Annotated in this window: 108 protein-coding genes and 1 pseudogene (2 of these 109 only partly in view); 53 read left to right on the top strand and 56 right to left on the bottom strand. The window is 60.3% G+C overall.

What is annotated here, in order from left to right:
* Window positions 1-1,523, bottom strand: partial view of a bifunctional proline dehydrogenase/L-glutamate gamma-semialdehyde dehydrogenase PutA gene (gene putA / locus C8N42_RS11275; RefSeq protein ID WP_107816669.1) — the beginning only. It extends 1,885 nt beyond the left edge of the window; the window shows 1,523 of its 3,408 coding nt (coding positions 1-1,523); it begins with the start codon at window positions 1,521-1,523; the stop codon falls past the left edge of the window.
* Between the two features lie 111 nt (window positions 1,524-1,634).
* Between putA and C8N42_RS11270 the strand changes: the two genes are divergently transcribed.
* The 6 genes and pseudogenes from C8N42_RS11270 (at window position 1,635) to C8N42_RS11245 (ending at window position 7,780) form a co-directional block, all read left to right on the top strand.
* On the top strand, window positions 1,635-2,099 hold the full coding sequence (locus tag C8N42_RS11270; protein WP_107816668.1) for an Lrp/AsnC family transcriptional regulator: 465 nt from the start codon (window positions 1,635-1,637) through the stop codon (window positions 2,097-2,099).
* A 261-nt stretch (window positions 2,100-2,360) separates the two neighbouring features.
* A pseudogene (locus C8N42_RS11265) lies at window positions 2,361-3,416 on the top strand (UDP-glucuronic acid decarboxylase family protein).
* Window positions 3,413-4,423: a UDP-glucose 4-epimerase GalE gene (galE, locus tag C8N42_RS11260; RefSeq protein ID WP_107816667.1), complete on the top strand. Its 1,011-nt coding sequence runs from the start codon at window positions 3,413-3,415 to the stop codon at window positions 4,421-4,423. The pseudogene C8N42_RS11265 and the gene galE overlap by 4 nt, the downstream one beginning before the upstream one ends.
* Complete coding sequence (locus tag C8N42_RS11255; protein ID WP_107816666.1) at window positions 4,420-6,276, top strand: glycosyltransferase; 1,857 nt, start codon at window positions 4,420-4,422, stop codon at window positions 6,274-6,276. The genes galE and C8N42_RS11255 overlap by 4 nt, the downstream gene beginning before the upstream one ends.
* A 15-nt stretch (window positions 6,277-6,291) precedes the next feature.
* Complete coding sequence (locus tag C8N42_RS11250; RefSeq protein ID WP_170109281.1) at window positions 6,292-7,197, top strand: glycoside hydrolase family 26 protein; 906 nt, start codon at window positions 6,292-6,294, stop codon at window positions 7,195-7,197.
* 274 nt (window positions 7,198-7,471) lie between these two features.
* Entirely contained in the window at window positions 7,472-7,780 is a 309-nt protein-coding gene (locus C8N42_RS11245) for a hypothetical protein (protein ID WP_107816664.1), read from the top strand.
* A 238-nt stretch (window positions 7,781-8,018) separates the two neighbouring features.
* Here C8N42_RS11245 and C8N42_RS11240 read toward each other — a convergent pair whose 3' ends face one another.
* From C8N42_RS11240 to C8N42_RS11195, 10 genes are all read right to left on the bottom strand, one after another.
* Window positions 8,019-8,420: a hypothetical protein gene (locus C8N42_RS11240; RefSeq protein ID WP_146168265.1), complete on the bottom strand. Its 402-nt coding sequence runs from the start codon at window positions 8,418-8,420 to the stop codon at window positions 8,019-8,021.
* Window positions 8,420-8,806, bottom strand: coding sequence for a response regulator (locus C8N42_RS11235; RefSeq protein WP_107816662.1), 387 nt, complete (start codon window positions 8,804-8,806; stop codon window positions 8,420-8,422). Before C8N42_RS11235 ends, C8N42_RS11240 begins: the two co-directional genes overlap by 1 nt.
* Window positions 8,806-9,723 carry a CheR family methyltransferase gene (locus C8N42_RS11230; RefSeq protein WP_146168264.1) on the bottom strand — a complete coding sequence of 306 codons (918 nt, stop codon included), beginning with the start codon at window positions 9,721-9,723 and terminating at the stop codon, window positions 8,806-8,808. The genes C8N42_RS11235 and C8N42_RS11230 overlap by 1 nt, the downstream gene beginning before the upstream one ends.
* On the bottom strand, window positions 9,720-10,187 hold the full coding sequence (locus tag C8N42_RS11225) for a chemotaxis protein CheW (RefSeq protein ID WP_107816660.1): 468 nt from the start codon (window positions 10,185-10,187) through the stop codon (window positions 9,720-9,722). Before C8N42_RS11225 ends, C8N42_RS11230 begins: the two co-directional genes overlap by 4 nt.
* A 4-nt stretch (window positions 10,188-10,191) precedes the next feature.
* Entirely contained in the window at window positions 10,192-12,420 is a 2,229-nt protein-coding gene (locus tag C8N42_RS11220; RefSeq protein WP_107816659.1) for a chemotaxis protein CheA, read from the bottom strand.
* Between the two features lie 10 nt (window positions 12,421-12,430).
* Entirely contained in the window at window positions 12,431-12,796 is a 366-nt protein-coding gene (locus tag C8N42_RS11215) for a response regulator (protein WP_107816658.1), read from the bottom strand.
* On the bottom strand, window positions 12,793-13,074 hold the full coding sequence (locus C8N42_RS11210; RefSeq protein WP_107816657.1) for an STAS domain-containing protein: 282 nt from the start codon (window positions 13,072-13,074) through the stop codon (window positions 12,793-12,795). Before C8N42_RS11210 ends, C8N42_RS11215 begins: the two co-directional genes overlap by 4 nt.
* 182 nt (window positions 13,075-13,256) lie before the next feature.
* Window positions 13,257-14,231: a glucokinase gene (locus C8N42_RS11205; RefSeq protein ID WP_107816656.1), complete on the bottom strand. Its 975-nt coding sequence runs from the start codon at window positions 14,229-14,231 to the stop codon at window positions 13,257-13,259.
* A gap of 4 nt (window positions 14,232-14,235) precedes the next feature.
* Window positions 14,236-15,582, bottom strand: coding sequence for a GH1 family beta-glucosidase (locus C8N42_RS11200; protein WP_107816655.1), 1,347 nt, complete (start codon window positions 15,580-15,582; stop codon window positions 14,236-14,238).
* A gap of 123 nt (window positions 15,583-15,705) precedes the next feature.
* The gene (locus C8N42_RS11195) at window positions 15,706-16,734 is read right to left on the bottom strand and encodes a substrate-binding domain-containing protein (protein ID WP_107816654.1); all 1,029 of its coding nucleotides are present in this window, start codon (window positions 16,732-16,734) and stop codon (window positions 15,706-15,708) included.
* A 344-nt stretch (window positions 16,735-17,078) separates the two neighbouring features.
* Between C8N42_RS11195 and C8N42_RS11190 the strand changes: the two genes are divergently transcribed.
* The 13 genes from C8N42_RS11190 to C8N42_RS11125 all read left to right on the top strand — a co-directional run bounded on the left by C8N42_RS11190 (window position 17,079) and on the right by C8N42_RS11125 (window position 36,421).
* Entirely contained in the window at window positions 17,079-18,347 is a 1,269-nt protein-coding gene (locus C8N42_RS11190; protein WP_107816653.1) for an ABC transporter substrate-binding protein, read from the top strand.
* Between the two features lie 90 nt (window positions 18,348-18,437).
* Window positions 18,438-19,643 (top strand): carbohydrate ABC transporter permease, encoded by a 1,206-nt coding sequence (locus C8N42_RS11180; protein WP_170109275.1) that lies wholly within the window; start codon window positions 18,438-18,440, stop codon window positions 19,641-19,643.
* Window positions 19,644-19,653: 10 nt separating this feature from the next.
* On the top strand, window positions 19,654-20,916 hold the full coding sequence (locus C8N42_RS11175; protein ID WP_107816652.1) for a carbohydrate ABC transporter permease: 1,263 nt from the start codon (window positions 19,654-19,656) through the stop codon (window positions 20,914-20,916).
* Window positions 20,917-20,932: 16 nt separating this feature from the next.
* Window positions 20,933-22,597 (top strand): alpha-glucosidase, encoded by a 1,665-nt coding sequence (locus C8N42_RS11170; RefSeq protein ID WP_107816651.1) that lies wholly within the window; start codon window positions 20,933-20,935, stop codon window positions 22,595-22,597.
* A gap of 20 nt (window positions 22,598-22,617) precedes the next feature.
* Window positions 22,618-23,709, top strand: coding sequence for an ABC transporter ATP-binding protein (locus tag C8N42_RS11165; RefSeq protein ID WP_107816650.1), 1,092 nt, complete (start codon window positions 22,618-22,620; stop codon window positions 23,707-23,709).
* Between the two features lie 128 nt (window positions 23,710-23,837).
* Complete coding sequence (locus tag C8N42_RS11160; protein WP_107816649.1) at window positions 23,838-24,836, top strand: TDT family transporter; 999 nt, start codon at window positions 23,838-23,840, stop codon at window positions 24,834-24,836.
* 162 nt (window positions 24,837-24,998) lie between these two features.
* The gene (gene guaB / locus C8N42_RS11155; protein ID WP_107816648.1) at window positions 24,999-26,450 is read left to right on the top strand and encodes an IMP dehydrogenase; all 1,452 of its coding nucleotides are present in this window, start codon (window positions 24,999-25,001) and stop codon (window positions 26,448-26,450) included.
* 262 nt (window positions 26,451-26,712) lie between these two features.
* A complete protein-coding gene (locus tag C8N42_RS11150) occupies window positions 26,713-28,062 on the top strand; it encodes a tetratricopeptide repeat protein (protein WP_170109274.1) in 1,350 nt (449 codons plus the stop codon).
* A gap of 79 nt (window positions 28,063-28,141) precedes the next feature.
* Complete coding sequence (locus tag C8N42_RS11145; protein ID WP_107816646.1) at window positions 28,142-29,323, top strand: RsmB/NOP family class I SAM-dependent RNA methyltransferase; 1,182 nt, start codon at window positions 28,142-28,144, stop codon at window positions 29,321-29,323.
* 259 nt (window positions 29,324-29,582) lie between these two features.
* Window positions 29,583-31,877: an ATP-binding protein gene (locus C8N42_RS11140; RefSeq protein WP_107816645.1), complete on the top strand. Its 2,295-nt coding sequence runs from the start codon at window positions 29,583-29,585 to the stop codon at window positions 31,875-31,877.
* A gap of 378 nt (window positions 31,878-32,255) precedes the next feature.
* Window positions 32,256-33,338, top strand: a complete 1,083-nt coding sequence (gene recA / locus C8N42_RS11135; RefSeq protein WP_107816644.1) for a recombinase RecA — start codon at window positions 32,256-32,258, stop codon at window positions 33,336-33,338.
* Window positions 33,339-33,478: 140 nt separating this feature from the next.
* Entirely contained in the window at window positions 33,479-36,130 is a 2,652-nt protein-coding gene (gene alaS / locus C8N42_RS11130; RefSeq protein WP_107816643.1) for an alanine--tRNA ligase, read from the top strand.
* A gap of 3 nt (window positions 36,131-36,133) precedes the next feature.
* Entirely contained in the window at window positions 36,134-36,421 is a 288-nt protein-coding gene (locus C8N42_RS11125; RefSeq protein WP_107816642.1) for a DUF1330 domain-containing protein, read from the top strand.
* Window positions 36,422-36,469: 48 nt separating this feature from the next.
* On the opposite strand, the gene C8N42_RS11120 is transcribed toward C8N42_RS11125, so the two are convergent.
* From C8N42_RS11120 to C8N42_RS11090, 7 genes are all read right to left on the bottom strand, one after another.
* A complete protein-coding gene (locus C8N42_RS11120; protein ID WP_107816708.1) occupies window positions 36,470-37,057 on the bottom strand; it encodes a VOC family protein in 588 nt (195 codons plus the stop codon).
* 154 nt (window positions 37,058-37,211) lie between these two features.
* Window positions 37,212-39,029 (bottom strand): translational GTPase TypA, encoded by a 1,818-nt coding sequence (typA, locus tag C8N42_RS11115; RefSeq protein ID WP_107816641.1) that lies wholly within the window; start codon window positions 39,027-39,029, stop codon window positions 37,212-37,214.
* Between the two features lie 100 nt (window positions 39,030-39,129).
* Entirely contained in the window at window positions 39,130-39,465 is a 336-nt protein-coding gene (locus C8N42_RS11110; protein ID WP_107816640.1) for a DMT family transporter, read from the bottom strand.
* 18 nt (window positions 39,466-39,483) lie between these two features.
* A complete protein-coding gene (locus tag C8N42_RS11105; protein WP_107816639.1) occupies window positions 39,484-40,110 on the bottom strand; it encodes a YitT family protein in 627 nt (208 codons plus the stop codon).
* Window positions 40,111-40,138: 28 nt separating this feature from the next.
* Complete coding sequence (locus C8N42_RS11100; protein ID WP_107816638.1) at window positions 40,139-40,762, bottom strand: YitT family protein; 624 nt, start codon at window positions 40,760-40,762, stop codon at window positions 40,139-40,141.
* 177 nt (window positions 40,763-40,939) lie between these two features.
* The gene (locus C8N42_RS11095) at window positions 40,940-41,539 is read right to left on the bottom strand and encodes a hypothetical protein (protein ID WP_107816637.1); all 600 of its coding nucleotides are present in this window, start codon (window positions 41,537-41,539) and stop codon (window positions 40,940-40,942) included.
* A 123-nt stretch (window positions 41,540-41,662) separates the two neighbouring features.
* Complete coding sequence (locus C8N42_RS11090) at window positions 41,663-42,229, bottom strand: HupE/UreJ family protein (RefSeq protein WP_107816636.1); 567 nt, start codon at window positions 42,227-42,229, stop codon at window positions 41,663-41,665.
* Between the two features lie 492 nt (window positions 42,230-42,721).
* Between C8N42_RS11090 and C8N42_RS11085 the strand changes: the two genes are divergently transcribed.
* Window positions 42,722-42,955, top strand: a complete 234-nt coding sequence (locus tag C8N42_RS11085) for a hypothetical protein (protein ID WP_107816635.1) — start codon at window positions 42,722-42,724, stop codon at window positions 42,953-42,955.
* Between the two features lie 80 nt (window positions 42,956-43,035).
* Here C8N42_RS11085 and C8N42_RS11080 read toward each other — a convergent pair whose 3' ends face one another.
* Window positions 43,036-44,250, bottom strand: coding sequence for an NADP-dependent isocitrate dehydrogenase (locus C8N42_RS11080; protein ID WP_107816634.1), 1,215 nt, complete (start codon window positions 44,248-44,250; stop codon window positions 43,036-43,038).
* Between the two features lie 391 nt (window positions 44,251-44,641).
* On the opposite strand from C8N42_RS11080, the gene C8N42_RS11075 reads away from it, so the two are divergent.
* Entirely contained in the window at window positions 44,642-46,744 is a 2,103-nt protein-coding gene (locus tag C8N42_RS11075; protein ID WP_170109273.1) for a TonB-dependent receptor domain-containing protein, read from the top strand.
* 58 nt (window positions 46,745-46,802) lie between these two features.
* Here the strand turns inward: C8N42_RS11075 and C8N42_RS11070 are convergent, their stop codons facing one another.
* Window positions 46,803-47,489 carry a VIT1/CCC1 transporter family protein gene (locus C8N42_RS11070; RefSeq protein ID WP_107816632.1) on the bottom strand — a complete coding sequence of 229 codons (687 nt, stop codon included), beginning with the start codon at window positions 47,487-47,489 and terminating at the stop codon, window positions 46,803-46,805.
* 248 nt (window positions 47,490-47,737) lie between these two features.
* On the opposite strand from C8N42_RS11070, the gene rplM reads away from it, so the two are divergent.
* The 8 genes from rplM (at window position 47,738) to C8N42_RS11025 (ending at window position 54,653) form a co-directional block, all read left to right on the top strand.
* Window positions 47,738-48,199 (top strand): 50S ribosomal protein L13, encoded by a 462-nt coding sequence (gene rplM / locus C8N42_RS11065; protein WP_107816631.1) that lies wholly within the window; start codon window positions 47,738-47,740, stop codon window positions 48,197-48,199.
* Between the two features lie 5 nt (window positions 48,200-48,204).
* Complete coding sequence (gene rpsI, locus C8N42_RS11060; RefSeq protein ID WP_107816630.1) at window positions 48,205-48,690, top strand: 30S ribosomal protein S9; 486 nt, start codon at window positions 48,205-48,207, stop codon at window positions 48,688-48,690.
* A 177-nt stretch (window positions 48,691-48,867) separates the two neighbouring features.
* Entirely contained in the window at window positions 48,868-49,920 is a 1,053-nt protein-coding gene (locus C8N42_RS11055) for a GSCFA domain-containing protein (RefSeq protein WP_107816629.1), read from the top strand.
* Window positions 49,921-49,933: 13 nt separating this feature from the next.
* Entirely contained in the window at window positions 49,934-50,743 is an 810-nt protein-coding gene (locus C8N42_RS11050) for a hypothetical protein (RefSeq protein ID WP_146168263.1), read from the top strand.
* A 101-nt stretch (window positions 50,744-50,844) separates the two neighbouring features.
* Entirely contained in the window at window positions 50,845-51,750 is a 906-nt protein-coding gene (locus tag C8N42_RS11045; protein ID WP_107816627.1) for an ABC transporter permease, read from the top strand.
* The gene (locus C8N42_RS11040; protein WP_107816626.1) at window positions 51,747-52,547 is read left to right on the top strand and encodes an ABC transporter permease; all 801 of its coding nucleotides are present in this window, start codon (window positions 51,747-51,749) and stop codon (window positions 52,545-52,547) included. The genes C8N42_RS11045 and C8N42_RS11040 overlap by 4 nt, the downstream gene beginning before the upstream one ends.
* On the top strand, window positions 52,547-53,662 hold the full coding sequence (locus tag C8N42_RS11035) for an ABC transporter ATP-binding protein (RefSeq protein ID WP_107816625.1): 1,116 nt from the start codon (window positions 52,547-52,549) through the stop codon (window positions 53,660-53,662). Before C8N42_RS11040 ends, C8N42_RS11035 begins: the two co-directional genes overlap by 1 nt.
* Before the next feature lie 205 nt (window positions 53,663-53,867).
* The gene (locus tag C8N42_RS11025; protein WP_107816623.1) at window positions 53,868-54,653 is read left to right on the top strand and encodes a hypothetical protein; all 786 of its coding nucleotides are present in this window, start codon (window positions 53,868-53,870) and stop codon (window positions 54,651-54,653) included.
* 78 nt (window positions 54,654-54,731) lie between these two features.
* Here the strand turns inward: C8N42_RS11025 and C8N42_RS11020 are convergent, their stop codons facing one another.
* From C8N42_RS11020 to C8N42_RS10970, 11 genes are all read right to left on the bottom strand, one after another.
* Window positions 54,732-55,349, bottom strand: a complete 618-nt coding sequence (locus tag C8N42_RS11020; RefSeq protein WP_107816622.1) for a TetR/AcrR family transcriptional regulator — start codon at window positions 55,347-55,349, stop codon at window positions 54,732-54,734.
* A gap of 23 nt (window positions 55,350-55,372) precedes the next feature.
* Complete coding sequence (gene ppk2, locus C8N42_RS11015; RefSeq protein ID WP_107816621.1) at window positions 55,373-56,272, bottom strand: polyphosphate kinase 2; 900 nt, start codon at window positions 56,270-56,272, stop codon at window positions 55,373-55,375.
* 45 nt (window positions 56,273-56,317) lie between these two features.
* A complete protein-coding gene (locus tag C8N42_RS11010) occupies window positions 56,318-57,241 on the bottom strand; it encodes an alpha/beta fold hydrolase (RefSeq protein WP_146168262.1) in 924 nt (307 codons plus the stop codon).
* 5 nt (window positions 57,242-57,246) lie between these two features.
* The gene (locus tag C8N42_RS11005) at window positions 57,247-58,170 is read right to left on the bottom strand and encodes a homoserine O-succinyltransferase (protein ID WP_107816619.1); all 924 of its coding nucleotides are present in this window, start codon (window positions 58,168-58,170) and stop codon (window positions 57,247-57,249) included.
* 32 nt (window positions 58,171-58,202) lie between these two features.
* On the bottom strand, window positions 58,203-59,075 hold the full coding sequence (locus C8N42_RS11000) for an ATPase (RefSeq protein ID WP_107816618.1): 873 nt from the start codon (window positions 59,073-59,075) through the stop codon (window positions 58,203-58,205).
* Window positions 59,076-59,133: 58 nt separating this feature from the next.
* Window positions 59,134-60,051, bottom strand: a complete 918-nt coding sequence (locus tag C8N42_RS10995; protein WP_107816617.1) for a DMT family transporter — start codon at window positions 60,049-60,051, stop codon at window positions 59,134-59,136.
* Between the two features lie 267 nt (window positions 60,052-60,318).
* Window positions 60,319-61,443 (bottom strand): OmpP1/FadL family transporter, encoded by a 1,125-nt coding sequence (locus C8N42_RS10990; RefSeq protein ID WP_107816616.1) that lies wholly within the window; start codon window positions 61,441-61,443, stop codon window positions 60,319-60,321.
* Window positions 61,444-61,611: 168 nt separating this feature from the next.
* Complete coding sequence (locus tag C8N42_RS10985) at window positions 61,612-62,508, bottom strand: DMT family transporter (protein WP_107816615.1); 897 nt, start codon at window positions 62,506-62,508, stop codon at window positions 61,612-61,614.
* On the bottom strand, window positions 62,505-62,783 hold the full coding sequence (locus C8N42_RS10980; protein ID WP_211309179.1) for a putative quinol monooxygenase: 279 nt from the start codon (window positions 62,781-62,783) through the stop codon (window positions 62,505-62,507). Before C8N42_RS10980 ends, C8N42_RS10985 begins: the two co-directional genes overlap by 4 nt.
* A gap of 115 nt (window positions 62,784-62,898) precedes the next feature.
* Entirely contained in the window at window positions 62,899-64,470 is a 1,572-nt protein-coding gene (gene guaA, locus C8N42_RS10975) for a glutamine-hydrolyzing GMP synthase (RefSeq protein ID WP_107816613.1), read from the bottom strand.
* A gap of 169 nt (window positions 64,471-64,639) precedes the next feature.
* Entirely contained in the window at window positions 64,640-64,933 is a 294-nt protein-coding gene (locus C8N42_RS10970; protein ID WP_107816612.1) for a DUF6477 family protein, read from the bottom strand.
* A 352-nt stretch (window positions 64,934-65,285) separates the two neighbouring features.
* Between C8N42_RS10970 and C8N42_RS10965 the strand changes: the two genes are divergently transcribed.
* Window positions 65,286-66,446, top strand: a complete 1,161-nt coding sequence (locus tag C8N42_RS10965) for a DUF6456 domain-containing protein (protein WP_107816707.1) — start codon at window positions 65,286-65,288, stop codon at window positions 66,444-66,446.
* Window positions 66,447-66,853: 407 nt separating this feature from the next.
* Window positions 66,854-67,777 (top strand): hydrogen peroxide-inducible genes activator, encoded by a 924-nt coding sequence (locus tag C8N42_RS10960; RefSeq protein ID WP_107816611.1) that lies wholly within the window; start codon window positions 66,854-66,856, stop codon window positions 67,775-67,777.
* A gap of 138 nt (window positions 67,778-67,915) precedes the next feature.
* On the opposite strand, the gene C8N42_RS10955 is transcribed toward C8N42_RS10960, so the two are convergent.
* Window positions 67,916-68,464: a peroxiredoxin gene (locus C8N42_RS10955; protein ID WP_107816610.1), complete on the bottom strand. Its 549-nt coding sequence runs from the start codon at window positions 68,462-68,464 to the stop codon at window positions 67,916-67,918.
* Between the two features lie 204 nt (window positions 68,465-68,668).
* On the opposite strand from C8N42_RS10955, the gene lipA reads away from it, so the two are divergent.
* The 3 genes from lipA to C8N42_RS10940 all read left to right on the top strand — a co-directional run bounded on the left by lipA (window position 68,669) and on the right by C8N42_RS10940 (window position 71,734).
* On the top strand, window positions 68,669-69,619 hold the full coding sequence (gene lipA, locus C8N42_RS10950) for a lipoyl synthase (protein ID WP_107816609.1): 951 nt from the start codon (window positions 68,669-68,671) through the stop codon (window positions 69,617-69,619).
* Window positions 69,620-70,735 carry a THUMP domain-containing class I SAM-dependent RNA methyltransferase gene (locus tag C8N42_RS10945; protein WP_107816608.1) on the top strand — a complete coding sequence of 372 codons (1,116 nt, stop codon included), beginning with the start codon at window positions 69,620-69,622 and terminating at the stop codon, window positions 70,733-70,735. It abuts the gene before it with no gap.
* 105 nt (window positions 70,736-70,840) lie between these two features.
* Window positions 70,841-71,734, top strand: coding sequence for a LysR family transcriptional regulator (locus tag C8N42_RS10940; protein ID WP_107816607.1), 894 nt, complete (start codon window positions 70,841-70,843; stop codon window positions 71,732-71,734).
* A gap of 29 nt (window positions 71,735-71,763) precedes the next feature.
* Here the strand turns inward: C8N42_RS10940 and C8N42_RS10935 are convergent, their stop codons facing one another.
* On the bottom strand, window positions 71,764-71,961 hold the full coding sequence (locus tag C8N42_RS10935) for a hypothetical protein (RefSeq protein ID WP_107816606.1): 198 nt from the start codon (window positions 71,959-71,961) through the stop codon (window positions 71,764-71,766).
* Window positions 71,958-72,524 (bottom strand): hypoxanthine phosphoribosyltransferase, encoded by a 567-nt coding sequence (gene hpt, locus C8N42_RS10930; protein ID WP_107816605.1) that lies wholly within the window; start codon window positions 72,522-72,524, stop codon window positions 71,958-71,960. Before hpt ends, C8N42_RS10935 begins: the two co-directional genes overlap by 4 nt.
* A gap of 78 nt (window positions 72,525-72,602) precedes the next feature.
* Between hpt and C8N42_RS10925 the strand changes: the two genes are divergently transcribed.
* A complete protein-coding gene (locus C8N42_RS10925) occupies window positions 72,603-73,049 on the top strand; it encodes a type II toxin-antitoxin system RatA family toxin (protein ID WP_107816604.1) in 447 nt (148 codons plus the stop codon).
* Window positions 73,050-73,053: 4 nt separating this feature from the next.
* Here C8N42_RS10925 and C8N42_RS10920 read toward each other — a convergent pair whose 3' ends face one another.
* The 4 genes from C8N42_RS10920 to C8N42_RS10905 are packed head-to-tail and all read right to left on the bottom strand — an operon-like array spanning window position 73,054 to window position 76,026.
* A complete protein-coding gene (locus tag C8N42_RS10920; RefSeq protein WP_107816603.1) occupies window positions 73,054-73,803 on the bottom strand; it encodes a sulfite exporter TauE/SafE family protein in 750 nt (249 codons plus the stop codon).
* Between the two features lie 21 nt (window positions 73,804-73,824).
* The gene (locus C8N42_RS10915; RefSeq protein ID WP_107816602.1) at window positions 73,825-74,325 is read right to left on the bottom strand and encodes a CinA family protein; all 501 of its coding nucleotides are present in this window, start codon (window positions 74,323-74,325) and stop codon (window positions 73,825-73,827) included.
* On the bottom strand, window positions 74,322-74,819 hold the full coding sequence (locus tag C8N42_RS10910) for a phosphatidylglycerophosphatase A family protein (protein ID WP_107816601.1): 498 nt from the start codon (window positions 74,817-74,819) through the stop codon (window positions 74,322-74,324). The genes C8N42_RS10915 and C8N42_RS10910 overlap by 4 nt, the downstream gene beginning before the upstream one ends.
* A 25-nt stretch (window positions 74,820-74,844) precedes the next feature.
* On the bottom strand, window positions 74,845-76,026 hold the full coding sequence (locus tag C8N42_RS10905) for a bifunctional 2-C-methyl-D-erythritol 4-phosphate cytidylyltransferase/2-C-methyl-D-erythritol 2,4-cyclodiphosphate synthase (protein ID WP_107816706.1): 1,182 nt from the start codon (window positions 76,024-76,026) through the stop codon (window positions 74,845-74,847).
* 168 nt (window positions 76,027-76,194) lie between these two features.
* Between C8N42_RS10905 and dusB the strand changes: the two genes are divergently transcribed.
* The 10 genes from dusB (at window position 76,195) to C8N42_RS10855 (ending at window position 88,928) form a co-directional block, all read left to right on the top strand.
* Window positions 76,195-77,175, top strand: a complete 981-nt coding sequence (gene dusB / locus C8N42_RS10900) for a tRNA dihydrouridine synthase DusB (protein ID WP_107816600.1) — start codon at window positions 76,195-76,197, stop codon at window positions 77,173-77,175.
* Entirely contained in the window at window positions 77,172-78,248 is a 1,077-nt protein-coding gene (locus tag C8N42_RS10895; RefSeq protein WP_107816599.1) for a two-component system sensor histidine kinase NtrB, read from the top strand. Before dusB ends, C8N42_RS10895 begins: the two co-directional genes overlap by 4 nt.
* Window positions 78,249-78,348: 100 nt before the next feature.
* Window positions 78,349-79,731 (top strand): response regulator, encoded by a 1,383-nt coding sequence (locus tag C8N42_RS10890; protein WP_107816598.1) that lies wholly within the window; start codon window positions 78,349-78,351, stop codon window positions 79,729-79,731.
* A 155-nt stretch (window positions 79,732-79,886) separates the two neighbouring features.
* The gene (locus C8N42_RS10885) at window positions 79,887-82,148 is read left to right on the top strand and encodes a sensor histidine kinase NtrY-like (RefSeq protein ID WP_425430525.1); all 2,262 of its coding nucleotides are present in this window, start codon (window positions 79,887-79,889) and stop codon (window positions 82,146-82,148) included.
* A gap of 21 nt (window positions 82,149-82,169) precedes the next feature.
* Window positions 82,170-83,573, top strand: coding sequence for a nitrogen assimilation response regulator NtrX (gene ntrX, locus C8N42_RS10880; protein ID WP_107816597.1), 1,404 nt, complete (start codon window positions 82,170-82,172; stop codon window positions 83,571-83,573).
* A 192-nt stretch (window positions 83,574-83,765) separates the two neighbouring features.
* On the top strand, window positions 83,766-85,142 hold the full coding sequence (gene trkA, locus C8N42_RS10875; RefSeq protein WP_107816596.1) for a Trk system potassium transporter TrkA: 1,377 nt from the start codon (window positions 83,766-83,768) through the stop codon (window positions 85,140-85,142).
* Window positions 85,142-86,683 carry a TrkH family potassium uptake protein gene (locus C8N42_RS10870; protein WP_107816595.1) on the top strand — a complete coding sequence of 514 codons (1,542 nt, stop codon included), beginning with the start codon at window positions 85,142-85,144 and terminating at the stop codon, window positions 86,681-86,683. Before trkA ends, C8N42_RS10870 begins: the two co-directional genes overlap by 1 nt.
* Window positions 86,684-86,871: 188 nt before the next feature.
* Window positions 86,872-87,108, top strand: coding sequence for an RNA chaperone Hfq (gene hfq / locus C8N42_RS10865; protein WP_066603845.1), 237 nt, complete (start codon window positions 86,872-86,874; stop codon window positions 87,106-87,108).
* Between the two features lie 106 nt (window positions 87,109-87,214).
* Window positions 87,215-88,510: a GTPase HflX gene (gene hflX, locus C8N42_RS10860; RefSeq protein ID WP_245890058.1), complete on the top strand. Its 1,296-nt coding sequence runs from the start codon at window positions 87,215-87,217 to the stop codon at window positions 88,508-88,510.
* Window position 88,511: 1 nt separating this feature from the next.
* Window positions 88,512-88,928: a hypothetical protein gene (locus C8N42_RS10855; protein WP_107816593.1), complete on the top strand. Its 417-nt coding sequence runs from the start codon at window positions 88,512-88,514 to the stop codon at window positions 88,926-88,928.
* A gap of 3 nt (window positions 88,929-88,931) precedes the next feature.
* Here C8N42_RS10855 and C8N42_RS10850 read toward each other — a convergent pair whose 3' ends face one another.
* The gene (locus tag C8N42_RS10850) at window positions 88,932-89,489 is read right to left on the bottom strand and encodes a sugar O-acetyltransferase (protein WP_107816592.1); all 558 of its coding nucleotides are present in this window, start codon (window positions 89,487-89,489) and stop codon (window positions 88,932-88,934) included.
* Window positions 89,486-91,945 (bottom strand): penicillin acylase family protein, encoded by a 2,460-nt coding sequence (locus C8N42_RS10845; RefSeq protein ID WP_107816591.1) that lies wholly within the window; start codon window positions 91,943-91,945, stop codon window positions 89,486-89,488. The genes C8N42_RS10850 and C8N42_RS10845 overlap by 4 nt, the downstream gene beginning before the upstream one ends.
* Before the next feature lie 104 nt (window positions 91,946-92,049).
* On the opposite strand from C8N42_RS10845, the gene C8N42_RS10840 reads away from it, so the two are divergent.
* From C8N42_RS10840 to C8N42_RS10825, 4 genes are all read left to right on the top strand, one after another.
* On the top strand, window positions 92,050-92,934 hold the full coding sequence (locus tag C8N42_RS10840) for an NAD(P)-dependent oxidoreductase (protein WP_107816590.1): 885 nt from the start codon (window positions 92,050-92,052) through the stop codon (window positions 92,932-92,934).
* 123 nt (window positions 92,935-93,057) lie between these two features.
* The gene (locus C8N42_RS10835) at window positions 93,058-93,774 is read left to right on the top strand and encodes an RlmE family RNA methyltransferase (RefSeq protein WP_107816589.1); all 717 of its coding nucleotides are present in this window, start codon (window positions 93,058-93,060) and stop codon (window positions 93,772-93,774) included.
* Window positions 93,774-94,850 carry a hypothetical protein gene (locus tag C8N42_RS10830; RefSeq protein ID WP_107816588.1) on the top strand — a complete coding sequence of 359 codons (1,077 nt, stop codon included), beginning with the start codon at window positions 93,774-93,776 and terminating at the stop codon, window positions 94,848-94,850. The genes C8N42_RS10835 and C8N42_RS10830 overlap by 1 nt, the downstream gene beginning before the upstream one ends.
* Before the next feature lie 96 nt (window positions 94,851-94,946).
* Window positions 94,947-95,435: an RrF2 family transcriptional regulator gene (locus C8N42_RS10825; protein WP_107816587.1), complete on the top strand. Its 489-nt coding sequence runs from the start codon at window positions 94,947-94,949 to the stop codon at window positions 95,433-95,435.
* Between the two features lie 6 nt (window positions 95,436-95,441).
* Here C8N42_RS10825 and C8N42_RS10820 read toward each other — a convergent pair whose 3' ends face one another.
* A complete protein-coding gene (locus tag C8N42_RS10820; RefSeq protein WP_107816586.1) occupies window positions 95,442-96,659 on the bottom strand; it encodes an MFS transporter in 1,218 nt (405 codons plus the stop codon).
* Between the two features lie 147 nt (window positions 96,660-96,806).
* Here C8N42_RS10820 and C8N42_RS10815 point away from each other — a divergent pair, with 147 nt between their 5' ends.
* Window positions 96,807-97,646 carry a fumarylacetoacetate hydrolase family protein gene (locus C8N42_RS10815; RefSeq protein ID WP_107816585.1) on the top strand — a complete coding sequence of 280 codons (840 nt, stop codon included), beginning with the start codon at window positions 96,807-96,809 and terminating at the stop codon, window positions 97,644-97,646.
* A 14-nt stretch (window positions 97,647-97,660) separates the two neighbouring features.
* On the opposite strand, the gene C8N42_RS10810 is transcribed toward C8N42_RS10815, so the two are convergent.
* The 7 genes from C8N42_RS10810 to C8N42_RS10780 all read right to left on the bottom strand — a co-directional run bounded on the left by C8N42_RS10810 (window position 97,661) and on the right by C8N42_RS10780 (window position 104,582).
* Window positions 97,661-98,875, bottom strand: a complete 1,215-nt coding sequence (locus tag C8N42_RS10810) for a hypothetical protein (protein ID WP_146168261.1) — start codon at window positions 98,873-98,875, stop codon at window positions 97,661-97,663.
* Window positions 98,872-99,696, bottom strand: a complete 825-nt coding sequence (locus C8N42_RS10805) for a hypothetical protein (protein ID WP_107816583.1) — start codon at window positions 99,694-99,696, stop codon at window positions 98,872-98,874. Before C8N42_RS10805 ends, C8N42_RS10810 begins: the two co-directional genes overlap by 4 nt.
* A gap of 445 nt (window positions 99,697-100,141) precedes the next feature.
* Complete coding sequence (locus C8N42_RS10800) at window positions 100,142-100,399, bottom strand: FeoB-associated Cys-rich membrane protein (protein ID WP_107816582.1); 258 nt, start codon at window positions 100,397-100,399, stop codon at window positions 100,142-100,144.
* The gene (feoB, locus tag C8N42_RS10795; protein WP_107816581.1) at window positions 100,396-102,909 is read right to left on the bottom strand and encodes a ferrous iron transport protein B; all 2,514 of its coding nucleotides are present in this window, start codon (window positions 102,907-102,909) and stop codon (window positions 100,396-100,398) included. Before feoB ends, C8N42_RS10800 begins: the two co-directional genes overlap by 4 nt.
* Window positions 102,902-103,366: a FeoA family protein gene (locus C8N42_RS10790; protein WP_211309178.1), complete on the bottom strand. Its 465-nt coding sequence runs from the start codon at window positions 103,364-103,366 to the stop codon at window positions 102,902-102,904. Before C8N42_RS10790 ends, feoB begins: the two co-directional genes overlap by 8 nt.
* Before the next feature lie 74 nt (window positions 103,367-103,440).
* On the bottom strand, window positions 103,441-104,229 hold the full coding sequence (locus C8N42_RS10785) for a DUF4198 domain-containing protein (protein ID WP_107816580.1): 789 nt from the start codon (window positions 104,227-104,229) through the stop codon (window positions 103,441-103,443).
* A 29-nt stretch (window positions 104,230-104,258) separates the two neighbouring features.
* Window positions 104,259-104,582 (bottom strand): Ig-like domain-containing protein, encoded by a 324-nt coding sequence (locus C8N42_RS10780; protein ID WP_211309177.1) that lies wholly within the window; start codon window positions 104,580-104,582, stop codon window positions 104,259-104,261.
* 232 nt (window positions 104,583-104,814) lie between these two features.
* Between C8N42_RS10780 and C8N42_RS10775 the strand changes: the two genes are divergently transcribed.
* Entirely contained in the window at window positions 104,815-105,396 is a 582-nt protein-coding gene (locus C8N42_RS10775) for a ferritin-like domain-containing protein (protein WP_211309176.1), read from the top strand.
* 111 nt (window positions 105,397-105,507) lie between these two features.
* Here the strand turns inward: C8N42_RS10775 and C8N42_RS10770 are convergent, their stop codons facing one another.
* From C8N42_RS10770 to C8N42_RS10745, 6 genes are all read right to left on the bottom strand, one after another.
* Window positions 105,508-105,900, bottom strand: coding sequence for an HMA2 domain-containing protein (locus tag C8N42_RS10770; protein ID WP_107816579.1), 393 nt, complete (start codon window positions 105,898-105,900; stop codon window positions 105,508-105,510).
* Window positions 105,901-105,987: 87 nt separating this feature from the next.
* Entirely contained in the window at window positions 105,988-108,159 is a 2,172-nt protein-coding gene (locus C8N42_RS10765) for a heavy metal translocating P-type ATPase (RefSeq protein WP_107816578.1), read from the bottom strand.
* Between the two features lie 29 nt (window positions 108,160-108,188).
* Window positions 108,189-108,431 (bottom strand): hypothetical protein, encoded by a 243-nt coding sequence (locus tag C8N42_RS10760; protein WP_107816577.1) that lies wholly within the window; start codon window positions 108,429-108,431, stop codon window positions 108,189-108,191.
* A gap of 44 nt (window positions 108,432-108,475) precedes the next feature.
* On the bottom strand, window positions 108,476-108,850 hold the full coding sequence (locus C8N42_RS10755; RefSeq protein ID WP_107816576.1) for a magnetosome protein MamC family protein: 375 nt from the start codon (window positions 108,848-108,850) through the stop codon (window positions 108,476-108,478).
* The gene (locus tag C8N42_RS10750; protein WP_146168260.1) at window positions 108,847-109,353 is read right to left on the bottom strand and encodes a hypothetical protein; all 507 of its coding nucleotides are present in this window, start codon (window positions 109,351-109,353) and stop codon (window positions 108,847-108,849) included. Before C8N42_RS10750 ends, C8N42_RS10755 begins: the two co-directional genes overlap by 4 nt.
* Before the next feature lie 548 nt (window positions 109,354-109,901).
* Entirely contained in the window at window positions 109,902-110,486 is a 585-nt protein-coding gene (locus C8N42_RS10745; RefSeq protein WP_107816574.1) for a helix-turn-helix transcriptional regulator, read from the bottom strand.
* Between the two features lie 381 nt (window positions 110,487-110,867).
* Here C8N42_RS10745 and C8N42_RS10740 point away from each other — a divergent pair, with 381 nt between their 5' ends.
* Window positions 110,868-112,370, top strand: a complete 1,503-nt coding sequence (locus C8N42_RS10740; protein ID WP_170109272.1) for a bifunctional helix-turn-helix transcriptional regulator/alpha/beta hydrolase — start codon at window positions 110,868-110,870, stop codon at window positions 112,368-112,370.
* Window positions 112,371-112,395: 25 nt separating this feature from the next.
* On the opposite strand, the gene C8N42_RS10735 is transcribed toward C8N42_RS10740, so the two are convergent.
* Window positions 112,396-113,646, bottom strand: coding sequence for a porin family protein (locus tag C8N42_RS10735; protein WP_107816572.1), 1,251 nt, complete (start codon window positions 113,644-113,646; stop codon window positions 112,396-112,398).
* 81 nt (window positions 113,647-113,727) lie between these two features.
* Entirely contained in the window at window positions 113,728-114,297 is a 570-nt protein-coding gene (locus C8N42_RS10730; protein WP_146168259.1) for a hypothetical protein, read from the bottom strand.
* 341 nt (window positions 114,298-114,638) lie between these two features.
* Between C8N42_RS10730 and C8N42_RS10725 the strand changes: the two genes are divergently transcribed.
* A protein-coding gene (locus C8N42_RS10725; protein ID WP_107816570.1) for a TRAP transporter small permease crosses the window boundary here: on the top strand, window positions 114,639-114,943 show its 5' portion. The gene runs 181 nt beyond the window's last position; the window shows 305 of its 486 coding nt (coding positions 1-305); its start codon is at window positions 114,639-114,641; its stop codon lies off the right edge, out of view.

The raw sequence follows: 114,943 nt of genomic DNA, 5'->3' as shown, positions 1-114,943 counted from the left end.
TCCCCGCCGAAGATTTGCGACGGATGCACGAGACCTGAAGGTGCTTTGGCGGTGGTCAGTGCTTCGAACGGGTCCTTGGCGATGTCTTCCGGGCGGACGCTTTCGTCCACGATCTGATGCACGAAGGACGAGTTCGCGCCGTTTTCCAGCAGGCGACGGACGAGATAGGCCAGAAGGTCGCGGTGTGCCCCGCAAGGCGCATAGATGCGGCAATGCCCACCGGTTTCCTTCAGCACGATGTCATGCAGACGTTCGCCCATGCCGTGCAGGCGCTGAAACTCGAAGGGGCGGCCTTCCGCAAGTTCCATGATGGTCGCGACCGTGTGGGCGTTATGCGTGGCGAATTGCGGGAAGATGTGATCGCCCATGCCGAAGAGTTTCTTGGCAAGGCAGGCATAGGAGACGTCGGTTGCGGGTTTGGAGGTGAAAAGCGGAAAGCCCGGCTGGCCGGTGACCTGCGCCAGTTTCATCTCCGTGTCCCAATAGGCGCCCTTGACGAGGCGGATGTTGATCTTGCGATCATAGCGCTTCGCCATGTCGTAAAGCGCATCAATTGCGGGTGCGGCACGTTTGCCGTAAGCCTGCACCACCACACCGAAACCGTCCCATCCGGCGAGATAGTCATCCGACAGCACGGCCTCGATCACCTTGAAGGACAGCACCAGACGATCCTGTTCCTCGGCATCGACGTGGAAGCCGATGCCCACGTCCTTCGCCTGACGGGCAAGGCGGGTCAGCACGGGGACAAGCTCCGCCATGACACGCGCTTCCTGAGCCACCTCATAGCGCGGGTGCAGGGCGGAGAATTTCACTGAAATACCGGGGTTATCGACAATGGTGTCATGGGCGGCGTGCTTGCCGATGGCGGTGATCGCATCGGCGTAATCCTTGGCGTAGCGATCTGCGTCCGCCTTGGTGCGCGCGGCTTCGCCCAACATGTCGAAGGAATAGGTAAAGCCCTGTTTCTCACGCGATTCGCCGCGCTTCAGAGCGCTTTCGATGGTTTCACCCAAGACGAACTGACGACCCATTTCCTTCATCGCGCGCCCGACGGCGGCGCGGATCACCGGCTCTCCCAGACGTTTGACCGCGCCCCGCAGCGTGCCTGCGACGCCCGGTTGTTTGTCATCGAGCACCTTGCCGGTGAGCATCAGGGCCCAGGTCGAGGCGTTCACAAGCGAGGAGGCGGCGGTGCCGATGTGTTTGTTCCACTCTGACGGGGCGATCTTGTCCTCGATCAGGGCGTCGATGGTGAAACTGTCGGGCACGCGCAGCATCGCTTCGGCAAGACACATGAGTGCCACGCCTTCGCGGGTCGAAAGACCGTATTCGGCGAGAAAATGTTCCATGAGGGTAGGCTTCGCTTCGGTGCGGATGCGCTTCACGAGGGTGACGGCACGGGCCGAAATGGCGGCGCGGGTTCGGGGCGAAATTTCGGCCTCGGCGATCAGACGATCGAGCAACTGATTCTCGGGGGCGTATTTTGCGGCAAAGCCAAGGGCGGGAAAGGGAGGAAGAGCCATATTGACCTCTGAGAGTGGAATTTCACCAATAATACCGGGTAAATTATAGACGAAGGCTCTATTTTTTGCCTATTAGTAGTCGATATGACCTAAATTCAGAAAGGATTTAGTATGAATTTCGAACTGGACGCCACCAACCAAAAGATACTCGAAGCCCTGGTTGCCAATGCCAGAATCCCGATCACGGAACTGTCTAAAAAGGTAGGTCTGTCGAAGACTCCGGTCACCTATCGCATCAAGCAGATGGAGGATGTCGGGCTGATCACCGGCTATCGTGCGATCCTTTCGCCGCTCAAACTCGGGCTGACCAATGTGACCTATATCGAGGTGCGCGTTTCGGACACGCGCCAAAAGGCTTTGGAAGAGTTCAACGCGGCGGTGCGCAAGATCCCGGAGGTCGAGGAATGCTATATGATTGCCGGCGGCTTCGACTACCAGATCAAGTTGCGGTCCCGTGATATGGCACATTACCGGCACATCATGGCGGAAAAAATCTCGACCCTGCCGCATATTAGTTCGACTACGAGCTATGTCGCCATGGAAGCCGTCGTAGAGCAAAGTTGGCTCAGTCTTTGACCAGCGCTTTGGAGGATCGGAACAGGGCAGATTTCCAGCGTCTTTCAAGACTGAAACAGGCCGGAAACCTGATGCAGTGCAGCATGATTTTTGCAGCATGTCGGTGTATTGACTAAAAAGATATATTTCAAATTATGGTTATATTGCGACATATCAACGTCCATTTTAGGGCTATAATGTAAAATATTAATGTTAAACATACACGGCTCTGATCTCTCTGTTGCGGGGGCTTTATGGGGATCAGGGTGACAGGAGGGGGAGATGGGCTCCAACGTGAAGCGGCTTGATCCGCAATTCAGTCTTGCAACCAGTGAAAATCGGTCCTCGCAAAGAGTTGTCATCGTCGCAGGCGGTGCCGGGTTTATCGGTTCCAACCTGTGTCGGCGACTGTTGGCGCAGGGGGATCGGGTGATCTGTGTCGACAATCTCGAAACCGGGCGGTTGAGCAATATCGGCGCGCTGATGCAGGAGCCGGATTTCCGGTTCTTCCTGCATGACATCGTCGAACCGTTCAGCATCTAGGGACCGGTAGACCGGATTTACAATCTGGCCTGCCCGGCCTCGCCGCCGAAATATCAGAAAGATCCGGTTCACACTTTCCAGACCTCCGTCATGGGGGCGCTGAACCTGCTGGAACTGGCAGCGAGAAAAGGTGCGCGGGTGCTGCAATCCTCGACCTCCGAGGTCTATGGCGACCCGGATGTTTCGCCACAGAACGAAGATTATCGCGGGCTGGTGAACACCATGGGACCGCGGTCCTGCTATGACGAAGGCAAGCGTGCCGCCGAGACCCTGTTCCACGATATGCATGAAACTCGCGGGGTGGATGTGCGTGTGGCGCGGATCTTCAACACCTACGGGCCGCGGATGGACCCGGAGGACGGGCGCGTGATCTCCAATTTCATCGTACAGGCGCTGAAAGGCGAACCGATGACCATTTATGGCACCGGCGAGCAGACGCGATCGTTTTGCTATGTCGACGATATGCTCGACGGGCTGATGGCGCTGATGGAATGCGAGACCTGCGGCGCGATGCCGGTCAACCTTGGCAATCCGGGCGAGTTCACCATGAACGAGCTGGCCGATCTGGTGCAGAAGATGATCCCGACCCATGGCGGTTCGGTCTATTGCGATCTTCCGAAAGACGACCCGCGGCAACGTCGCCCTGACATTACCCGTGCGAAAGGCCTGCTGAACTGGGCGCCGAAAGTGACATTGCGCGTCGGGCTGGTGCCGACGGTGGCCTATTTCAGCAAGGAACTTGAGCTGTCGCAGGTACGGCCCGCCACCGGCATGGTCGAAGGAGGTGCGGCATGACACATCTTCCGGCCAAAGCCGCGCGCGTGCTCGTCACCGGTGGCGCGGGTTATATCGGATCGCATTGTTGCAAGGCGCTGAGCCGGGCGGGGATGGTGCCGGTGGTCTACGACAATCTCTCGCGCGGGCATGCCGATGCGGTGCGTTGGGGCCCTTTGGTAAAGGGTGACATGCGCGACGGGGATCGTCTGGCGCAGGTGTTGAAAGAGGAGCGCATCGACGCGGTGATCCATTTCGCGGCCTTCGCCTATGTCGGCGAAAGCGTGCAGGAACCGCAGATGTATTACGACAACAATGTCGGCGGGATGATCGCGCTTCTGGGGGCGATGCAGCGGGAGGGCGTGAAGACGCTGGTTTTCTCGTCGTCCTGTGCCACCTATGGCGTGCCGGATCGGGTGCCGATCGACGAGACCATGGCACAGGCGCCGATCAACCCTTATGGGCGCTCGAAACTGATCTGCGAATGGATGATGGAGGATGCCGCCAGTGCCTGGGGGCTGAATTATGCCGCCTTGCGCTATTTCAACGCGGCGGGCTCCGATCCGGAGTTCGAGCTTTCCGAACGCCACGATCCGGAAACCCATTTGATCCCGCTCGCGCTGATGGCCGCGCAAGGCACAGGGGCGCCGCTTCAGGTCTTTGGCACGGATTACCCGACGCCGGACGGAACTTGCGTGCGGGATTACATCCATGTCAGCGATCTGGCCCGCGCTCATGTGCTGGCGCTCGATGCGCTGCGGGGTGGGGCAGGGCCGCTAAAGCTCAACCTCGGAACCGGTACAGGCACTTCCGTGCAGGAAATCCTGGATGCCGTGGAGCGGGTGACCGGCCATGCGGTGCCACATCAAAATAGCCCGCGCCGGGCAGGCGATCCGCCGGAACTGGTGGCCAATCCGGGCCATGCGCGCGAGGTGCTGGGGTTCGAAGCCCGGTGGACCAATATAGACGAGATCGTGGGCCATGCCGCGCCATGGTTCATGGAGGCGCCGAAGGTCGCCCAGGGATGAGCAGACCCGCCGCCCCCATGGCGGAGCATCGCAGGTCCCGACACCCGGCTCTCGCGCCGCGCCCGATGCTGACCCCGCTGTTTTCACGCAGACGCAGGCTGTGGTACGGCTTTCTTGCGGGGCTGTGGTTTCTCGCCTCGCTCTGGTTCTGGAGCTGGTGGTTCGAGCCGTCTCATGTCGGTGGGGCGGTGCGCTATGGGCTGATCACCCTCGGGCTGATCTGGGTCTGGAGCATGCAGGCCTATTTCATGGTGATCTTCCTTGCGGCTCATCGCTCCGCCGCGCCCGATCCCGAGCTGGGACAGTACAGGGTTGCGATGATCGTGACCAAGACCCCTTCAGAGCCTTTCGAGGTGATCCGCCCGACGCTTGAGGCGATGCTGGCACAGGATTATCCCCATGATACATGGTTGGCCGATGAGGACCCGACGCCGGAGGTGACCGAGTGGTGTGCGGCCCATGGGGTGCATATTTCCTCACGCAAGGAGCTTGAGGCCTATCACCAAAAGGAATGGCCGCGCCGGACTCGCTGCAAAGAGGGCAATCTGGCCTATTTTTACGATACATGGGGCTATCGCCTCTATGACATCGTCTCGCAGCTCGACTCCGATCATGTACCGGGGCCGGGATACTTGCGCGAGATGGTGCGTCCCTTCGCCGATCCGGAGGTGGGCTATGTCTCCGCGCCCTCGATTTGTGGCGCCAATGCCAGGGGCCACTGGGCTGCGCGCACCCGGCTTTATGTCGAGGCGGCGTTCCATGGTATCTTTCAGGCGGGCTACACCCGGCTCCTGACGCCCATGTGCATCGGTTCGCATTACGCGGTGCGCACCAAGGCGCTCAAACAGGCGGGAGGTCTCGGGCCGGAGTTGGCGGAGGATCATTCCACCACCATGCTGATCTCGGCGGCGGGTTGGCGCGGTGTGCATGCCATTGATGCCTTCGCGCTGGGCGACGGTCCGGCGACGCTGCCCGATCTGGTGACGCAGGAATTTCAGTGGTCGCGTTCGCTCGTTTCGCTGCTGCTGCGCCACACGCCCGATTACCTTCCGAAACTGCCGATGCGGCTCAAGGCGCTCTTTCTTCTCTGTCAGCTTTGGTACGTGTTCTTCGCATTGGCCATGGCGATGGCCTATGTCGCGCCGGTTCTGGCGGTGTTGTTCGATTTCACCTATGCCAATGTCACATATCCGTCCTTTATAGCACATAGTTTCCCATTAGGTCTCATTCCGCTGTTGATCGTGCGCGGGTTGAAACGTGACGGGCTTTTGCGACCGGTGGATGCGAAGATTCTCTCCTGGGAGAAAATCCTTTTCGTCGCGCTGCAATGGCCCTGGGTGCTCTGGGGGGTGGCCATGGCCGTGCGTGACCGGCTTTCGGGACATTTCGTCGACTTCCGCATCACGCCCAAGGGACACGTGGCGCATGCGACTTTGCCGAACCGGATCGTTCTGGTCTATGCGGTCCTCGCCTTGGGGGCGATCCTGCCGGTGATGCTGCGCGACCATCTTGTCGTGGCGCCGGGGTTCTATCTTCTGACGCTGATGAACGCTGTGGTCTATGTTGTTCTGCTGGCCGTGGCGATCATTCACCACATTCGGGAAAACCGCATCAAATTGCGGAATTTCACGCCAAAACTCGTGCTTCAAAGTGCTGTTTTGATAATGATCATGGCATTTTTCGCCAATTCTGTTATCCTGAGGGGACAGATGGGTCTCCTTGCTCTGTCTTATGGACTCGTGCCTCTGCAAGTGATGAGAGTCGAGTACGTGGTCGCCGGTGCGGGGCAGGGCCAGCCGGGGGATGTGCATCTGGAATTCGCACCGGAATGGTTTGGGGCCGAAGCGCCCTGAAGGGAGGGAGCGATGTTGAATATGTCGACAAAACGGATGATGAGGGCGCTGGGCGCCGGTCTGGGGATAGGGGTTCTGTCGGGACTCTTGAGCATGGGATTTGCACAATCGCCGCCGGGTCAGGTGCCGTTCGGGGTTTATGACCCGGATGGGGATTTTTCCGCTGACGGGGCTGTGACGGTCGAGCATTTGTTCCTGCCGTGGGAGGACGTGTATCTTCCATCGTTGAACGATGCCGATGCCTATGCGCTCGAACGTCAGCGTGCGCTTCTGGTGACGCTGGAACCTTGGACGTGGTCGCGCAGCGAACGCAACACCGCGCGCTACCTGCGCGAGGGGATTTTCAATGGCACCTATGACGGCAACATGCACGCGGTTTGCGAGGTACTGGGCACGCTGAAAAGCCCGGTGACCCTGCGGTTCATGCATGAGATGGATGATGAGAGCGGTCAGTTTATCTGGGCGGGCTGGGACCCGGACGATTACATTGCCGCCTATCGCCGGATGACCGATCTGTGCAAGGAAGATGCGCCGAACATCAACCTGATGTGGTCGCCTCTGGGCGATGAGAAAATGGCGCAATACTATCCGGGCGACGACTATGCCGATCTGGTCGGCCTGTCGGTCTTCGGTCTGCAAGCCTGGGATCAGGCGAAATACGGTCATGACCGGACCTATGACGAAATCTTCGCACCCCGTTACAAACGGGCGCAGGCCTTTGGCAAACCGGTCGTTGTGGCCGAGCTCGGCTATGTCGGCAAGGCGGGTTACGTCGAGGGGTGGAAGACTTCCGTGCGAGCGGAAAACGCCGATTACCCGGCGCTGGTCGGTGTCGTCTACTTCAACTACCCGGAAGTTTACCCGTGGCCGGAAGGCTTCGGTCAGCCGGACTGGCGGGTCAAGAATCAGGTCCTCAAATGATCTGATGTCGGGCATTTCGCTGTAAAATAGGGCGAAATTGAATGGGCGGCGAAAATCCGCCCATTTCTTTTATTTCATGTAATATTTTGAATATATAAGGTTTTTTATCGGGTGTAGCGCATTTTTCGCGTCGGACACATTGCTGCCACGCTTGAGCCGGACTCATGGCATTCTTGACCTCTAACCTCCTTTTCACCGATCACGGGATAACGAGATAAAGACGGACCTGTCTCCGCCCCCGTGCTGGACGAGGCCGAGCAAAGGAGGCAGAGCTATGTTCGTATTTACGAAATTCAATCCGGATATGTGCCCGACAGGCGTTTTGTCGAAGGCGGCTCTTATAGCCGCATTCGCTTTGGGCGTCATGGTTGCGGGCGCTCCCGTTTCTGCGTCGCAGACCGAGACCGGCGCGCAGAAGACCACGGTCGGGGGCCGCGGCGACACTCGTTTCGACTGGCTCGCCAGAGGCAAGGATGTCGCGGATGCGTCCTCGACGGTCTCCGCAACGGCACCGCAGGGGTCCGGTTCCTGGATTTGCTCTCCGGCCGGTTTTGGCAATCATTCCCGCTGTTATCGCCGCTGAGGGATGCGGCGGTTGTTTGCGTTTTTTCCATGTGAAAACGCAAGCGGTTTCCAAGCCGGTTTTCTAAACCGGTGAAGAGTATGCCAAAAGAGTGCCATAACAGAGTGTCTGTGAGAAACGGGCGCTCTTTTCCATTTGGCTGCAACACCTGTCGTCATGAGTGTCGGCTCTGTTCCCGGGATTCACCGGAAACTACGGTTTCGTAGGTTTGTCGGAGATGAGCGCTTATAGGCCCGCCTCAGAACCATGCGATTTCCCCGGAATCGTCTTCGGACAGGGCAAAAGGCGCATCAATATTGTCGAACAGCTTATGGGCGAGATGGCGCAGACGAATGACCTCGCTCAGGGAATTGATTTCCACCAGTTCCTGATCGGTTTGCCCGGCCAGATGACCCATGACCCTTTGCAAATCGTCGAGTGTCTGGTGCAAACGGTCGATGGCCTGGAGGCTGCGTTGAACCGCCGGGGACAGGCTCCTGGCTTCCGCCAGTGTCGGTCCCAGCGCAATCTGAACTTCCGCGGTCAGGATGACCAGTGTGACCATCTCATCCTGAATACGTTTGTTCAGTGTTTTCAGGGGAATACAAGCGGGCTCGACTACACCATTCCGTAGCATGGATTTGACGGGGCTCGGCGACATCAGAGTTTTCCCACGATCGCTTCGATGGCGGCGCGAAGACCGGCGGGGTCAAAGGGTTTTTTGAGGAAGTTGTTCATCCCGAGCCGTTTGCCCATGTCGATGATTTCCCGATCGGCGCGCCCGGTGATGAGCAGAAAGCCGATGCCGCGGGTGGGCCCATTCGTACGCAGGGCGTGTAAAAGCTGGAGGCCATCCATCCCGGGCATGTTGTAATCGGAGATGACAAGGTGCACCGGAGAGGTTGCGAGTTTCTGCAAGGCAGAAGGGCCGTCCGCCGCACTCGCAACATTGCGAATGCCGAAAGAATCCAGGGCGTTGGCGATAAGTCCCCGACTGGTGGACATATCGTCGACGACCATAACGCGAAGTTGATCCCGAAGAGCCATCAGACCGTTCCTTCTTTGACTTGTGTCTCACCCGGAGAGAGAAATTGGGTATTCTGTATCGTTTGGTAGGTTGTGACCCCCGTGTTCACAAAGAGCGGTGTGGTGCTTTCGCTCAGGCGCTCTGAATGTCCAAGCATCAGCCAGCCGCCGGGTTCGAGAATGGCGGCAAAACGCCGGAACAACTGGCTTTGCGCTTCCTCATCGAAATAGATCACGACGTTACGACAGAAAATCGCGTCGAATTTACCTTTCATCGGCCATTCGGCGTGAAGGTTGAGTTGCCGGAATGCGACCATGTTTCTGACCTCGGGTTTGAGGATCAGAGCGGTTTCCGCCTGCTGCTCGGATGCCGTGCAGAAGGCCTTGATCGTGGCGTCTGTCAGCCCTGTGGTCAGCGATCCGAAATATTGTGCGCTTTTGGCCCGGACGAGGACTTCCGGGTCGATATCCGTCGCCAGGATTTTGAAATCCATTTTGGCGAGATCGGGCGCCTCTTTCAGGATTGTCATCGCGATGGAATAGGGTTCCTGCCCGTTCGAGCATCCCGCAGACCAGATCCGTGCTTTTCCTCCCGCCGCGAGCTTTTTCCTCAGATGTGGAAGGATATGGGTTCTCAGGTAATCGAAATGATGATGTTCCCGGAAGAAATGCGACACGTTCGTGGTCAGGGCAGAGATGAAGTTCTCCATCTCCTGTTTGTCGTTGGTGGCTTCCAGAAAATCCAGATAGGCGTCGAAACTGGGTATGTCCAGCGTCCGCAGACGGCGGCTCAGGCGGGACTTCACCATCGAAACCTTGGATTCGGCGAGCACGATACCCGCCTCTCTGGCCGCGATGGAGACGATCCGCGTAAAGGCGCGATCTGAAATGGCGCTGGCCATTTGGGAATGTCCGGTCATGGGAGATAATTCGCTCAAGCGACCTCCTCGCTCTGTGGCGGCATGACGGCTTCCAGATCGAGAATGCGGATCATCCGTCCGTCCACGATGGTCAGGGCGGATACGAAGGTTCTGGCGTTATCGGTCGCGAGATCCGGCGGCGGTTGTATCTCACCAGAAGGGATGGCAAGAATGTCGGAGACCGCATCGACCATGAGACCCGCAGTGCGTGCGCCCAGATCGACCACGATGATGACGTTGCGTTCGGGCTTATCACCGGTTTGCAACCCGAGGCGCGCCGCAAGGTCGATGATCGGAAGCACGGTGCCCCGCAGGTTGATGACTCCTTTGACGAATGAGGGCGCATGCGGCAGGGAGGTCGCCTTGGCGGAACCGCGGATCTCACGCACGGACATGATGTCGACGGAGTAGTCCTGCCCGCCGACGCGGAAGGACAAGAGTTCGATAGACGATGAGGAAGTCGGTTTGTCGGTGTCGGTCATTGTCTTATCCTGCAAGAGCATGCTGAGGGGGGCGGGAACGGGTCCGACCGGAGGCCTGGCTGACCAGATCTGTCGGATCGAGGATGAGCGCGATCTGCCCGTCGCCGAGAATGGTGGCGGCGGCAATGCCGGGGACGGGTCCGTAACTGCCTTCGAGCCCTTTGATGACGACCTGACGCTGGTCTTCGATCCCGTCCACGGCCAAGGCCGCACGGTTGCCGTCTTCCTGTCCGATCAGCAGGACGATACCGCCGACATAGCTCTCCTGTGGCGGGCGATAACCGAGTTCTGCACCGAGATCGAACAGCGGGACGAAGCCGCCGCGAATCTGGACGACATGGGCTTGCGGGCCGAGTGCTTTGACGTCATCCTGCGTCAGGGTCAGCGTTTCGAGAATGGCGTTGAGCGGTACGACCAGCGTCTCATTGGCGACGCGGACGATCATGCCATCGAGCACGGCGAGGGTGAGCGGAAGAGAGATCGAGAAGGTCGTGCCCTTGCCTTCCTGCGAGGTGATGGCGATGCGACCGCCAAGCGCCTGAATGGAACTTTTGACGACATCCATGCCGACCCCGCGACCGGAGAGATTGGAAATCTCCTGGGCCGTCGAGAAACCGGGCAGGAACAGGAGGTTGTCTATGTCGCCGTCGGTCAGTTGCGCGTCGGTGGGAATGAGACCTTTTTCAATGGCTTTCGCCCTGACGCGTTCGCGGTTGATCCCGGCGCCGTCGTCACTCACTTCGATCACGATGCGGCCGGAGCGATGTTGCGCGGTGAGGGTGACATGACCCTCGCGCGGTTTTCCGGCTGCGAGCCGTTTGTCAGGGCTTTCGAGTCCGTGGTCGACTGCATTGCGGATCATATGCGTGAGCGGGTCGGCGAGACGTTCAATAACGGTCTTGTCGACTTCGGTATTTTCGCCGTCCGTATGAAGGCGCACCTCCTTGCCGACGGAGGCTGAGGATTCCCGAACGATCCGGCCCATGCGCTGAAACAGGGATTTGATCGGTTGCGCGCGGATCATCATCACGGATTCCTGAATGTCGCGGGTCAATTGCAGAAATTCCTCGAGACCGGTCGAGATCGGTGAGTTCGGCGGAAGACCGGCTTCGGTGACGGATTGGCTGAGCATGGCCTGGTTGATCACCAGCTCGCCGACGAGGTTGACGAGACGGTCGATGCGTTCGAGGTCCACGCGCACAGTGGCGTGCGGCTGGGTCGGTGTGCCGGAGGGTTTTGCCGGGGCCGAACTTTCGGACGGGGGCGTTTCGACAGGCTTCACGCGCACTGCGGTGTCTTTTGCCACGAGTGTTTCGGGCACTGTCGTGGGGTCGGGGAGCATTGCTGTGGATGCGGGCTGTTCTGGCGGAGACAGCGGCGGAAGGAACGGTGTGGCCGTGAGTGGAAAGGGGAGCGTAGCAGAGGGCACGGTCGCGAACGGAGTGATGTCGAGTTGGCATAGCCCGTCGACAAATTCGAACACCTCGCGCACGGCCTGTTCGCTCTCTTCGGTGTGAACGGTCAGGGTCCAGGACAGGTGTCCTGTGGCAGCGTCGATCTGATCGAGCGTCGGCAGGGCGGTCGTGTGACAGGTCACGGTGAGATCGCCGAGATCGCGCAGGGTGCGAAACAGATACAGAGGCTCGTTGCCCGAGAGATAAAGCGCGGGGTCGGGTTTGAAGAAGATGGTGAATCCTTTGCCCCCGGGCAGCGGTGCGTCTGCTGGGTCAGGCTCGGGTGTGGGCAGGGCGGAGAGATCGGGAAGAGTTGGCAAGGCCATATCATCCCCGAAATCCAGTGACAGGGTGGTGGGGGTGAAGTCGAGGTCTTCTTCGGCCTCTTCTTCTACGCCCACGAGTTTTTCGAGCTTTTCCAGTACCGGATCGGTCACGTCGGAGGAGACCGTATCATCGTCACGCGCGGCGCGCACCAGATCGCCCAGAACATCGGCGCAGGTGAAGAACAGCCGGATCGCCTCGCCATCCGGGTGAAAGCGACCGGTGCGCACCTCATCCATGGCGCTCTCGAGCCGATGGGCGAAATGCACAAGATTGTCGAGGCCGAAAGCCCCCGCACCGCCCTTGATCGAATGCACGGCACGGAACACGATGTTGATCGTCTCCGGGTCGGTGTCGCCGTCATCCATCGTCTGGAGACCGTCCTGGAGGCTTTCCAGAAGCTCCTCGCATTCGATGAAGAAAGAGGCGCGGATTTCTGCCATCGGGTCGGACATCGGAAACCTCTTAACCAGCCACCATTTGCAGGGCTTTGACGAGTTTGGCGGGGTCGAAGGGTTTGACGATCCAGCCGGTGGCACCGGCGGCGCGGGCCTTGGCCTTAAGCTCATCGGCGCTCTCAGTCGTGAGCACGAGGATCGGGATGCGGCTCCACTTGTCGTTGGAGCGCACGGCGTCGATGAAGCGGAATCCGTCCATGCGCGGCATGTTGATGTCGGTGATGATCACGTCGGGTTCGGTGACTTCAAGCATTTCGAGGGCGTGAACACCGTCTTCGGCGAGATGAGCGGTAAAGCCCGCGGACGAAAGGGCGAGATTGAGCATATCGCGCATGGTGCGGCTGTCGTCGACAGCGAGAACTTGCAGACTCATGTCCAGGCCTCCGGTTGGGTCAGTGTTTCGGGGGTGAAGCCAAAGAGGCCCAGCATGTCGACGCAGTTGTCGGAGGCATTGGCCAGACGCGTGCTCTTGCCTTGGGCCGCGCGCGTTTTGACTGCGGAAAGGATCACCTGAAGCGGCAGGGTGCCAAGATGACGGATATTTCCGGCATCAATGACCAGTGTGTCGTCGCTGATGGCCGCAAGTTCCGCCATCAGAGGCATCACGGATTGATAATCGAGCCGGTCGTGGAGTTGCACATGTGTGGTCATGTGCGCACGCTTTCATTATGTCCGGGGTGAGACATCTCCAAATTCCCTTACAACTGCGGTCACGGGACCTTGTGTAAGGGCAAGGGAGTTAAAACGAGGTTACGTTTCCCGATTTAATGAATCACGGAAATATCCGCGCCTCGTTTTGAAGCGTCTTTGAAAAACTTTTTTAATATAATTGGTTATGGATAGATGTTGTGCATATGCGAGGCGCATCCCGTGAGGGCCGCATAGTCGTCTTCGATCACGGAGACGGAAAAATTCTTCATGAACCCGGCGAAACGCCCCTTGTCGCGGAACGCCTCGTCAAAACCGAAACGGTCTAGGTAAGGTGCGATGTGACGCGCCACGCCGCCGACCAGATAGATACCGCCGAAGGGCAGTTGAATGAGCGCGAGATTTCCCACCACCGTGCCGAGCATGCGCACGAAGAGTCGGGCGGCCTCGGTGGCAACGGTATCCTCGCCAGTCTCAACCGCTGTCATGATCTCTGCCGCCGATTTTTCCCGCGGGGCATCGGCTTCGGTGCCGAGAAACAGATAGACGCGTTCAAGCCCGCGACCGGAGAGTACGTCCTCGATTGCCGGGAAGCCATGCGCGGTTTCGACGAATGCGCAGAGTTTGAGTTCGTGCGCGGTGCGGATCGGCAGGTTGGCGTGACCGCTCTCAGAAGGGGCCACAAAACGCCCCGTGGCGGTCTCGAACACCGGCGCGGCGTTGAAGCCTGTGCCGATGCCGACGACCAGACGCACCGCCTGCGGCGAGGCGGCGGGGGCGTCGATGACGGGGCGGATATTCGGGGCGGCGACAAGTCCGAGGGCATGACCCTGGGCCTGCAAGTCGTTGAGAATGGAGACATGTTCGGCCTGTGTGGCCCGATGTAACGTGTCGCGGTCGATGGTCCAGTCGAGATTGGTCATCGTGCCGACGCCATCGCGCACCGGCCCGGCCAGCGCGACACAGGCACCCTTGCAATCCACACCACCCTCGTCTTCGACATATTGCCGCAGGACGCTTTCCAGCCCCGGAAACTTGCGGTTGGAATAGCGCCGGATCGTCTCCGGCAGAAGTTTGACCCCATCCGCCAGCGCCACACGAGTGTTGGTGCCGCCGATATCGGCCACGAGGGTGAGGGTGTCGGCGGGGTGCTGCGGCATGGGGTCAGGTCCGTTTTAAGAGCTCTTTCAACATGTGATACGAGGCTTTGGGGGTGCGTTTCAATGTCTCAAAATCCACATGCACCATGCCGAAGCGCCGTTCATAGCCGAAGGCCCATTCGTAATTGTCCAGAAGCGACCAGTAAAAGAAGCCCTTGAGATTGACACCCTGTTGGATCGCCCGGTGCATCGCCGCCATGTGATCGCGGATAAAGGCGCAGCGCTCCGGATCGTCCACCACGCCGTTTCTCACATGATCGTCCCAGGCCATGCCATTTTCCGTCACCATCAGCGGCAGATCGCCGACATAGTTCTCCTTGAGCCGAAGAAGCAGCGCCTCAAGCCCCTCGGGGCAAATCTCCCAGCCCATCTGGGTGGTGGCGAGATGGCCTTGTGCCGGGGCGGTCGAAGGCCAGGGGCTCTCAGTGTCATGGGCGACGAGATTGCGTGTGTAATAGTTGACGCCGAGCCAGTCGATCGGACGCGAGATTGCCTTGAGATCCTCCTGCCAGTCATGCGGCAGATGCGGCTCAAGGCCCTCAAGCGCCTCTTTCGGATAGCGCCCCTTGGCGATGGCTTCGATGAACCAGCGGTTGTGGGTTGCGTCCTGACGGGCGGCGGCGGCGACATCCGCCGGGCTGTCGCTGGCGGGCTGGGTGTGTTCGAAATTGAGCACGATGCCGAGGTTCTCGCGACCGTGTGCGCGCAGCCGGGCGATGGCTTCGGCGTGGGCCTTAAGCACGTAATGCATTGAACGCGCGGCGGCGCGGATGTTGCGCAGCCCCGGCGCGTGATGGCCCAGCATGTGCGAAAGGTAGGAAACGCACCACGGCTCGTTGATCGTGGCATAGGTCGCGACCCGGTCGCCGATCCGGTCGTCGATCACCTCGACGAAATCGCCGAACCATCGGGCGATCGACGGGTTGGTCCAGCCGCCCAGATCGGAGAGCGCCGAGGGCAGTTCCCAGTGATAGAGCGTGACATGCGGTTCCAGCCCGCGCTCAAGGATCGCATCGACAAGGCGGTCGTAATAATCGAGCCCTGCGCGGTTCACCGCTCCGCGGCCTTCGGGGATCACCCGTGCCCAGCTTGTCGAGAACCGGTAGGCATCGAAATTGCCCGCGCGCAGAAGGTCCATGTCCTCGCCGTAGCGGTGGTACTGATCGCAGGCCACGGCACCGTCTTCGGCTCGAAGCACATTGCCGGGTGTGGCGGCGAAGCTGTCCCAGTGGCAAGGCCCGGCACCGCCGAATTTATGACCTTCGACCTGATAGGCAGCGGTGGCGGCCCCGAACAGGAAGCCGTCCGGGAAATCCTTGCGGGCGAGGGTGGGGAGTGTGGCTTGGGTCATGTGGCGCTCCATATCTGAAGGGGCTGGCTGCGCTTATAGCGGGAAATATCGGTCGCGGGCAAGTTCAAAGCGCTTTGATTTTAGCGCAAACAAACAGGGCTGCCGCTGGCTCCGGTCACGGGGTTATTTCGGTGCCGGGCCGGTGGTGTGGCCGATGATCAGATCGGCATCGAGCAGTTCATGGCGAGGGGGGCGTTCGGGGTGGGCGATCTGGTCGAGAAGTATCTCCGCGCAGATCCGACCGGCAAGCCGGACCGAGGAGCGGGTCGCGGTATAGATCGGTTCGGAACTGCCGTTGCGCATATAGGACAACTCGTCGTCATGCACGATCAGCGAGACATCCTTGCCGATCCTCAGACCCAGCGTATCCAGCGCCCGGCGCACGCCGTAACCGACGATGATCGAAGAGGTCAGAAGCGCGGTCGGAGGGTCGGGCAGGGTAAGCACTTTCATCGCCGCGACATAGCCGAATTCCTCGGTCATCTCGGCGCTGTGGCACAAGTCCGGGTCCTCTGTGATCCCGGCGGACTCAAGCGCGGTGCGATAGCCGGCACGACGCTTGGCGGCGAAGTCCATGCTCTCCAGCCCGTTCAGCAGGCCAATCCTCCGGTGCCCGAGGTCGATCAGGAATTTTGTCGCCCGCTCAAAGGCGCGGGCGTTGTTCATGTCGACCCAGGAATACTCATTCTCGTCGGCGCTTCCAGATCGACCATGCACGACGAAGGGCATGCCGATGTCGCGTAATAACTTGATTCTCGGATCATCGGCCTTAGGGCCGTGCACGATCACCCCGTCGACCGAGCCTTTTGCGGCGATCTTTCGATAGGCGTCCGCCTCATCGCTGTCGGGCACCACGGTCAGCAGCATGTCGATGTTTTCGCGTGAATAGATTTCGGAGGCGCCCGCAATGAAATCGGCAAAGACCGGGTTGACCATCTCGTGCCCCTTGGACAGCGGGATGATATGGCCCACGGCATGGTTGCGCCCAGTGGCAAGTCCGCGGGCGCGCGGATTCGGGGCGTAATTGTACTTGCGGGCGGCTTTCAACACCTTTTGACGCGTCACCTCCGAGACCTCCGGGTATCCGTTGAGGGCGCGGGAGACGGTCGTCTGGGACAGGCCGAGCAGGGTGGAAAGCTCTTTGAGGTTCATGTGATCCCCGTGGTTCCGTGGTGTTCCGAGATATGATCTGCGGTGTGATCTGCGATATCCTGCCACGCTAGACCGAGGTCGGGGCAGAGGTAAAGATGGGAGTTTGCACCTCCGCCGGGTTGGTGGTGCAGGGTTGCGGCCTGTGTCGAAATGACGTTACGGAAGTGTTACAAGTTATGTCTGACGTCGTGAAGTCCTTTTGATCCGTGTCATTGACACCGGAGCGGGCTTCCGACAGGGTGCGGGTATCAAAGCGCTTTGACGGTTTGGGAAGTGATTGATTTTCGGGCCGATAGCGCTAAGATTTCCTCGCCCGTGTCCGGGTATGAAACTGGGAGGTTTACATGAAAAAGACACTTATGACCGGTGCCGCGACGCTCGCCCTCATGGCGGCAGGCGCGCAGGCGCAGGATTTGACCATCGCTGGTCCCTGGATCGGCGCCGACCAGGAAATGGTCGAGAAGGTCCTTGAACTCTTTGAAGAACAGAGCGGCCTCGATGTCGCCTATGTCGGGTCCGACAGTTTCGAACAGCAGATCGTGATCGACGCGGAAGCGGGTTCTGCTCCGAACGTTGCGGTGTTTCCGCAGCCGGGGCTGGCCGCCGATATGGCGAAGCGCGGCTTCCTGACGCCGCTGGGGGACGATGTCGAAAACTGGGTGCGTGACAATTACGCCGCCGGTCAGTCCTGGGTGGATCTCGGCACCTCTGCCGGTCCCGATGGCGAAGAGGCGCTTTATGGCTTTTTCTACAAGGTCGATTTGAAATCTCTCGTGTGGTACGTGCCGGAAAACTTCGAGGATGCGGGCTACGAAGTTCCCGAAACCATGGAGGATCTGAAGGCGCTCACCGAACAGATCGCTGCCGACGGCGAAGTGCCGTGGTGCATCGGGCTGGGGTCCGGGGCCGCGACCGGCTGGCCGGCGACCGATTGGGTCGAGGACATGATGCTGCGCACGCAGCCGCCCGAGGTTTATGACGGCTGGGTCTCCAACGAGGTGAAATTCGACGATCCGCGCGTGGTCGCCGCGATTGAGGAGTTCGGCTGGTTCGCCCGCAACGACGCTTTCGTCTCCGGCGGGGCGGGGGCCGTGGCCTCCACCGATTTCCGCGACAGTCCGAAAGGTCTCTTTACCTCGCCGCCGCAGTGCTACATGCACCGCATGGCCTCCTTCATTCCGGCCTACTTCCCCGAAGGCACGGTTGAGGGCGAGGATGTCGATTTCTTCTACTTCCCGGCCTACGCCGAAAAAGAGCTCGGCAACCCGGTGCTCGGTGCCGGCACGCTCTGGGCAATCACCAACGACAGCCCGGCGGCGCATCAGTTCATCGAGTTCCTCGAAACGCCTGAGGCGCATGAGGTCTGGATGTCGCAAAAGGGCTTCCTGACCCCGCATAAAGGTGTCGATACGTCGAAATTCGGCGATCCGGCGACCAAGGCGATGAACGAGATCCTGCTCGGTGCGACCACCTTCCGCTTCGACGGGTCCGACCTGATGCCGGGCGGCGTGGGAGCTGGCTCCTTCTGGACCGGCATGGTGGATTACGCCGGTGGTGAACCCGCCGAGGATGTTGCCAAGTCGATCCAGGCCTCCTGGGATGCGCTGAAGTAATCAGTTCAGACACAACGAGCTTCTCCGGCCCTTCGGGGCCGGGGGCTTTCGCGTCCGTATCAAGGGCCGACAGATCGAAGGGGAGAGACAATGCATCCGGCACTTCAGGGTCTTCTGACCATCGCCATCGGCGTCGGCGCCTGTATCGGGTATTTCTATTTTTCCAACATCATCCTCGACAAGGTGATCTTCCCGGCGCGAAATCTGAGTGCGCCGACATCCAAGCGGTATCGTTTGTACGGTTACGTCGCCGTGGGCCTCGTGATATTGGCTATAGTTCTCATTGGGGTGAAACCTTTTCCTCTTTGGAAGTTGCAATCGTGGGGCGGCTATTATTCGATTATTTCGGTTTCTGTTTTAACTTTTGCTCTCGTTGTATTGGTAAAGTATCTTTTTCCCATCTCAGGCAGGTCGGCTGGGGAAAACATCAACCGCGCGAACCTTGTCCGGCCCTGGCTGTTCCTTTTGCCGGGTCTTGCGGCTCTTGGGCTTTATCTGGCCTATCCGGTGTTCGAGACACTGCGGCTCTCGCTCACGGATCGCGATCTCGGCGGGGCCTATGTGGGGCTCGAAAACTATCGCAAGATGTCGGCTGACCCGAAATTCTGGGAGGCGATGCGCAACAACGCCTTCTGGCTTCTGGTCGTGCCCGCTGCCTCCACTGCCTTCGGTCTTCTGGTGGCGCAGCTTACCGACCGCATCCGCTGGGGCTCCATCGCCAAGTCGCTGATCTTCATGCCCATGGCGATCTCTTTCGTCGGTGCCGCCGTGATCTGGAAACTGGTCTATGACGCCCGGCCTCTGGGCACGGAGCAGATCGGTATCCTCAATGCAATCTACATGGCGCTGGGGGGCGATACCCCGCAGCAGTGGCTGACCATTCCGTTCTGGAACAATTTCTTCCTGATGGTGGTGCTGATCTGGATTCAGACCGGTTTCGCCATGGTGATCCTCTCGGCAGCACTGCGGGGCGTGCCGGAGGAAACCATCGAGGCGGCCATCGTCGACGGGGCCAATCCGTTCCAGATATTCTTCCGCATCAAGGTGCCGCAGATCATGGGGACCATCGTCGTCGTCTGGACCACGATCACCATCGTGGTGTTGAAAATCTTCGACATCGTGTTCGCCATGACCAACGGCCAGTGGGAGACACAGGTGCTTGCCAATTACATGTATGACCAATTGTTCCGTGCCCGCGACTGGGGTGTCGGCTCGGCATCGGCCATGGTGATCATGCTCCTGGTGACGCCGATCCTCGTGTGGAACGTCTACAACGCACGCAAAGAGATGAAGTGAGGGCTGGATCATGGACAATATTGCCGGCAAGAAACCCGCGCTGATCTGGGCCACGCATCTTTCGGTGCTCTTTCTGGTCTTGCTCTGGCTCTTCCCGACAGTTGGGCTGTTCGTCTCGTCGTTTCGTACCGCCGACCAGATTTCCAGCTCCGGCTGGTGGAAGGCACTGTTCCCGCAGGAACAGAACACGATGATCCGCACGGCGTCGCCCGAAACCCAGCAACAGATTGACGGCAAATACGTGATCGAGGGCAATCTTTTCGAAGAAGAGGGTGCCAAGGCGGGGACGATTTCCGTCTGGGGCACGTCTTCGCGGGACATTGCCGCTTACGTGCCCGGCGAGACCGCCGATCTGGGTGAAGATGGCCAGTTGACCGTTGAAGAAAACGGCGATTATCGCTTGGTCAACGACACGGAATATAGTGGCTCGCGCGGCGAGCGGGTGTTCATCACCGCCAAGACGCCGCCGTCCTTCACGCTTGAGAACTACCGCACGGTGCTGTTTTCCGGCAAGGCCACCGATAAGATGGGCAAGGCCTTCATCAACACCTTCACCGTGACGATTCCTGCCACCGTGATCCCGATCCTGATCGCAGCCTTTGCGGCCTATGCGCTGGCGTGGATGGATTTTCGCGGGCGGGCGTTTCTGATCGCGGTGATCGTCGGGCTTCTCGTCGTGCCGCTGCAACTGGCTCTGATCCCGCTCCTGAGCTTCCACGGGGCGGTGGTCGAGTGGTTCGTCGATCTGATGGGCACGCCAGCTCCGGGGAATGCACGGCGGTTTGCCGAGGTCGGAAGCATCGGGCGGATGCTCGGTTTCGAGCCTGGCGATACGATCAATTCGAAAGGCTACCTGGGGGTCTGGGCGGCGCATACCGGTTTTGGCCTGCCGCTCGCGATCTACTTGCTCCGCAACTACATGGTCGGTCTTCCGAAGGACATCATCGAGAATGCCCGCGTCGACGGGGCGACGGAGTTCCAGATTTTCACGAAAATCATCCTGCCGCTCTCGTTTCCGGCGCTTGCCTCCTTCGCGATCTTCCAGTTCCTCTGGACCTGGAATGACCTGCTTGTGGCGCTCGTGTTCCTGATCGACAGTTCCGGCGAGACCACCGTGATGACGCGCCAGATCGTCGAGCTTCTGGGCACGCGTGGCGGCAACTGGGAAATCCTTGCGACCGCAGCCTTCGTGTCGATCGCCGTGCCGCTGACCGTCTTCTTCTTCATGCAGAAATATCTCGTGCGTGGCCTGTTGGCCGGGTCCGTGAAGTAACATCAAGAGCATAACCATGAACGCAGCTTCCTCCTCTCCCGCAGGATTCACCCGTGAAAAAGACTGGTGGCGCGGGGCCGTCATCTACCAAATCTACCCGCGCTCGTTTCAGGACAGCAACGGCGACGGGGTGGGCGACCTTCTGGGCATCGTGAACCGTCTGCCCTACATCGCCTCGCTCGGGGTGGATGCGATCTGGATTTCGCCCTTCTTCACCTCGCCGATGAAGGATTTCGGCTATGACGTCTCGGATTACTGCGATGTCGATCCGATGTTCGGCACTTTGGCCGATTTTGACGCGGTGATCGACACGGCGCACAGCCTCGGCGTCAAGGTGATGATTGACCTCGTGCTGTCGCATACCTCGGACCAGCACCCGTGGTTCACGGAGAGCCGGTCCTCCAAGGACAATCCGAAATCCAACTGGTATGTCTGGGCCGATGCGAAGCCCGACGGGACGCCGCCGAACAACTGGCTGTCGATCTTCGGCGGCTCCGGCTGGCAATGGGACGCGGGGCGTTTGCAATATTACCTGCACAACTTCCTCGTCGAACAACCCGACCTGAATTTCCACGAACCCGAGGTTCAGGAGGCGCTTCTGGATGTCGCGCGCTTCTGGTTGCAACGGGGTGTGGACGGGTTCCGGCTCGATACGATCAACTTCTACACCCATGACGCGGAGCTGCGCGACAACCCGCCGCTCGCGCCTGAGCTGCGCACCTCGAAAACCGCGCCCTCGGTAAACCCCTATACTTGGCAGAACCACATTTACGATAAATCCCGTCCTGAGAATCTGAATTTTCTGCGCAAGCTGCGGACGGTGATGGAGCCCTACAACGCGGCTGCCGTGGGTGAAGTCGGGGATGACCAGCGCGATCTTGAGATTGTTGGCGAATACACTTCCGGCGATGATCTCATGCATATGTGCTACGCTTTCGACCTTCTGTCCGGCGACACGCCGAAACCGGCCTATATCAAGTCGGTCATGGACAAGGTGGACGAGGTGGCTTCCGATGGCTGGGTTTGCTGGGCCTATTCCAACCACGACGTGGTGCGGCACATGTCGCGCTGGCATCTCGACCCGATGGGCGCGCGCGCCTTCACCACGCTGATGATGTGCCTGCGCGGCTCGGCCTGTATCTACGAGGGCGAGGAATTGGGTCTGACGGAGGCGGATGTCGCCTTCGAGGATCTGCAAGACCCCTATGGCATCCGTTTCTGGCCGGAGTTCAAGGGCCGCGACGGCTGCCGCACGCCGATGGTTTGGGATCAGACCCAGCATCACGGCGGCTTCTCCGAGGCCCCGCGCACTTGGTTGCCGGTCAGCCCGGACCACCTGTCGCTTTCGGTGGCGCAGTCGGAATACGATCCCGGTTCGATCCTGCATCACTACCGCCGTGCGATCGCCTTCCGTCATGCCCATCCGGCGCTGAGGAGCGGCGAGATGACGGATATGACGGTCGAGGGCGCTTGCCTCACCTTCACCCGCAAGACCGGGGACGAAGAGCTTTATTGTGTCTTCAACCTGTCCGATCAGCCCGCAACGCTCGACGCGCCGGAGGGGAACTGGCATCATGTCGGCAGCGAGCTGAATTCCGCCTCTCCGATGGAGGACGGCAAGCTGCATCTCGGGCCGTGGCAACCGGCGCTCATGCTGCGTGAGAAACCCGAAGACCACTAAAAGCGCGAGGGGAGAGCGTTATGGCGGAACTGAAACTGGAAAACGTCTCGAAGGTCTACGGCGGCAAGGTCGAAGTCCTCAAGGACATCAATCTCGACATCGCGACCGGCGAGTTGATCGTGTTCGTCGGGCCCTCGGGCTGTGGCAAGTCCACGCTTCTCAGGATGATTGCGGGGCTGGAGAGAATCTCCGGCGGGACGCTTGAGATCGACGGGGTTCGCGTCAACGATGTGCCGCCCGCGCAGCGCGGCATCGCCATGGTGTTCCAGAGCTACGCGCTCTACCCGCATATGACCGTGTACGACAACATGGCCTTCTCGTTGAAACTCGCCAAAAGGTCGAAGGACGAGATCAAAGAGGCAGTGATGAAGGCGGCGCATATCCTCCAGCTCGAAGATTACCTCGACCGCCTGCCCAAGGCGCTCTCCGGCGGTCAGCGTCAGCGCGTCGCCATCGGCCGCGCCATCGTGCGCGACCCGAAGGTCTATCTGTTCGACGAGCCGCTTTCCAACCTCGACGCTGCCCTGCGCGTTGCCACCCGGCTTGAGATTGCGCAGCTCAAGGAAAGTATGCCCGAGAGCACGATGATCTATGTGACCCACGATCAGGTGGAGGCCATGACATTGGCCGACCGCATCGTGGTTCTGGCCAACAAAGGCATCGCTCAGGTCGGTTCGCCTCTCGATCTCTATGAACGCCCGGACAATGAGTTCGTCGCGCAATTCATCGGCTCGCCTGCGATGAACCTGCTTGCGGGGGAGATCATCGAGACCGGCGCTCAGACCCGTGTCAAACTCGACGGCGAAGGCATCGCCACCTCCGCGATCCCGACGCGTGCTGAGGACATGGGCCGCCGTGTCAATATTGGCGTACGCCCGGAAGATATGCATTTTGCGGAAGGTGAGGCGATCCTCGACGGTGTGGTCGATGTGGTGGAGGCTCTGGGCGAGGTGACGCTTTTGTATTTCGTCGCCGAGCGCGGCAACGATCCGATCATTGCCAAATTGCCGGGTATTCACGCGGGTCTCAAAGGCCAGACCGTAAAACTCTCCGCCCCGCCGGAAAAGGTGCACCTCTTCGCCGACGGGCTGTCGATGCGTCCGAAAGATTGACGGAAAGAGGCGACCTCACGTCGCCCTTTTTCCATCTGCCCGCGACATTGCGCCCTCACGAGAGGCTTTCGCGGGGCAGGGCAGGGTGATATTCAGCCTTTGAAATATATGTTTGAAGGCCAGATCACATGTCCACTCCGCCCCGCATCATGCCGAAACCGTTCAATGCCGCGCCGCAGGGCTTCTGGCGCGCCACGCCGCCCGCGATCTTTCCGCCGATCATGGGGCTGATGGGTCTCGGGCTCGCCTGGCGCAATGCGGCCAGGGTGATCCCCGGCGCGCCGGTGTGGATCGGGGAAATGCTCTTGGGCGCATTCTCGCTGCTCTATCTCTTTGCGCTCCTGACCTATTTCGCCAAGATGGCACGCCGCCCCTCGGTGATCGCCGAAGATCTGCGCATTTTGCCGGGGCGTGCCGGATTGGCTGCGGGTGCGGATACCGGCTTTCTATTCGCCGCCGCCCTCGTGCCCTACTCGGCGGGCGCTGCGAAAACCGTTCTGGTGCTCTCGCTTATCGCGCTGACCGTTGTCGCACTCCTTATCATCCGGTCTTTCACGCTTGGCCCCGCCGAGCAACGCCGTGTGACGCCTGCCTGGCATCTGTCTTTTGTCGGTTATATCCTTGCGCCGCTCTCCGCCGTGCCTCTGGGTTGGGTCGGCCTGTCGCAATTCCTCTTCGCCACGACCCTGCCGATTGCCGCTGCGATCTGGATTATCTCCGCGATGCAATTCGCCAAAGCCGATGTGCCGCCACCGCTGCGCCCGCTTCTGGCGATCCATATCGCACCCTTGTCGCTTTTCGGCATCGTTGCGACGCTTGTGGGCTATACCACGCTGGCGCTGGCTTTTGCATGGATCGGGGTGACCGCTCTGATCGTTTACCTTGTTGGCGTGCGCTACCTGACCAAGGGAGATTTCTCCGCGCTCTGGGGCGCCTTCACCTTTCCGCTCGCGGCCTTCGCCAACATGATGTTCGCCGCCGCCACGCTAACGCCTGTGCCTTTCCGGATCGTCGGCGGGCTGGAGCTGGTCGCCGCCACGCTTGTGATCGTCTATATCGCTTCGAAAATCATGCAAATCTGGATGCGCGGCAAGCTTTCCAAGGCCACCAACGCCGCGACGGTCTGACGTTTCCTTTACTGGAAAATACTCGAAGAAGGGCTGCGTCTCTCCGGAGTGCGGCCCTAAATCTTGGGTGACATCTTGGTAAAAGACACAAAACGCCCTTTCCATTGTGGGGTATCCATGCAATAGGGACGTGCCAAACCGTATCCCCCATGGAGAGACCCGATGGAGATTCGCGAGGCGCTTACCTTCGATGACGTATTACTTGTTCCGGCCGCATCCTCTGTGCTGCCGTCCACAGCCGATACCAAGACCTATGTCACCAAATCCATTCAGTTGAACATTCCGCTGCTGTCGTCGGCGATGGATACCGTGACCGAAGCCCGCATGGCGATCGCCATGGCGCAGGCCGGCGGCATCGGGGTAATCCACAAGAACCTCGACCTCGAAGCACAGGCCATGGAGGTGCGTCGGGTCAAACGGTTTGAATCCGGCATCGTCTACAACCCGGTGACGCTGACCGCGAACCAAACCATCGCCGATGCGAAAGCTCTCTGCGCACAGTACAATTTCACCGGCTTCCCGGTGATCGACGCGGATCGCCGCATCGTCGGTATCGTCACCAACCGCGACATGCGCTTTGCCACCTCCGACGACACGCCGGTGTCTCAGGTGATGACCTCCGACAACCTCGCGGTGCTCACCGAACCCGCCGACCGTGACGAGGCAATCTCCCTGATGAAGGCGCGCCGGATCGAGAAACTTCTGGTCACCGACAAGGACGGGCGTCTCACCGGCCTTCTGACCTTGAAGGACACCGAACAGAGCGTGTTGAACCCTTCGGCCTGCAAGGACGCGCTTGGGCGTCTGCGCGTGGCCGCCGCCACCTCCGTGGGGGATGCGGGGTTCGCGCGATCCGAGGCACTGGTGGATGCGGGTGTCGACATCATCGTGATCGACACGGCGCATGGTCATTCCCAGGGCGTGATCGACGCCGTGGCGCGAGCCAAGAAGATTTTCGGTGACAAGGTTCAGATCATCGCGGGCAACGTCGCCACTGGGGCGGCCACCAAGGCACTGATCGACTCGGGTGCGGATGCGGTCAAGGTCGGCATCGGGCCCGGCTCGATCTGCACCACGCGCATGGTCGCAGGTGTCGGTGTGCCGCAGCTCACCGCCATCATGGATTGCGCCAAGGCGGCGGGGGATGTGCCGATCATCGCCGACGGCGGCATCAAATTCTCCGGCGATTTCTCCAAAGCCATCGCGGCGGGGGCTTCGGTCGCGATGGTCGGCTCGATGATTGCCGGCACGGATGAGTCCCCGGGTGAGGTCATTCTCTATCAGGGCCGGTCGTTCAAATCCTATCGCGGCATGGGCTCATTGGGCGCCATGGCGCGCGGTTCGGCGGATCGCTATTTCCAGAAGGACGCCGCCTCTGACAAGCTCGTGCCTGAAGGCATCGAGGGTCAGGTGCCGTACAAAGGCCCGGTTGCGACTGTGCTGCATCAGATGGTCGGTGGCCTGCGCGCCTCCATGGGGTACACCGGCTGCGCCAGCGTCGCGGAGATGCGCAGGAACTGCGAATTCGTGAAGATTACGGGTTCGGGTCTCAAGGAAAGCCACGTCCACGACGTGCAGATCACCCGCGAAAGCCCGAACTATCGGATCGGCTGAGCCGGGGACAAGGCAAGAAAGCCAGGGGACAAGAATGAGACAGGACGCTGCGGGATAAACCGTGGCGTCTTTTCATTTTTGCCGAACAGAGTTTGTGACGCTATGGCAAATTGATATTTTCCCGATTTTGTGCTTTAATAATCGAACGGCCATGGGGCCGGACCTATACGCAAGACAGGTGGAGGATTTGCCTGTCAGCCCTGTGACGGGCGGAATGCGATCTTCTCCGAGCCATGACCGACGTTGGGAAGAGGAGGGGAATATGCTGCAATCGGGACTTCGGAAAATCGCACTTTGGGGTACGGTGAGTTGTGCCGTGATCTGTCTTGTCCTGCCCTTGGCAGGTACGGCAGAGGATTTGGACGCCTCGGCGCTGAAAGCCGCTGCGGAGGCGGGGGATATGGCGGCGGCCAATCAACTGGGCAGCGCACTGTTGTGGGGCTATGGCGGTGTCGATCAGGATGCCGAAGCCGCCACGCTCCTGTTGTCGAAAGCCGCCGAGGCCGGGGATGCACAGGCGCAGTCGACATTGGGGCAGGCCTATCTCTGGGGAACACCGCTGGCGAAAAATCTGGCCGAGGCCGACCGGCTTCTGAGTGCTGCGGTCGCTCAGGGCAACAGTGAGGCGATGCGGGTGCTCGGCCAGCAATTGATTGGCGGCTGGGTCATGCCCCAGGACATTGACCGTGGCCTGCTGCTTCTCGAAGAGGCCGCCGGGCAGGGCGATGTGCGGGCCAAGATCGCGCTCGGGGAATTCTATCTCTATGGCAAGCCGTTGGCGAAAGACTGGGAGCGGGCCGAGGCCCTGTTCGAGGAGGCCGCCGCTGCGGGCGATGGGGCCGGGCTTGCGGCTTATGGTGCCATGATGATGTGGAGTGAAAAAGACTGGAAAGCGGCCGAGTCCGACCTGATCCGGGCGGGTGAAATGGGCGAAAGCTCGGCTTGGGTCACGCTGGCCGAGGGCGCGATGTACGGCTATCTCGGACCGGAATCGCGCGGCAAATTCGACGGGTTCGCGGACAAGGCGCGCATGGCGGGTGAGGAACGCATCGCCGTTCTGGAATCGCAACGCGCGACTTGGGGGATTTCGATGAAGGCCAGCGGCCCGCAAGCGCTGTCCGAGTTGGAAACCGCGGCTCAGGACGGCAATGTCACGGCGCTTTTGAACCTGATCTCGCTGCAACGCGACGGCAACCGTTATAACATCCGCAAGGACCCGGGGGGCGCTCTGGCCTCGCTTGAGGCGCATGGCGATCTTTTGAGTGCGGAACAACGGGCGCAATACGGCCTGACGATCGAAGCCGCGACCCGCCGCAGGGCCCAGGACCTGCCGAAGATGGCCGCGCAGATCGAAGACGAGGTCGCCGCCAACCCGGCTCTGATGACCGCATGGTTCGGTAAGGAATTGTACAAGGCCAATCCGAACCTCGCGATCTACATGCTTCAGGGGGATCTCAAGGCCGAGGGTCTCTACAGTGGCGCGCTTGATGGCTATGCCGGGCCGCGTACCCTCAAAGGGCTCTACGAGCTCTGCAAAACCCTGCCGGAGGAAGAGAATTGCGCTGAACGGGTGCTTGAGCCTGAGCTGATCGGCAAACTTCTGGCGCGGTGATGGCCCAAGTTGATTGTCGGACGGGGGCGGTGTAGGTCTGAACTGAGGGATCGTGTCCGATCCGCCACCGGAGCCCTGAATGACCCCTGCCGCCCGACTGTCCGCTGCGATCGAATGTCTCGACGATGTGCTCGCCGGAGAGAATGCCGAGCGCGTCCTGACCAATTGGGCGCGCGGGCATCGTTTCGCCGGGTCCAAAGACCGGGCGGCGATCCGCGATCATGTGTTCGACGCGTTGCGCTGCAAGCGTTCCTATGGCTGGCTCGGCGGTGCGGGAGAGGCGCGCCCCTCCGGGCGTCAACTGATGATCGGCGCGCTCAGGGCACAGGGCGTCGACCCCGATACGCTGTTCTGTGACGACCGTTTCGCGCCCCGGCCTCTGACCGCCGAGGAACGCGTTGCGCCTCCTGCGCTGGATGGTGCTCCGCGCGGCGTGCGCCTCGATTGTCCCGACTGGCTTTTGCCGCTCTATCAGGAAAGCCTCGGCGAAGAGACCGACGCAGCGCTTATGCTGTTGCGTCAGCGCTCCGATGTCTTCCTGCGTGTGAATATCCGTAAATCCACCTTGGGTTATGCGCTTGAGTTGCTCTCTGATGACGGGATTGAGGCGGTGCCGCATCCGCTGTCCGAGACGGCTCTGAAAGTGACCCGCGGCGCGCGCGCCGTCGCACGATCACAGGCCTATCTCACCGGCGTGGTCGAATTGCAGGATGCGGGCTCGCAGGCGATCATCGACGGCCTGCCGCTCGAAGATGGCATGTCAGTGTTGGATTACTGTGCGGGCGGTGGCGGCAAGAGCCTCGCCATGGGCGCGCGTGCCGCTTTGACCCTTACCGTTCATGACGTCGATCCCGCGCGGATGCAGGACATCGCCCCGCGTGCCTCTCGTGCCGGGATTGCTGTGACCACCGCGCGCAAGGCCGATCTGGCTCCGTCCTACGATCTGGTGCTCTGCGATGTACCCTGTTCCGGCTCAGGTGCCTTTTCCCGCAGTCCGCAGGGCAAATGGGCGCTGACGCAGGCGCGGCTGGATCGTCTCGCCGCGCTTCAGGCCGAAATTCTGGAAGAGGTCGCTCCGCGCGTGCGTCCGGGCGGGGTTCTAGCCTATGCCACCTGTTCGCTGTTCGCGGCTGAAAATGCCGGGCAGATCGCGGGATTTCTGGCACGCCACGATGCGTTCGAACTGATCCGTCAGAGACAGATCAGCCCGCTGGAAGGTGGTGACGGGTTTTTCTATGCGACGCTCCGGCGCGCGGGGTGATGTGAAAGTCGAAAACACTCTTTTTCCATACGTTTAAGTTTAAGCGCTGATACAACTTTACCGATAGTTTTTCGCGTTTTATTCTTTTTTTGTGCTGCCGATTAAAGTGCCATTAACCAAATCACCGCAAGCTTGGCCCCGTGATCGGCAAGACATCGGGAATGACCCCGTGGGACCTCGCTTTGACCTGTGCGCTGCACAATCGGATTAGCGACCCCGGAAGAGAAAATGCAAAGGGGAACAGGTGATCAGTGCCAGTATGACTGCAGGGCCATTGTCGAAACAGGCTGAACGGATCGCGCCTTATAGCATGTGGCTCGCGCTGGCGGGGCTGGCTCTTTGCGTTGCGGCGCTGTTTTTGCCCATGCCTGAGCTTGGTCTGATCATCTTCTGTGCCGGGGCGGCGCTGCTTTGGACGGTCGTCTTGGTCCGTATGTTGAACCACCGTCAGCGCCTTGTGCGCAACCGGCTCAACATGGCGCTGGCCGAATTCGTTTCCAATGATGCCGCGCCGTCGTTCACCACCGATCTGAACGGCGTGATCGGCTATGAAAACCGGGCCGCGATCGAACGTTTCGGGGGGCGGGGCGGACAGACCTTGCTTTCCGCGCTCGAAGAGGTCTTCGCCGCTCCCGGCGCGACGTTCAGCCGGTTGCAATCGCGGGCGCTGGCCAAGGGTGCTGCGCGCGAAGACGTGGTGATGCGCCACGGTCATATGCGTCTGTCGGTACATCTGATCGGGGAAAGCGGTTTCCTGTGGCGTCTCGAAGACATGGCGGAACGTGGCGGTGCGCTGGATGGCGATGCGATTTCCCTGCCGATGGTCACCCTCTCAAAGAACAATGCGGTTCTGTTCATGAACGAACCGATGCGGCGGCTGATCGGGCATCGGGAAAAAGCGCTGGACCGGATGGTGACGGACCTGCCGATTCGTCCGGGCGATGTGCATGTTCTGGCGGGAACCGAGGGACGAATTTATGCCCGCGTGGCACAGTACGAGAGTTCAGGATCGGGACGGAAAGAATTGTATTTTCTCCCGGAAACGACGCCGACGGTTGGTGCCTGGGAGGCTCTCGACGCGCTGCCGGTCGCGCTTTTGAAAGTGGCGGTGGATGGGCGCATCCTGCAATCGAACCGGCCTGCGCGCGACCTGTTGGCGATCCCGACACACGACCGGCTCAGCCTCGGCGATCTGGTCGAGGGGTTGGGGCGTCCGGTTCAGGACTGGGTGACGGATGTGGCCATGGGGCGCGCCCGCAAGCCGGAATTCGTGCGCGCCGCGCGCCCGCAGGGCGACACTTTTCTGCAAATCTCGCTCAACCGGGTCGAGGGCAAGAAGGACCAGATCGAACTGATCGCCGTGCTGTCCGATGCGACCGAACTGAAATCGCTCGAAGCGCAATTCGTGCAGTCGCAGAAGATGCAGGCCATCGGCCAGCTTGCCGGCGGCGTGGCGCATGATTTCAACAATCTTTTGACTGCGATTTCAGGACATTGCGATCTTTTGCTCCTGCGTCACGACAAGGCGGATTCGGATTATGGTGATCTGGTCCAGATTCATCAGAACGCCAACCGTGCCGCCTCTCTGGTCGGGCAGCTTCTGGCCTTCTCGCGCAAGCAGACGCTCAAACCCGAGGTCATCGACCTGCGCGATACGCTGTCGGATCTGACCCATCTTCTGAACCGTCTGGTGGGCGAAAAGGTCAGCCTGTCGCTTGATCACGATGCGGGTCTTCTGCCGATCCGGGTGGATAAACGCCAGCTCGAACAGGTGATCATGAACCTTGTGGTCAATGCGCGCGACGCCATGCCCGCGGGCGGTGCGATCAGGATCGAGACCCGCAACGAAGTCCTGCGCGACGCCTTCTTTCGCGACCGGGCGACGATACCGGCGGGCGAATATGTTGTCGTGATCGTGTCGGATCAGGGGATCGGCATCGCGCCGGACCGGCTTCAGAAAGTGTTCGAACCTTTCTACACCACGAAGCGTACGGGCGAGGGGACCGGGCTTGGTCTCTCCACCGCTTACGGCATCATCAAACAGACCGGTGGCTTTATTTTCGTTGACAGCGTGGTTGGGTCCGGCACGGCCTTTACCATCTTCCTGCCTGCCCATACGGCGCGGGCCGAGGCGGTGGTCGAGGCGGCGAACAGGCCGGAGCCAGAACCCGCCCCGTCGTCGGAACGTGGCTCCGGCGTAATTCTTCTGGTCGAAGACGAGGCTCCGGTGCGGGCCTTTGCCTCGCGTGCGCTGCGGCTCAGGGGCTACACGGTGATCGAGGCGGAGAATGCCGAAGAGGCGCTGGAGACGCTGGAGGATGAGAGTCTGCATATCGACGTCTTCGTCTCCGACGTGATCATGCCCGGCATGGATGGACCGAGCTGGGTCTCCGAGGCGCTGAAACATCGTCCGGGGGTCAAGGTGGTGTTCGTCTCGGGCTATGCGGAGGATCATTTCTCCGAACAGCAGTCGCGTATTCCGAATTCGGTCTTCCTGCCTAAACCCTTCTCGCTTTCGGAACTGACGGCGACGGTGCAGGCACAGTTTCACTAAAGCGTTTTGCTGTTTATCTGAGGCAGGGAAAAAGCAAAACGCAGTACAATATATAAACGTTGTGAGCGCTTCACATTAAATCTGTGATTCAGATTTTATGCGAAACGCCTTGATAAGTCTTTATATTCAATGGAGTTCTGGCGTTACCTTCAGGTGATGTTTGAATTTTTTCATACATGCGTATTTTGATAACCGGTCGTTAACCATTTCTGTCTCAAGGTGGTTTTCGTAAATTTAAGTTGAAATGTTCTCTCTTTGTACTCATAAAGATCAATGAGAACAAGAGGCGAACAAGAGCCCCGTTCGGAGCAGGTCCCAATTCCGCGCCTTATACGCGATGGACGCTTTTTGACGGGTGTGAGATAAGGGATTGAACAGATGGCAACGGCGACCAAAGACATGGCAAAGAACGACAAGCAGAACGGGGAAAAGCAGAAGGCGCTGGAAAGCGCGCTGGCGCAGATCGAGCGACAATTCGGCAAGGGCTCCATCATGAAACTCGGTGCCGACAATCCGGTGCAGGAGATCGAGGCCACTTCCACGGGCTCGCTCGGTCTCGATATCGCGCTTGGCATCGGCGGTATTCCGAAGGGGCGGATCGTCGAGATTTACGGCCCGGAATCCTCGGGGAAAACCACGCTGACGCTGCATTGCGTTGCCGAGGAACAGAAAAAGGGCGGCGTTTGCGCCTTTGTCGACGCCGAACATGCGCTCGATCCGATCTATGCCCGGAAACTCGGTGTCGATCTCGACGAACTTCTGATTTCCCAGCCGGACACCGGCGAGCAGGCGCTTGAGATCGTCGATACGCTGGTGCGCTCCGGTGCGGTGTCGCTTGTCGTGGTCGACTCTGTGGCGGCACTCACGCCGAAATCCGAGCTCGAAGGTGACATGGGCGACAGTTCCGTGGGCGTTCAGGCGCGTCTGATGTCGCAGGCGATGCGCAAACTGACCGGCTCGATCAGCCGCTCGAAATGTACCGTGATCTTCATCAACCAGATTCGTATGAAAATCGGCGTGATGTTCGGCTCACCCGAAACCACGACGGGCGGCAATGCGCTCAAGTTCTATTCCTCCGTGCGCATGGACATTCGCCGCATCGGCGCGATCAAGGATCGCGACGAAGTCGTCGGCAACGAAACCCGCGTGAAAATCGTGAAGAACAAGGTTGCGCCGCCGTTCAAGCAGGTCGAATTCGACATCATGTATGGCGAAGGCATCTCGAAAACCGGCGAGCTTCTGGATCTTGGTGTCAAGGCCGGCGTGGTGGATAAATCCGGCGCTTGGTTCTCCTATGGCGATGAGCGTATCGGGCAGGGCCGCGAGAATGCGAAACGCTATCTCAAGGAAAACCCGCAGGTAGCACTTGAGATCGAGGACAAGATCCGCGCCGCCCATGGGCTCGATTTCGACCTTGGTGACGGGTTCGATCACGGTGACATGATTGAAGACGACGAATAAGTCGTCCGGACATCCCGAGGATGTGAGGGCCGAAGCCGCAGTGGTTTCGGCCCTTTTCCGTTTGGCACTTATGGACAGCACGGGCGCGCGCGGGTAAACCATGCCGAACGCCAAGACTTTTCCGTAAGGACGCGCCCAACATGCCCAGCGTGAACGATATCCGCTCCACCTTCCTCAGCTATTTCGAACGCAACGGTCACACCGTCGTGCCAAGCTCACCGCTCGTGCCACGCAACGATCCGACGCTCATGTTCACCAACTCCGGTATGGTGCAGTTCAAGAACTGCTTCACCGGGGTGGAAAAACGCGATTACGTGCGCGCCACCACGGCGCAGAAATGCGTGCGCGCGGGCGGCAAGCACAACGATCTGGACAATGTGGGCTATACGGCGCGCCACCACACGTTTTTCGAGATGCTCGGCAACTTCTCCTTCGGGGATTACTTCAAGCCGGAAGCGATCCCCTTTGCCTGGGAACTGATCACCAAAGATTTCGACATCCCGAAGGACCGGCTCTACACGACCGTCTATCACACGGATGACGAAGCCTTTGAGATTTGGAAGAAAGTCGGCGTGCCGGAAGACCGGATCATCCGTATCGCGACCTCCGACAATTTCTGGCAGATGGGCGACACCGGGCCTTGCGGTCCCTGCACCGAGATTTTCTACGACCATGGCGATCACATCTGGGGCGGCCCTCCGGGCTCGCCGGAAGAGGACGGCGATCGTTTCATCGAGATCTGGAACATCGTGTTCATGCAGAACGAGCGCTTCGCCGACGGGTCCATGGTCGATCTGGAGATGCAGAGCATCGACACCGGCATGGGGCTTGAGCGCATCGCAGCGCTGCTGCAAGGCTCGCATGACAATTACGATACCGACCTGATGCGGTCGCTGATCGAGGCTTCGGCCAACGCCACTTCGGTCGATCCTTATGGCGACAAGAACGTGCATCACCGGGTGATTGCCGACCACCTGCGCTCCACCTCCTTCCTGATCGCGGATGGTGTGATGCCCTCGAACGAGGGCCGGGGTTATGTGCTGCGCCGGATCATGCGCCGCGCCATGCGTCACGCGCACCTTCTGGGTGCGAAAGACCCGATCATGCACAAGCTGGTGCCCGAACTGGTGCGCCAGATGGGTGAAGCTTATCCGGAGCTGCGCACCGGTCAGGCGATGATTGAGGAAACGCTGAAACTCGAAGAAACCCGTTTCATCCAGACGCTGGATCGTGGTCTCAAGCTTCTCGAAGAGGAACTTGTGGACCTGCCCGAGGGCGAGAAACTTCCGGGCGAGGCGGCGTTCAAGCTTTACGACACCTACGGTTTCCCGCTCGATCTGACGCAGGACGCGTTGCGTGAGAAGGGCGTGGAAGTCGACACCGACGGGTTCGATGCCGCCATGGCCGAACAGAAAGCCAAGGCGCGTGCCGCCTGGGCCGGGTCAGGTGAAACGGCGGATGCGACCGTCTGGTACGACATCGCGGAAGACAAGGGCACCACGGAATTTCTGGGCTATGACACCGAAAAGGCCGAGGGCGAGATCGTCGCCATCGTGAAGGACGGTGCACGCGTCGAGAGCGCGAAGGCGGGCGATACCGTACAGATCGTGGTGAACCAGACGCCGTTCTATGGCGAAAGCGGTGGCCAAGTCGGCGACACCGGTGTGATCCGCGTGGAGAAATCCATCGCCAAAGTCACCGACACGAAAAAGGTTGCGGGTGTCTTCATCCATTTTGCCACCGTCGAAACCGGCGAGATCAGGGTAGGCGCCCCGGCTGCGCTTGAGGTCGATCATGCCCGTCGTGCCGCCATTCGCGCCAACCACTCCGCCACGCACCTCCTGCACGAGGCCCTGCGCGAGACTTTGGGCGATCACGTCGCGCAGCGCGGGTCTTTGAATGCGCCGGATCGTCTGCGCTTCGACTTCTCGCATGCCAAGGGGCTGAGCGCCGAGGAAATCGCCAAGGTCGAGCGTGACGTGAACGCGTTTATCCGTCAGAACACGGCGGTCGAAACCCGGATCATGACCCCGGACGACGCCCGTGCCATTGGCGCACAGGCGCTTTTCGGCGAGAAATACGGCGATGAGGTCCGCGTTGTCTCCATGGGCCGTGCCGACACCGGCAAGGGCACGGACGGGCAGACCTATTCCATCGAATTGTGCGGCGGCACCCATGTCAAACGCACGGGCGATATCGGGCTTTGCGTGGTGCTGGGGGACAGCGCTTCCTCGGCTGGTGTACGCCGGATCGAGGCGCTGACCGGGCAGGCGGCGATTACGCATCTTGAAACTGAGGCGCATCGCGCGTTTGAGGTTGCCAATGTGTTGAAAGCGCCGGTCGCCGAGGTCGTGGATCGCGTCAAGGCATTGGCCGAGGAGCGAAAGAAACTGGAGCAGGAGGTCGCGAACCTCAAGCAACAGATCGCGCTTGGCGGTGGGGCCAAAGGTGGGGTCGAGGCCAAGGAGATCGGCGGCGTCAAATTCCTCGCTCAGGCGCTGCAAGGCGTCTCCGGCAAGGACCTGCGTTCCCTGATCGACGCGCATAAAAGCAACCTTGGATCCGGCGTGATCCTTCTGATTGCGGAAGAGGACGGCAAGGTGGCTGTCGCCTGTGGTGTGACCGATGACCTGACCGACAAGATTTCCGCCGTGGATGTGCTCAAGGCGGCAGTGCCTGCCGTGGGCGGCAAGGGCGGCGGTGGTCGTCCCGATATGGCGCAGGGCGGGGGCAAGGATTTTTCCGGTTCTGATGCCGCGATTGCAGCCGCAGAAACCCTGTTGAAAGGATAAGACATGCCCGCACTCTGGATCGCCAATATCAAGGTCACCGATGAAGAGGCCTATGGCCGTTATGCCAAACTTGCAGGTTCCGCGATCGCCAAGCACGGCGGCAAGTTTCTTGCTCGTGGCGGTCGCTATGTTCAGCTCGAAGGCAACGACCGTCCGCGCAACGTAGTGACCCGTTTCGACAGCGTGGAGGCCGCCGTCGCCTGCTACAACAGCCCGGAATATCAGGAGGCGCTGAGCCACGCCAATGGGGCCTCCGAGCGCGATATCGTGGTGATCGAAATCGAAGAGTGAACTCTCTCACATGAGACCAAGACGGCGCGGGCGTTTCCCGCGCCGTTTTCATTTGGAGAACGGATTTTTCGCGCTGCGGTCGAATGACAATGTGTTCGTGCTCTCGCCCACCAGTTTCTCGATGGCATCGGCCAGATGTTTCTTGTCGATATGATCGTCTCCCGCCGCAACCCGGATGAGATGCGCGCGGTGCAGCACGTCCGTGTGGCTATAGCCAGAGGGAGGCTCGAACCGGTAACTCGCCAGCTCAATCAACATGCCGTTGGGTTCGCGGAAATAGATCGAATCCATAAAGCCGCGATCCTTGACGTCCGAGTGTTTCACGCCGCGCGCGTCCAGTCGCTCGATGATCTGATCGAAGGTGACTTTCGAAACGTTGAACGCCAGATGATGCAGCGATCCCGGTCCCTGGTCGATGCGGTTACGGCCCGGCTTCCGCTCCTCATTGGTGAAGACCGTGATCAGCCGTCCGTCACCGGGATCGAAATAGAGGTGACCCTCTTCGGGCCGGTCCAGATTGGGCTGATCGAAGACGAAAGGCATGCCGAGGACACCCTCCCAGAAGTCGATAGTCGACTGCCGGTCGGCACCGGTGATGGTGATGTGATGCACGCCCTGGGTCTGAATCTTGCGCAGGTTTTGGGTCATGGCTGGTCTCCTTTGGTCCTGAACATAGGCGAAAACGCCGTCGATCCTAAGTCTCGCAGATGCACAGAGACTGCGCGCCAAAGAGAAAGGCCCGCCGGAGAGGGCGGGCCTTTGGTTTCCTTTGTGCTGAAAATACTCAGCCTTACTGCGCCGCCTTGGCGTTGCGCTTGCGCTCGTGCGGGTCGAGGTAGCGTTTGCGTAGACGGATGCTTTCCGGCGTCACTTCCACCAACTCGTCGTCGTTGATATAGGCGATGGCCTCTTCCAGCGACAGGGTCTTGGGCGTGGTGAGACGCACCGCGTCGTCCGTGCCGGAGGCGCGCACGTTGGTGAGTTTCTTGCCCTTGAGCGGGTTCACCTCAAGGTCGTTGTCACGCGAATGCTCGCCGATGATCATGCCTTGGTAAACCTTCGCCTGCGCGCCAAGGAACAGCTTGCCGCGCTCTTCGAGGTTCCACAGCGCATAGGCCACGGCCTCGCCGTCCTCCATGGAGATCAGTACACCCTGGCGACGACCCGGGATTGGGCCTTTGTACGGCGCCCAGCTATGGAATACGCGGTTCAGCACGCCGGTGCCGCGGGTGTCGGTCAGGAACTCGCCATGGTAGCCGATGAGACCGCGCGAGGGCACATGCGCGATGATGCGCGTCTTGCCGTTCTGCTGTTTCATCTCGGTCAGGTCGCCCTTGCGCGCGCCGGTGAGTTTTTCGATCACGGCACCCGAGTATTCATCGTCCACATCGACGGTGACTTCCTCGATCGGTTCCATTTTCACGCCGTTCTCTTCGCGCATGATCACCTGCGGACGGGAGATCGACAGCTCGAAGCCTTCGCGGCGCATGTTCTCGATAAGAACGCCCATCTGAAGCTCGCCACGGCCCGAAACCTCAAAAGCCTCGCCGCCCGGCGTGTCCTTGATCTTGATCGCGACGTTGGACTCGGCCTCTTTCATGAGACGATCCCGGATCACGCGGGACTGCACTTTTTTGCCTTCGCGACCGGCGAGCGGGCTGTCGTTGATGCCGAAGGTCACGGTGATGGTCGGTGGGTCGATCGGCTGGGCTTCGAGCGGCTCATCGACTTCGAGCGCGCAGAGCGTGTCGGACACGGTGGCCTTGGTCATACCGGAAAGCGACACGATGTCGCCCGCGACGGCCTCTTCGATCTCTGCCATGGCGAGACCGCGGAAGGCCTGGATTTTTTTGACCTGAAATTGTTCGATCTTCTGACCGTTGCGGGTCAGGGCCTGAATGGTCGCGCCGGCCTTGATCTTGCCGCTCTCGACACGGCCGGTCAGAAGGCGTCCGAGGAACGGGTCGGAGCCCAAGGTGGTTGCGAGCATCTTGAACGGTTCGTCCTGATGCTTGAGTTGTTTGGGCGCGGGCACGTGGTTCAGGATCAGGTTGAACAGCGCGTCGAGGTTCTTGCGCGGCCCGTCAAGTTCCGCGTCACACCAGCCGGAGCGGCCGGATGCATAGAGATGCGGGAAGTCGAGCTGGTCCTCGTCGGCGTCGAGCGAGGCGAAGAGATCGAAGCATTCGTCGAGCGCGCGGTCCGGCTCGGCGTCCGGCTTGTCGACCTTGTTGAGCACCACGATCGGCCGCAGGCCGAGGGCGAGCGCCTTCGAGGTCACGAATTTGGTCTGCGGCATGGGGCCTTCGGCGGCGTCCACCAGAAGGACAACGCCGTCGACCATGGAGAGGATACGCTCCACCTCGCCGCCGAAATCGGCGTGGCCGGGGGTGTCGACGATGTTGATGCGATGACCTTTCCATTCGACCGAGGTGGCTTTCGCCAGAATGGTGATGCCGCGCTCGCGTTCCAGATCGTTGGAGTCCATGGCGCGCTCGGTGGTGGCCTGGTTTTCGCGGTAGGTGCCCGACTGTTTCAGGAGCTCATCGACAAGAGTGGTCTTGCCGTGGTCCACGTGGGCGATGATGGCGATATTGCGAAGATCCATAGGGTGGGTTTTTCCGTCGTGAATATGTCTTGGCCCCGCGCCTAACGGGTGAGAGGGCAAAAGGCCAGCTTTAAAGCGCCTGAACGGTGCGAAAAGCCGCTCAATGTGACGCGGTGCGCGAGAAAAGGTGGATCACCAGTACACCGGCGATGATCAGCGCCATGCCGAGGGCGGCGGGCAGGTCGATCTTCTGGCCGAAGGCCACAAGTCCCACGAGGGTGATGAGTACGATCCCGAGGCCGGACCAGATGGCATAAACCACGCCCACGGGCATGACCTTGAGCACATGGGTGAGGAAGTAGAAGGCCAGCCCATAGCCGATCACGACCACGGCGGTGGGCAGCGGTTTGGTGAATTGCTGTGTCGCGTTCAGAGCCGCGGTGCCGATCACTTCGGAGACGACGGCGGCGATGAGGAAGAGGTAATGTTTCGGCATGGTGAATTTCGGTCCGGTTTACATCGCGATATAGCGGTCACGGCGGTGGTTGATCGCGATCACGAGGTTGACCACGAGCGCGCCCAGAAGCGAGTAAAGCACCATCGGCAGGGGCAGGAGGAAGAAGGCGGCGACAAACAGGCAGGCGTCGAAAATGAGCTGCACATAGCCCGCCTTGAAGCCGGTTGCGTCCTGAATGTAGAGGCCGATGATGCCGATCCCGCCCAGAGAGGCGCCATGCCGGAAGATCGCCAGAAGCCCCGCGCCGGTGGCAAAGCCGAAGATCACCGCACCCAGCACCGGGTTGAGCCTCTCAAAACTCGCAAGCGTTGGGAACCATTCGGCAAAGACCGACACCATGGCGACCGAGGCGAAGGTCTTGAGCATGAATTTCTTACCGAGACGTTTATAGCCGAACCAGTAGAACGGCAGGTTGGCAACGAAGAAGATCGCGCCGAAGGACCAGCCGGTGACATAGGATACCAGCACCGCAAAGCCCGCGATCTGGCCGGTGATCAGGCCCAGAGTTCTGAGCGGGATCAGGGCGAAGGCGCACATGATCGTGCCGAACAGAAGCCCCTGTGCATCCTCGAACAGCGTGTGCTGATCTTCTTCGCGCGGTGTCGCGGTGTCTGCTGCGGCCATAGGGACCTCCGGGTGTCAGGTGACGGGATCAATGTGCAATGTAACGGTCTCGGCGGTGGTTGAAGGCGATCACGCCATTCAGGACCACCGCTCCGAGCAGCGAATACAACACCCGGGTCGGTTCGAAAAGGAAGAATGCGACGGCGAAAAGCACGGCATCGAAGCAAAGCTGCACAATCCCGGCGCGCACGCCGAAACGGTCCTGTGCCACCAGAGCGATCACGCCAAGCGCGCCGAGCGACCCCTTGTGCCGGAAAATGCCCAGAAGCCCGTAGCCCGCAAGAATGCCGAAGGCGATCGTACCGAACAGCGGGTTGAGATAGTCGAACGACATCCAGTTCGGGATCTGTGCGACCAGAATGGAGGCGACGGTGACGCAGATTGCGGATTTCATGGTGAATTCCGTGCCCATGCGAAACCACGCCAGCGCGTAGAAGGGCACGTTGATCAGCCAGAACACCCAGGAAAACGACCAGCCGGTGAGATAGGAAATCACCAGCGCAAGCCCTGCCGTCTGCCCGGTGATGAAGCCGAGCTGATTGATGATCACCAGTCCGATGGACGTGGTGATGAGCGCGATGGAAAAGCCCTGCACATCCTCAAGGAGGCTGTGTTTTGGGGGCGACTCTGGGATCGGGAATGGTGCTGGCATAGGGAACGGATAGGGCAGTGTTGTTGACCTGTCTAGCGGAAAATGTATCCGGGTTCGGCAATTCCTTTTGTCTTTGTGCCCCTGTTGAAAAATGCGGCATGTTCGGTGGATTACGCGCATATCCGTTCCGGAGCGCGCGCGTAACGGACTTTGGTGCAGAGCAGATGTGCCTTGATTTCATTCGATCCAGAGGCGCTGTGCCTGAAACAGCACGAGTGTCTCGGCCAGTTGCGGCGTGGCGGAGGTGGTTGTCGCCGCCGGTCGTGCCATTTGCGCCTCTTCAAGCTTGAAAAGCTGAGTCGAGAGCCGTTCGGTGTCCTGTCCGTAGCGACTGGCGAGCGCGAGTTCCGAGCGAGTCTGCGCGAGCAGGTCGATGGGGGTGTCAGGATCGAACTCGGTCGCGCCGATGCCATAGACACGGCCCGAGTTTTCCATATCTGTGCGATAAGCCGCACCCTGACGCTCCAGCCCCATAACAAAGCCCAGATCGTCGAAGCGCGCTGCTTTCAACACGGCGGTCAACTGGTCGATTTCATTGGCGGAAATTGCGGTCAGATCGTAGCGGGCGAAAATCTCCCGTGCGCCTTGGATGGCATTACTTTTGCCGCTGGCGCCGGTGTGTTGTGCACCGCTTTGAGCTGTCGTTTTTTCACTGGATCCGTTTGCTGCGGGATCATCAGCCACGGAATCTCCGCGCGTCTCCGCATTGGTGACGGCGGTCTGGTTCTGTGTCTGTCCTCTCGCGGCCAAGAGGGAATGGGCAGAGAAGATCTGCATCGGAAACCTTCTGTTCTCCTGTTGGACAGAATATAGGGGCGCGCCCGTTAAATCCGATATAACAAATAAAATTGCGCGGAAATTCTTCCGCGCAATCCGTAGTTTATGGTTAATTCTCTGTGTTTAGCCGAAGATCAGAGACAGGCCCAGAAGGGCCGAGACCGCGCCCAGAATACGCGGGCCATAGGGCAGAACGCGGGCCACGAGCTGGGCGGCGATCACGCCGATGGCATGGAGCGCTGCGGTGGCCGCGATGAAGCCGAGGCCGAAGGTCAGAGCCTGAGCGGCGCCCAGTTCAGAGCCGTGGGCATGGCCGTGGAACAGCCCGAACAGGGCGGCAATTCCGACGCCCGCAGCAAGGCTGGGTTTCACGGCGAATGTGGCCAGAAGACCAACGATGATGGCGGAGGCGAGGATCATCGGTTCAACGAAGGGCAGGGGCAGCCCCATGATGCCGCCAAAATATCCAAGCGCCATCGCGCCGACAAAGCCTGCGGGCACGGCCCAGACGGCTTTGCCGCCGATCTGAACCGCCCAGATGCCCACGGCGACCATGGCGATGATGTGGTCAAGACCAAAGAGCGGGTGAGACACGCCGGCGAGGAAAGAGCCGTGCTGTTCGGGCGGCAGGTGGGCCAGCGCGGGGCTGGTGAGAAGGGCGAAAAGCCCGGTCAGAAGATATTTGTTCATGACTGTCCCTTATTGAAGTCAACGGGCGTCCCGGTTTGGGTCACGCCTCCAAGTCCAATCTGACCGAGCGGGCGGGGGCCGACAAGGGGTGTGCAAGGCGTTGCGGCAAAAAGGACACGATTTTCTTGCAGTGGAAAAAAACCTTTGCCTCAAATTCGGGCGTCGGCCATGGTGCGGCCACAGAAACCTGTCACGAAACTTGCCACGAAGGAGGGCGACATGACCATCAGCATTCGACACACCCTCCGCGGACATACCCGGCGCGCGCCAATCAGCGCGGCGATGTATTCGGGTGGCAAGGGAGCTTACAAGGCTCAGCGATCTTAACACGATCCTTTTCCTGAAAATCCGTCCTCGCTGCCGCGTCTGTTCTTCGCAACGGGCCGGTCCTTCGTCGTCTGATCCCTGACATTTCGTCCCGGATCAGGCGTCTGGCGCGACCCATATCTTCAAAATTCTCATTCAGGGCCCGGTACTTGCCGGGAAAATCTCATGTTGACTCCCTCTCCCTCGTCGCCGCTCGCCTTGCGGCAGGTTCTGCTACCTCTGATCGAAAGCCATGGCTTCTGGCTGGTGCTGAGGGCGGCCTTTTCCGCGCGCGGAGCTCTGCGTCGCGAGGCGCGTCGCGCAATAAATCCGGGCGATCTTAACGCCCATCTGCGTCGTGACATCGGTCTGCCGCCCGAAGCCCCTCCGGGACGGGTGGAGTGGCAGAATTTCCGTTGAGCGGCACAAGACAAAAAAGGCCAAAAGAAAAGGCCGGAGCGTGCGGGCTCCGGCCTTTCCGACGGGTTGGACCGGGGATCTTAGCCCGCCAGAGCCTTGTTCAGGTTCTCGTCGATCTTCTCAAGGAACCCCATGGTGGTCAGCCAGCCCTGATCGGGACCGACGAGCAGGGCGAGGTCTTTGGTCATGAAACCGCTTTCCACCGTGTTCACGATGACCTTTTCCAGCGTCGTGGCAAAGCGCATGAGCTGTTCGTTGCCGTCGAGTTTGGCGCGGTGTTTCAGGCCGCCGGTCCAGGCATAGATCGAAGCAATCGAGTTGGTGGAGGTCGCTTCACCCGCCTGATGCTGGCGATAGTGGCGCGTCACCGTGCCGTGGGCGGCCTCGGCCTCGACGATTTTTCCGTCGGGGGTCATGAGTTGCGAAGTCATCAGGCCCAGCGAGCCGAAGCCCTGCGCCACGGTGTCGGACTGCACGTCACCGTCGTAGTTCTTGCAGGCCCAGACGAATTTGCCGGACCATTTCATCGCGCAGGCGACCATGTCGTCGATCAGCCGGTGTTCGTACCAGATCCCGGCCTTCTTGAACTTGTCGGCGAATTCCTGTTCGTAGACCTCTTCGAAAATGTCCTTGAAGCGGCCGTCATAGGCCTTGAGAATGGTGTTTTTGGTCGAGAGATAAACCGGCCAGCCGACGTTGAGGCCGTAGTTCAGCGAGGCGCGGGCGAAGTCGCGGATCGAGGCATCGAGGTTGTACATGCCCATGAACACGCCCTCGGAGGGGGCGTCATAGACCACATGCTCGATCTCGGTGCCGTCCTCGCCCACGAATTTCATGGTGAGCTGGCCCTTGCCAGGGAAACGGAAATCCGTGGCCTTGTACTGATCACCAAAGGCGTGACGTCCGACCACGATCGGATTGGTCCAGCCGGGCACGAGACGCGGCACGTTGCGGCAGATGATCGGCTGGCGGAAAACGACGCCGCCGAGGATGTTGCGGATCGTGCCGTTGGGCGATTTCCACATCTTCTTGAGCCCGAATTCCTCGACGCGGGCTTCGTCCGGGGTGATGGTCGCGCATTTGACGGCGACACCGACCTCTTTGGTCTTCATCGCGGCGTCGATGGTGATCTGGTCCTCGGTCTCATCACGGCTCTCGATGCCGAGGTCGTAATAGAGCAGGTCGATGTCGAGATAGGGCAGGATGAGTTTCTTCTTGATGAAATCCCACATGATGCGGGTCATCTCATCGCCGTCCATTTCGACGATAGGGTTGTCTACCTTGATCTTGGTCATCTGGGAAGCTCCATGAGGGGTCTGGAAGAGTCGCTTCCTTTTAGACCATATCGGAGGCTGGCGGAAGATGTGCATACAATTGTATACCAAATATTCATGAAACTGAGTAATATGCCCGCCATTTGTGTCGATTCTGATCCCGTCGCACGCCTGATTTCGAGGCAGCCGGCCGCGGTCGACACACGTCCTGTCGTGAAATGGCAACACTGAATCGGGCGTGTGCCTTCTAAAGTTGACAAAAAAACTAAGAATTTATACACGGCGCTATCGACGCTTTCCCGGCATCTTCCGCGATGCCGGAACCAGGTAGCCCATGGTCCCCGAAACCTGGCCCCCGAGATCAGGAAAGCCCAAGCTTCCACCGATCCGGAAACATGAAGAGGGGATTCTCATGACCGTATTTCTTTGGCCCGAACGGGCCCGCGCGCGGCTGATGCTCAGTGCCGCGCTCATTTCGTCTTGCCTGCCGCTGACCGCACAGGCGCAGGACACAACGCAACTCGATCCGATCGTTGTGCAGGGCGATGCCGACGGGCAGGGGGCAGAGACCCTTTCGGGCGCATCGGTCAGCACGCTCGATGGCACGGCTTTGGTCGAGCAATACGGTGGCGATGTTACCGATGCCATTCGCTCCACGCCTGGTGCGTTCACCCGCTCGCCGTCTGATAATCCGGCCATTGTCGTCAACATTCGCGGCCTGCAAGGCAAAGGGCGTGTCAATACGATGATCGAGGGTGTGCCTCAGACATTCCGTAACGCTTCGGGGCATGGTGCGACGCTGGATGAACAGGTCTTCCTCGACCCGATCCTGATGTCGGGCGCCGATATTGCGCGCGGTTATGTATCCGGTGCCGATGGGCTTGGGGCGCTCGCCGGTGCGGCGAACCTGCGTCTTCTGGATGTCGAGGATATCCTGCTTGATGGGCGTGATACGGGGGGCATGTTCAAGGCCATGGGTAGTGACAACGGCAACGACTATAACGCCCTGATTGCGGGAGCGATGCAAAGAGACGGGTTCTCTGCCATGTTTGCTCTTAGCGGATATGAAAACTCGTCCTATGAGGACGGGGAGGGTACAGAAGTGCTTTCGGATGGCGAGTCCAAATCCGGTATGTTCCGCCTCCATTTCACTCCGGGTACGGATGCCACTTTCGATATTCTGGGGCTTTGGGGAGAGAACAGTTTCCTCGCCGATACCTCTTCGGGCTATTACTGGGAGAATGAAAAGAAACTGGTGAAAGGGGCGTATCATTACGATCCCGGATCGCCTTTGATCGACTTGAATGTCGAAGCCTACCTGCAAAAGGACAATATCTATTTCCCGGGCTCTGAGGACCAGAGCAGCGGAACCTTTAACGGTCGCGACGGGACGGATACCGGATCGGGCTTCAAGCTGACGAACACCAGCTTGTTGGAGGCCTTCGGCAATCCCCTTGATCTGTCCTATGGTGCGACCTTGCAGCAGAATGACTATGAGAACAACGCTCAGGCCGGTTCGAATGCCAACGGCAAGCTCATGAAATACGGTCTCTTTGTCGATGCGGCTTATGTGGTGGACAAATTCGATCTGGGATTTGGGTTACGCTACGATGGTTACAAGCTCTCGGGGGTGACCGAAGCAACGGCAGCCGGCAGAGGTGACTGTCCGGCGGATGCTTCGAACGGGCGCTGTATCAATGCCAAGGAAGACCGCAGTGATGCCCGGCTTCTGCCGAACCTCGTGTTGGGTTATAGCCCGACGGAGGAGTTGCGCTTCTACGCCTCCTACAGCGAAACCCAGCGTGCGCCCACCGCGACCGAAATGTTCTACCCGGGGTTCCACAATTTCAACGGGGCAATCTCCAGCGCCTATCTCAACCTCGATCTCGAAGCGGAATATGCGCAGACTTATGAGATCGGTGCTTCTTATGAGAAGAAAGGGCTGTTGGCCGCAAATGACACGTTCCGGGTCGAGGCCAATCTGTTCCGCTCAGATATCGAGAATTATATCATCTTTGGCTATACTGAAACCTATGCGATGCAGTGGTTGAATCAGGATGGTGTCACGAAGATGGACGGTATCGAACTGGCGCTGAGCTATGACAGTGACCGCTTTTTCTTCGATGCGAGCTTTACCAAGGCCGACACCGATCAGCCGACCTCACCCTTCGTGGGGATCGTCAGCGACAGCGGCCAGTTGCCGGATGATTTCGGGTCCTTGGGAGGCGGGGTGAAGCTTCTGGATGGCGATCTCGTTCTGGGCGCACGCTTGCGCTATGTCGGGGACAGTATCGTGGCCTATCTGTCGGAAGACACTTTCTATGATGTCGACTCCTACACGCTCGTTGATCTCTACGGAAGTTATAAGGTGAGCGATCATTTCGAAGTGTTCGCGAATGTTACCAATGTCGAGGATAAATTTTACCGTGAGGCCAATTCGGGTGTTACGGATGAAATCTATTCCTATGGCGGTCCGGGGCGGGAAATCACCCTTGGGGCGACCTTGCGGTTCTGAGGCGCGCGCCGCTTTGTGTCTTTTGGCCTGTCCCTTCGGGGGCAGGCCTTTTGCCATCTCAGCCCGCCACGATCAGTCCGACCGCATAGGCGACGAGCGCACAGATGCCGCCGAGGAACACCGTTTCCCCGACCGCGCGGCACAGCCCCGCGCGTGTCGCTACATGGCGCAAAAGCCCGAGCAGCGTGAGCGCGATCCCGGCGGCGGCGACAGCGGCGGCGAACTGGCGCGGGCCCGGTAGGCCGAGCAGGTAGGGCAGGATCGGTATCACGCCGAAGCTGACAAAGGACAGAAAGGTGATCAGCGCCCGCGGCCAAAGGGGCCCCTGTCCGGGGTCTTCAAGTCCTTCGACCTGCGACAGGGTCATTTCCGCCATGAGGCCCGGCGATTTCGCGGCGAGAGACGCCATGGTGGTCGCGTCGAGTGTCGAAAGCCCGTGGTCTTTCAGGTGCCGGGTGAGGGCACCGATCTGCGCGGAGGGATCGCGCGACAGCCGCGCTTGCCGCCGCCGGATCATGTCGCGCGCGGCGCGGGCCGAGAGGAATTCGCCCAGCCCCATCGAAGTGGCGTCGGCAAACAGATTGGCAAGCCCGAAGACCAGAACCGCCAGCGTCGCGAGCTCGCCGCCGCCCTCGGCATTGGCTCCCGCGAAGCCCGCGACGATGGCGAAGGTGGTGACGATTCCGTCATTGCCGCCATAGACGATCTGTTTCAGGTGGTCGGTGAGGTTGGGCCTGGCGAACATGCTGGGGATCCTCTGGAGCGACCTGAAGTATATCAGGCGCGATCCTGGGGAAAAGGCATAAGTCGACCCATGACGCCACGCAAACCGGGTTTTCGCGGGAGAAAGCCGTGAATTATATGGGGTAAAATAATACCTATTTTTTAACAATTTGTTTTTGAATGAAAAATTGGAACAGGCCGTGCTTGACGCGGCGTGGGAAATGCTTAGAACACGCTCAATCGAATTCCTATCCCATAAGGGCAAGAAACATGAAAACCTTTTCCGCTACTCCCGCGGACGTGGACAAGAAATGGATCATCATCGACGCCGAGGGCGTCGTGCTTGGCCGTCTCGCTTCCATCGTCGCCATGCGCCTGCGTGGCAAACACAAAGCGACCTTCACCCCGTCCATGGACATGGGTGACAACGTCATCGTGATCAACGCCGACAAAATCCAGCTGTCCGGCAAGAAACGCACCGACGAGCGCTTCTACTGGCATACCGGCCACCCGGGCGGCATCAAATCCCGCACCATCGGTCAGATCCTCGAAGGCGATCACCCGGAGCGCGTGGTGACCAAAGCCGTTCAGCGCATGCTGCCGGGTGGCAAGCTTTCCCGCCAGCAAATGACCAACCTGCGCGTTTACGCCGGTTCCGAGCATCCGCATGAAGCTCAGAAACCGGAAGTGCTGGACGTCAAGTCCATGAACAAGAAAAACACCCGGAGCTGAGACCGATGGCTGAAGAAATCAAATCCCTCGACGCGCTGAGCGCTGTCGCCGGTGGTGAGACTGTCGTCGAAGCCGCCGCCCCCCGTGAACCCGTTCGTGACGAACTGGGCCGTTCCTACGCCACCGGCAAGCGTAAAGACGCTGTCGCCCGCGTCTGGATCAAGCCGGGTTCCGGCAAAGTCACCGTCAACGGCAAGGACATGACCGTCTATTTCGCCCGTCCGGTGCTCCAGCTGATCGTGAAACAACCGGCCCAGATCGCCGGCGTCGAAGGTGAATTCGACGTGGTTGCCACCGTCAAAGGCGGCGGTCTCTCCGGTCAGGCCGGTGCTGTGAAACACGGCATCTCCAAAGCTCTGCAGCTCTACAACCCGGACCTGCGCGGCGCCCTGAAAGCCGCTGGCTTCCTGACCCGCGACTCCCGTGTCGTGGAACGGAAGAAATTCGGTAAGCGCAAAGCCCGCCGCTCCTTCCAGTTCTCCAAGCGTTAATCGCCGGACTGGACCAGAGTTTTCTGGACAAGACATTCAGAGGGTCGCCACAGCAGGTCTGTGGCGGCTCTTTTCTTTGTGGGGGGAGGGTTTACGAAACAGATGCGAAACCCTTGGCATCATCTGCGTGGCGGGCCATAGTAACACGAACCTGTCCGACGGGAGCCCCTTGCGACCTTGTCCCATCCTTACGACAATATTCCCTCCCAAAGCTTCTGGCGCAGCGGAGTGGTCGAGACCGACCGTCAGAGCTGGCCGGGGATTTATCGGCCGAAGGTGCGGATTACGCGGGATACGGCGGTGGCCACGGCGGGGAGTTGTTTCGCGCAACATATCGGCAATTATCTCACGCTTTCCGGAGTCAATGTGCTCGATGCCGAACCCCGGCCCAAGGGGATGAGCGAAGAGCTCGCGCGCCGCTATGACTACGGCATCTATTCGGCGCGTTACGGCAATATCTACACCGCGCGCCAGATGCGCGAACTCCTCGAAGATGCCATGGCGGGGCAGGTCTACCGACGCCTGTTTTGGGCTCGTGGCAACCGCTGGTTCGATGCCCTGCGACCGGGGGTGGAGCCGGAGGGCTGCGAGAGCCGCGAAGAGGCGATCGAACTGCGGCGCGAGCATTTGATGAAAGTGGTGTCTCTGGCGCAGACGACGGATGTCTTCGTGTTTACGCTAGGACTGACCGAGGGCTGGATTCATAGTGGCGTCAAGCGCACGATGGCGATGGCACCGGGGGTGATTGCGGGGGCGTACCGGCCCCGCCGCCATACCTTTCGCAATTTCACCTATGACGAGATCATCGCCGATCTTGCGGAAATCCTGCGTCTCTTGCGGATTCTGAACAAGAACATCCGGCTGCTTCTGACCGTCTCGCCGGTGCCGCTCACTGCCACGGCCTCGGGCCAGCATGTGCTGGCGGCGACCACCCATTCGAAATCCATCCTGCGCGCCGCCGCGGGCGATTTCGCTGCCGCGCATAAGGTGGTGGATTACTTCCCGTCTTATGAGTTGGTGACCACATGGGCAAACACTGATCCGGTCTTTGCCGCGAACCTGCGGTCGGTTCGGCCCGAGACGGTGGAGCGGGTGATGGAAGTATTTCTGACCGCGCAGGGGCTGCTGGACCCGGTTGAACTGAATGCGCCAGAGGAGGTGTTCGATCAGATCGGGGAGGACGACGACGTGGTCTGCGAAGAGGCGCTTCTGGAGGCGTTTCGGAAATGACGGTGTGCAACTCATGAGGCGTCTCTGCGTTCTTGGCAATTCCCACATGGCGGCTTTCGCGACGGCGGCGGAGGATTATGCCGCGCGCTGGCCGGAGTTCCGTCTCGATATGTTCGGCGCGCATGGCGATGTGCTTTCGCGCTTCGAGGTACGGGACGGGTGGTTTCAGAGCGACGATGCGGAGGCAAGGGCGCGGATCGAACATCTGGTGGGGCGCGACTCGTTTGCTCTTTCCGATTACGACGGGTTCATCGTCACGGGTTTGCAGGTGTCTGTGTTCACTTTCGTGCGGATGTTTCGCGAGCTGTCTTCGGTGGATATGCCTTCGGTCGAAGGTGCGTTGAGCGCCATGGAGGACGGGCGGCCCCTGGCCTCCAAAGCGATGCTCAGGGCCTATGGGGCGGAGCGGCTGATGCGCACCAGCGGGATGAAGCTTGCCCGGATTCTGCGCGCCGCCACAGAGGCGCCGATCTTTGTCGCCAGTCAGCCGCGCCCCTCGGGTCGCGTGCGCGAACGCAGTGGTGCTTATCTCGGATTTATCCAACTGGCCGCGCGCGGCGATGGCGAATTTGTCTCCGACTGGTTCGACCGGGAGGCGGCAGAGCTGTGCGCGGCGCAGCGCGTGCAGTTCATCCCGCAACCGGCTCAGACGGTGGAGCAGGGGCTTTTCACGGCTGAGTCCTTTTTGCGCGGTTCGGTGCGGCTTGCCAGACGCAAGGGATTGGCGCATGACGAAGACGATGTGCTGCATGCCAATGCAGAGTTTGCCCGTTTGATGGTCGATCAGGTGGCAGTTGCGATGAATTTACCCATTGCGGCGTGAGCCTTGTGGGTTGGCTCTTGCAAATTTGATCAAAAGTCTCACAGGATCGAAAACAGGCTCAAGAAGCGACACTCGAAAAGCGGTTCCAGGGGAAAGAGGGCATGACATTCGGTGACAAGATGCGGCGGTTCTTCCGGTCGGAACAAGGGGTTGGCATGATGCTCGTGTCACCGACCGCCTTGTATGCGCTTTTGCTTCTGGCGGTGCCTCTGGTGGCGATTTTCGTGATTTCCTTCTGGACCCAGACCGGGGTGCGCGATTTCGACACGACGTTTACGCTGGCCAACTATAAAGAGGCACTGACCGATCCGCTCTATCGCCAGCTCATGCTGCGTTCGCTGATGGTGTCGGGGCTGGTGACGCTGATCACCGTGGTGCTGGCCTTTCCGATTGCCTATTTCGTGTCCTTCGGGGTGAAACCGGAGCATAAATCGCTCTGGATTTTCCTGATCACCATCCCGTTCTGGACCTCCTATCTGATCCGCGTGTTCCTGTGGAAAGTGATCCTCGGCTATAACGGCGTTCTCAATTCCGGCCTGCTGGCCGTGGGGGCGATCGACGAGCCGCTGTCCTTCATCCTCTATAACGTCAATGCGGTGATCATCACACTCGCTCATGCCTATGCGCCCTTTGCGATCCTGCCGATCTTCGTCGCGTTGGAAAAGATCGACCGCTCTCTCCTTGAGGCCTCCCGCGATCTCGGTGAGAGCCGGACAATGACCTTCCTGCGTGTGACCCTGCCGCTGGCTGCCCCCGGCGTGGTCGCCGCCGTGCTCATCGTTTTCATCCCGACCATCGGGGATTACGTCACGCCGCGCTTGGTCGGCGGGCCCGGCGGGCTGATGATCGCGAACATGATCCAGACCCAGTTCCTGCGCCTCAACAACGCACCTCTGGGGGCCACTTTGGCGGTGCTTGCCATGCTGATTGTCGCGGTGATCGCTATCGTTTTCATGCTGCTGGGCAACAAGGCCGCAGGCGGTAACACAGGAGGGCGTCGCAAATGAAATCGCTCAAAAGCTACGCCATCCTCTATCTGATCTTCCTCTACGCACCGATCTTCCTGCTGCCGCTTTTCGCGTTCAACAGCTCGACGGTCATTGCCTTTCCGCTAACGAGTTTCACGACCGAATGGTTCACCACGCTTCTGACGCTGACCGAGATGCACGGGGCGCTTCTGAACTCGCTGAAAATCGCGTTGACCTCTGCCGTGCTTGCCACCATCCTTGGGATTTTCGCGGCCATGGCGGCGACGCGTTACACTTTTCCGGGGCAGAGGGGCATCATGGGCTTCATCATGTTGCCTCTGGTGCTGCCGGAGATCATCGTCGCCGTCTCGCTCCTGATTGTCATCTTGCGGATGGGTTTCAACACCGGGGCCTGGTCGGTGATTGCGGGGCATACGCTGATCTGCACACCCTTTGCCATCGCCATCCTGCAATCGGCTTTTGCTTCTCTCGATCCTTCGCTCGAAGAGGCCGCCTATGATCTGGGTGAAACGCCCGCGTCCACCTTCCGCCTGGTGACGTTGCCGCTGGTGATGCCGGGGATCATCTCCGCGCTTCTGATCTCTTTCACCATCTCCATGGACGAGTTCATCATCGCCTTCTTCCTGACCGGGGCCGAACCGACGCTTCCGGTCTATCTCTTCTCGATGATGCGTTTTCCGAAACTTCTTCCGGCGGTCATGGCGCTTGGCACGATCCTTGTCGTGCTCTCCATTCTGCTCATCGTGATTGCCGAATTCTTCCGCCGCCGTGGCGCGAAACGCGCAGGCCTTAAAGACACCGGGGGCTTCCTCTAATGACCATCAAGAAAAAACCGTCCGGCCCCGCGCTGATTACGCTGCAAAAGGTGGAAAAGCATTACGGCGATTATCACGCGCTGCGGGATATCAATCTCGAAATCGGGCAGGGCGAGTTCTTTTCGCTTCTCGGGCCGTCGGGTTGTGGCAAGACCACGCTTCTGCGCACTATCGCAGGCTTTGAAGATTACGACAGTGGCTATGTAATGATCTCGTCCAAGGATATGCGCGGGGTTCCGGCCAACAAGCGGCCCACGAACATGGTGTTCCAGTCCTACGCCATCTTCCCGCACCTGACGGTGTTGCAGAATGTCGCTTTCGGTCTGCGCAAATCTGCGATGAGCAAGGCTGAGAAAACCAAGGCTGCCGAGGATGCTTTGGAGATGGTGGGTCTCAAGGGTTACGGCCACCGCGCCGCCCATGCGTTGTCTGGCGGTCAGCGGCAACGGGTCGCTCTCGCCCGTGCACTGGTGCTGAAACCCAAGGTGCTGCTGCTCGACGAGCCTCTGTCGGCGCTCGACCGCAAGATGCGCGAGCAGATGCAGGTGGAACTGATCAAGCTTCAGCGCGAGGTGGGGATCACCTTCATCCTCGTGACCCACGATCAAGAAGAGGCGCTGGTCATGTCCGACCGGATCGCTGTCATGTTCGAGGGCGAAATCGTGCAATGCGACGATCCGGAAGTGCTTTACCGCAAGCCGAAATCGAAACGGGTCGCGGATTTCATCGGGGTGATGAACTTTCTTCCCGCCACGGTACGCGAAGAGGGCGGTAAATATATCGCCTCCGTCGCGGGCCTTGGGGAAACCGAAATCACCGGGGAGCAATGCCCCGCCGGCGTGCCTCTGGGCGAGGCCACCGTCGGTTTCCGTCCGGAAACCCTGACCCTGCTCTATGAGGGGCAGACCGCGACCCATCGCGAAGCCCCGGCCACCATCGAAGAGGTCGTTTATTACGGTGATATGACCTATTACGATGTCAAATTCGAAGGCGTCGACAAACCGGTTCGCATTTCCATGCGCAACATCTTTGGGCGTGATGTGCTCGATGTGGGCGCTCCGGCAAGGGTGAGCTGGTCGCCGGGCGCGCTGGTGGTGTTTGGGGCCGGTGAATGAGGGAAAGCGGGAATTTCTGGGTGTCGCCGCAATTTTCCGATGGGTCGCTCTTTATGTGACGAGCACCCACGAGTATCATATTTTCATGCAATTCGTCATGAACATGAAACGCAAAAGGCTTATATTTTTCAGTACATTGATCGGTTTTTTCCGAAAGCGCGGTGTCGTGGATTTTAAGTAAGCGCTTCCAAAAGAGGGGAGACAGATGATGAAACGTATGATTTGCGCGGCGGCTATGCTCGCCATGTCTGCAACGCCTGTTTTTGCCGAATGGCATTTCAGTGAAGGTCGAACTCCGAATGCATTCTCTCAGGCGAACAACATGACCCTCGAACTGCAATGTGATCGAATCCGATTTGCGCCAGCAGACTATGCGGACAGCAAGGACATTATTGCAAAGCAGGGCATATCCATTCAGTTCATGAAAGATGGCAAGACAGAGGCGGGGTCTTTCCAGGTCGGACGGATGAATGCATCTGTCGAGCTCGTGGATAACTATCCGGTGGAAATCCGGTTTCAGGACGCAGCCGATTACAACTTCGTTCTTGATCAGATCGCGGCAAATGCGGTGCTGAAACTTTCCATGGCGGATCAGGATGTGAGTTACGGGATATTCGATCTGACCGGCTCGGCGGCTGCGATCAGGTCCCTGAGGGCTGCGTGTTCCGGTTCCCGCCTGGTTGCTCCGAAACCTGCGGCGGCTTCGATGGAAGCGCCGGAAGGCATCGTCTACTGCGGTGGCGGAGCGATGCAGCGGCAGATCGAGTATCTGATACGCGACAAACCCAAAGATCAGTGGGACGCTGTTGTGACAGTGAACGGAGAGCAGATCAGGGCGATGACGTCCTACAGCTACTTTGGCAATTCCGAACCGCCGCGCGGTTTTGTGGTGGCCCTGCTCGGTGAGGATCGGTCCGAGTTTCTTGTCTTCCATGACAGTGGCAAAGACTGGTTGGAATTTGGTGACTACCGGTATGACAAATGCAACTAAGAGGTTGCCCGGGGCAACTGGACGCTTGTGCGGGGATTTATGACACGATGAATCGTGTCACCCTGCATAGGCGTGGCCCTATTTGTCCTGTGGAATAAGCCCCAATCCACGCAAGTATATACCGATTCCGGTTTCCAAAAGGTCTTCGGGCGGAAAGGGCACGCGTGCACCCGGCGTGCCACGGGCGAAAAGCTCCACGACCCCGTGCGCCATGGCCCAGACATGCGCCGCGAACATCTGCGGCGGTGGGCGTTTGCCTTCGGGGATTTGCAGGGCGAGCTGGTCGGCGGCCCGTTCCAGAACGCCGAGCGCGCGGTTCGCCACGGCGTAAAGCTCGGGTGAGCGCTGCATGGAAATGCCGGATTCGAACATGGCGATGTAATGGCCCGGGTATTTGCGTGCAAAGGCCAGATAGGCGCGCCCCACCGCCTCGAAAGAGGCAAGGGGCGAGGGCTGGCCAGTGTCATAAGCATAGTTGAGCAAATCGGCGAAGACCTCGAAACCCTGAAGTGCGATTTCCGCGATCAGGTCTTCACGGCCCTCGAAATGGCGATAGACGGCGGCGGGCGTCACCCCCGCCGTTTTCGCCGCCTCCGAGAGGGTGAACCCGGTCGGGCCCTTCTCCTCGATCAGCTGCAATGCCGCCTCGATGAGCGCCTGTTTCAGGTTGCCGTGATGATAGCCGCGTTTGCTCATGAGGCCGCTCTCATTCGTCCCGCTTATTCGTCTTCATCGCCGGTGATCAGAATCTTCGGCCCATCCACGATCTGCGTGTCGATCTCGCCAAGGTTTTTCGCATCCTTGCCTTTGTAGTCGATCTTGGTGAGCACGGAGCGGATCGCATTCAGCCGCGCGCGGTATTTGTCGTCGGAGCGGATTACCGTCCAGGGCGCAATCAGCGTATGGCTGCGCTCCATGGTTTCGGAAATGGCCTTGGTATAATCGTCCCAGCGTTTCAGCCCCTCGACGTCGATGGAGGAGAGTTTCCACTGTTTCAGCGGATCGCTTTCCCGTGCGAGGAAACGACGGAGTTGCTCGGCACGTCCGACGTTGAGCCAGATCTTAAAAAGCTGGATGCCCTCGGACACCAGCATTTCTTCGAATTCGGGCAATTGGTGAAAAAATTTTTCGCGTTGCTCGTCGCTGCAAAAGCCGAAGACCTTTTCCACCACGCCCCGGTTGTACCACGAACGGTCGAAGAGCACGATTTCCCCCGCCGTCGGCAGGTGGTCGATATAGCGCTGGAAGTACCATTGACCGGCTTCGCGTTCGGTCGGTTTCGACAGCGCTACTATGCGGGCGGAGCGCGGGTTCAGATATTCGCGAAAGCGCTTGATCGTGCCCCCTTTGCCCGCCGCATCGCGCCCTTCGAAAACGACGACGATGCGCTTGCCGGTCTCGCGTACATCGGCGAGCATTTTTACAAGCTCAAGCTGAAGCGCGTCGATTTCCGCTTCGTACTCCGCCTTTTTCATCCATTTTTCATAGGGAAAGGATGGAGAGAGGATTTCCTTCTTGCCGCCGTCCTCTACAGCCTTGCGAATGGATTTCGGAGCGTCCTTCTCGTAATAGCGGGAAATGGCTCCGTCAAAGGGCAGATCAGAGGGTTGATCGGGCATGGCACGTCGCTTTCCGTGTTAATCTCTTTAACACTATGGGGTTTTTCAGTCCCGGTTGCAACGCGTGGCGGCGCGTGTGACGGCCTGCACGACCTCATCTGTCGCAACGTGATGTGGCATATGGCCGATGCCTTCGAGCCGGGTGAGACGGTTCGTCTCCACGCGTGCGTCGAACGGCTTGGCGTGTAAGATTTCCGGCACGATGATGTCGGAAATGCCCTGAACGCTCTCGATCGGCATTTCGATCTGGCGATAGAGGTCCATCATCTCGAAAATCTCGTCCTTGAGCGCCACCCGTTGCCGCGCATTGAGCCGGTGGCGACGCGGAACAATGGAATTGCGGGGCTGGAAATGATCGGCATAGCCTTCGGGTACCGGGTTCGGGGCAAAGACCTTGGCGAGCTGTTGCGTGACGATGGCCTGCGGGGTCAGAAAGGAAATCAGCTCCGCCGCCCACCAGCCGATCACCGGACGCGCCAGGGTGCTATGCAGCCGTGGGGCGTTGATCTCCCAATGATGCGAGGGCGAGGAGACAAGAACGAGTGCGGCAAGGGATGTCGGCACGTCGACGGCCCAACGCAAAGCCACGGCACCGCCATAAGACTGACCCAGAACGATGGGCGCGCGCGCCTCGATTTCGGCCACGGCCTCGCGGATCGCGCGGGCCTGTCCGGTGAGACTTTCATCCTTGTGATAGGGACTGTGACCGAAACCCGGACGATCCACGACATAGACCCGAAACTGCTCGGCCAGCCTTGGCGCGAGCGCGAATGTCATGTCATAGGTCGAGCCGGACTGGCCGTGGATCAGCACCACCGGCGGGGCGTCCATTGGGCCATAGCTTTCGATATGGATCACCGCGCCGCCCGCGCCTTTGATCAGATCGCCTTTGCGCCGGGTTTTCAGCGCCCGCAACGGACCCTGCCGAAGCGGCATCTGAGTAAGCGGGTTCGGTGCGCGGGCGACCACGCCGTTCAACTCCCGATTTCGTCCAGATTATAGGGCGTCGTCTGGTAAATCTCGTTGATCCAGTTGCCATAGAGCAGGTGCGCGTGCGAACGCCAGCGGTTCATCGGGCGCAGCGACGGGTTGTCGTTCGGGAAATAGTGCTTTGGCAGGATGATCTCTTTGCCCGCCTCGACATCCCGTTGATATTCCTCATACAACGTGCCCGTGTCATATTCGAAATGGTTGAAGATGTAGAGCGCGCGATGCTCAGGGTCCTGCACGAGGCATGGCCCGGTTTCATCCGATCCCAAAAGCGGCACGAGGCCCGGAACGGCGTCGATTTCCGCCTGACGCATTTCGGTCCAGCGGCTTACCGGGATGTAGCACAGATCCGAAAACCCGCGCAGATAGGGCGAACTGGGGGCGAGGTTTTCCTGTTGGAACAACCCGAACGCCTTGTGATCCAACGGGTGTTTTCGCACCCCGTGGAAGTAATAGATCATCGCCATCCCGCCCCAGCAGACGCCGAAGGTGGAATGTACATGGGTCTGGGTCCAGTCGAACACTTCCTTGAGCTCGTCCCAATAGGTGACCTCCTCAAAAGGCAGGTGCTCGATCGGTGCGCCGGTGATGATCAGCCCGTCGAACTTCTCGCCGGAGGCCTTGACCTCGGAGAAAGGGCGGTAGAACTGTTCCATATGCTCGGCGGCGGTGTTTTTCGTCTGATGCTCGCTCATGCGGATCAGATGAAAGTCGATCTGAAGCGGTGTGGCGCCGATCAGACGGGCGAACTGGTTCTCCGTCTGGATTTTCTTCGGCATGAGGTTCAGAAGCCCGATTTTGAGCGCCCGGATGTCCTGCCGTGCGGCCCGACCCTCCCCCATGACCATGACGCCCTCGGCGGAGAGCACGTCATAGGCGGGAAGGTTTTCGGGCAGGGTGATGGGCATCTGAACACTCCTTAACGCTGAGGGTAGGTGATTTAGGACTCTTTTGCGCGATGATCAAGCGCCGTGGCGATCAGTGCCATGAAGTCGTCGGGGCCCTTGATCCGTTTGACATCCTCGTAATCGAGGGTGATGCCCCAGGTGTCCGCCATCGCCTCATAACGCGGCTGGCGATGTGCCAGCGCGCGGGCATAGGTGTAGCGGATGAAATCGTCCGGGTTGACCGCATCTTCCTTGAGGTTCTTCTCCGTGAGATATTCCTCCCAGATCGCCGAAAGGAATTCCGGTTGGTAGGCCATGGGTTTCGGGGCCTTGTCGAACCGGCGGATCAGCTCTCCGGTATGGGCTTCCGAGCCTTTGATCCAGACCAGAAGCGCGTCGTCGGAAAGCGCCCTCAGGATCGGGTCCTCCGGGTTCGCGGGATCGACCCATTCACAGATCGAACCGCCGGTGTCGCAGACGAAATGCGGATAGCCGTAAAGCGATTGTGCCCGTTCGATGAAATGATGCGTATCGAGAAGCGCCGCTTCTTCCGCCTCACGAAACAGTTTCTGACGCCGCCGGAACTCGGCCATGGGAATACCGCCCAAGGCCTCGGAGCCGGGTTTTCCGAGGAAAAAGGACACGGGCGCGAGATTGTCGAAGGTCAGGTTGGCCTTGATATAGATGCTGTCGGAAAGGAACTGTTCGCGCAGGAACGGCTCGCGCATGGCAACCTTTTTCAGATTGTCGTCAATGGCTTCGCCCAGATATCGCGTGCCGATGCGATAATCGACGGAGTAATGATACCATTCCCCCGTGTCCCGCAGCATGTTGGAGATCACGGTCTTACCCAGCCCCGACATGCCGAAGAGAATAAGGCGCTTGTTCGCACAGCCTTGCCACTCCGCACCCGTTTTGTATTTCATCGGTCTTTCCCTGTTGATCGGTGACGGTGGTGCCACGGCAGGCGTCGGCTCGCAAGGGTTAAGCGGCCTCGCGCCTCCGCAAGCGTTGCAAAATCCGCCCGTCAATGACCAGAAGCCCGAGCGCGATCAGCCCGAAGCCGACATAGGCCTGCGGCGGCAGGCTTTCGCCCAGCACCGCAGCCCCCAGCGCGATGGAGACGGGCGCCACGATCAGCGTGGTAAGCGAGGTGTTGCCCGCACCCGCCGCCGCCATCACCTTGTAATAGATGATATAGGTGAGGCTGGTGGACATGATTGACAAATACAGCAGCGCTCCCCAGCTCTCCGTTTTGAGCGTCAGGGGCGGTGCACCCGTAACCACAAACGCCACCGGAAGCGCGACAAGCGCGGCCCCCGTGAGCATTCCGGCGGCGGCGACCTCGGGGCGCAACTCGGACAAGAGGATGCGCCCGACCGAGTTGGACACCCCGTAGGACATGGTGGCGGCGATCATGGCGAGCTGCCCCAGAGAGGTCAGATCGAAGGATTTGAGAGCCTCCGGGCCAATGACGGCCACGATGCCCAGAACGCCGAGTGCGACCCCCGTGCCCTTGCGAAAGCCCAGCTTTTCATCGGCAAAGATCAGGGCGGCGAAGAGCACGCCGAAGATCGCGGTGGAGGCGTTGAGAATGCCCGCGAGCCCCGAAGGAATATGGTGCTGCGCCCATGTGATCAACAGGAAGGGAACTGCCGAGGTTAGTGCCCCGACAAGAATGAACCGCCAGAGATAGCGTGAGAAAGACGGGACTGGCAGCCCTTTGAGCAGGACATAGGTCCAGAGCATAAGGGCCGCGAGGCTGACCCGACCCGCGACCACCCAGTAGATCGGCACCTCCCGGATCAGGATCGCGACGGCCAGAAAAGAGCAGCCCCAGAGAAACCCCATGGCGAAAAGCCCGGCCCATGCGGCGGCGGAGATGGTCTTTTGCGGGGCCATGATGCGATCCTTATGCGGTTAAAGCGTTTTGTTTTTTATCTGAAACAGGGAAAAAGCAAAACGCAGTGCCTCGTATGAGCGTTGCGGGCGCTTCACATTAAATCTGTGATTCAGATTTTATGCGAAACGCTTTCGGCGCAAAATCACCTGAGTGGTGCGGCTTGGCAAACCGGAATTTGTGCAAACGCGCATCACGTTTTTTGATCCGTGGGAAACGAAAAAGGCCCCGCAAATCGCAGGGCCTTTCTCAAAGATATGCGGACCGGATCAGAAGTGATGCGACAGCTTGAGCCCGACACCGATGGCAGTGTTGTCCTCAAAAGAGGGATTAATCGAGGGGGCGTATGTTGTTTTCGCATCGCCGACCCAGACATAGGACACGCCACCCGAAATTGCGGTTTGTTCGGTGATCTGGTATTTCAGACCGGCAGTGATGGATTTGTAGCCGTCACGCGGCGACAGGTTCCCTTGAAGCCCACCATAAGATTTCTCATAGCCAACGGAAAGCGAGCCGGAGAGCTTGTCGTTGAAACGACGTCCGACACCGAGACTGTAGGAGATGGTGTCGTCGTTGTGATCGACGAGATTGTCATTGACGAAGCTGGGCGAGCTGTAGAGTTGCGGGGCAATCACGGTTTCGGTCCATTCGGCCCAACGTGCGGAGAACATCAAAAGCGTGTCTGCGGCGATCCCGGTCTGGAAATCGAAATTCACAGATTGCGGCATCGTGACAGAAAGGGGGGACTTGTTTGCAGCAGCTGTCCCTCCCGAGAAATCCTCGGAGGCTGTGAAGTCGATGTCGATGGCGGAATTATAAGTCAGGCTGGCACGCAGAGCGATATCCGGAATCTCGTAAGCGGCACCAATCAGGTACCCCCAGTCATTTTCCGTCGAGGTCTCCATCGTGTACCCTCTGGGTCCGACAATCGGAATCTCGACAGTTCCCTTGGAGGTCAGGTTGCGAACGCCTCCGTGGACCGAGAAACGGTCATTGAACTTGTAGCGCAAGACGGCAGTGACGCCTGTGGTTTCCACCGAAGCATTGCTACCCTGGTAGACGTAGCCTGTGCCGTCCGGGTAGTCCACATCCGCGCCAAAGGGCTGGTCGAGGATGATCGCCATGGACAGGTTTTCGGAAAGGTCGCGTTTATAGGCCGCGCTGAGTTGCGTGTAGGATGGGGTCAGGTCGCCGGACGAAATACCACCTATAAGCGGAACGCTTGCTGCAAAGCTGCCTGAAACATCCGGGTTCACGGAACCAAAGCTCAGCTCGACATAGGTGCCCGTTTCGAAAAGGGGCGCAATGGACATTCCGGAGCGATCCATCCCACCTGCGTATGCGCCAGTGGCGCCGACGGCCAGAGAGGCCGCCAAAAGTGTCGTGTTTTTCATTGATCTCCATCCCTGACGGGCACGGGGCCCGCTTCCTTAGATCTGTATAGTGTGTCGTGTTGAGCGACTTTTCGCTCTTATTGTTCACTCAGCCTAAGCTGCGACAAGATTTCAAGCAATTCTGACGCCGCGTCATGGTTGCACGGTTGCGATCATGGCTTTTCTGCATCAGGCGGGGCTGCTCAATCGGGCCATCCGGCGGTTTTCGGACAAGATATTGATGTAATTAGCGGAAAAAATGATCGCCGCACCGATGAAGACCCATATGTCGATGCCTTCCCCATAAAAGGCCATGCCGATGACCGCGATGATCGGCAGGCGCAGGAAGTCGATGGGCGTGACAATGGAGGCGGGCGCCAGAGACAGCGCGGTGGTCAGGCAGAAATGCGCCCCAAGCCCCGAGATGGCGACAACGATCACCCATGGCACGTCCTGAAGACGCGGCAGCACCGCATGCCCGTCTGCGAAGGCGCAAACCAGCCCGAAGATCAGTTGCAGCGTGACCATCCAGAACATGATCGACAGGACGGAGACATGGGCGGTGAGCGTCAGCCGCTTGGTGAAGAGCGCGGAGGCGGCAAAGCCGAAGGCGCAAAGCATGGCGGCGATCAGCCCGATGGAGAGCGCCCCGCCGAAGGGCCGCGCGACAATCAGGATACCGACGAATCCCATGACCGAGGTCAGCGCCCGCGTGGGGGTCATCTTTTCCCCCAGAAAAAGCGTGGCACCCAGACCGACGAGGATCGGATAGGAAAATTCCAGTGCGAAAAGCTGGGCCATGGGGATCAGGGTGAGCGCGTAGAGCCAAAGGTTCTGTCCGGCGAAATGCCCGAGATTGCGCCCGATGTGGAGCGCCATGGCCTTGGGGCGAAATTCCGCAAGACGGCGCTGCGGCAGGGCGACGGCGAGCACGATCAAGAGGCCGAAGAAAGAGCGGTAGCCGAGGATTTCGAACGTATCGAGATGTCCGGCGAGTTTGCGTCCGGCCACGGCCATGGCCGAAAAGCCCAGAAGCGCGCCGCTCATCCAGAGCGCGGCCTTCAGTGGATGGCTTTGTGTGCTCATGCGGATGTCTTCCTGAAATCGCGATGCATGTGGCCGGTGACACGGAACCAGTCGGAGCTGCGCGTGCGATCCTGATGGGCGTCAAACGCGTATGCATCGCGGAAGACTTCCGTGACGTGAAACTCGGTCGGGCGCACCTCGTCCTGCCAGAGATCGAATTGCAGACAGCCGGGTTCGGCACGCGACAGACGGATGTGCTCGGGCATGAGCGCCAGAACATGCTCCACCTCTTCGGGCGCGCAGGTCATCGTGCCTGTCAACAGGATCTTGCTCACCGGATGCTCCTCCTTCATCGGGTTTTTCTTCCATAACGAGGCGGCGGGGCGATTGGCAAAAGAAAAGGCGCTCTCGCGGTGGAGAACGCCTTTGCGATTTTGTGGGTGGCGGAGATCATTCCAGCTCGATCGTTCCCGGCGGTTTCGAGGTGCAGTCGTAGAACACGCGGTTCACGCCTTTCACCTCGTTGATGATCCGGGTCGAGGTCTCGCCGAGGAATTCATGGCTGAACGGGTAATAGTCCGCGGTCATGCCATCGACCGAGGTCACCGCGCGGAGTGCCAGCGCGTAGTCATAGGTCCGCCCGTCGCCCATCACGCCCACGGTGCGCATCGGCAGGATGGCGGCGAAGGCCTGCCAGATGTCGTCGTAAAGCCCGTGCTTGCGGATTTGGTCGATATAGACGGCATCGGCTTTACGCAGGATGTCGAGTTTTTCGCGGGTGATCTCGCCGGGGCAACGGATCGCGAGGCCCGGTCCGGGGAAGGGGTGGCGACCGATGAAGCTGGCCGGAAGGCCCAACTCGTGCCCCAGCGCGCGCACTTCGTCCTTGAACAGCTCGCGCAGCGGTTCGACCAGTTTGAGGCCCATTTTTTCCGGAAGGCCGCCGACGTTGTGGTGCGATTTGATCGTCACGGAGGGGCCGCCGGAGAACGACACGCTCTCGATCACATCGGGATAGAGTGTGCCCTGCGCGAGGAATTCCGCGTCTTCGATCTCGGAGGCGTATTTCTGGAATACGTCGATGAACAGTTTGCCGATGGTCTTGCGCTTTGTTTCCGGGTCGGAAACGCCCTCAAGCTCGCCTAAGAAGAGATCGCTCTCATCGGCGTGGATCAGTTTGATGTTGTAATTGTCGCGGAACATTTTCACGACTTCGGTGGCCTCGTTAAGCCGCAGCAGGCCGTGATCGACAAACACGCAGGTGAGCTGATCGCCGATCGCCTCGTGCAAGAGGATCGCGGTCACGGAACTGTCGACGCCGCCGGAGAGGCCGCAGATCACATGGCTGTCGCCGACCTGTTCGCGGATTTTCGCGATCATCTCTTCGCGGTAAGCGCCCATGGTCCAGTCGCCGGTGAACCCGGCAAGTCTCACGAAATTCTCATAGAGCGTCGCGCCGTTCGGCGTGTGATGCACTTCCGGGTGGAACTGCACGGCGTAGAAATTGCGGCTCAGATCGGCGGTGATCGCGAAGGGCGCGCCGGGGGAGGTGCCGTAGACCTCGAACCCCGGAGCGATTTCGGCGACGTGATCGCCGTGGCTCATCCAGACCTGCTCCTTGCCGGTGCCGTCCATGAACCAACCCTTGAGGAATTCGGGGCGGTTCTCGGTGGGAGTCACATAAGCGCGACCGAACTCTGCGGTGGCATGTTCGCCGGCTTCGACCCGGCCGCCGAGATCGTGCATCATCACCTGCTGGCCATAGCAGATACCGAGGATCGGGACGCCCATCTCATAGGCCGCTTTCGGCGGACGTGGGCTGCCCTCGCGCATCACCGAATCCGGGCCGCCGGAAAAGATGATCGCCTTCGGGGCGAACTCTTTCAGCGAGGCGTCGGTGACCTTCTGATAGGGGTGGATTTCGCAATAGACGTTCAGCTCGCGCAGACGGCGCGCGATGAGCTGCGTCACCTGAGAACCGAAGTCGATGATGAGGAGGCGGTCATGGGAAATCTGGGTCATGCCCTGCCTTTATGCGCGTGGACGGATTCAGGCAAGATGGATTCCCGCATTCGCCCTCTTGTTGAGGCGGTCTTGTTGCTCACGGGTATGAAAAAGCCCCCGTTTCGGCCAGTCGCGGCGGAAACGGGGGCGGCACAGACGGAGGCCTGTGAAAGAGAGAGGGACCGGCTCAGGCGGCGTGTCGCTCCTCTGGCAACAGTCGGGCCTCTCCCATCAGGGCGATCAGCACCTCGACATGGCGGGTCACATTATAGGTCGCATCGCCCGAGCGGCGGATGTCCTCCATGCGCGCCTCTTCCTCAATCAGCGCGGTGAGCGCGCGGGCGGGCGAAGGCGCGGTGCCGGTGCGCATCACCCGTTTGAGGTCACGATTGCGGTTGTAATGCTCAAGGCCGAGTCGTGCAGCGCGGATCAGAAGGCGGGGGCGGCGCAGGGTGGAAAGCAGGGTTGTGACGTCGGTCATGGGCGGATCTCCTGTTGGGGTGGCGCCTGTCCGGTTTCACCGTCCGGTACCGGGCGCCGGGTCGTGGATAAAACGATACAGAAGAAGTTTTGCACAACCTTGGCATGTGTTGCGTATTGTTTCGATATCGCGAACGATCTGTCGTGATATTGTTGAGAGACAAGAAATTACAATGACAAAACGGGAAACAGTTAACCTTTGCGTAACCAATTGCAACTCATGGTTGATCTGGGATTCGGGATAAGTCGGGGGATAACTTGTGCAAATCCTGTTGAAATCTGTGCGATTGCAAGGGGCCCAAATCTTAACTGTGTCTTAAATGGAAACAATTAGTCTGAATGCCGGGGAAAATATGCTGGAAACTGGGAAAGGAACGGTCGGGTCGGGGAGGTATCTTCCGGAATGGGTGCCACAGGAGGCCAAGCGCTATCTGGCGCATACGGAACGCGGTGACACGATACGCGAACTGGCGCGACGGGGAGGCTGTGCGCCCTCGACCGTGATGCGTCAGGTGCGCAAGATCGAACAGAAGCGGGACGATCCGCTGATTGACGAGGTATTATCCTCGCTCAGCCGTCTCGCGCCGAAGGGGGCGACCGATGTCGAGGCTCCGATGTGCCTGCGCCCCTCCCCCCACGATACCAAGGACAAGACAGTCATGACTGACCAAAGCCCGTTCGACGCGCCGACCGGTTCCACCCCGCCGGACGATGCGACCATTGCACGCGAAGCCCGCCGCATTCTGCGCCGTCTGTCGGAGCCGGGGGCCTGTCTGGCGGTGGCGAAAGACATGGAGAAAGCGGTGGTGGTGCGCGATTTGCCCGACGGGCGTACGGCGCGCACGGCGGTGCTTGATCGGCCCGTGGCACAGGCCATGGCACTCAAGGACTGGATCGCCGCCAATGCCAAGGGCAAGATCACGCGCTACACGATCACTGCGGCGGGCCGGGCGGCGCTGCGCGGGTTTCTGGCCGAAGAGGAGGGCGCGCGCGCCGGATTTGCCGAGGCGCCTGTGCGGTTCGAGGTCACATCCGACAGCTTTCCCTTCCGCGCCGATCCGCGCGCCGAAAACCGTCCGAGGCGCATTCGCTACAATGCCACCGAGAGCCCGGTGATGGTGTTGGCGCGGCGGCGCGACAAGGACGGCGAAATGTTTCTCTCGACCGAACTGGTTGCGGCGGCAGAGCGGCTGCGCGAAGACTTCGAGTTGGCGCAGATGGGCGAGGGTGGCGTGAACTGGGAGTGTTTCCTGCTCGATGCCGGGCGGGTGAAGGGCGATGTTCAGGGCTTTGGCGCGAAGGCGGCGAAAGCTCGGGTCGCGGTCGCTCTCGGGGAACTCGGGCCGGGGCTTGGCGATGTAGCGCTGCGCTGCTGCTGTTTTCTCGAAGGCATGGAGCAGGCGGAAAAACGTATGGGCTGGTCGGCACGCTCCGGCAAGATCGTGCTGCGCATTGCGTTGCAACGGTTGAAAAAGCACTACGACGCCGCCGGGTACAGCAATCTGATTGGGTGAGCGTCGGTCCTGCTAGGCAGGATGAAAAGGTCCAGTGGATTTTTTCAAGGCGCGAACGCCCTCGCACACTTGCGAGGGCAGGCCAGTCCGGGGGTTTGCTCCGGCAAACGCTCCGGGGGAGCGTTTGGGGATTTCACGGACGGAGTCCCGGACGACCGGGACAAAGCCCCGATAACCGTTCCAAAATGTGCCCTGAAAAAGCACCCGAAGGTCCAGCCTTCGGGTGTCAGTTGGTCTGCGCGGAGCAGACGTGCTCAAGGTGGGCCGTCTCCGACCCGATCCCGCGGCCTTACTCTGGGGCGGGATTTCCCCGTTGCCGGGTGGTGCGGGCATAGCGGCGCAGGTCGATCAATTGAAATTGTAATTTCCGCAGTCTGATATTAGTTATCCTAATGAATGGAGGGGCCATGCTAACGCTCAGACAAATGACTTATTTCGTTGCGCTGGCCGAGACCCGCAGCTTTTCTCTGGCGGCCGAAACCGTGCATGTGACCCAGCCCGCGCTGTCGCAGCAGATCAAGGAAATGGAAGCCACGCTTGGAACGCAACTGGTTGAGCGCCTGCCGCGAGATATTCGGCTGACACGGGCGGGGCAGGTGGTCTTGGACCGGGCGCGGCAGATTTTGGCGATGACCCGCGATCTGGAGGCGGAAATTCGGCTCTCAAAAGGGCTGACCGGGCGGTTGACACTGGGGGTCATTCCGACGATCGCGCCCTACCTGTTGCCGCGTGCGCTGACCCGGATCAAGGCGGCGGCGCTCGATCTCGACATGCGGGTGCGGGAGGCGCAGACGGCGGAACTGATCGCGCTTGTGGCTTCTGGCAAGCTTGACGCGGCGGTGATCGCGCTGCCTTACGAAACGCAGGGGCTGATGGCGGAGCCGCTGTTCACCGACCGCTTTCTTCTGGCCGGATCCAAAGCCCGGATCGCGGCGCTGAGCGAGGCCACGGTGCCGCGTCCGACGGAACTGTCTCCGGATACGCTCCTGCTTCTGGACGAGGGACATTGCCTTGCCGATCAGGCGCTTGAAGTCTGCGGATTGAAACGAAACCGGCAATCGGTCGATCTCGGGGCCTCGTCGCTTGCGACGCTCTGCGGGCTGGTGGCGCAGGGCTTCGGTCTGACGCTTTTGCCTGAAATCGCGCTGTGCTCGGAAATGGCGGCCAGCCCCGATATGGCGGTGATGCGTTTCCCGGAACCGGAGCCGCAGCGCGTTGTTGCTTTGGTGCGGCGGCAGTCGACCGAGGTGAAGGCATGGTTCACGGAATTGGCGGCGCTTTTGGCGGATGCGGGGGAGGAGTTGATGAGCGAGGCGCGGGCGCGTGCTTGAAGGGATGGGCTGAGGAAGCCATGCGTCGCGCGTATTCCCGGTATGCGACCGTATTCAGCACATCTAGGGATGCTGCAGATGCAAAAAGGCCCGCGGGTTTATCCACGGGCCTTTTGTCAACTCGATTGAGCGTATGTCTTAAGCGACAGCTTCCGCAGCTTCGCCCTTGAGCCACTTGAGCACGTTTTCCGGCGAGGACACGCCATAGGGATCTTCACCGTGGTTGTCGCACAGACCCGGCTCCTCGAACCAGGCTTCGACGACACCGTCGTTGACGACGGCGGCGTAACGCCAGGAGCGCAGGCCGAAGCCGAGATTGTCCTTGCGCACCAGCATGCCAACGCGGCGGGTGAATTCGCCGGAACCGTCCGGGATCACCTGGACATTCTCAAGCTCTTGAGATTGCGCCCATTTATTCATGACGAAGCTGTCGTTGACGGACATGCAATAGATCGCGTCGATGCCCATTTCCTTGAATTCCGGGAAACCTTTTTCAAAGCCCGGAAGCTGATAGGTGGAGCAGGTGGGCGTGAAGGCACCCGGCAGGGAAAACAGCACGACGCGCTTTCCGGCGAAGTAATCGGAGGTGGTCTTGTCCTCCCATTTGAACGGGTTCGGACCGCCGATGCTGTCGTCGCGAACGCGGGTGTGGAAGGTCACTTCGGGCAGTTTGTAACCGGCTTTCATGGGAAACTCCTTGAGCTTGCGCCTTTCCTGAGAGGAGACGCTTCATTATGCCGCATCTTTTAGAGCGATTCCAAACGCCCTATCAATGCGCCTGCAGCGAAAATCGCTGCACAGGCGAAATACGCGGATTTCACGAGACATTTGCGGGCAGGTTGCCTATATCGTGATCCAAACGGAAAAGCCCAAACGGAAAAGCATCCCGCCATGCGTGATCTCAAGATCCCCGACCAGCGCCATCCCGAAAAAGCGCATCGTCCCGACAACGCCCAGCCGAAGAAACCGGATTGGATCCGTGTGAAAGCGCCCACGTCGAAGGGCTATATGGACACGCACAGGATCATGCGCGAGCACAAACTGGTGACGGTGTGCGAAGAGGCGGGCTGTCCGAACGCGGGCGAATGCTGGTCGCAGGGCCATGCCACCATGATGATCATGGGGGAGATTTGTACCCGTGGCTGCACCTTCTGCAACGTCGCGACCGGGCGTCCCGACGCGCTCGACGTGTTCGAGCCGGGACGGGTGGCCGATGCGGTCCAGAAACTCGGTCTCAAGCATGTGGTGATCACCTCGGTGGACCGTGACGATCTTGAGGACGGTGGGGCGGAGCATTTCGCCATGACCATCCGGGCTGTGCGCAAACGCAGTCCCGGAACCACCATCGAAATTCTCACGCCCGATTTCCTGAAATGCGCCCCCTCGGCACTGGAAACCGTGGTCGCGGCCAAGCCCGATGTGTTCAACCACAACCTTGAGACCGTGCCGGCCCTCTATCATGAGGTGCGTCCCGGTGCGCGCTATTTCCACTCCCTGCGCCTGTTGCAGCGGGTGAAGGAACTCGATCCGACCATGTTCACCAAATCGGGGATCATGGTGGGCCTTGGCGAGAAGCGCGCCGAAGTGTTGCAGGTGATGGACGACATGCGCGCCGCCGACATCGACTTCATGACCATCGGGCAGTATTTGCAGCCGACGCCGAAACACCATGCGGTCGCGGAGTTCATCACGCCGGATGCGTTCAAGAGCTATGAGAAAGCCGCGATCAACAAGGGTTTTCTGATGGTGTCTGCCACGCCGTTGACGCGCTCGTCCTATCATGCGGGCGACGATTTCGCGCGTCTGCGCGAGAACCGTCTGAAGAAATTCGGTCAGGCGTAAGTGTCCGGAACATTTGAAATTTTCCTCGGCACCCAGCCGGGGCTTGAGCCGTACCTGCTTGAGGAGGCGGTGGAGGCGGGCTTTCCGTCGCCCGTCGCCGTGGGCGGCGGCGTGACTTTCGAGGGCACATGGGTCGATGTGGTGCGGGCAAACCTTGTGTTGCGCGGGGCTGCACGTGTGTTGGCGCGGATCGGGTCTTTCCGGGCGTTTCACCTTGCCCAGCTCGACAAACGCGCGCGTAAATTTCCGTGGGGTGAGGTGCTGCGCGCCGATGTGCCGTTCCGTGTCGAGGTGGTGACCGGCAAGCGCAACAAGATTTACCATGCCGGTGCCGCGCAGGAGCGCATCGAGCGGGCCATTACCGAGGAGCTTGGCGCGCCGGTCTCGGCGCAGGCCGAGGTGGTCCTCAAGGTGCGGATCGAGGATGACAATGTGATCCTCTCCGTCGACACTTCTGGCGAGGCGCTGCACAAGCGTGGTTATAAGGCGGGCGTCGGCAAGGCGCCGATGCGCGAAACCATGGCGGCGCTGTTTCTGCGTGCCTGCGGCTATGAGGGGGCGGAACCGGTGCTCGATCCGATGTGCGGTTCGGGAACTTTCGTGATCGAGGCGGCGGAATGGGCACGGGGTATGATGCCGGGGCGGGTGCGGAGCTTTGCTTTCGAGCATCTTGCGCCTTTCGATCCCGAGGCTGTGCAAAATCTCAAGACGGACTGGCATGAGCGTGAGACGGCTTTGCGCTTCCACGGCTCTGATCGCAATGTAAATGTTGTGCGCATGGCGAACGACAATGCCGGGCGTGCGGGCGTGGCCGATCTGTGTACCTTCAAACCCGTACCGGTGTCGGAGATCGAACGGCCCGGGGGTGCGCCGGGGCTGGTGATCGTCAACCCGCCCTACGGGGCACGGATTGGCAAAAAGAAAGACCTCTACGCACTTTACGGTGCTTTCGGGCAGGTGATGCTGGACCGTTTCGCGGGCTGGCGGGTTGGCATGATCACCTCCGACGGGCAACTGGCGCATGCGACGGGCCTGCCCTGGCTGCCTGTTTCTGCACCGATTGCCCATGGCGGCCTGAAAGTGCGCCTTTACAGAACGGCAGTTTTGCAATCCTGACTTTGCACTTGCCCGTGCGAAATTCGCTTTGAATGTGATCTTACTCAAGGCATTTTCCCACATTCCTATGCTAAAATTCATACGTATAGGAGGGGAGGTTTTGAAATGATGCACAGGCCGAATTGGGACGATTACCGGTTCGTGCTGGCCGTTGCGCGCACGGGGTCCGTGTCGGGGGCGGCGCGCGAGCTTGGTGTGAACCATGCCACCGTCTTGCGTCGTGTGGCAGGGATCGAGAAACGCCTCGGCGTCGAGCTGTTCGAGAAATCGGTACGCGGTTATGAGATCGCGCCCGAGAAACTGCGGCTGATCGAGGCAGCGCGTGAGGTGGAGGCCGCTGTCAGTGCGGTCGAACGTCTGGCGCGGGCGGGCGAGGCGCCGCTGGCCGGGGTGATCCGGGTGACATCCACGGACACCTTCTGTCAGGTGGTGCTGCCACCGCTTCTGGCGCGGCTTTCCGCGCATGAGAAAGAGCTGTCTTTCGAACTGATCTCGAACAACGCGCATCTGGACCTGTCGCGGCTGCATGCCGATGTCACGGTGCGCCCGACGTTCAAACTGCCGGAGGATATGCATGGGGAAATGGCGACGCAGATGCGGTTCGGCTTCTATGCCCGTTCCGCAGATGTGCCGACGGATCGCTGGATCGGCCTTACGGGGGCGATTGGACGATCCCATGCGGCGCAGAAGCTTCGCGAGGAACTGGAGCGTCGGAAAGTCGATTTCGTGGCCGCCGCCGACAGTTTCCTGACCCTGCGTGCGCTGGCCGAGACCGGCATGGGGCGCGTGATGCTCCCGGTCGTGCTGGGCGATGCCGCGAAGATGCTGGTGCCGGTGGAGCCGGTGGTCGATCTGCCGCCATTACCGGTTTTCGTGGCCTCCCATGCCGATCTCGCCGATGCACCGCGTTTGCGTCAGGCACGCGCGCGGATCGCGACAGCGCTGGAAGGCGAGGAGCCGCGGCTGATGGGCAAAGCCCTGATGCAGATGTCTTCTTGAGGGGAAGGGGCTGAGTGAGCGATGAACGCTCAGGGCTGTTCTGCGGGCCGGATCTTGGGATGGGTCTGGCCCGCAACCTTCATCCAGTCCGGCAGGCCGACGGTTTTCTCCACGGCATAAAGCGCGAGACAGGCGGCGATGATGGCAAAAACAAATTTGACCCGCTTTGCCGACGGTGGATTTTGCGCCCAGCGTTTCGCGCGCATCAGCCAGCGGAGTTGGTTCACGCTTTGCCTCCGGCTTCCGGGACTTCGTCATCGAAGACGACGGAGCCGATGAAAGGCAGGTTGCGGTTGGCCTGGGCAAAGTCGATGCCATAGCCGACGACGAAGGCGTCGGGAATTTCGAAGCCGGTCCAGGTGGCCTTGAGATCGACTTCGCGCCGCGCCGGTTTGTCGAGCAGGGCGATGGTCTCCAGTTTGCGCGGGTTGCGCGATTGCAAAAGCTTGAGAACGGCGGAAAGCGTATGTCCGGTGTCGACGATGTCCTCGACGACCAGAACGTCACGGCCTTCGATCGGGCCGCGCAGGTCCTTGAGAATTTTCACCTCACGCGAGGATTCGGTGCCACTGCCGTAGGAGGAGGCTTCGAGGAAATCGACCTCGACATTCATTTCAAGTTCGCGCACCAGATCGGCGATGAAGACGAAAGAGCCGCGCAACAGGCCAACGACGACGATCTTGTCCGTGTCCCTGTAGGCTTGCCGGATCTCTTTCGCGAGGTCCTCGATCCGGGCGGCGATGGCCTTGGCCGAGATCATGGTTTCGATGTGATATGGCCGCTGCGTCATGCTGTCCCCTCTTTGGACCCTTGCATTTTTTGTCCCCGCCATAGATGTATCAGGCCGGACCCAGACAGACCAGAGACCATGCCGACGCATCAGGAAACAAAACACCTCCCCTATAGTGCCGACCAGATGTATGCACTTGTGGCGGATGTGGAGAGCTACCCGAAATTCCTGCCGTGGAACGCCGCCGCGCGCATTCGCTCGCGTACGGATATGGGCGATCACGAGTTGATGCTTGCGGATCTGGTGATTTCCTTCAAGGTCTTTCGCGAGAAATTCGGCTCGCGGGTGAAACTCTATCCGGCAGAGCGCAAGATCGACACGGAATATCTCGACGGGCCGTTTCGCTACATGAAAAGCTGGTGGACCTTCACGCCCGCCGCAGACGGCGGCTGCGACATTGAGTTCTTCGTCGATTTCGAATTCAAGAACGCAATTTTGCAGGGCGTGATCGGCGTGGTGTTCAACGAGGCAATGCAACGTATCGTGCGGGCGTTTGAGCGCCGGGCGCAGGAGTTGTATGGCTGAGGGCTCAGAGCAGCCGAACCGTGAAAATCACGGTCATCACCAGCCCGACCAGCACGATGAACTGTTTGAGCCGGGCCGTGTTGCGGATGCGTCGGGCGTAATGCGCGCCGAGGAAGCCGCCTGCTATCATGGACTCGGCCAGAAGTGCCGCGTAGTCCCAGGCGATGACGCCCGCCAGCGCATAGGTTGCGGCGGAGACCAGTGAGAGCAGGACCGACAGCGCATTCTTGAGCCCGTTCATCGCGTGCAGGTCGGTGAAGCCGATGAGGCCCAGCACAGCCAGAAGCATGATCCCTAACCCGCCGTTGAAATAGCCGCCATAGATCGACACCAGCAACAGCGCGACCGCCGCGCCCGCAGGCGCCAGCATGTCGCGGGCGAGGAGGCGGCGGATCAGTTGCGGTCCCCCGGCGAACAGGAGCGTGGCGAGCGCCATGAGCGCGGGCACCGCTATGAGAAACGTGTCGTTGGGGGTGAGCAGAAGCAGGACCGCGCCAAGAATGCCGCCGAATGCCGACACGACGACCATCCGCGTGGCGGGCATGTTGGGCGTCGTGTGAAGGTCGTGGCGATAGGCCCAGACACTGCTGAGATAGCCGGGCAGGGCGCTGAGCGTGGCGGTGGCATTGGCCGAGACCGGAGGAACGCCCGCGAAGATCAGTGCGGGCAGGGTCAGAAACGTGCCGCCGCCTGCGACGGCATTGAGCATGCCACCGAGAATTCCGGCGACGAGCACCAGCAAGATGTCGACCATGTCCCCCTCCCGATCCGGCGCTTATCCCCTGAGCGCGGAACGCAGCATTTCGAGCGCGTGTTCCACTGTCGCGCCGCGCACCGCGCTGCGCCCCAGGGGGCCGAAATCCACGGTTTCCACCACCGTTGTTGCCCCCTTGCGGGCGAGCCCGAAACAGACCCGGCCTTCGGGTTTGTGTTCTGAGCCACCGGGGCCCGCGATGCCGGTCACAGAGATTGCGACGCTGGCCATGGATTTCGCCAATGCCCCTTCGGCCATTTCCTGCGCCACTTGCTCGGACACCGCGCCGTGTTCGGCGAGCGTAACCGGAGACACCCCGATCATCTCACGCTTGGCGGTGTTGGAGTAGGTGACATAGCCGCGATCCACCACATCCGATGAGCCGGGGATTTCGGTTAGGCTGCCGACGATAAGCCCGCCGGTGCAGCTTTCGGCGGTGGCGATCATCACGCCCGTCGCACGCGCGCGTGCCAGCACCTCTTCGGCGAGAGCAAGGGGCAGGGGCGTGGCATGCGAGGTCATTGGATCAGCCCGTGATAGACGCCCGCGAAGATCACGACGACAATGGCGGCGAACACGCCCGCGATCACGTCATCGAGCATCACGCCCAATGCGTCGCCGCGCCGGTCGGCCCAACCGACGGGGCCGGGTTTCCAGATGTCGAACAGCCGGAAGGCGAGAAAGGCGGTGGGCCATGCGGGCCAGAGCGCGGTAGAGGGCGCACCGGCCATGGCAGAGCCGATGGAGACGGGGATGAGCGCGATCCACATGCCCACAAGCTCGTCGATGACAATCTCGGAGGGGTCTTCCTCACCCTTGGCCTGTATCATCTTCTGCGTGGCCCAGAGCCCCGCGACAAAGGCGATGACAGTGCCAATCAGAACGCCGGGCACGCCGAGGCTTTCATGCAGCGCCCAGAACAGAGGCACGGCGGCCGCCGATCCCCATGTGCCCGAAGCCGGTTTCATGTAACCGACCTTGGCGATGGTCGCGATCAGTTCCGCATAGGGGTTCATCCGGTCTCTCCTCGACAGCTTTCGTTCAACTCTTGATCAACGCCGCGGTCGCCAGCGCGGCGATGCCTTCTTCGCGCCCGGTGAACCCGAGCCGCTCGGAGGTGGTCGCCTTGACCGACACTTTCTCCACATCGACGCCCATGATATCGGCCAGTGCCGCGCGCATCGAGGCGGCATGGGGTCCCACCTTGGGGCGTTCGCAAACCAGCGTGACGTCGCAATTCATCATCTCATAGCCCATCTCGCGCGCAAGCCCGATGGCATGGCGCAGGAAGATATGGCTCTCGGCGCCTTTCCATTGTGGGTCGGTGGGCGGAAAATGCTGGCCGATGTCGCCGCGCGCCAGTGCGCCGTAAATCGCATCGGTGAGCGCATGCATGCCCACGTCGGCGTCGGAATGGCCCTGAAGGCTGCGCCCGTGCGGAACCTTCACGCCACAGAGCCAGACGTGGTCCCCCTCGCCGAAGCGGTGCACATCATAGCCATTGCCCAGCCGGATTTCCATTTGTGCTTTCTCCTCGGTTCTTTGACGCACAAGCGCGTCGGCCCGGGCGAAATCGCCGGGGTGGGTGATCTTGAAATTCTCTTCCGAGCCTTCGGTGATCGCAACCGCGATGCCATGGGCGCGGGCGACTTCGACGTCATCGGCGGCCTCGCCCGCGTGTGCGCGATGCGCGGCCAGAATGGCCTCGAAGGCAAAACCCTGCGGCGTCTGGGCCCGGTAAAGCCCGTTGCGGTCGCGGGTGCCGTCGACGAAAACGCCTGTTTGCGCGGCATTTCGTGAGTTGCCTGCGTGCCAGAGCGCATCCGTGACCATGAGCGCCGGGGCCGCACCGTTGTGATTTTCGAGCGCCGTAAGCACGCCCCTGATTACCTCGGCGGGGATCAGGGCGCGGGCCGCGTCATGGATCAGAACCTTGTCGATCCCTTCGTTTTCGAGCGCCTCAAGCCCTGCTTTCACCGAGGCCGCACGCGTCGCGCCGCCCGGAACGAGTGTCACGTTTTCAAGGCTTTGCGCGAGGTCCATGTCGTCCGGGTGATGCACCACCACGACGCGCGCCACATGTGGGCGAAAGGCGGCGATGGCATGGTCGATGACGCGCAGGGCTCCGGGCGTGGCCCCAAGCCTCTGCCATTGCTTCGGCATCTCCCCGCCCGCGCGGGTGCCGCGTCCGGCGGCGACGATCAGAGCTGCGATCTTTGTCATGAGATTTGGCATAATCGGTGGCGCGCAGGCTTGCAATGCGCTGTTTTTGACCTTTGTGATGATCAAATTTTGTGCATCTGTTGTTTTTCGCCACATTTTTCGCCTTGATCCTTTGCGACTCGCGGCTGTGACCGCTACCTCTGTCCGAAATGCTCAAGGATTAATCGCTTGCCCGTTGAATTGGCGCAATTCGAACTGGACCCACCCGTGTTTCTGGCCCCCATGGCTGGAATCACAGACCTGCCCTTCCGCGATCTCGTTGCGTCTTTCGGTGCGGGGCTTGTGGTGTCCGAGATGGTTGCTTCCCATGACATGCTGAACGCGCGACCTGGGGCGCGCGAGAAGGCGGAGCTTGGTTTCGGCGTCGAGAACACCGCCGTGCAGCTTGCGGGGCGCGAGGCGGAACCGATGGCTTTGGCGGCGAAAATGGCTGAGGACAACGGAGCGCAGATCATCGACATCAACATGGGCTGCCCGGCGAAAAAGGTCGTGTCGGGCTATTCCGGGTCTGCCCTGATGCGCAATCTCGACCATGCGCTCACACTCATCGAGGCGGTGGTGGGGGCAGTCAAGGTGCCGGTGACGCTGAAAACCCGGCTGGGTTGGGACGATGCGCTTCTGAACGCGCCGGAGCTTGCCAGACGCGCCGAAGATGCGGGCATCCAGATGATCACCATCCATGGCCGCACGCGGTGCCAGTTCTACAAGGGCCGCGCCGACTGGGCCGCGATCCGGGCGGTGAAGGAGGCGGTGTCGATCCCGGTGATCGCCAATGGCGATATCACCTCGCCCGAGGCCGCGCGGCAAGCGTTGGCGCAATCCGGCGCGGACGGGGTGATGATCGGGCGCGGCGCGCAGGGCCAACCCTGGCTTCTGGCGCAGGTCGCTGCGAATTTGACCGGCGCGCCGCTGCCCGTGCGTCCCGAGGGCAAGGATTTCGTCGAGATGGTCGCGCGCCATTACGAGGCAGGGCTGACGTTTTACGGCGAGGTCCTCGGCGGGCGGGTGATGCGCAAACATCTGGGCTGGTACATGGATACGGCGGGAACGCCCGAGGCGCTGCGCAAGCGGGTACTGACGCAAAAATCACCACGTGCCGTGTTCGAATTTTTGCCCGAAGCTTTAAGTGGGGAGGTCTGCGCCGCATGACACATCGTTTCGACATGCTCTGGCCGTCTCTGCCGGTGCCCGCGATCATGATCGACGCGGGCGATGAGATCGTCGAGGTGAACTCTGCCGCCGAACTGTTTCTCAACGCGTCGGCCAAGGTGCTCACCGGTGTGCCCGTGTTCGACAAGCTGGCTATCGACGCGCCGCTTGAGGAAGCCTTCGGGCGGGTGCGCCGGGACGACTCGCCTTTGTTCATCAACAATGTCGATGTCTCGGGCGGCAACGCCGCACCGGTGCAATGCAACATCCAGATCGCACCGCTGCAAGGCATGGAAAACTGGCTCATCCTGCTGATGGAGCCGCGCCAGATTGCCGACCGTTTGGGCCGGGCGCATCAGGTGAAAACCTCCGCGCGTTCGGCGATCGGCATGGCGGAAATGCTGGCGCATGAAATCAAGAACCCGTTGGCGGGCATCACCGGGGCGGCGCAGCTCTTGTCGATGAGCCTCAACCCCGAGGACCTTGAGCTGACCGACCTGATCGTCGCGGAAAGCCGCCGGATCGTGGCGCTTCTGGAGCAGGTGGAGCAATTCGGCAACCTGCGCCCGCCCGCCAAACGACCGATCAACATTCACGACCTGCTGGACCGGGCGCGCAAATCTGCCGAGCTGTCCTATGGCGCGAACATGAAGTTCATCGAGGAGTTCGATCCCTCCCTGCCGCCGACCTTTGTCGATGGCGATCAGATTTTGCAGGTTTTCCTGAACCTGATCAAGAACGCCTCCGAGGCGGCGGGCAAGGAAGGCGGCACGATCCGTCTGAGGACCTTCTACGACCTGTCGCTGAGGCTGCGGCGCAAGGACGGGACGGGGGCGGCCTTGCCGCTTCAGGTCGAAATCATCGACGACGGTCCGGGCCTGCCGCCGGAGATTGCCGCCGATATTTTCGAACCCTTCGTCTCGGGGCGCGAAAACGGCACGGGGCTTGGCCTCGCGCTGGTCTCGAAGATCATTTCCGATCACGAGGGCTGGATTTCCGTGGACTCCGTGCCCGGCAAGACCGTGTTCCGTATCTCCCTGCCGGTTGCCCCGCGCGAACCGAAAAAAGGGTGACATGCGCGTGACACGTCATAAAGTTGAGAAAAGCCCCACCGACAAGGGGACAGCGCGTGGGCCGATGGGCCTGACGCGAGACTGACAAGGAGAGAATACTATGGATGGCACGATCCTCGTCGCCGATGACGACCGCACGATCCGCACGGTCCTGACCCAGGCGCTGACCCGTGCGGGCTGCAAGGTGCACGCGACCTCGTCTCTGGTCACGCTGATGCGCTGGGTGGAAGAGGGCAAAGGCGATCTGGTGATCTCCGACGTGATGATGCCCGATGGCAACGGGCTTGAGAGCCTGCCGCGCATCGCCGAGTTGCGGCCCGGTCTGCCGGTGATCGTGATCTCTGCGCAGAACACCATCATGACCGCCATTCAGGCCGCCGAGGCCGAGGCCTTCGACTATCTGCCGAAGCCCTTCGATCTGCCGGACCTGATGAAACGGGCCGCCAAGGCGCTTGAAGTCAAGCGCCGCGCCAATCCGGCACCTTCCACGGCGCGCGCACCCTCCGAGATCGGCGCACCGCAGGAAGACCTGCCGCTGGTCGGACGAACACCCGCGATGCAGACGCTTTATCGCCTTGTTGCACGCGTGATGAACACCGATCTGCCGGTGCTGATCACCGGCGAGAGCGGCACCGGAAAAAGTCTGATCGCGCGGGCGATCCATGATTTCTCCGACCGGCGCAACCTGCCCTTCGTGGTGGTCTCGGCTTCCGATCTCGCGACGATGGAAGGCCCCGCGGCGGTGATCTCAAAGGCCAGGAACGGTTCGATTCTGTTCGACGAGGTCGGCGATCTCGATGAGGAGGCACAGGCGCGTATCGTGCGCATGCTTGACAGTTTCACCGACAACGCGCCGCGCATCATGGCAACTTCGCAAGCCAATCTTTCGGCCAAGATGGAAAGCGGTGCCTTCCGTCAGGACCTGTTCTATCGTCTTGGCGGTGTGACGATCTCTGTGCCCTCGCTGCGCGAACGCGTCGACGACATCCCGCTTCTGGCGGAGTTCTTCCTTTCGAAGGCCGAACGCGACGGACTCTCGGCGCGGCGTTTCACCGCCGACGCGATGGAGCTGGTACGCGCCTACAGTTGGCCGGGCAACGTGCGCCAGTTGGAGAACACCATCCGCCGGCTCATTGTTACCTCCCCCGAAGAGGAAATCACCCGGATGGAGGTCGAAACCGTGCTCGGCAACCAGCCCGCCATGGAGCCGCTGCAAGGCGGGGGCGAGGGCGAGAAACTGTCGTCGTCGGTGGCCAAGCATCTGCGCCGGTATTTCGACCTGCATGGTGGGGTTTTGCCGCCGCCGGGGTTGTATCAGCGTATTCTCAAGGAGGTCGAAGGGCCGCTGATCGAAATTGCGCTGGATGCAGTGGGCGGAAATCAGGCCAAATGTGCCGATTTGCTCGGCATCAACCGCAATACCTTGCGAAAAAAGATCAATGATCTCGATATTCAGGTGACACGCCGTCGTAAGCTGATGTAAAAAGGCCACATCCGTGCCGATTAGGGCGCAGTGACCGGAAAACCACTCCACTGCGCTCTCTCTGCCACGGTGCTTTGTGTCTGAGCCATGAAAACAAGGGCGGCGCAAGGGGCGTTTTGAGCAGTTTGAGGGTGCGGGCAGTGGCACAAAAACCGGTGGCACAGAGAATCGGTCGGCAAAGCTGGAACAGGCTGTTGCGGCTGCGTCGGCAGCGCCGGTTGCAGAATGTGGCGACGCTTGCGGTTTTCGTGATGGGGCCGCTCCTGGCGGTGTTCACGTTCCTTGTGCTCGGTCCGCTCGATCACGGTCCGGCATCGGCGGTGTTGCGCGCCGTGCTTCTGGCCGATGTGGTCTATGTGCTTGTGGTTGCGGGGCTTGTGGCGCAGCGCATCGCCAGTGTGATCGCCGCCCGGCGCGCCCATTCCGAAGGCTCGCGGCTGCATCTGCGGCTCTCGGGCGCTTTCGTGCTTCTTGCCCTTATTCCGACCGTCATGGTCGCGGTCTTCGCCGTGGTTACGGTGAATTTCGGCCTTGAGGGCTGGTTCTCAGAGCGGGTGCGCAATGTGGTGGGCTCCTCTCTCGAAGCGGCAAAAGCCTATGAGACCGAACATCGTGACGGTTTGGCCGAGGACACGCGGGGGCTGGCGAATTTCATCATCGACCGGCGGCGGCAAGTCACGATCCTGCCCGATGGCGGGCTGCGGGAAGTGCTCAATGAAGGGCAGGGTTTGGTTCAGAGGGGGCTGCGCGAGGCCTATGTCATCAATAGGGCGGGCGAGATCAAGGCCCGTGGTGAGCGCTCCTATCTGTTCGATTACGAGAAACCGTCGGAGGCGGATCTCGCACGGGCGGAGACCGGCGAACTGGTGCTGATTGACGACTGGGACCGCAACGAGAGCCGTGCGCTGCAACGTCTGGCTAGCTTTTCGGACCGCTATCTCTACGTGACCCGCGACGTGGATGGTAAAATCCTCAACCTGCTGGACGAGACGCAGGACAGCATCGCGCTTTATAATCAATTGGAGAGCGAGCGTGGGAGGCTTCTGTTCGAATTCGGGCTTTTGTACATCGGGTTTGCGCTCATTCTCATTCTGGCCGCGACCTGGCTGGGCCTGTGGTTCGCCGAACGGCTGGCGCGGCCCATCGGGCGGCTGGCGGGGGCGGCGCAGAAGGTGGGGGAGGGCGATCTGTCGGTACGCGTGCCCGAGGAGGAAGGGCAGGACGAAATCGCAACACTGGGCCGGGTGTTCAACCAGATGACCAGGCAGGTGAAGCTCCAGCATGACGAGCTGATGGAGCGTAATGCCCAGATCGAAGCGCGGCGGCGGCTGTTCGATTCCGTTCTTTCTTCGGTGACTGCGGGTGTCGTGGGGCTCGATGCCGAAGGACGGGTGACGCTTTTGAACCGGTCGGCGCAGGCGCTGCTGAACCTCGGCGAACGCGATGTGACGGGCGAACCTCTGGCCGTGGTCGTGCCGGAATTCTGTCCGCTTTTCGATCTCCTGCGCAGCAATAAGCGCGAGGTGGCGCAGGACGAACTGCGGCTCATCCGCTCTGGGGCGCAGGAAAGCCTTTTGGTTCGTATTGCAACGCGACGTGACGTGGACGGCAAACTTGAGGGCTATGTGGTCGCCTTTGACGATGTGACCGATCTTGTGAGCGCGCAGCGTTTGGCCGCGTGGGGCGATGTGGCCCGGCGGATCGCGCATGAGATCAAGAACCCGCTGACCCCCATTCAACTGTCTGCCGAGCGTATCCTGCGCAAATTCGGGCGCGGGCTGGACGAGGAGGCGCGGGCGGATCTGGAACAATACACCTCCGTGATCGTGCGTCAGACCGGCGATCTGCGACGCATCGTCGACGAGTTCTCGAAATTCGCCCGTATGCCAAGCCCAGAGCGGCGTGAACACGATCTTGTCGAGCTGGTGAAAGGCGCGGTCCTGTTGCAGCAGAACGCCCAGCCGGATGTGGAGATCACGGCCAGAATAGACCCGGATACGGCGCTTGCCGAAGTGGATGCGACCATGATCGGACAGGCGCTCACAAATCTGATAAAGAATGCCGGGGAAGCGATTGAAAGTCTTGAGGAATGCGGCGTTACAGAGGGTTACGTGCCGCGCATTCTGGTGGCCATGCACTGCGAGGATCAGGAGGCAGTGATCTCGGTGACCGATAACGGTATCGGCTTGCCGGAGGACCGCTCGCGGCTGTTCGAACCCTATGTGACGACGCGGGAGAAAGGCACCGGGCTGGGGCTGCCGATCGTCAAAAAGATCATTGAAGAACATGGCGGGACACTGACGTTGACCGATGGTGTGCCGCTCGATGAAACCGGCCGGATCGGGGCTTGTGCGAGCATTCGCATCGCCGTCGTGGGTGGCAATGTTATTAAAGAAAAACAAGAGATTGCGGTGTAAAGATGAAGTCTGGAGTGAGAAATGTCTGATATTCTGATCGTCGATGATGAGCGCGATATTCGCGAATTGATCGGGGATATTCTTCAGGATGAGGGCTATGAGACGCGGCTCGCGTCGAATTCGGATGAGTGCCTCAAGCAAATCGACGCGGGTGTGCCAGCGCTGATGATCCTTGATATCTGGCTGAAGGACAGCGACATGGACGGGATCGACATCCTGAAACATGTCAAGCGCGAGCACCCGGAAGTGCCAATCATCATCATTTCCGGCCATGGCAACATCGAGATCGCCGTTGCGGCGATCAAACAGGGCGCTTACGATTTCATCGAGAAGCCGTTCAACATCGACCAGCTCATGGTGGTGATCAGCCGTGCCATGGAGACCTCGCGCCTGCGCCGCGAAAACGCCACGCTGAAACGCTCGGGTTCGGGGGAGCTGGAGATGATCGGTGTCTCGGCGGCGTTCAAGCAGCTCAAGAGCAACCTTGAGAAGGTGACGAAATCCAACGGTCGGGTGATGCTCACGGGCGGCGCGGGCGTCGGTAAGGAAGTGGCGGCGCGCTTCATCCATGCGGGGTCCGAGCGGCGCGATGCGCCTTTTGTCACCGTGTCCTCGGCCACCATCGAGCCGGACCGGATGGAGGAGGTTTTGTTCGGTCGCGAGACATCGGAGCGTGGTGTCGAGAAAGGGCTTCTGGAGGAGGCCAGTGGCGGGGTGATCTATTTCGACGAGGTGGCGGATATGCCCTTGGGCACCCAGTCGAAAATCCTGCGCGTTCTGGTCGATCAGCGCTTTACCCGTGTGGGTGGTTCCTCGAAAGTCTCCGTCGATCTGCGCGTCGTCTCCTCGACCTCGCGCGATCTTCTCGCGGAGATCGAAGCGGGGCGGTTCCGCGAAGAGCTCTATCACCGGCTGAACGTGGTGCCGATCGAAGTGCCCGCGCTTGAGAAACGCCGCGAGGACATCCCTGAACTGGCCCGGTTCTTCATCGAGAAGCTGAACCGGGAGCAGGGGTTGCCGCTGCGCGATCTTTCCGAGGATGCTGCTGCGATGCTTCAGACCATGGCTTGGCCCGGCAATGTGCGCCAGCTTAAGAACGTGATCGAGCGGGTGCTGATCCTCGGCGAGAGCACCGGGCTGATCGAGGCGGAGGAATTGCCTTCCGAGGACGGGGTGCGCGAAGACGACGGGCGGGCGATGCTGTCGCCAGCGATCGCGACATTGCCGCTTCGCGAGGCGCGCGAGGTGTTCGAACGCGAATACCTGCTGACCCAAATCAACCGCTTCGGCGGCAATATCTCCCGTACCGCAACATTCGTGGGCATGGAACGCTCGGCGTTGCACCGCAAGCTTAAATCGCTGGGCGTCGTGACCGGCAACAAACAGGGCGGGCGGATGGCCTACGTCGCCGAGGAAACGGAGTGAGCGGGCAGGGTGAAGACGTGGCGTTCGACGGCCCGTCCGGTCGTCGGGTGCGTTGACGCCTCTGACATTCCATGCCAAGCCTGTGGCGAAGCCAAGGCCCTGTGCTGGTCGCGGAGCGTTCCGCGGCGCAGGGCGTGACATATAGAGGGCCGGTCGTGGCATTCACGGCGGCCCTGAGACAGGGATGATGCGATGAAGGTCATCATTTGCGGCGCGGGCCAGGTCGGCTGGCAGATCGCCAAGCAGCTTTCCGCCGAGAAAAACGACGTCACTGTCGTGGATAACAACCCGGCACTCGTGCGGCGGGCCACCGATACGCTCGACGTGCAGGGGATCGAAGGCTTTGCCTCCTATCCGGATGTGTTGGAAAAGGCGGGCGCGCGTGATGCCGACATGGTGATTGCCGCGACCTATTCCGACGAGGTGAACATGGTCACCTGTCAGGTGGCGCATTCCGTGTTCAACGTGCCGCGCAAAATCGCGCGTCTCAGAGCGCAGTCCTATCTGACCGCGATCTATTCCGATCTTTACCGCCGCGATCACCTTCCGATTGATGTGGTAATTTCGCCCGAGAAAGAGGTGGCCGAGGCGGCGCTCAGGCGTCTGGCGGCCCCTGCGGCGTTTGACACTCAGGCGTTTCTGGCTGGCCGGGTACAGCTCATGGGCATCCTGCTCGAAGAAGACTGCCCGGTGCTCAACACCTCTTTGCGTGAGTTGACCGAGCTGTTCTCGACGCTCCGCGCCACCGTGGTGGGGGTACGCCGCGACGGGCGGCTGTTTGCGCCGGAACCGAAGGATCAGCTTTTTGCCCGCGACGAAATTTACGTTTTCGTTCATTCCGACGACATCACCCGGACGCTGGAGATTTTCGGCAAGACCAACGCCAAACAGGAACGCGTGGTGATCCTCGGCGGCGGCAATGTCGGGCTCGGCGTGGCGCAGGCGCTGGAAGCCCGGACCGAGCGGGTGCGTGCCAAGATCATCGAGAAGAACCGCAAGATCGCGGAAAAGGCGGCGGATGCGCTGGAGCGGACCATTGTCCTGAATGGCGACGGTCTCGACCCGGAGCTTTTGTCCGAGGCGGGGGTAAACCGGGCCGATGCGGTGCTTTGCGTCACCGATGACGACAAGGTCAACATGCTTGCCGCCGTACGGGCCAAGCAGGCAGGGGCGAAAATGGCGATCTGTCTGGTCAATGATCCAACACTGGTGCCGATCCTGAACGCGCTCGACATCGACGCCTATATCAACCCGCGCGCCACAACCGTGTCCTCGATCCTGCGCCACATCCGCCACGGCCGGGTGCGCAACGTCTATTCCGTGGGCGACAGCGAGGCGGAGGTGATCGAGGCACAGGTGCTGTCGACCTCGCCGATCTCCGGCAAGCGCATTCGCGACATCGACTTTCCCGAAGGTGTGCTGGTCGGCGCGATTGCCAAGGGCGACACATATGTCAAGCCGATGGGCGAGACCCGGATCGACGAGGGCGATGTGATCTCCATCTTCTCGCTCTCCGCCGACGTTCCGGAAGTCGAACGCCTGTTGCAGGTCTCGATCGACTATTTCTGATGAACCGCTTCTCGCGCATGCCCTTTTTCGTCCAGCTGATGCTGGTCTCCGGCGCCGCCATGATGGTGCCGGCCATCTATGCGCTGGTGCTGCGCGAATGGGACGATGCGCGGGCCTTCGTCTATGCCAGTGTGCTGTTTTCTTCCATGGCCCTGTTCATCGCCATCGCGCGATATCGCCCCGAAGGTTTCGAGGATCGCAGCGCTTCCCGCGACCGCGAGGGCCGCAACCAACTTCTGACGCTGGTCGGGGCCTATACGCTTTTGCCGCTGATCCTTGCGGTGCCGTTTTCCGAGGCGACGAAGGACACCACCTATTTCAACGCCTATTTCGAGATGGTCTCGGCGCTGACCACCACCGGGGCGACGCTGTTCGACGATCCGGCGCGGCTGTCGAAACCGGTGCATCTGTGGACCGCGCTGGTCGGCTGGCTCGGCGGGCTCTTTGCCTGGGTCACGGCGGTGGCGGTGCTCGCGCCCATGAACCTCGGCGGGTTCGAGGTCATTTCCTCGCGCCAGCCCGGACAGAGCGAGGTGCGCGCCTCGCAGATCACCCGCATCGCCGCAGCGCATGAGCGCATGGCAAAATTCACCACGAAGCTTTTTCCGATCTACCTCGGGCTTACCATCGCGCTGTGGTTTGCGCTCGCCATGGTCGGCTCCAGCCCCTATGTGGCGCTCTGTCATGCCATGTCGGTTCTGGCGACCTCGGGCATCTCCCCGGTGGGGGGGCTGACGCAGGCGGGCACCGGGTTCATGGGAGAACTTCTGGTCTTCGCCTTCCTCTTCCTGGCGCTGTCGCGCAAGACCTTCACCGCCGATCAGCCACGCCCCGATGCACCGCCCCTGTGGCGTGACCCGGAGATGAAGATCGCGTTGGCGCTGATCGTCACCGTGCCGCTGTTTCTGTTCCTGCGTCATTGGGTCGCTGTGCTCGAAGTGTCGGGCGACTGGACGGTCGGGCGCGCGCTTTCTTCGCTCTGGGGTGGCATTTTCATGGTGCTGTCCTTCCTGTCCACGGCGGGGTTCGAATCCCTCGGTTGGGAAGAGGCGCGGCTCTGGTCCGGGCTTCAGGCGCCGGGCGTGTTGCTTATGGGGCTGGCGATTTTCGGGGGCGGGGTGGCGACCACGGCGGGCGGTGTCAAACTCATCCGGCTCTATGCACTGGTGCGCCACGGCGAGCGCGAGATCGAGAAACTGATCTCACCCAATTCCGTGGGCGGGGCGGGGGCCAATGCCCGGCGTATCCGGCGCGAAGGGGCCTATGTTGCCTGGGTCTATTTCATGGTCTTTGCTTTCACCATCGCCGCGGTAATGATGCTTTTGTCGCTTTACGGGCTCAATTTCGAGGCGGCGACGATTTTCACCATCTCGGCGCTGACCACCACCGGGCCGCTGGTGCAGGTGGCGGGGGATGTGCCGCTGAGCTACGCCGCCCTTGGGGCGCCCGAAAAGCTCATTCTGGCGGCAACCATGGTGCTCGGTCGTTTGGAGATGCTGGCGATCATCGCCCTGCTGAATCCCGAGTTCTGGCGGCGGTAAAAGCATCCGCGAAATGCGTTAGCGCTCGCATCTTCAGGATGTGACGCAAATTTGCGCCGGGTTGAAAACAAGGCGCGGAAATTCAGCGCCTTATCTTGACATTCCCCTGAATCTCCGGCGAACTCACCCTCAAGTGCTGTCGCCCGAGGGACAGCTCGCATCAAAAGCGCAAGAAAAAGGCAAAGATTATGGCCGCCGACAAACAGAACCTGCAGGACGCTTTCCTCAACCATGTTCGCAAGACCAAAGTTCCCGTGACGATCTTTTTGATCAACGGGGTCAAACTTCAGGGTGTGATCACATGGTTCGACAATTTCTGCGTCCTCCTGCGCCGGGACGGCCAGTCTCAGCTCGTGTACAAACATGCGATCTCGACGATCATGCCGGCCCAGCCGATCAATCTTTACGATGGTGAAGAGGCCTGAGAGACCGGCCCTCTTGCATTGCGCAGGTTAAACTATAAGTGACACCACACTGATGGGCACCTGTCGGCACGCGACGGGTGCTTTCTCGCGTTCAAAGGAGCGGCATTTGGCCGAACTGCATGACCATGAGGTGAAGAAAACCCGCGCCTGGGTGCTTCATCCCGACATTACCTCCGACCGCACCCGCCGCGATCCCATCGCGGGGCTTGAAGAGGCCGTGGCGCTGGCGGATGCCTTGCCCGAGCTTGAGGTGGTGGGCTCCGAGATCGTGCGCCTGCCGAAAATCCAGCCGGGTCACCTCTTCGGTTCCGGTAAGATCGAGGAGTTGAAACAGCGGATGAAGGCGGCCGAGGTCGAGTTGGTGCTGGTCGACGGGCCGGTGACGCCGGTGCAACAGCGTAACCTCGAAAAAGAGTGGAAGGTCAAACTTCTCGACCGCACGGGGCTGATTCTCGAAATTTTCTCCGATCGTGCCCGGACCCGCGAGGGCGTGTTGCAGGTCGAAATGGCCGCACTCACCTATCAGCGCACCCGCCTTGTGCGCGCCTGGACCCACCTTGAGCGGCAACGTGGTGGGTTGGGTTTCGTTGGCGGTCCCGGCGAGACCCAGATCGAGGCCGACCGCCGCGCCATCGACGAACAACTGACCCGGCTCAGGCGTCAGTTGGAGAAGGTCGTGAAAACCCGCGAGCTGCACCGCGCCTCGCGCGCCAAGATTCCGTTTCCGATTGTTGCACTCGTGGGCTACACCAACGCCGGGAAATCGACGTTTTTCAACACGGTGACCGGCGCGGATGTCTTCGCGAAGGACATGCTTTTTGCGACGCTCGATCCGACCATGCGGCAACTGGTGATCGAAAACGCCCATGGCGGCGACCGGGAAATCATCCTGTCCGATACGGTGGGCTTCATCTCCAATCTGCCGACACAACTGGTCGCCGCTTTCCGCGCGACGCTCGAAGAGGTGCTGGACGCCGATCTGATCCTGCACGTGCGCGACATTGCTTCCGAGGAGACGGATCATCAGCGCGACGACGTGCTGAAAATCCTGCGCGATCTCGGGATTAAGGATGACGCGCCGATGTTCGAGGTCTGGAACAAGATCGACCTGCTGGACGAAGAAGCCCGCGCCGCCCGGATGGAGCGTGCTGCGCATGAGGACAATATCTTCGCGATTTCGGCGGTGACGGGCGAGGGTGTGCCGGAGCTTCTGGCCGCGATCTCCGCCTTTTTCGAGGAGGACAAGATCGAGCGCGATTTCCTTTTGCCCTACGCGGAAGGTCGCAAGCGGGCCTGGCTTTTCGAGGAAGGGGTTGTTCTTTCCGAGGAGATGACGGAAGACGGATATCAGCTTAAGGTGCTGTGGACGCCGCGGCAGGAAAAGCAATTCCGGGAGATGTGAGATGAGCGCTCAGACGACCAAGACCAAGGCGGGCGGCACGAAGAAACCTGCGGCGAAAAAGCCCGACGCGAAAAAGGCGGCTTCTCAGAGCGCCGCTCCGAAAAAGGCTTCGGGGGAAACGCCGCGTCTGTTTATGATGCTGTTCGAAGCCACGGCGGGGGCGAAGACCGGCTTGCGCATGGGCGCGCGCCACGCGATTGCCGTGTTCATGGTCGCGACCACCAGAGAAATCGCTGCGGCCAAGGCCTTCAAGGGGCTTGAGATGACGGGTTGGTCCGGGATGCAGATCAAGCACGGCATGGACATCACCGGCCAGAAACGCCTGAAAGATCCGGCCCTCGACCGCATGGCCCGCAAGGCCATCGAGAAGGGCGCGGGGTTCCTTGTCTACAAGAATGAGTTGAAGGGGCAGGCCTAAGGCTTACCGGCGCGCTGTCACCTGCCGCGCCGGATTGCCGACGACTCGTGCACCCGGCACAACGTCTTTCGTCACCACGGCCCCCGCACCGACAATCGCGCCATCACCGATGCTCACCCCTGGCAGGACGATCGTCCCGCCGCCGATCCACACGTCGGCACCGATGGTGACGGGCAGGGCGCGTTCAATGAGCTGCCCGCGCAGCACGGGGTCACGGTGATGATCGGCACAGTAGATCTGCACCTGTGGGCCGATCATCGTACGAGCCCCGATTTCCACCCGCCCGCTGTCGAGCACCACACAGCCGACATTCAGGAATGCCTCTTCGCCGAGGAACAGGTTCTCACCGTATAAAAGGTGAAACTGCCCCTCAATCCGTGCGCTTTCCGGCGCAGCCCCCAGAAGCGCACGCAGTTCGGGGTGGATATTGCCACGTTCGGACGGCAGGGCGAGGTTGTGCCGATGCACCGCATCGAAGACCCGCATGCGGATCGCGTCGATCTCCGGGTCCATGCAGCAATACCAGTCACCCGCGCGCATCTTGTCACGTTCGGAGGTCATTCCTTTGGCACCAGATGGGTGATGCCGACCCCCGCCGCGCGGGCAAGCTCCGGGTCGAGACTCATCGGCACATATTCGCCCCGCCGCCACAGCTCGCCCAGATCGTCGTAATGACGGCTCAGAGGATGGCCCGACTGGCCTGTGGCGGTGATGAAGACCGAACTGTCGGGATCGGCGAAATCATAGACGCCGCGATAGGCCGCGCCATGCACGTTGGCGAAAGGATCGTCGGGATCGCCGGAGGTGACGCCGCGCATCAGCGTGTTGTCGCCACCTGAGGTCGATTGCCGGATGTTCACCACCCATTTCAGGAAGGGTATCGTGCCCAGAACCGGGTGATCGTGATGCGCCATATGCGCGTCGCCCCAGCGCAGGCTCTCAAGGTTGGTCGAGTAATGTTCACCGATCCAAAGGAGCGCATCGTCGAGCGACTGGCGCGCGATGTCGGTGCAGGTCTCGATGGGCGCGGACTGGATCACGTCGCACCACACGGAGGCGCCGTCGATGTCGCGATAGACGCGTTCGATGAACAGCGGATCGACATGGGTGAACTCGCGCGCCAGAGGTCCGATGTCGTCGCGGATCAGACGGTCCTGAAGTGCACGCATCCAGGCGTAATAGATCAGCGGCTCCGGCAGATGCTCGTTCATCTCACCGTTCCATTCGGCCAGAAGCTCAAGCGCGCGTTGGCGTTGCCGCTCCGGCGTGCCCTCGGGCGCGGCCTCGCCGGTGAACCAGAGATCGGCACCGACGAGCGGCAGGAGCGTGCGTGCGGCGGGGGAAACCACGTCATTCTGCACTTCGATGAAACTGTCGCGGGTGTGTACCTCGCGCGATTGCATCAGCCGGGTCCAGCGTTGCACCCGCTGGGTATCGCCCCAGTGATAGGACAGGTGCTCGGGGAAGGGGGCCTCCACCGTCTTGTTGTTGGTGTTGCCGACGATGCCGGTCTCGCCGCCGGTGAAGAACGGCAGATCGTCGAAGTCGCGCCATCCTTGCCAGCGGTTGGTCTCGATCCAGCCGGGGGAGGGAATGCGGCCCTGCGACTGGTGTTGTGCGTCGCGCAGGGGCGCACGCCCGATCACCTTCATCTGCACCCGGTCCGGGTCGGCCATGACGAGATTGAGCGCGGGGGCGGCGAAATCGCGGGCGGCCTGCATCGCCTCGGTCAGGCTGCGCGCATGATTGAGTGCCACCACCGCGGACATGGACCGGTCGTCGGAGACAAGTGCTGTCCATGCGGCGGAAACCACATGGCCCGGCGGTGTGATCGTGTCGACGTCAAAGGCGGTGGCGGGCAGGACCGGACCGTTCTCGGTCCATTGCAGCGTCAGTGTGCGCGGCGCGGCATCCTTGATCTGCACGATCGAGGGGCGCGCGCGCATGGGCTTGAACCCCTCGGGGGTTAAAACCTCGTTCGTGTTGTCGGGGTTGAGCTTCTCGATATAAAGGTCCGCATCGTCGAGATAGGCTGCCGTGATGCCCCAACCGAAATCCTCGCGCCGCCCCGAGACGATGGCGGGAATGCCGGGAACGGAGGCACCGATTACGCCCCCGGTGGAAAGCTCCAGCCTTGCGAGATACCACGCACCGGGGGCGGAAAAGCCCAGATGCGGGTCATTGGCCAGAAGCGTCGAGCCGGTGGTCGAGCGCCCCGGAGCCGCCGCCCAGACGTTGGACGCGCCTGCAAGCCCGGCTTTGGGGAAAGGCGACATGGCATATTCGGTGCCGGAGGGCTGTTTGCCCGGCGTGGCCTCGGGGAAGAGCGATGCGTAAGAGGGCAAAAGCGCCGTGCCCGTGCCCGGCGCATCGGGCATCAGATCGCGCAACCGCTCCTGTGGCAGAAGCAGAGAGGCCTGCGCGCGCAGCACCTCGTTCGGGATCTGGTCGGAGAGCTGGAAGGCCACCAGTTTCAGGATCGCGATGGAATCGGCGGGCTGCCAATAGGCAATCTCGGTCGGGAAGAGGAAGAACTCCGGCGCGCCACGCCCGCGTGCGCCCTCGTTCACCTCGGCAATCCACGCATTCACCCCGCGCGCATAGGCGTCGAGAGCTGCCTTGGCCTCGGGGCTTTGCACCTGTGCGGAGGCCTGCGCTGCCTCGTAAATCCCCAGCCGCCGCATCAGTTCGTCGGTCTTGAACGTCCGCTCGCCGAACATCTCCGACAGCTTGCCCTGCGCGGTGCGGCGCAGAAGCATCATCTGGAACAACCGGTCCTGCGCATGGGCAAAACCCAGCCCGTAATAGACATCCTCATCCGTCGCACCGAAGATATGCGGCACATTGGCGTTGTCGCGGGCGATTTCGACCGGGGCGGAAATCCCCGGCACCTCGTAATCGGCGTTGTATTCCGGCAGGGAGCGTGCGGCGAGCCAATAGGTGAGCCAGATGCCGAGCACGGTCAGAAGCACAAGCGCGGAGACGAGTTTCAGAAGAATGGAAAAAGTGCGGGCCATGGGCAGGGCGAACCTATCGGATGTGCGCGAATGGATGTTGACGCCGGGCCGCGAGCGGCTACCGTTTGCGCCGTTAAACCATATCCGGCGGAGAGGGAAAAGCCATGCTTCAAACAGGGACGAAAGTCACATTTCTGGGGTTGGGAGTCATGGGGTCTCCGATGGCGGGGCATCTTGCGGCCAAGGGCCACGAGGTGACGGTTTACAACCGCACGACAGCGAAGGCGGAGGCCTGGGCCGCTGCGCATCGGGGCGGGTTTGCCGCCACGCCGCGCGAGGCCTCTGAGGGGGCGGAATTCGTTATGGCCTGTGTCGGCAACGATGACGACCTGCGCTCGGTCTGCCTCGGCCCGGATGGGGCCTTCGCGGGCATGAGCGCGGGGGCGGTGTTCGTCGATCACACCACGGTCTCGGCGAAAGTGACCCGCGAGCTTGCCGCCGTGGCTGCGGAAAAGGGCATCGGCTATGTCGATGCGCCGGTGTCGGGCGGTCAGGCGGGCGCCGAAAACGGTGTGTTGTCAGTCATGTGTGGCGGCGCGGAAGAGGATTATGCGAAAGCCGAACCGATCATGGCCGCTTATGGTCGCACGGTGAAGCGTCTCGGTGCGGTTGGCATGGGCCAGACCGCCAAGATGTGCAATCAGATCTGTATCGCGGGGCTGGTGCAGGGGCTCTCCGAGGCGCTTTTGCTGGCCGAGAACTCCGGCCTCGACGGGGAGGCGCTGGTCGAGGTGATCGCGGGCGGTGCGGCCGGAAGCTGGCAGATGGTGAACCGTCACAAGACCATGCTGGCGGGCGAATACGAGCACGGCTTTGCCGTTGACTGGATGCGCAAGGACCTGGCGATCTGTTTGGAGGCGGGGGAGGAGACGCGCACGCCTATGCCGGTTACGGCCCTTGTCGATCAGTTCTACAAGGACGTTCAAACCATGGGTGGCGGCCGTTGGGACACCTCGTCTCTGTTGGCGCGGCTCAAAGCGTTCAAGTGAGTATTTTCGCCAAGAAGAAGTTGCGAAAGGTTTTCTTCTTGGTTCAAATACTCAAACCGGAGCCCCTTTTCCAAGGCCCTGCGTTGCTGTTATAAGGCCTTTCGATCAAAAGGACTCTGAGCGATGGCCGACAAGAAAACTTCTGGCAACTCATCCGGGCGCGGGGCGCGCGATTTGCGGGTGAAGGTGAAGTCTGCGCGCGGGCGCAAGCTCTCGTCGACCCGTTGGCTGGAGCGTCAGCTCAACGATCCCTATGTGAAGCGCGCCAAGGCCGAGGGCTATCGCGGTCGTGCGGCCTTCAAAATTCTCGAACTCGATGACAAGTTTCGCTTTCTCGTGCCCGGCGCGCGCGTGGTCGATCTCGGCTGTGCGCCCGGCGGCTGGTGTCAGGTCGCGGTCAAGCGGGTGAATGCACTTGGCGAGAAGAGCGGCAAGAAGATCGGCACTGTTCTGGGCGTCGATTTGCAGGAGGTCGAACCCATTGCGGGGGCGCAGACCCATCAGCTCGATTTCATGTCGGACGATGCCGACGAGAAGGTCAAGGAGTGGCTCGGTGGAGAGGCCGATGTGGTGATGTCCGATATGGCGGCGGCCTCGTCCGGGCACAAACAGACCGATCACCTGCGGATCATCGCGCTGTGCGAGGCGGCGGCCTATCTGGCTTTTGACGTGCTCACTCCCGGTGGGACGTTTGTTGCGAAGGTTCTGGCGGGTGGGGCCGAGGGAGATCTTCAGAAGCTTCTGAAACAGAAATTCGAGAAGGTGGTGAACATGAAGCCGCCTGCCTCGCGTTCGGACAGTTCCGAGAAATTCGTGGTCGCCACGGGGTTCCGGGGCTGATGGAGCGCTGGCTGCGTCTTCGGGCGGGGCCGCTCGATCTGGCGTTCGATCCCGAGGTCGGCAATATCCGGCGTTTTGCCGTTCGGGATCGCGAGATTTTCCACACCGCGCATTGGGTCGGTACACCGGCCGCAGAGGCGGCGGGCAGCGTGATCGACGCGCATCTGGCGGGCGACTTTCTCGCCGCGCCTTTCGGGTCATCCGATCTGCTGGACGATCCACCCCACGGCTGGAGCGCCAATGCGCGCTGGCACCCGGTGGTGCGTGCGGAGGGCGGGGCCTGCGCGGTGATGAAGCTCGCTCTTGAGCGCCCGGTGATGGGCGCGCGGATCACCAAGGAGTTGCGGTTTTGTGAGGCTCACCCGGTGCTCTATCAGCGCCATGTGATCTCGGGCGGGCAGGGCGGTCTGACCTTTGCCCATCATCCGATGTTTCGGGTCTCTCCCGGCGATCATATCGCCTTTTCACCGAAACGCGCCGCGGTGAGCAACGATCCTCTGGAACCCGCGCATCGGCTGGCTGCGTGGGGGCGGAGCGCTGATCTCTCTGCCTTTCCGGCGGCGGACGGAGGCACGGTCGATCTGACGCGCTATCCGGATCGGGGGGACGGGGATACCGGTCATGAGGATTTCGTCACGCTTGTCGAGGCGGACATCGGCGGCATCGGCTGGACGGCGGTGTCACGGTTGGCGGAGAGTGATATCGTCGTGGTGCTCAAGGACAGCCGGGTGATGCCGGTCACCATGCTTTGGATATCAAACGGCGGGCGGGGTTATGCGCCCTGGGACGGGCGGCATGACGGCGTTTTGGGCATCGAGGACGGCTGTGCCGCAGGGGCCGAGGGGCACCGTGCCGCGCTTGGGGACAATGCCGTGGCGCGCGAAGGCGTGGCCACGGCTTTCGCCCTTACGGCTGGGGGCAGTCTCACCCTGCGCCATGCCATTGCTGTGCTCGAACGGCCTCCGGGCTGGGCCGGTGTGGTGGGGCTTTCTGTCGGGCCGGATCGTCTGACGGTGCACGGCATCGGCGGGGGATCGCTTGCGGTGCCCTTTGACGGGACTTATTTCTCGGTCTGAAATATACCTTTCTGATACAGATCAACGTCCGGGCCGCTGAAGGCGCTCTAACGTGCCGGGGATTTGTGTCATTCTAGATGGAGTACGAACCGCAATATGCGTCTGACGATCCGAACCAATCTGGCCATGCGTGTGCTGATGGCCTGCGCCGTGAACGAGGGGCATATGATCCGCCGGGCGGGCATTGCCAAAGCGGCGAATGCCTCGGAGAACCATCTGGCGCAGGTGGTGCATCTTCTGGCGGCGGGGGGCTATATCGAGACCACGCGCGGACGTGCGGGGGGGATCGTGCTGGCGCGCTCGCCGGAGAAGATTTCCCTTGGCGAAGTGTTTCGTCATTTCGAGGCGGCGGTGCCTTTCGCGGAATGTTTCGCGAATGAAGCCAACACCTGTCCGCTGCATGCGGTGTGCCGGTTGCGGATCGCGCTTACCGCCGCGCTCGAAGCCTTCTATAGCGTGCTCGATGACATGACCTTGCAGGACCTGGTGGAAGACAATGTGGGTCTTGAGGCGCTTTTGACGCTGCCCAATCCGGACATGATGTTGCCGCAGGGCGGTTGCGGGGCACAGCGTCAGGCGGGCTGACTCATCTTATCGGTGGCCGTGTCGCAGGTGCGGCTGTTCGGGTTCGCGCAAGGCGAGCACGAGCAAAGCGGCCACGCCAAGGCAGATCGGCACGGAGGCGAGCGCCAGTGTGTGATCGCCGCCTGAGAGGTCGAGCAGCCAGCCCACGAGCGGCTGAAACACCAAAGCCGCGCCGATCCCGATCATGTTGACGAAGGCCGTGACCGTGCCGACCGTGCTTTGATCTTGGCCTTCCTTTGCCATGGCGAAGGTGAGCATCTGCGCGCCGCAGAACACCCCGCCAAGAAAGAGCGCCGTGGACAGCAGCCAGACGCTGTCGGTCGTGGTGAAGATGACGGCGGCCCAAGCGAGCGTGGCCGCCACCGCGCCGCCGAAGACGATCCATTTGCGATGGCCCAAAGCGTCCGACACTGCGCCCCAGAGCACGGAACCTGCCGCCATACCCCAGAAGACCATGGAGACGGCGGTTTCCGCGGAAACGGAGGAGAGTGCGTGATCGGCGGTCAGTTCCTCGTTGCCCCAAAGCCCGCCATAGACATTGATCGGCATGTAGATCAGTGCGCCGACCAGCGACACAAGCCAGACCTGCGGGCTTTTGACGATCTGGCGCAGGGGGCCGAGCGGGTTGGCATGGGTCTCCGTGTCGCCCGCCGAAGGCGCGTCTCGGTAAAACAGCAGCGCCAGCACGAAAAGCCCGGCCCCGACCGTGCCGATGCCGAGAAAACTCGGGCGCCAACCCGCAGTGTCGGTGAGCGCGGTGAGCCAGACCACACCGATCGCCGTGCCGAGCATGCCCACCGCATTGACGATCCCGGAGAGAAGCGCGAAGCGGGCGGGTGCAAACCAGTGGTTGACCGCGTAGAGCGCGCCGACAAAGGCAAAGGAAGCCCCGAAGCCGGTCATCAGCCGCCCGATCCCGGCGATGGTGATATTGGGCGCGGCACCGACAAGTGCGATGCCCCCGGCGCAAAGCGCGATGGCCGGCACCACGAACCGCCGCGCGCCCCAGCGGTCGAGCAACAACCCGACGACAATCTGCATCGGCGCGTAAATCCAGAAAAACAGGGAGGAGAATACCCCCAAATCGGCATTCGACAGACCGAGGTCGCGGGTGATCGCCTCGGTGGCGGTGGAGGGGGAAATGCGGGCGACGAATTCGAACAGGAAGAACAGCGTGCCGATGGACAGGGCGAGGATGGCGTGACGGGCTCTGGCGGTGGACATTGGCGCTCCGGACTGATTTTGCACCTACATTCGCCATTTGACTTGCTGTGACAAGCCCGGTGGCGCGACAAAGCGATCACATGGTGGATTGCGACTTAACATGTGCGCTGCAACAGGGCATGAAAGGGGAAACAGAGGGAGAAGCCCATGAAACTGGTGCGTTTTGGCGAAGCGGGATCGGAGAAACCGGGGGTGATCGACCGCAAGGGTCGGCTCAGAGACCTGTCTGATCATGTGCATGACATCGCAGGAGATCAGCTCTCGCGGCTGGGCGAAGTTGCCCGTCTGGATCTCGATGCCCTGCCTGTGGTGAGCGAAGAGGTGCGCTATGGTCCCTGTGTCGGTGGCACCGGTAAGTTCATCTGCATCGGGCTCAATTTCGCCGATCACGCGGCGGAAAGCGGCATGGCGTTGCCGGAGGAGCCAGTGATCTTCGCGAAATACACATCTGCGATCTGTGGGCCGAACGACCCGATCCTGATCCCGCGCGGAGCGGAAAAGGTCGATTGGGAGGTCGAATTGGGTCTCGTGATCGGAAAGCCCGCGAAATATGTCGAGGAAGACGCGGCACTCGATTATCTGGCGGGCTATTGCCTGATCAACGATGTCTCCGAGCGGAGCTTTCAGCTTGAGCGCGCGGGGCAGTGGTCCAAGGGCAAATCCTCGGACAATTTCGGCCCGGTGGGCCCGTGGCTGGTGACGCCGGATGAGATCGAGGATCCGTCTGCGCTTGCTATGTGGCTCGATGTGAACGGTGAGCGGATGCAGGCGGGAACGACGGCCAACATGGTCTTCAAACCGGCGGCGCTGATTTCCTATCTGTCGCAATTCTTCACGCTTCGGCCCGGCGACATCATTTCCACCGGAACGCCCGCAGGAGTCGGCATGGGGATGGAACCGCAGCGTTTCCTGCGTGCGGGCGATGTGGTGACGCTCGGCATCGACGGCCTTGGCGAGCAGCGCCAGGTCTGCGTCGCTGACGGCTGACCCGGCGCTGGATGTTAGGCGTCGATCAGGGACTGTAGCAAGTGGCTGCGGGTTTCCGCCGTTTCACGGGTGTCGGCGAGCACGAATCCGGTGCACAGGCTTGCGCCTTCGGCTGCGGGCAACAGGGCCCCATCGAGCAGTCGCGTGGGGACGAACCAGCCGTCGGCGACGGGGCCCCTGAGCCGGGCGATCAGGGAGGGCATGGAACAGTGTGCCTTACCGGAAAAGGACAGGCTGAGCCGAAGGCCGCTTCGCTCTGCCGCCATGCGGTGCAACAGGATTTGCGGGGTGGAAGAATTGAAGCGAAAATTCGGGTCGAAGACGATCAGCCGCCCGTCGGTGGTCTGACCGATATCCAGCCCGCAGACTCCGAGAAAGCCGCGCTTGCGGGCCTCTTCCGCGACGTGCAGGGCAAGCGCATGACCCGTCTCCGGGTAGGAGGCTTCCGGGTCGATCACGCTGCCCAGCTGGCGGGCGGGGGCGGAGAAGGTCTGTTCGGCAGCCCCCAGATACTGCATCCCTTCGGGGCCAACCGCGAGATTGACGCACCAGCAACGCGTCACCGCCATGGCTTCTTCGACGATCACGCTTTCGATGCCCTGAGCGAGGAACGCCTCACGCGCTTCGGCGAGTTGTTCGGCGGTCTCGCAATGACGCACGGCATAGCCCCAACCGGTCGCTTCCTCCCCGCCGGCCTTGAGATAGGCGGGCAGGACGATGTCCTCGGGGAGGGCTTCGGTCGCATAGCTCTGGCGCGGGGCGAGGGCTTCAGGCGGCACCAGATCGGGCAGGGCGGTCTTGCTGTTGAGCCGTGACCAGAGCGCGGGGGGCACAAGATGGGCGGTGTCCTCAAACCGGTCCGCGCGCAGCGGATAAGGCCAGAACAGTTTCCGGCCTTCCGAGATCAGCCGGTCGGCGATGGCCTCGGCCTCGGCACCGGTTTCGTAGCGATACATTTCTTCATGGATCGACAACCCTGCTTCGGTGAGAAAATTCAGGATTTCGTCTGTGGTGCCACAGATGTGGCGTACCGTTGCACGATCGCCCAGAAGGCCGAGCAAAAGCGTCGTCACCGCATCGAGATTGAACGGCATATAACCCAGCATCCGGGTCTGTTGCAGGTCCGTGCGGGCCATATAGGCGGCATTGTCGGGGCAAAGCCTCACGTCCTGCCCGGTGAGCGTGAGCGGGGTCAGGACGGGCATGGCGGAACTTGTAGCAGACATCATGGCAAAAACTCCTCCACGGCACGAGCCAGCCTCAGGATACGTTCCGATCGGCGGTCGCCCGCAAAACTCGGGGTCTTGTTGGCGTCCAGCAGGATCGCGCGTCCGTCGTGAATGACGTAATCGAACTTGCCGAAATCGAATTTCATCTCCTCGCGATGGCGCAAGAGTTCCGGCGGCACATCGTCGATATACTCATAGCGCACCATGGTGCCGACCTTCACGAGCGGATCGGAGGCCACCAGCCGGTAACCGTAACTGGCGGAACCGAAGAACAGCCAGCCACGCAGACAATAGTGATCGCTCTCACGCTCCGGCATGAAGCGCTCGACCAGCAGATCCTCCCGCTCCCAGACCCAGCCCGGCACCTTGTCGAGGCTTTCGAGCAGGGGATAGGTTTTCTTCGGCAGGGTGCGTGCGAGATCCCAGTTCAGCCGGGCGAGATGTCTTTGCGCCTTCATCCTAAGCTGTGTCCGCCGGGGCAGGTTGCGCTGTTCCGGGGCACCGAAATGGTTCAGGTTCGATTTGACGATGACCGGTCCGTCCCAGTCATCTCCGGGTTGCAGACGAAGTGCGGAATATCGCCGTTTGGAAATGTCGAGCACCTCGCCGTTGAGTACCCGAACGCCCTTCGGTGCTGTCGGTACATCGGTCGGGGACATGCGTGTGATGTTGTGATGCAGAACACAGAGATCGGCATTCTCAGCGAAACCGGGACCGACATGCACCGTCAACCCCATCTCCTGCCAGATGTCGGCAAGACAGCTCAGGACATATTTCTTCTGTAAATCGTGCTCCAGATGGGACAGGCTGATCAGAGGCACGGGGTTCTCCTGTTTGGCAGTCTGCCCGTGTAAAGCAAGCCGCCGCTCTGCTGGCAAGGCTTTTCAGACTTTGCGGAGAGGGCATGACGCGTTGATGACTGATCGCTGCATGCGCTTCTTATACGATGGGTTGAGGATGTTTCGCCGGTCTCGGAGAACTGCTCGCGCCATAAACTCCAGGTTCCGGCAGCAGGAAATATTCTGATCTGCATGTCGCGATGCGCTTCAGAGATATGCGAGCATTATAGCCCATTCATGCCGAATGTTTGGGGAAATAGCCGCGATGTCGGTGAGAATTTCCCCTCTTTCCACATGATCCGACACCCTTTTTTGAGTTCACGATAAAGCCGTAAGGATCGCGAATTTAGGTTTGGCAACAGGAGGACAGTTGCGGGCGGGAGCAAAGGGGAGGGGGACGCCCTTTCGACCGGGGGGCGGCGGCGTATCAGGGTTTTTCCGAAGTGGCGTGAGAGGGGGTGTTCGTCGGAGGCGGAAAATGCATCTGGCTTTGGATCGGGCAGCTGTTCCCGGAACTGCAACTGGCGCAGGTGCCACAACCGCCCCCCGCGCGCAGCCGTTTCTGTTTTGCCCAGAAGCTGTGAACCAGATAGGCCAGCGCCACCAGAATGATGACGGTGACCAGAAGCGTTTGCCACAGGCCGCCCCCGGCTTCCGTGGACAGGTCAATCACGGTCTCGGTCATGATGCATCCTCCGGTACGGGGTCAGGGCGCAGGCTCGGCCACCAAGGTTTGGGCAGTGCGACCAGCAACAGGAGCCCGAGCGCTGTGAGCCAGATTGCGGTCATCGCGCCGATGCCGCTCAGACCAAGGGCGGAGGCGATCTGGAAGACCGCAGAGGCCACCACGAGTCCGAGAATGGTCGGAAAAACGATGGAGAAGGCCATCCATTTCGTCGAGGCAGTCTGAACCCGGACCATGATCACCGTGGCCAGACATGGCGGGTAGAGGGCAAAGAACAGCATCAGAACGACGGCAGAAAGCGCGCCACGACCTTCGCTGCGTTGCTGATCGCCCATGCGTTCTTCGAGCGTCTGGTTCTGTCCTTCTTCCTGATCGAAGAGCACGCCGAGGGTTGCAACCGAGCTTTCGCGGGCGGCAAAGGAAGACAGCAGCGCGATGTTGATCTTCCAGTCGAAATCCGCATATTGCGTCACCGGTTCAAGGCCCCGTCCGATCCGTCCGAGGAAGCTGGTTTCGATCCGCTCTTGCTGCATCTCGCGGCGCAGGCTGTTGCGGGTGTTGGTCAGTTCCCTGAGCGCATTGAAGGCGGTCTTGTCGGCGGCTTCGCGGGAACGCAGCACGAAGGGAGCGTATGCGGGATAAGTCTCGCGCACACCGGCATCAAGCGCCTCTGCCGCCTCTTTCGATCCCGCGTTCAGACGCCGGGCCTTGTAGGCGCTTTGCACATTGATCAGTTCGATCAACCGGTCGGAATCTGCCACGGCAGCGAGGTTCGGGTTGCCGTCGAGCTGGGCATAAAACTCCGCAATCGCCACCTCTCCACGGGACTGATAGTCGTGCATTTGCGCTTTCGGCACACCCGGGAATTGTAGCAGGACGAAAATCACCACGGCGATGGCGACCACCACGGTGCCGACCTTTTTGATGTAAAGCCATGTGCGATCGAACGCGCGGCGCAGCACGCCGATGAGCGTCGGCATATGATAACTCGGCAATTCCATCACGAAAGGCGCCGTGGGCTGTCTGGCGAGGATCGAACTGGTCAGAAGCTTCGCGACCAGAAGCGCCACAAGCACGGTGAGGGTCGAGAGATAGAACAGCATCAGCCCCTTGGAATTCGGGAAATAGATGTTGATCAACAGCGTGTAGAGCGGGATTTTCGCCATGCAGTTCATGAACGGCACGGTGAGGATCGTCGCCAGCCGCGCGCGGGCATCGGGAATGCCCTTGGTTGCCATGACACCCGGAACGGCACAGCCCCCCGCGAAGACGCCCGCGAGAATGAAGGGCAGGGTGGATTGGCCATGAAGCCCGAAGCGATGCAGCACCCGGTCGAGAATAAAGGCGATCCGTGCCATGTAGCCACTGTCCTCCAGAATGGCGATGAGCGCGAAAAGGATCAGGAAGATCGGCACGTAATTGAGCAATGTGTTGACGGAATCGACGATCCAAAGCCCCAGAGACCGCAATTGCGGATCGGTCAGAAAGCCCGCGTCGGGCAGGAGCCCGGAGGCGAAATTGCGAAAGCCTGCGAGGATGGGCCATGTGACTTTGGTCAGTTCATAGCCCTGCACGATGGAGAGCTGATAGATCGCCCAGATCGTGGCGAGCAGAAAGGCGGGGGCCAGAAAGCGGTTGAGCAAAACCCGGTCGATCCGTTCGGAAACAGGCACGCTGCCAGCCTTGGTGTCGCGGACACAGGCATTGAGGATTTCGGCAGCATGGCGGTCGCGCGTGGCGCTGATGTGATCGCCGACGCTGAGGTGGTGTTTGTCTTCGAACGCAGTCCTGAGCGCGGCAATTTCGTCGAACAAGCCGTAGGGATCGGGGAGGGCCCTGGCCAGCAGGGCCTCGCTGTCATGATCGCCTTCGAGCAGTTTTCCGGCCTGCCAGCGCGCCATCCGGTTGTTCATCGCGGGAATTTCGACAAGACGGGCATGGACTTCGGCCACCGCGTCCTCAAGCGGGCCGTAGTTCAGTGTCGCCGGGGTTGCGGGGGCGGCCTGAGCGGCATTGGAAATCGCGGCGCGCAATTCCGGCACGCCCTTGCCTTTGCGTCCGACAACCGGGATGACCGGCACGCCGAGACGGCGTTCCAGTGCCGTGATGTCGATCTCAAGCCCCCGTCGCTCTGCCGCATCCATCATGTTAAGCGCGATGACGACGCGAAATCCCATTTCCAGAAGCTGAAAGGTCAGAGGCAGGGAGCGCCGCAGGTTGGTGGCGTCGATCACGTTCACCACCACATCCGGGCGCTCTTCGGTCAGAACCTGACGTGCGACGCGTTCTTCGGGGGAAAAGGCCGAGAGGCTGTAACACCCCGGCAGGTCCGTCACGGTGTAACGATGCCCCTCATGGGCATAAGTCCCGCTTTTCTTGTCGACGGTGACGCCGGGATAATTGGCGATATGCTGTTGCAGTCCGGTCAACAGGTTGAAAAGAGTGGATTTTCCGCAGTTCTGCTGACCTGCGAGGGCGACGAGGTGTTGAAGTTTCTCTGTCTCAGTCATGATCTTTGTCCTCGTCTGAGGGGGCCGATGAGGGTGTGGAGAGCTCACTCTCGGCACGTTCGACCTGAACATGGTCTGCCTCGTGACGGCGCAGGGCAATGAATGTGTCGCCGACCTGCACTTCGATCGGATCGCGCAGCGGGGCGTTGCGCAGCACCCGAATCCGGCGTCCGGGCTGGAAGCCGAGATCCAGAAGCCGTTGCCGGGTCGGGCCGAAACCATGCAGCCGGAGGATGATGCAGTCCTGCCCCGGTCGAATGTCGTTCAGTGACAAATCGGTGTCGCTCCTGTCTCCCATGACGGAGCGGAACCGGCGCCGCCACATCCGGTGACGCCCTTCGCCATGCCGATGTCCAAATCCTTTTCCACAGCCTTCCTCCTGGGCGGTGTCACGGTTTTCACCGTTTTCTCCAAAGCCCTTCTGAAGGCCGAACCTGCGCCGGAATCCGCGTTTCATGATCCTGCTCCGAAGTCAGTTCTGTCGTCTTTTCTGGTGGGTATGGCCGGGTTTCCCCGGCCATACCGGTTTCATCAGTCGAGGTCGTAGGCACGGATCCAGATCACCGCATCCTGACTGAGTTCCTTGCCGTCGAATTTCGTGTCCGGACCGGAGCCGAGAGCGGCAAAGCCCCAGAACCCTTCTTTCGGAATGCCGAAGGTAAAGACGCCGTTGTCGTCGGTCATGGCCACCAGCGCGCCGCCCGGAAGCGGTTCGGTGGTCACTTCGCCCGGAGCATTGGTCTCCATGTCGGGCGTGGCGGCGATATATTCGATCTCGATTTCTGCGCCAGCCACAGGTGCGCCATCGGACAAAAGCTGCGCGGAGAAGGTCGAACCGGCCACGACGTTATAGGGTTTGTTCAGTGGTACGAACTCGGTTTTCATCCCCACCGGCTCTTCCCAGCCCGAGGGAATGCCGCCCTTGTTGAAATAGGACTTGGTGATCTGCTGGATATAGATATCCTCGCTCTCCTCGTAATAGGGCGCGGGCACCAGACCGACGATGTAATCGCCATTACGTTTGACGGGCAGGGCGCCTTCGAATGCGGCGGCGTCATTGCCGGCGCCGTGGAAGGTGATCGGGGTGAGGCTGTCGGTGAGATCGGTTTTCTCGCCTTTGAACACATAGAAGAACTCTTCCGGTGTGCCCATATCCATGGCGTGACCGTTTTCGAACGGATGCCAGAAGATCAGCTTGATCGCCAGATCGCCGGGCGCTGTGGGATTGGCCTCGGGGTTATAGACCAGTTGGAAATGTGCAGAGGCCGGACCGGCAAGGGTAAAAGCGGCCAGAACCGCTGCGGTCATGGTGAGTTTCATGTCTGTGTCTCCTTTATGAGCCCGAGCGATCAGTAAATGTCGTCGGCAGGAATGGTGATCCGGTGACCTTCGCCACCATCGAACAGCACATCGGAAAACCCGTCGGGCTTCTCGAATTCGAATTCGCCGTTTTCATTGATCACTCCCTCAAGGAGCACATTGCCGTCCGCATCATGCACGATCATCGCTACGCCTGCGGCGGACGATCCGTCGGAGAAACCACCCTCGCACAGCACGGTGCCATCCCCGTTGTCGTAACAAGCGCAAACCGGGGTATGGCCATATGCCGCAGCAACCAGAGTGAGCGCAAAGCCACCGGCCAGCGCCATATTTTTCCCAATATTTACAAGCATTTTTCGGGTCTCCCATTCGTTCAGCTTATGCTGACTGTCGAGTGTCCGCTCTGGCTTTTCAGAGCATCGTGAGTCGAATGGCTGGCAGACATAATTATATTCTGATATCTGACTGAAACAATCAGACATTAACAAATATGACTCTCTGCCACTTGTAAAGGTATGACACAGATCAAGCTTTGTTTGGCTTGGCGAGAGTTTATGTTTCGGACCGTTCGAAGAGGAAAATCACATGGCCAGAGCCGACCAGACACTTCAGAGCGCGCTTGTCGAAGCGATCGAAGATGAATACCGGGCCCGCGCACTCTACACAGCCGCAATCGACCGGTTCGGCCCCGTCGGACCATTGCCGAATATCGCCGAAGCCGAGAGCCGTCATGTCGAAGCGCTGGTCCCGTTGTTCGAAGAGCACGGCTTCGATGTCCCGGAAGACCGCTTCATGGGGCAGGTCGATGTGCCGGACAGTCTTGGCGAGGTTTGTCAGCTTGGGGTGGTGGCTGAAGAGGAAAACGAGGCGATGTATCGGCGCTTGATCGCGCGCGTGGAGGATGAGCGGACGCAGGCTGTTTTCGCAAAACTGGGGCATGCCTCGGGCGACAATCACCTGGCCGCGTTCGAGGCCTGTGTCGCGCGCGAAGTTGTACCGGTTCCCCCGGCACAATCCGATGTCGCAGCGCCTGCTCTGGGCCTGTTGGGCGGTGCGGGGCTTGCTGCAACGGCACGGGCGGCCGGTCCCTGGGGCTTTGTTCTGGGCGCAGTGGCGGGGGCGGCTTTGGTGCTGGTATTGAAGGCGGGGAAACGGCAGCGAGGTTGACAGAAGCGGACTGAACGGCTTTGCAGCGTGTCGCTCAGGTTACCAACAGCGCTTTCACCTTAGGTCCGCGCCTGAAATGAGAGACGCCGTGCGGGCATCTCGGGATCGCCTTTAATGCAGAGCGTGCAACACCAGACGGTTGATCAGCGTGTTGACCACAGCTTTGCCTGCGGCATTGGTCATGGCACGACCGAAATCTGTGTCGGTTTTCAGAAGCGGGCGGTTTTGACGATGGGGTAATGGGCGGGCGACCTGTTCCGGCGCGCGCGGCGTGGCGGCTTTCGGACAATGGGCGCAGATGTGATCCATGATCCGCCCGACCTCGCCACGTTTGGTGCAGTAATGCACCACGACAGAGGCGGCTTTGCGGTTGATTTCGACGGATTTGACGAAATCCAGCGCACCGACCTTCAACTTGATCAGGCTGGCGAGCGTCTCGTCCTTGCGCAGGGCCTCGATCTTGAACCGGGCCCGACCGGGGATGTTGTGCACACAGCAAACCATCGTTGCGCGTCTCCGAAAAGCTGACAATTGTTGTCAGTATTGAGATTCGGAGAAAAACAGTCAAGCTTTCTGCTGCCGCGTCCCATGTCACATTTCGGATAGCGTCACTGGCTTTGTCCGTTTTGCAGGCACCCCGGCCCGCGACAGGGCGTAAAGCAAGAGGCCGAAGGTCGAACCGTTATGGGCCACCGCAGCCGCCACTGGCGAGAGCGTTCCGGCGGATGCGGCGATGAACAGACCGGTGTTGATACCAAGTGCCAGATTGGTGTTGGTCCTGATAATCTGCATGGCCCGGTCGGAAGCTTCCCGCGCATCGGCCACGGCGCTGATCCGGTCATCCATCAGGGTGATATCCGAGGTCGCTTGGGCGATATCGGCACCTTGCGACATGCTGAAGCCCACATGGGCCTGCGCCAGAGCCGGAGCGTCGTTGATCCCGTCGCCGACGAAGGCGACCTTATGGCCTCGCTCCTGCAATTCGGCCAGAATGCGGGCCTTGTCCTCCGGACGCAGATCGGCATGGACCGTGTCAAAGCCAAGGGTCTCGCCAAAACCCTCGGCCCGTGCCCGGCGGTCGCCCGTGAGCATGACAAGCCGTTTCACACCGCTCGCGCGCAGCCGTGCGGCGGTCTCGTTTGCATCGTCGCGCAATTCGTCCCGAAGGCCGATCAGACCGGCAGGCTTGCCGCCCACCGCGATGAACAGGGCCATTTTCCCCTCATCGGTCAGCCGGTCCAACACGGCTTCATGTGGTGTGAAATCCACCCCTTCACGGTTTTCTAGGAAATGCCGACTGCCGATCAGGACTTCTTTCCCGCTCACTTCGGCGCGCAGCCCGTGACCGACGTCGAAAATGACATCGCCATGGTCGCAATGACCGGTGTCGCGGGCTTTCGCCTCTGCGACAATGGCATGGGCCAGCGGATGTTGCGAATGTTCTTCGAGCGAAGCAGCGAGCGCCAGCAGCCGGGCCTTCGACCAACCGCGCAGTTTCAGCGAGATCACATCCGTCACCGCCAGTTCGCCACGAGTCAGCGTGCCGGTCTTGTCAAAAACGAATGTATCGACCTCTGCGAGCTTCTCGATGCTCGGACCACCCTTGATCAGGATGCCGCGCGCCACCGCTTCCGACATGGTGGCGCGGATTGCCACGGGGGCGGAGAGTTTGATCGGACAGGCGTAATCGACCAGAAAGACCGAGCTGAGCCGTCTGACATCCCGCGTCCAAAGCAAGGTGGCGGCCCCCAGCCCGAGAGTCATGTAGACCTGACGATTGGCGTGGCGTTCGGCCCGTTTCTCGGTGGTGGAGCGTTTCTCCAGTGACTCACGGATCATCGCCGCGATCTGCGCGGTGGTCGTGTCCGATCCGACTTGTTCAGCGATGATCTTGAGCGATCCGCTCTCGACCAGGCTGCCAGCAATGATCATGTCTCCCACAGTCTTGGTTTCCGGCAGACTCTCTCCGGTGATCGAGGCTTGGTTGATTTGCGCCGCACCGCCACAGACCACACCGTCGACGGGCACCAGTTCGCCGGTCTGCACCACCACCCTGTCGCCCTTGCGGACCTCGGAAAAGGGTACTTCGACCGCATGACCGTCGCGTTCGATCCAGGCATGTTCCGGGTTCGGCATCAACAAATCCTGCAACAGCGCGCCGGAATGGCGGATTGTGCTTTCCTCAAGATATTCGCCGGTTTCCATCATGAAATCGGTGGTAACCGCCGTACCGAACCGGCCTTGCAAGGCGCCGAGCGAGACGGCGAGCGCATCGAGCACTTCGACGGTGATCCCCTCGCTCACCAGAGAACGCGCCCCGCGCAGCACGCGTGGCGCAATTGTCGCAATCGCAAGCACCCTGCCAACCGTCGGGGGCAGAACCGGAAGCGCGGCGAGAAGTGCGGCGCGTTTGAACAGAGGAACTGCCGAGGGGCGTGTGTCTTCATCGGGTGCACGAAACCGCATCTGATCACGGGTCAGGCAGGACAGGCGGTCGAGGATACGGTAACGTGTGGCGCGCCCGCCGGTAAACTCGAAGACCACCGACATGGCTCCGGGATTGATCCGGACGGTGCGGACCTCCGGTGTGCCGCGCAGGACCCGGGCAAGATGTTCGGTGTCCAGCCCGGGCAGGCCCAGGATCGGCATTTTGACCCGCAGACGCCCTTTCGTTTCATGCACGATCTTCAGCCGCGCCTTGCCGGAAGGTGCGGCTGCCGACACCACGGGAGAAACGGCATTCGGAAGGGTTTCGACACGCATGCTCGACTCCTTGAAGTCCGCGACAGTCCTCAACTGTCGCGGGCGGCCTTGATCTCGGACTCGGCGTCGCGGAACCGTTCCTTGGCCTCTTCCACACCGCCTTGCAGAGTGATCCAGAGATGGGCCAGCCCATTCAGCGCGGCTTTTTGCACAGCCTCATTGGTCAGCACATAGGTCACCAAACCACCGACGACAGCGCCGGTCAGGAATTTGCTGTTGAGAAGATTGGCGGCGGTGAGCGGAATGCCGGTGTCGTTCGGAGTGTTGGCCATGAGAGCCTCCTTTCACTGTCAGTTCATGCCCGCGTGCGGAGGCGTCAGCCTTTTGCCGCTTCTGTTTCAGCTTCGGGCGCGGCGGGCGGTGTGGTTTTCTTCGACTGTTTCGACAGGTAGAGCACACCGGCTCCCAGAGCGATCAGCGCGAGGCTCGAAAGCGGAATGGAGCGCGCGATATGCGAAGCCACAGAGGCCACGGCTCCCGCGCCTGCGCCGATGGCGGCGCTGTTGGCGGTGGCTTTCACCGCTTCCTCTGTGGTGATTTCGCCATTGCGCACCCGTATGGTCTCGTTGATCGCGGTCCAGGCCCCGGTGATGGCGGCGCCGTTGACGCCAGAGCGCATGATCTGGCTTGCGTCGGGCAATGTTCCGGGCTGTGTGGCCTGAGTGAGATTGAGTTTGCTGGACGTGCTCATACTGAAGTCTCCTCTTCTTGCGTGGTCTGATCCGGAGCCTGTTGCGTCCCGGAGTGTTCCTTGCTGTGCGGATCGGGCGCTTTATCCGTTTTTGCCGTGGATGCCGCGGCGGGTTTCGCGGGCGTTGCCTGCGCGAAAGCACCGGCCATGACGCTGGCTGCCATTGCCTTGAGTGCGGGCAGGTTGTTGGCCGCAAGGGCGGCTGCGGCCCCGGCCAGCGCGCCTTTCCAGAAATCGCGGTCCTTCAGGTCGAAGAGCTTACCGATGGTTTCCGCATTGACCTCACCACGCGACAACCGGTCGAAGGCCCGCATCAGATCGGTGTTATCCTCTCCCGAGGCGTCGGCGTTGGTGTCTCTGGAGGAAGGCGCGGCCCCTGAGGTTTTCCAAGGCGGTTCGGGTCCGAAGTAATACCAGCCAAAGGGTGGGTTTTCCCCGGTCCCGAGCGTTGGCTTCCTGCCCGTTTCAGATTGTTTGTGTGTGTCGTGAGATGAAACGCTCATCTGCGCCATATTCCTTTACAGATCGTTGCTTTCGCATCTTCTCTGGCTGGGAACTCCGGCATGGTGCCTGAGCGCTGGCTGAAAGATATATACCTGATATTGAATTTGAACATGAAGCCGCGGCAAGGTCCATGATAAAGATCATGTTTGTCTGAGAGAGCAGAAAAACTGTTGATACCCAGGCTGGCTGTATCTCTGCGTGGTCCGCGATCCGTTCTCGCGCCGCGTGGTTGGCTGAGGAATCCCATGGGGCGCACTCCACAGGTGGCCCAATGGGGCGTCGCCGTTGATAAAACAAGAAGGCAGATTTCAGCGCTGATGTGTGATCGGGTGCGGTCATGTATCAGGCCGGCATTGCGACCACGCAGGGTGCCATCGGGAGAGGGATGCCACCATCAGTTCTCAAGGAAAATCGACATCCGCTTTCTCATAGATCAAATGTCGCCCGGCATTTGCGACATCGCGCTCCCCGCCCAGATCGTGACTGATAAAAGATATAAGCAAGCCCACCTGACGATTACAGGGAGCTTTGTCGTTATTTTCGGGGATCAGAGCAGCTTCATTTTAACAGCAATTGCGACCGCTTCGGATGTCGTGAGTGCAGACAACTTGCGACGCAGGTTGCGTGCATGCATGTCTACAGTTGGCAGGGAAATGTTTAACTTATAAGCAATGCGATCACGCCTGAGGCCCTCTGCCGCCAACTCCAGAACGTCGCGTTCTCTTGCGGAAAGGACTGAGACAGAAGGGGCGGGGTCTTCTGTCTCGCTGATTTCGGTATCAGAATGCGCCCAGAACAGAACGACGCGCGCCAGCCCCGGTTGAAACGGAAGAACATTGATCTGGAGAAACGGATCGCGCGTATCTTCGCTTGGATTGAAAACAGTGGAGACAGGATTAACGTCGTCACATGCCGCCAGTAAAGCACGCAAGAAAGTGTGGCTGGGATCGGGAGTGAAGAACCTGGCACCGTTCTTTCTGATATAGTGAGGCTTCATATCCAGAAAGCGTTTCGCAAGTGCGTCATGCGAGATGATCCGCCCCTCACTGTCGAGATCGAGGAAGGCGAGATCAACCATTTCAGTTTTGGCGCTTTTACGCGCGATATGAAAAGATGGTGCGTTGTTGTGCATCGGCTTGACTGTTTGACCAAGACTTCCGCTTGGTTTTTGACTGGCGACACACGCACTATAGAAATACCGATTTGGCCGTTCGCCCCCCTTTGGGGGGGTAAAAAATGTGCGAAAAATGGTCGGTCTTCATTTCGAGCCATCGCAAATGTATTTTGTCTTGTCGTTCAGGGAATTATGTCTGAGGCTGCTTGAGAAGCTTAGCCGGTAGGCGTGAAGAAAAAGTGTTAATTTCGTGATTTTGAAACGAGATTGACCATTGGAGTTCAGGTGTCGGGATGCAAACCGGGACGCGTTTGATGAAAACGGAGCGATAGCCAGATGACACCTCCATCGCAATTCATTCAGATCTTGACGACTGTACTCAAAAAAGACCGTTTGGCATTGCCCTCTGAAGATGCGCTTTTGCATCTGCGGGAAGACGAAGCCTCAAGTGAGCAGTTCTTTTTCCGCAGTTTTTCAAATTGCCGATTGCCTGCCAATCTCTACGATCACGATGGCAACCGGCAAATTCATAGCATCGTTTCACAATCAGACAGTTTATTCCCGCCCGTCATTCACATGCCGGGCAATCTGGCAAGCGGCTGTACCTTTGTGGTGGTCGACGAGCGCCTGTACTTTCTCTACGATCGCGTGGAACGCTGGAGCGATGTTCCGGACCATGTCGCGTTCGTTGCCGTTCGGCTCGATGCCGAACGAATTGCGGCGTTGGCCGAGAATGCAACAGATGTACGCCTGACCCCCTCGGAATATCTGTTGCTGTCCCATCTGTTGACCGGTCTCGATCTGAAAACGGCGGCGGCACGGCTTGGGGCTTCCTATGACACGAAACGCAAACAGATTCAGGTCATCCTCGACAAGATGGGATGCAAAACTCAAACCGTGCTCCTCAGAAACCTGTCTCTGGAGATCACGGCCGGCATTCTGGATGAAATCCTTCCGCTGCAAAAGCGCGATTTCGAGACCGCTCTCGTCAAACGGCAGTTCGGCAAGGATGTCATTGTCAACACCATCTCTATCGGAGACGGCATTGACGTTCCCGTGTGGGAGTTCGGGGCGCGGCGAGGGCGGCCTGTGCTGTATTTCCATAGCATGCTGGCGCCCGTCGTTTTTCATGACGAGATGATAGACACGCTCAAGGAGAACGGTTTGCGCTGGCTGGTTGTGCCACGACACTTTCTTGGGTTCGAGGGTAATCTGGATGTCCAGACGCGCTTGGCAAGACTCACGAGGGCGCTGTCGGACACAATGGAATATTTGACAGATGAGCCGTTGATCTGTGTGGCCGAGAGTGCCGGGGTGACCTGGGCGGCGCATTTTGCCCGACATAATCCGCATATGGTGTCCCAACTGGTCCTGGCCGCCACACCGCAAGTGTTCAAACCGGAGCCAGGTTCTCACAACCCGACGATTTTCATCGAAATGTCGCAACGGGTGCGTCGTGACGAACGTGTCATCGCCGGGTTGACGCAAATTTATAATGCTTTCAGCCGTGTCCCTGTGTTGGCAAAAAAAGGGTTAGCGCATCTTTACCGTAAATCTGCCGCGGATACGGCCTGTCTTGAGACATTTTTCCGGCATACGCATTTGTCCGACTGGCTCCGTCTGATTGCAAACCATGCGACTTTTGCCTCAGTGGATGAGATCGCGAATTTACAGCGTGACTGGCTTGGCGATCTTAAAAAAACCACCTGTCGGGTGACATTCGTTCACGGAGAAGAAGATCCGATCAGCCCCATAGAAGACATTCAGGCGATTGCGGAGACAATGCCGGAGGCTTCCTTCCATGCCTTTGAAAACGCGGGTCATCTGATTTTGACGCAACACTTCAAGGCTCTTGTCTCACAGATGATCGCCCATGAGGGGTTGGCACATGCGGCGTCATGAGTGTGTTGTCGCCTTATGTCTGATGTCAGAAACTATAAGACCATCCGATCCTGCAGTCGGTTGATCTGGTTTCATAAAGAGAAATATTCGAGGATTGGAACCTGTAGCTGCAAGACAGTTTGGGCGTGCCTCCCATGATCTTGATCCGGCGATCTGACAGAGAGATGCCGATGCGGAAGGCTTCATCGCGGCGGGCGTAATCCACGGCAGAAAATTCTGTGTCATATTGCCGGAATGTGCCACTCAGGCTGACGCTGCCACGCAATGTGTCGGTGAGATCGGTTTCATATCCTGCCCGCAAAGTCCCACCCCAGTAACGGTGATAGTCCAAAGTCGTTCTGGAGCGCTCCACGGAACCGCCCATAAAAACCGTTGCACCCGAGGACAATCGTTTGACCAGTCCCAGACCGAAAGAGGCGTAGGGACCGGACAGGCTATCCTTGTCGAGATAGTCGCGGTATTCCGCCAATCCACTGACGTTCAGCCGCAGATCGTTCGTGATGGGTCTGGACCAGCTCCCATGGAGCCCCATGGCGATGCGATCAGAGCTGTCGTCCTCCACCTCGGTGTAATAGCTGCGGTCGGCATGTAGCCCGCCGCGCAGTTCCTGATGTGCGTCGAGCCGGGAGACATCGACCGTTACCCGCCCACGCCAATAGCGGAGTTCGGATTCTTCGTACCAGATGCGATTGAGGCCCGCCCCAAGCTCAAAAGACAAACCGTCGGCAAGCGGATATCGGTAGGTTCCCCATGCCCCGATTTCGATGCCGATGCCGGAGATCTCTTCACCGCCGTCATCTATTTCAAATCGCCCCAGAAGCGTGTCGAAAATCGTGGCGGATGAGGTGTTTTTGATGTTCGTGCTGGGCAAGGCCGCAAAAGACGCCGACGTCACGAACGGATAGCGCTTTTGCAATTTGGTCAGGCCTTTCAGGTAAAAATCCGTGTTGGCCCGTTGCGCTGGATCTTTCAAAAGCTGTCGCAGAAACGTCTCGGCCTTACGGGCCTGACCTTGTTGAGCGATGGCTTCGGCCATCGCCAGCTGGGCCGACGGATCGGTCGGGACAAGGTGATAAGCCTTTGAAAAGTAGAGTGTGGCTTTGCTGGGGTCCTCTTTCGCCAAAGCAGTCTGCCCGAGCCGCATCAGCGCATGATATACTTGTGTTGTCGAAGGGGACGTGTCGGCGAAAGCCGCTCCGTCGATGCACAGAACGCACCATGCGATGCCCATGATTTGCCGAAACCAATGCCCCGGACGGCGGCTGCGTTTGCTCATTCCAACCTCGATTTACCGTAAACAACCGTGCTGCGAGGGAGGCTCGCAGCACGGCATTGTCATGAGGACGGAAAGATGACCTCAATCCTCGACGGCAGCGAAGCCACCTTCGTGATATTCGCCGTCAATGTTCCCGGACACATCGCCGTAGACCGCGAGATCCCCTTCGTAGTCGTAGAACGTACCGGACATGGCGAGATCGAGAGTGTGATCTTCACCGTCGTTCAGAATGCCATCGGCATCGGCCGTAAGGCTGGTGCCCGAGATCGTTCCGTTGATCGAAAGAGAGCCGGTGAGATCGGTGTCAACCTCAAGCGTATCCTCGTTATACAGGGCGAAGTTGTCAGCCGTACCGCTCACCGTGCCAGAGGTGAAATTGGCCGTCAGGCTCAGGTCGCCAAGCGCTTCGAGATCCTCATCCTCTCCGATGTCACCGATGGCCAACGCGCCGGTCATCGTCGCGGTCCCGGACATTTGGCTTTCCGATGCGGTTTCGAGTTCGTCCTTCTCGGCCGCAGAGACCAGGCCTTCAAGGCTGTCGTATTGCGGGGGAAGATCAACGTCGGACATATCCCCATCAACAGATGAGCCACCACAAGCGGCAAGTGAGAGTGTCGCTGCCGAAACAGCGGCCAGTGTTAAAAACCTCATGCAGAGTTCTCCTAATCATTGTGCAAAGATCTGAAACGACCCCTTAAGATCATGAAAACTCTCCATCATTCTGAAGATTGAACAACCTATAAGAACTTATAGGTTTACAACGGCACCAACGCACCGGATCGGCTCAGCGACTTTCTCGATTTTCTGAAATTGGTGTGCAGGCTCGCCGTGTGTCCGTCAGTCGGACAGTTTTTCCTTCCGGGTATCTTAACGACGAACCCACTTCCTATGTTTGGGGAAAAGCGTTTGGGAGGAACGCATGGAAACGCACCTGATCCGCAAAACCGCGGGTGTTCTCACGACATTTCTTTTGATCCCAGAGGAACATTGAAATGGCTGGGGCAACCTTTAAGAAAATCATCTCGAACGGCTTCCTGGCAGGGGCCGGTCTCTGTTTTTTGTTCGGCACCGCTGTCACGGTCGGCGATGTCGCATTACGTGCCGTGGCGGGAAAAAACATTCCCGGCGCGATTGAAATGACGTCGCTGTCCATCGGGCTCGGGGCGCTTTTGTCGATGCCGGTCTGTTATGCCAAGCGAACCCATGTGACGGCCAAACTTCTGTCCGAACTGTCGCCCAATCGTTTCACCTATCCGCTGGGGTTGGTGGGGGCTGTGGCTTCGGTCGTCTTCGCAGG

The organism is Celeribacter persicus, assembly GCF_003050785.1.
Classification (GTDB): domain Bacteria; phylum Pseudomonadota; class Alphaproteobacteria; order Rhodobacterales; family Rhodobacteraceae; genus Celeribacter; species Celeribacter persicus.
This window is presented reverse-complemented; position numbering and strand designations above follow the sequence as displayed.

Coding starts and splice junctions, on each gene's coding strand:
- C8N42_RS10870 (WP_107816595.1), top strand. CDS start 85,142: ATGAACCGCTTCTCGCGCATGCCCTTTTTCGTCCAGCTGATGCTGGTC.
- C8N42_RS10925 (WP_107816604.1), top strand. CDS start 72,603: ATGCCGACGCATCAGGAAACAAAACACCTCCCCTATAGTGCCGACCAG.
- C8N42_RS11180 (WP_170109275.1), top strand. CDS start 18,438: ATGCATCCGGCACTTCAGGGTCTTCTGACCATCGCCATCGGCGTCGGC.
- C8N42_RS10835 (WP_107816589.1), top strand. CDS start 93,058: ATGGCCGACAAGAAAACTTCTGGCAACTCATCCGGGCGCGGGGCGCGC.
- C8N42_RS11195 (WP_107816654.1), bottom strand. CDS start 16,734: ATGAACCTCAAAGAGCTTTCCACCCTGCTCGGCCTGTCCCAGACGACC.
- C8N42_RS11075 (WP_170109273.1), top strand. CDS start 44,642: ATGACCGTATTTCTTTGGCCCGAACGGGCCCGCGCGCGGCTGATGCTC.
- C8N42_RS11105 (WP_107816639.1), bottom strand. CDS start 40,110: ATGGCCGCAGCAGACACCGCGACACCGCGCGAAGAAGATCAGCACACG.
- C8N42_RS10915 (WP_107816602.1), bottom strand. CDS start 74,325: ATGACCTCGCATGCCACGCCCCTGCCCCTTGCTCTCGCCGAAGAGGTG.
- C8N42_RS10755 (WP_107816576.1), bottom strand. CDS start 108,850: ATGAGCACGTCCAGCAAACTCAATCTCACTCAGGCCACACAGCCCGGA.
- recA (WP_107816644.1), top strand. CDS start 32,256: ATGGCAACGGCGACCAAAGACATGGCAAAGAACGACAAGCAGAACGGG.
- C8N42_RS11220 (WP_107816659.1), bottom strand. CDS start 12,420: ATGTCCGACCCGATGGCAGAAATCCGCGCCTCTTTCTTCATCGAATGC.
- C8N42_RS11045 (WP_107816627.1), top strand. CDS start 50,845: ATGACATTCGGTGACAAGATGCGGCGGTTCTTCCGGTCGGAACAAGGG.
- C8N42_RS10965 (WP_107816707.1), top strand. CDS start 65,286: ATGCTGGAAACTGGGAAAGGAACGGTCGGGTCGGGGAGGTATCTTCCG.
- C8N42_RS11090 (WP_107816636.1), bottom strand. CDS start 42,229: ATGAACAAATATCTTCTGACCGGGCTTTTCGCCCTTCTCACCAGCCCC.
- C8N42_RS10855 (WP_107816593.1), top strand. CDS start 88,512: ATGAGCGCTCAGACGACCAAGACCAAGGCGGGCGGCACGAAGAAACCT.
- C8N42_RS10820 (WP_107816586.1), bottom strand. CDS start 96,659: ATGTCCACCGCCAGAGCCCGTCACGCCATCCTCGCCCTGTCCATCGGC.
- guaA (WP_107816613.1), bottom strand. CDS start 64,470: ATGACCCAGATTTCCCATGACCGCCTCCTCATCATCGACTTCGGTTCT.
- C8N42_RS11040 (WP_107816626.1), top strand. CDS start 51,747: ATGAAATCGCTCAAAAGCTACGCCATCCTCTATCTGATCTTCCTCTAC.
- C8N42_RS10730 (WP_146168259.1), bottom strand. CDS start 114,297: ATGAGGTTTTTAACACTGGCCGCTGTTTCGGCAGCGACACTCTCACTT.
- C8N42_RS11110 (WP_107816640.1), bottom strand. CDS start 39,465: ATGCCGAAACATTACCTCTTCCTCATCGCCGCCGTCGTCTCCGAAGTG.
- C8N42_RS10775 (WP_211309176.1), top strand. CDS start 104,815: ATGGCCAGAGCCGACCAGACACTTCAGAGCGCGCTTGTCGAAGCGATC.
- C8N42_RS10940 (WP_107816607.1), top strand. CDS start 70,841: ATGATGCACAGGCCGAATTGGGACGATTACCGGTTCGTGCTGGCCGTT.
- C8N42_RS10955 (WP_107816610.1), bottom strand. CDS start 68,464: ATGAAAGCCGGTTACAAACTGCCCGAAGTGACCTTCCACACCCGCGTT.
- C8N42_RS10800 (WP_107816582.1), bottom strand. CDS start 100,399: ATGACCGAGACCGTGATTGACCTGTCCACGGAAGCCGGGGGCGGCCTG.
- C8N42_RS10830 (WP_107816588.1), top strand. CDS start 93,774: ATGGAGCGCTGGCTGCGTCTTCGGGCGGGGCCGCTCGATCTGGCGTTC.
- C8N42_RS10990 (WP_107816616.1), bottom strand. CDS start 61,443: ATGAAAAACACGACACTTTTGGCGGCCTCTCTGGCCGTCGGCGCCACT.
- C8N42_RS11100 (WP_107816638.1), bottom strand. CDS start 40,762: ATGCCAGCACCATTCCCGATCCCAGAGTCGCCCCCAAAACACAGCCTC.
- C8N42_RS11000 (WP_107816618.1), bottom strand. CDS start 59,075: ATGAAATACAAAACGGGTGCGGAGTGGCAAGGCTGTGCGAACAAGCGC.
- galE (WP_107816667.1), top strand. CDS start 3,413: ATGACACATCTTCCGGCCAAAGCCGCGCGCGTGCTCGTCACCGGTGGC.
- C8N42_RS10895 (WP_107816599.1), top strand. CDS start 77,172: ATGACACATCGTTTCGACATGCTCTGGCCGTCTCTGCCGGTGCCCGCG.
- feoB (WP_107816581.1), bottom strand. CDS start 102,909: ATGACTGAGACAGAGAAACTTCAACACCTCGTCGCCCTCGCAGGTCAG.
- C8N42_RS10750 (WP_146168260.1), bottom strand. CDS start 109,353: ATGAGCGTTTCATCTCACGACACACACAAACAATCTGAAACGGGCAGG.
- C8N42_RS11255 (WP_107816666.1), top strand. CDS start 4,420: ATGAGCAGACCCGCCGCCCCCATGGCGGAGCATCGCAGGTCCCGACAC.
- alaS (WP_107816643.1), top strand. CDS start 33,479: ATGCCCAGCGTGAACGATATCCGCTCCACCTTCCTCAGCTATTTCGAA.
- C8N42_RS11235 (WP_107816662.1), bottom strand. CDS start 8,806: ATGGCTCTTCGGGATCAACTTCGCGTTATGGTCGTCGACGATATGTCC.
- guaB (WP_107816648.1), top strand. CDS start 24,999: ATGGAGATTCGCGAGGCGCTTACCTTCGATGACGTATTACTTGTTCCG.
- C8N42_RS10785 (WP_107816580.1), bottom strand. CDS start 104,229: ATGAAACTCACCATGACCGCAGCGGTTCTGGCCGCTTTTACCCTTGCC.
- C8N42_RS10995 (WP_107816617.1), bottom strand. CDS start 60,051: ATGGCCCCGCAAAAGACCATCTCCGCCGCCGCATGGGCCGGGCTTTTC.
- C8N42_RS10735 (WP_107816572.1), bottom strand. CDS start 113,646: ATGAGCAAACGCAGCCGCCGTCCGGGGCATTGGTTTCGGCAAATCATG.
- C8N42_RS11080 (WP_107816634.1), bottom strand. CDS start 44,250: ATGACCAAGATCAAGGTAGACAACCCTATCGTCGAAATGGACGGCGAT.
- C8N42_RS10745 (WP_107816574.1), bottom strand. CDS start 110,486: ATGCACAACAACGCACCATCTTTTCATATCGCGCGTAAAAGCGCCAAA.
- C8N42_RS11085 (WP_107816635.1), top strand. CDS start 42,722: ATGTTGACTCCCTCTCCCTCGTCGCCGCTCGCCTTGCGGCAGGTTCTG.
- C8N42_RS11205 (WP_107816656.1), bottom strand. CDS start 14,231: ATGCCGCAGCACCCCGCCGACACCCTCACCCTCGTGGCCGATATCGGC.
- C8N42_RS10765 (WP_107816578.1), bottom strand. CDS start 108,159: ATGCGTGTCGAAACCCTTCCGAATGCCGTTTCTCCCGTGGTGTCGGCA.
- C8N42_RS10920 (WP_107816603.1), bottom strand. CDS start 73,803: ATGGTCGACATCTTGCTGGTGCTCGTCGCCGGAATTCTCGGTGGCATG.
- C8N42_RS11140 (WP_107816645.1), top strand. CDS start 29,583: ATGACTGCAGGGCCATTGTCGAAACAGGCTGAACGGATCGCGCCTTAT.
- C8N42_RS10790 (WP_211309178.1), bottom strand. CDS start 103,366: ATGAAACGCGGATTCCGGCGCAGGTTCGGCCTTCAGAAGGGCTTTGGA.
- C8N42_RS11245 (WP_107816664.1), top strand. CDS start 7,472: ATGTTCGTATTTACGAAATTCAATCCGGATATGTGCCCGACAGGCGTT.
- C8N42_RS11160 (WP_107816649.1), top strand. CDS start 23,838: ATGTCCACTCCGCCCCGCATCATGCCGAAACCGTTCAATGCCGCGCCG.
- C8N42_RS11095 (WP_107816637.1), bottom strand. CDS start 41,539: ATGCAGATCTTCTCTGCCCATTCCCTCTTGGCCGCGAGAGGACAGACA.
- C8N42_RS11035 (WP_107816625.1), top strand. CDS start 52,547: ATGACCATCAAGAAAAAACCGTCCGGCCCCGCGCTGATTACGCTGCAA.
- C8N42_RS10890 (WP_107816598.1), top strand. CDS start 78,349: ATGGATGGCACGATCCTCGTCGCCGATGACGACCGCACGATCCGCACG.
- C8N42_RS10905 (WP_107816706.1), bottom strand. CDS start 76,026: ATGACAAAGATCGCAGCTCTGATCGTCGCCGCCGGACGCGGCACCCGC.
- C8N42_RS11240 (WP_146168265.1), bottom strand. CDS start 8,420: ATGTCGCCGAGCCCCGTCAAATCCATGCTACGGAATGGTGTAGTCGAG.
- C8N42_RS10985 (WP_107816615.1), bottom strand. CDS start 62,508: ATGAGCACACAAAGCCATCCACTGAAGGCCGCGCTCTGGATGAGCGGC.
- C8N42_RS11070 (WP_107816632.1), bottom strand. CDS start 47,489: ATGTTCGCCAGGCCCAACCTCACCGACCACCTGAAACAGATCGTCTAT.
- C8N42_RS10780 (WP_211309177.1), bottom strand. CDS start 104,582: ATGCTTGTAAATATTGGGAAAAATATGGCGCTGGCCGGTGGCTTTGCG.
- C8N42_RS10770 (WP_107816579.1), bottom strand. CDS start 105,900: ATGGTTTGCTGTGTGCACAACATCCCCGGTCGGGCCCGGTTCAAGATC.
- C8N42_RS10815 (WP_107816585.1), top strand. CDS start 96,807: ATGAAACTGGTGCGTTTTGGCGAAGCGGGATCGGAGAAACCGGGGGTG.
- hfq (WP_066603845.1), top strand. CDS start 86,872: ATGGCCGCCGACAAACAGAACCTGCAGGACGCTTTCCTCAACCATGTT.
- C8N42_RS11150 (WP_170109274.1), top strand. CDS start 26,713: ATGCTGCAATCGGGACTTCGGAAAATCGCACTTTGGGGTACGGTGAGT.
- typA (WP_107816641.1), bottom strand. CDS start 39,029: ATGGATCTTCGCAATATCGCCATCATCGCCCACGTGGACCACGGCAAG.
- C8N42_RS11020 (WP_107816622.1), bottom strand. CDS start 55,349: ATGAGCAAACGCGGCTATCATCACGGCAACCTGAAACAGGCGCTCATC.
- C8N42_RS11165 (WP_107816650.1), top strand. CDS start 22,618: ATGGCGGAACTGAAACTGGAAAACGTCTCGAAGGTCTACGGCGGCAAG.
- C8N42_RS11215 (WP_107816658.1), bottom strand. CDS start 12,796: ATGAGTCTGCAAGTTCTCGCTGTCGACGACAGCCGCACCATGCGCGAT.
- C8N42_RS11145 (WP_107816646.1), top strand. CDS start 28,142: ATGACCCCTGCCGCCCGACTGTCCGCTGCGATCGAATGTCTCGACGAT.
- C8N42_RS11025 (WP_107816623.1), top strand. CDS start 53,868: ATGATGAAACGTATGATTTGCGCGGCGGCTATGCTCGCCATGTCTGCA.
- C8N42_RS11175 (WP_107816652.1), top strand. CDS start 19,654: ATGGACAATATTGCCGGCAAGAAACCCGCGCTGATCTGGGCCACGCAT.
- C8N42_RS11050 (WP_146168263.1), top strand. CDS start 49,934: ATGAGGCGTCTCTGCGTTCTTGGCAATTCCCACATGGCGGCTTTCGCG.
- C8N42_RS11225 (WP_107816660.1), bottom strand. CDS start 10,187: ATGACCGACACCGACAAACCGACTTCCTCATCGTCTATCGAACTCTTG.
- C8N42_RS11170 (WP_107816651.1), top strand. CDS start 20,933: ATGAACGCAGCTTCCTCCTCTCCCGCAGGATTCACCCGTGAAAAAGAC.
- C8N42_RS11125 (WP_107816642.1), top strand. CDS start 36,134: ATGCCCGCACTCTGGATCGCCAATATCAAGGTCACCGATGAAGAGGCC.
- ppk2 (WP_107816621.1), bottom strand. CDS start 56,272: ATGCCCGATCAACCCTCTGATCTGCCCTTTGACGGAGCCATTTCCCGC.
- ntrX (WP_107816597.1), top strand. CDS start 82,170: ATGTCTGATATTCTGATCGTCGATGATGAGCGCGATATTCGCGAATTG.
- C8N42_RS10850 (WP_107816592.1), bottom strand. CDS start 89,489: ATGACCTCCGAACGTGACAAGATGCGCGCGGGTGACTGGTATTGCTGC.
- C8N42_RS10970 (WP_107816612.1), bottom strand. CDS start 64,933: ATGACCGACGTCACAACCCTGCTTTCCACCCTGCGCCGCCCCCGCCTT.
- rplM (WP_107816631.1), top strand. CDS start 47,738: ATGAAAACCTTTTCCGCTACTCCCGCGGACGTGGACAAGAAATGGATC.
- C8N42_RS10840 (WP_107816590.1), top strand. CDS start 92,050: ATGCTTCAAACAGGGACGAAAGTCACATTTCTGGGGTTGGGAGTCATG.
- C8N42_RS11190 (WP_107816653.1), top strand. CDS start 17,079: ATGAAAAAGACACTTATGACCGGTGCCGCGACGCTCGCCCTCATGGCG.
- hpt (WP_107816605.1), bottom strand. CDS start 72,524: ATGACGCAGCGGCCATATCACATCGAAACCATGATCTCGGCCAAGGCC.
- lipA (WP_107816609.1), top strand. CDS start 68,669: ATGCGTGATCTCAAGATCCCCGACCAGCGCCATCCCGAAAAAGCGCAT.
- C8N42_RS10760 (WP_107816577.1), bottom strand. CDS start 108,431: ATGGCCAACACTCCGAACGACACCGGCATTCCGCTCACCGCCGCCAAT.
- C8N42_RS10810 (WP_146168261.1), bottom strand. CDS start 98,875: ATGATGTCTGCTACAAGTTCCGCCATGCCCGTCCTGACCCCGCTCACG.
- C8N42_RS11210 (WP_107816657.1), bottom strand. CDS start 13,074: ATGACCACACATGTGCAACTCCACGACCGGCTCGATTATCAATCCGTG.
- trkA (WP_107816596.1), top strand. CDS start 83,766: ATGAAGGTCATCATTTGCGGCGCGGGCCAGGTCGGCTGGCAGATCGCC.
- C8N42_RS11270 (WP_107816668.1), top strand. CDS start 1,635: ATGAATTTCGAACTGGACGCCACCAACCAAAAGATACTCGAAGCCCTG.
- C8N42_RS10910 (WP_107816601.1), bottom strand. CDS start 74,819: ATGAACCCCTATGCGGAACTGATCGCGACCATCGCCAAGGTCGGTTAC.
- C8N42_RS10825 (WP_107816587.1), top strand. CDS start 94,947: ATGCGTCTGACGATCCGAACCAATCTGGCCATGCGTGTGCTGATGGCC.
- rpsI (WP_107816630.1), top strand. CDS start 48,205: ATGGCTGAAGAAATCAAATCCCTCGACGCGCTGAGCGCTGTCGCCGGT.
- C8N42_RS10845 (WP_107816591.1), bottom strand. CDS start 91,945: ATGGCCCGCACTTTTTCCATTCTTCTGAAACTCGTCTCCGCGCTTGTG.
- C8N42_RS11200 (WP_107816655.1), bottom strand. CDS start 15,582: ATGACCCAAGCCACACTCCCCACCCTCGCCCGCAAGGATTTCCCGGAC.
- C8N42_RS11005 (WP_107816619.1), bottom strand. CDS start 58,170: ATGCCCATCACCCTGCCCGAAAACCTTCCCGCCTATGACGTGCTCTCC.
- C8N42_RS10960 (WP_107816611.1), top strand. CDS start 66,854: ATGCTAACGCTCAGACAAATGACTTATTTCGTTGCGCTGGCCGAGACC.